Raw genomic sequence first — 113,583 nt, forward strand, 5'->3', positions numbered from 1 at the left:
CAAATGCTGATTCGGGTTGCGGGTGACAAGTTTTCAGCTGCTGAACCCGCGGTAAGCTCGACTTCAACAGCTGAAAAGAAGTGCAAAAGTACAGCTAACTACCGGTAATTAGCTGTTGCTCCGTGCAATCCCGCTGCGCGCTACGAATGACGCGCGCCGAAAAACTTGGCTAGTCCTTCCTTGGTGTTGGTTATGGCCTCTTTGCCGGGCCGCCAGTTCACGGGGCAAGCCTCCCCTGATGTTTCGTAGTGTTGCAGGGCGTCTACCATGCGCAGAGCCTCATCCACGTTGCGGCCAAGGTGCCCGTCGTTCACTACCTGGTGCCGTACGATGCCGTCCTTGTCAATCAGGAACAAGCCACGGTACGCCACCGGCGACCCAACAAATACCATTTCGCCGGCCTCGTTGTAGTCGTAGCGGCCGCCCAGCACGTCGTAGTTGGCGGCAATGGTTTTGCTGGCATCGGCTACCAAGGGGTATGTAACGCCTTCAATGCCCCCTTTTTCGCGCGGAGTTTGCAGCCATGCCATGTGGGCGTAGCGCGTATCAGTGGAGCAAGCCACCACGGCTACGTTCCGGGCCTCAAACTCGGGCAGATGCTCCTGAAACGCCAGGATTTCGGTGGGGCACACAAACGCGAAGTCGGCCGGGTAGAAGTAGAACAGCACGTGCTTCTTGCCTAAGTAGCGGTCAAGCGAAAAGTCGGCTTCAAATTCGCCGTTGACAATAGCAGTGGTTTTGAAAGAAGGAGCGCGCTTACCTACGAGGACGGCCATTAGTGAGGTGCTGATTAGTGATGAGTTGATTGGTGGGCCACTGAGTTGCAGCATGAATGCCTGTTAGCCCATATATTCCCGCTTTGGCCTAACGTATGGATGAAAACAAAGTTGAAGCACAACCAATGAGCCCCTCGGTTTGCCTCAACATCAACCCACAGGCAGCACCACCGCAACTCATCAACCCCGGCATACAAACTGAAACGTCTGGCGGGTCCGCTGTTCGAGTAGCAGCTCCCGGCCGTTGGTTAGCTGCCGGATACTGGCCGCGTCGTAGTTTTTGATGGTGTACAGCGCCAGGTCGGTGTTGTAGTGAATCGTGAACTGGTCGCGCAGGGTGGCCAGCAATTTGTCCAGCCGGTACGCCGAGAAATCGGTGCAGATAGAGAAGCTGATGGCCGAGTTCTGCATCAGGTTGATTTTCAGGCGTACCTGCGCCAGCGCCCCGAATATCACCTCCAGGTTTTCCTCGGAGATGAAAGCAAAGTCCTTGGACTCAAACGAAACCAGGCACTGGTTCACCTTGCGGATAAAGGCCGGCGCCAGCAAGCCGTGGCGGCAGTCATGGATTTTGGTACCCTCAGCCACGGGGTCCAGAAACGACTTCACGTACAGCGGAATCTGACGTACGGCCAGCGGCTTAATGGTTTTGGGGTGGATGACCGACGCGCCGTAGTACGCCATTTCGATGGTTTCCTGGTAGCTGATTTCCGGGTAGCGCACCGTGTCGGCGAAAATCTTGGGGTCGGCGTTCAGCAAACCCGCCACGTCCTTCCAAATCGTCACCGACTCAGCCCGCAGGCAGTAAGCCAGAATGGCGGCGGTGTAGTCGGAGCCCTCCCGGCCGAGGGTGGTGGTAAGTCCGCTGGCCGTGCCACCGATAAAGCCCTGCGTCACAATGGGGCCTTGGGCTAGCAGCGGCAGTACGGTTGCGGTAAGAGTGCGCTCAGTGGTAGGCCAATCCACCCGGCCTTCGCGCCAGGCGTGGTCGGTGCGGACGAGTAGGCGGCAATCCAGCCACTGCGCGTCTAATGCGCCGGCCACTATGCGCGTCGCCAGCAACTCCCCGAAGCTCACCACTTGGTCGTATTGCTTATCGAAGTCGCCGGGCGTGAGGGTTGCCAGCCGGTCGCCGAGTTGCTCCAGCAACTGGTTGAGGCCGGGCTCCTGAGGCGTGCGGCCGGGCACTTCTCCGGCTTGCTCGGGCAGCAGCTCCTGCGCTACGCTCCGATGAAACTCAACCAACCGGTGCAATACAGCCGTGTAATCCTGGCCGGCGTGGGCTAACTGAAAGACTTCCTCCAGCGCATTGGTGGTTTTGCCCATGGCCGATACCACAATCAGCAGAGAGCTGCCGGCGCCTTGTTCTTGCACCACTCGAACGAGGTTACGAATAGCAGCGGCATCTTTCACGGAGGCGCCGCCGAACTTATATACTTTCAAGGAATTCGGATTCTGCATGGCCCCAAATGTAGGAAATCAAGCTTGGCCTGAAAGTTTTGAGGAAGCAATACGCAACACAATGGTTTGCGGAAAGGCCGAACCTAAGCGGAGCGAAATTTCGCTTTCCCAACCCCGAAAAAGGGTTTAATTTTGAGCACCTACCGACTCCATTTTTTAATTTTTTATGAATCAACACGACAAACTGGCGTTGCCCGTTGGCACTACCCTGGACCGTTTCATCATGCGCAAGCAGGAAGACTTTCCCTATGCCACCGGGGAATTGTCGCAGTTGCTGCGCGATATTGCGCTGGCCGCCAAAATCGTGAACCGCGAAATAAACCGCTCCGGTCTGATTGATATTGCCGGGGCCTATGGCAACCGTAACGTACAGGGCGAAGACCAGCAAAAGCTTGATGTTATTGCCAACATCCGCTTCATCCGGGCGCTTCGCAACGGGGGCGAGGTTTGCACTATTATCAGTGAGGAAGACGAAGAGGTAATTCAGACCGGCAACGTGCAAGGCAAGTACATCGTGGCCATCGACCCGCTCGACGGTTCTTCGAACATCGATGTAAACGTGAGCATCGGTACTATTTTCAGCATCTACCGCCGCGTGTCGCCAACGGGCACTGAGGGTACCATGGCCGACTGCTTGCAAACCGGTACCAATCAGGTGGCGGCTGGCTATGTAATTTATGGCTCCAGCACCATGATGGTGTACACCACTGGCAATGGTGTCAACGGCTTCACCTACGAGCCGTCGTTAGGCGAGTTTTTTCTGTCGCACCCCCAGATTGTAACGCCCCAAAGCGGCGCTGTGTACTCGGTGAATGAAGGTAGCTCCAACTCGTTTTCGAGTGGTATGGCCGCTTTCGTTACTTACTGCAAAGAAGCCAACTACTCGGCCCGCTACATTGGCTCACTGGTAGCCGATTTTCACCGCAACCTGCTCAAAGGCGGCATCTATATCTACCCGCCCACCAGCAAGTCGCCGAACGGCAAGCTGCGGCTCATGTACGAGTGCAACCCGCTGGCCTTCATTGTAGAGCAGGCCGGCGGCAAGTCCAGCAACGGCCGCACGCGCACCATGGAACTGCGCCCCGAGGACATGCACGCCCGCTGTCCGCTGTTCATCGGTTCCAAGGAGTTGGTAGAAAAAGCCGAAGAGTTTCTGGCGCAGGAAGAGGTAGTGGAGAGCTAGGAAGCAACTACGCAGTGCACCAAAAAGCCCGCCGGAAATTCATCCGGCGGGCTTTTTCATGGCTGGAGCTTGAGGCAAGCTATTCCTTCTTTTTAGCAGCTTTCTTGGCAGGCTTTTCCGCCGCTTCTACTGCGTCGGCGTCCACCTCTTTCTTCTTGGCCTTGGCTTTCTTGGCTACGGGCTCGTTGGTGTCAACCTCGGTGGCTGGGGCTTCTGCCTCAACTGCCTCAGGAGTGGCAACCTCTTCTTCGGTAGCCGGAGCCTGGTAGGGTAGGGTGCTGCTTACGGCGTGGTACCACTGCACCAATTTCTTGATGTCCGACATGTACACCCGGTCCCGGTCATAGTCGGGGATAATCTCGCCCATGAAGGCTGTCAGGTCTCGGTCTTCCGACTTGTGGGTTACGGTTAAGTCAGCGCCGTACTTCTGGTGCACTCGGTCGAAGACTTCCGTTAGTGGTACGGTCTGGTCGTAATCCTGGGTGTAAATGGAAATTTCCTGGAGCAATGATACTTTATTGCGAGCCGAAGCTACCGAGCGGGTAGCCCGCGCATCCAGGCTTTCGATGATGACGCCAGCGCGGGTAGGTTTCACGAGGCGGTACAGACCGGGCATTCCGCTGATGGCGGCAATTTCCTTGAGGTCGTAGGGCATAAGTACAGAACAGTTGTTGAAAAACGCGAAGTTACTCAGTTGCGGCGGCTTGTCCGGGCGCTGGCAGTTTAAACACGATGGGCAGGCTGGTCAGGATGGCGTAATCGGGCTTTTTGAATTGCAGAAGCTTCACTACGCGCAACGCTTCCTCGCCGCAGCCGCCGCCTACTTGCTTCACCAGCTTCACGCCTTCCAGCGTACCGCTCGTCGTTAGCGTAAAGCTCACCACGCAAGTGCCTTGAATGCGGTTGCGCTTCGCCATGATAGGGTATTTCTTCTCCTTCTCAATGAAGGCGTACATAGCATCCTGACCACCTTCGTAGTACTCGGCTACCGGAATGGATTTGGTTACGCCACCCGCTTGGTGCTGCGAAGGTGCCGTTTCAGGGGCGGGGGCCGCCGGCTTAGTCGTTTGCGCAAATGCTGGGGCTACACCAGCACAAAGGCCCAAAGCCAGCGCGACAGTAAGTTTTTTCATGAAGTTGAAACTGGGTGGTAAATAAGAAACACAAGGCATGAGCACCTCGCGCGGCCTTAGGCAATTACGAGGCCAATTTATGCATTCTGTTGGGTTTCGGCCAGTTGCCGATTTACATTCTCAATGAAGCTCAACACTTCGTTGCGGCCAGTCTTTTCTTCGGCCGACGTCACGAAGTGCTGCGGCACTTCTTCCCAATTTTCGCTCATTTTCTTCATATAGGCGCTTACCTGCTGGCTGGTGCGGCTATGCGACTGTTTGTCGGCTTTGGTAAATACCATTACAAACGGAATACCTTCGGTGCCTAGCATTTCCATAAACTCTAGGTCAACGGCCTGTGCGGGGTGCCGCGAGTCAATCAGCACGAATACGCAGCTCAGGTTTTCGCGCTTGCGCAGGTAATAGTTGATCATGCGCCCCCAGGCTTCACGGTTGGTTTTGCTGGTTTTGGCGTACCCATATCCTGGCAAATCCACTAAGTACCACTCTTTATTAATTAGAAAATGGTTGATTAATTGGGTTTTACCGGGCAGAGAGGACGTTTTGGCTAAGCTCTTTCGCTCCACCAGCATGTTGATCAAGGATGATTTGCCCACGTTGGAACGGCCAATAAAAGCGTACTCGGGCAGCGTAGGAGCAGGGCACTGATCTACGCGCGTATTGCTCATCAGAAATTCAGCGTCACGGATTTGCATCGGGCAAGGAAACTAGTTTACGTACAAAGGTAGGCAGTTCAGCCGCCGCCGCCGGCAAATATAAATTTTCAGTTAAAATCATTGTGATTTGCGAAGCAAGTCTATATTTGCGCAGTTCACGATAGATATTCTAATGATATATTCAAGTTCCACGTCCGCATAAAATGAAATTCAAGGATAATCCGGGAGTAGTTGGATGAGGCCAAGGCCGTATTATAAAATTTCTATCTTTGCCCGCAGATTGCCTTGGCATGCACAAATAGCTGATAAGGCTAATTGCACAAAAAGAGTTCTTTTCCGGGCTTTTCAACATCAAAAAATACTTTTCTACTTAACCCTGGAACGGGTTTTCAGTATAACGGGGCAACCTACTAGAAACAAGACTGGCGCGCACTGCTGCCGCGGTTTCCTTCCCCATTCCTCCGCAACTCCTTATTCTCAAACCCCCTCCAACAATGGACAACTTAGTCAGAAGGTTATTGAAAGCCTCTTGCGCCTTCGCTCTTGCCGCCGCCGTGGCCCAGCCCGCGCTGGCTCAGAGCACGCGCAAGCAGCTCAAGACTGCAAATAAGTTCTTCGAGCAAGAGAACTACCGGGCCTCTATCCCTTTCTACGAACAAGTGTTGGCCAAGGAGCCGAATAACCCTCTCGCATTGTTCCGGGCCGGCATCTCCTACATGTCATTTGATAAGGAGAAAGCCAGTGACTACATCTACAAAGCCCAGAAGCTAAAGCCGAAGGTTTCCAAAGATGTGGAGTATTGGTTGGGCCGCGTTGACCACCTGAACTACAACTTCGACGAGGCCATCACGCACTTTCAGGCGTATAATACCACCCTGAAAGCAAAGGATACCCGCAAAGCCGAGCTGGCGCAGCTGATTCAGCACTCCAAGAACGCCAAGGTACAGTTCAACAGCCCCCGGGACATCTTCGTGAAAAACCTGGGCCCTACGGTGAATACGCCGTACGCCGAGCACAGCCCGGTTATTTCGTCGGATGATAAGGTGCTGCTTTTCACCTCGCGCGGTGAGAACGTAACGGGCGCTGGTAATACCGATGGCAAAAAGGGCGGCAACATAGCTACCGACGGCGAGTACTACGAAGACATCTTCGAAACCAAGCGCATCGACGACGAAAACTGGGACAAGCCCCGTTCGTTGAGCGGCGTGCTGAACGGCAAAGGCCACGATGCTTCCACGCAGCTCTTCGATAACGACACCAAACTGCTGATGTACCGCCAGGATGAAAACGGCGACATCTTCTACTCGGAAAAATCGGGTGGTGACTGGACTCAGCCCAAGAAGCTGAACCAGAACATCAACTCGAAAGCGTTTGAGTCGGATGCCTACATCACGCCAGATGGATTGACTATCTACTTCTCGACGGGTAAATACTCGGAGGACGGTACGCTGGACATCTACTACGCTACGCGCCAGGCCGGTGGCGACTGGGGTGCTGCCAAATCGATGGGTAGCGCCATCAACACCAAGTACGACGACGATAGTCCGTATTTGAGCCGTGATGGTAAGACGTTGTACTTCTCATCACGCGGCCACAACACCATGGGCGGCTACGACATTTTCAAGTCGGAGTATGACTCTATTGGCAAGAAGTGGGGCCGCCCCGAGAACATGGGCTACCCCATCAACACGCCCGATGACGATACCTACTACCGCCTGAGCCCCGATGGTAGCTACGCTTATCTGTCGTCGTACCGCATTGGGGGCTACGGCGAAAAGGATATTTATACCATCAACTACATCAAGAATGCCACTATTCGTGGTAAAGTGCTAAGCCAGAAGGATAGCACCATCATTCCGGGTGTGGAGCTGGTGTTCAGTGGCACCCAGGCCGACAAAACGGCGCTGAGCTACCGCGACATCACCAAGCCCATTACCGGCGACTATCAGGTGAACGTGCTGTCGGGCCGCTCGTATCAGGTGGCTTTGTCGAAGGATGGCAAGAATATCACGACCGAGGAATTTGCTATTCCGGTATCCACCAACGACTCGACGGTAGTAGAAAAGAACTTCTACGTGCCGTATGTTGACACTACCTCGCAGGTTGCGTTCAAAAACATCTACTTCGATACCGACAAGTACAAGCTGCGGCCGGAGTCGATTACCGAGCTCAACAACATCAGCGGGATTTTGAAGGCTAACCCCGGCGTGAACATTTCGATTGAAGGCCACTGCGACTCACGCAACACCGACGAGTACAACATGGTACTTGGTCAGAACCGCTCCAACGCCGCTTACAACTACCTGAAGAAAGCGGGTATTGCTGAAACGCGCATGGTAACGGTGAGCTACGGTGAGCGTCGTCCGGCTGCGGCCAACGATTCGCCGGAAAATATGCAGCTCAACCGCCGCGTAGAGTTCCGCCCCATCATCAAGGAAGGCGAAGCTGCTCCGGTACTGACGCCGGGTGCTCCGGCTCCGGCCCCTGCCCCAGCTCCTCGTGCTGCTACGCCGCTTCAGCCGGGCAAGAGCAAGGCAAAACTGGCCGACGGCACCAAGGTGAAAACCAAGGTTGACGAGGACAGCGACAAAGTGAAAGTGAAAACCAAAGGCGCCAACGACGAGAAGAGCAAGACCGTAACCAAAGACGGTACCATCGACTCGAAGGCAAAAGATGCCAATGGCCAGAAGGTCAAAGTGAAGACCGACAACGACTAAGCTGTCGGGTTTGATAGGAATGGCGGGCCGGGCATTTGTCCGGCCCGCTTTTTTTTCAACATAATGGCTGAACAGACGTTATGATTGGGCAATTTTGCTGTTCGTATCCTCGTTGTTCGCCCCAGAACCATGGCCGTAGTACCCTACAAAGACGACACCGCTGGCAAGAAGTCCCAGGTAGCTCACATGTTTAACAGCATTGCGGGCAAGTATGACTTCCTGAACCACTTCCTGAGCGTCGGCACCGACATTTATTGGCGCCGCAAAGCGGTGAGCGAGCTGAAAGCCCTGCGGCCAGCCCGCATCCTGGACATTGCCACTGGCACCGCCGACTTCGCCATTGAAACGCTACGCGCGGCCTCCACCGACGCGCAGGTAACGGGCGTTGATATTTCAGAGGGCATGCTGGAAGTGGGCCGCCGCAAGCTGCAAGAAAAGGGGTTGTCCAACCGGATTCAGCTGGAACTCGGCGACTCAGAGAACCTCCCGTACCCAGACAACCACTTCGATGCGGTAACGGCATCGTTCGGAGTGCGCAACTTCGAAAACCTGACCAAGGGCCTAGCCGAAATGCGCCGCGTGTTGCGGCCCGGCGGCAAGCTGGTGATTCTGGAATTTTCGAAGCCCACGGCGTTTCCACTCAAGCAAGCTTATAATTTCTATTTTCGGCGCGTGCTTCCGGTTTTTGGAAAGATGATTTCCAAAGACAATTCTGCCTATACCTACCTGCCCGAGTCGGTGCAGGCCTTTCCCGACGGCCCCGACTTCCTGGCTATTCTCCGGGAAGTGGGCTTTAACACTCCTGCATGGCAACCCCTCACCTTCGGCATCAGCTCCATTTACACCGCTCACAAATAGGCCGCGTTGCGCTGGTATCGTTTCTGGCGCTGGCCACTTCCATTGGCGCTCAGGCCCAGCGCAAAAGCAGCTCCAGCGCCAGCCGCGGCAAGGGTGGCCGGGTGAAGTCGATTACCGTAAATAACCTGCCGGGCTACGATGACAAGTGGTTTCATCCGGGCTTTTACATTGCGCCGCATAGCTCCCGCTACAAACTGGAGCAGTCGGCGGCATATATCCAGAACCTGAATACCAACCGTGGAGTAACGGCCAATGCCATCAGCAGCGCGGGCTTTTCGGTAGGGTTTGTGGGCGATGCACGCTTGGGCGACTATTTCAACCTGCGTTTTGCGCCGGGAGTGAGCTTTATTACGCGTCAGATTGAGTTCAAGCCGCTGGGCTACACGCCTGTGGCCACGAACCTCAACGACCCCGCTGAAATTGTAACGCAGGAAGTAGGGGCTACCCAGGCCGACTTTCCGCTGCTGCTGAAGTTCCATTCGGAGCGGCGGCGCAACACCCGCATGTACGTGGTAGGAGGGGTGAAACCAAGCGTGAACGTAGGCACCCGCCGCAAAGACGAGGAGCGCAACCAGATTACGGCCGCTAATACCGATGTAGCCATCGAGTATGGCGTTGGGCTGGATTTGTTTTATCCGTTCTTCAAATTCGCGCCGGAGTTACGCTTCTCGCACGGACTAAAGAACCTGTATGAGCCTAGCAATAACGTGTATAGCAACAGCTTGCAAAGCTTGCGCAGCAATACCGTAACGCTGTATCTCACGTTTGAGTAAGACAAATAGTTGAATTGCTGAATTGTTTAATGGTTGGCTGTTTTGACATCTACGGCGGAACAGCCAACCATTAAACAATTCAGCAATTAAGCAATTCAACAACCTATGAAAACTGCGTTCATCACCGGCGCTTCGTCGGGTATTGGCCGGGCTACGGCTGTGGCATTAGGTAAGGCTGGCTTTCAGCTGGTAGTAACGGGCAGAAGGCGGGAGCGGCTGGAAGCACTGGCCCAGGAGCTAGCTGGGGTGCCCGTGCACATCCTCACCTTCGATGTGCGCGACAGGGCTGCTACGGAAGCGGCTATTGCCAGCTTACCCGCCGAGTTTGCCGAGGTTGATGTATTGATTAACAATGCCGGCAATGCCCACGGGTTGGCCCCCATCCAAGACGGTGACCCTGCCGACTGGGACGCCATGCTGGACGGTAACGTGAAGGGCCTGCTGTACGTGAGCAAAGCCCTGTTGCCAACTATGACGCGCCGCCAAAGCGGGCACATCATCAACATCGGCTCGGTGGCCGGGCATGAGACATACCCCAACGGCAACGTGTACTGCGCTTCGAAAGCAGCCGTGGCGGCCATCACCAAAGGCATGCGGCTGGACTTACTGCCCCATCATATTCGGGTGGCAGAGGTGAACCCCGGCGCAGTGGAAACCGAGTTTTCGCAGGTACGCTTCAAGGGCGACACCGACCGGGCCGCCACGGTGTACAAAGGCTTTGAGCCCTTGCAAGCCGAGGACGTGGCCGACGTTATTCAGTTTATGGTAACGCGCCCGCCCCACGTCAATATTGCCGAGGTGCTACTCTTCCCCGCTGCTCAGGGGGCTGCGACAACCATTCAGAAAGGCTAACAATTGCTGCTACTACCACCCAAAAAAGCCCCGCCAAGCGGGGCTTTTTTGGGTGGTAAGTCGTCGTCAATGCGGTTTTGGAAGTAGGGGCGGGGCTTGCCCCAGCCCCTACCGCGTGCAACCTGTGCTCCGACCCTGAAACCACTCGAGTAATGCAAATCAGCTCGGCTATGCGAAGTCGGCAAGTGAGCTGCGGCTATGGATGTGGCGTAGCGTTTCGGCGTGCAGGGTGTGATTGCCTTCAAAGCGTAGCACTTCCGGCTCGACGCCCAATTTTTTAAGGAACTGTTGCTGCATGGCTAGCTTGTCGGGCGCAACGAATGGGTCCTGGGTGCCAGCAACCAGGGTAACGGGTAGGCCGCGTAGCAGCTGAGCAGCCACGGGCAATTCCATATCGGGCGGGAAAACGCCTGCCCACAGCACCAGTCGTACTGGCTTAAAGCGGGCCCGGGTCAGCCAGCGGCTCACTGTGGCAGCTCCCTGCGAAAAGCCTAGCACCGTAACGCGCACGTTACCTGAAGCAGCCGCCAGAATCCGGTCTGTCAGTTGATTGAGGTAATGAACGTAGTCGTCAATTTCAGCAAGCCGGTCTTCGCGCGTCATCCAGGTGGCTCCTATGCGGCCGCGGCCGTTGGTGTTGTTTTCCAGGTAGAAGCGGGAAAGTCCTTCCGGCGCTACTACCACCAGCGTTGGGTCGGCGGCAACGAGGACCGCAAAGTGGCGGATGAAATACTCCGCCAGTTGCCCGTAGCCGTGGCATACCACCCACACCTGCCGGGTCTGCGCCGATACGTCACCCAGCTGAAAATACCGGGCAGTGCGCGTAACGGCAAGGTGATGCTCCTGTGCGGTCATTAAAGTAACGGAGTAGCGGAGTAACTGAGTAATCGTTCTGGTTGCCACCCGGGCAGGAAGCAACCAAGACGCTTTGCTTACTGGAAAATCGATAAGTCAACCACCCGGCAGTAGCTTGCCCCAAGCGGACTGGCTTTTATTCACTGAGTTGCAACCGAATAACATACTCAATTACTCAGTCACTCAGTTACTCTTTCCTGGGCAAATCGTCGGGTGTGAAGCCAAACGGGAGCAGGTCGGAGAGGCTCCGGAAGCGGTAGATGGTGCCGTTGGGGCCGGGCAGCAGCAGCGGAATAGCCTGGCGTTGGCGGTGCTCATATTCGGCCATCACCTGGCGGCAGGCGCCGCAGCTCGTTACGGCTACAAAGTCGCCGTTGGCGGGGCGGGCGGCCACGGCCATGCCCACAATGCGCCGGCCGGGTTGAGTGGCAGCCAGGCCAAACAGGGCGGTACGCTCGGCGCAGAGCCCCGACGGGAAGGCCGCGTTTTCTTGGTTGGTACCCCGGAAGATGGTGCCGTCATCCAGTAACAGCGCCGACCCTACGTGAAAGTGCGAGTACGGGGCGTAAGCGTGGTCGGTGGCGGCGCGGGCGGCCTGCCAGGTAGTGGCTTCGGCGGGAGTTAGTTCAGCTTCGGTGAGAACCTCAACATCGATGGTGAGGCGGAGCGGTTGGGCCATGGGACGGGCGGAAAAGAAAGAAGTTCCGGTACCGACTGGCGGCCCCGGTTACGTAAGGGGCGGTGAATGTACCACAATTATCAATGATTGGGTGAAGGGATGATTGGATGAATGGAGGGGGCCGCTGGTTAGACAGGTTTCATTAGCATTATCGGCTCTGATTGGCGTAACCAGTTGTCCGTAGTTTACCTTCACCCCATCATCCTCCCATCCAATCATCCTCCCATCCAATCATCTTCTTATGACGCGTTTGTTGCTGCTCGGAGCCGGCCGTTCCTCTTCCTCCCTCATTCAGTATTTGCTGCGTCATGCGGCTACCGAAAGCTGGTTTCTGACCGTGGCCGACGTGGCCCCGGCCCATCTGGTGCCCGTGCTGGCCGCCCACACCGAGTACGCCCGCGCGGTACCTTTCAATATTCAGGAGGAAGCGCGGCTCGATGAGCTAGTGCGCGACGCGGACATTGTGGTATCAATGCTGCCGGCCCTGTTTCATGGGGTGGTGGCGCGGGCTTGCGTGCAGCATCGGCGGCACTTGGTAACGGCCAGCTACGTGAGTGAGGAAATCAGGGCCTTGCACGACGAAGCGCAGGCGGCGGGCAGCCTGATTTTGATGGAGTGCGGGCTTGACCCCGGCCTCGACCACATGTCGGCCATGGCGGTGATTGAAGACGTTCGGGCGCGGGGTGGGCAAATTACCTCGTTTCACTCGTACTGCGGCGGCTTGCTGGCACCCGGCTCGGAAGGCGACAATCCGTGGCAGTACAAATTCACCTGGAACCCGCGCAACGTGGTGCTGGCGGGCCAGGGTACGGCCAAATACCTGGAAAACGGCCACCCGCGCCTGATACCGTACCAGCGCCTGTTTGCGGCAGCTACCCCGTTGGAAGTACCCGGCTACGGGGCGTTTGAGGGCTACGCCAACCGGGATTCGCTCAGCTACCGGGCACCTTATGGCCTGCAGGATATTCCTACCATCTTGCGCGGCACCCTGCGCCGGCCCGGCTACTGCGCCGCCTGGCACGCGCTGGTGCGCCTCGGCCTCACCGACGACTCTGGCCGGCTGGGCAATGCCGCTACCATGACGTGGCGGGAGCTGGTGGAAGCGTATTTGCCGGTTTCGGTGCCCCGCAAAGCCACTGCCACCGAACTGGCCATGCACTGCGCCGATTACCTCGGCTTACCCTTTGCTGGCCCCGAAATGCAGCGGCTACAATGGCTGGGCCTGTTCACCGATAAAGCCGTAGGCTTAGCCGATGCAACTCCCGCGCAGCTCTTGGAGCACTTGCTAACGGAAAAGTGGCAGCTGCAACCCCACGACCACGACATGATTGTGATGCAGCACCTTTTCGGGTTCGAGCTAAACGGGCAGCACCACCGCCGCACGTCTTCGCTGGTAGTGCTCGGCGACGATGCCACGCATACCGCCATGGCCAAAACTGTGGGCTTACCCGTGGCCATAGCCGTACGGCGGCTGGCGCGCGGCAAAATCGGGCAGCGCGGCGTAGTCATTCCCACGCAAGTAGAGCTGTACGAACCGATTTTAACCGAGCTGGCAGCGGATTACGGCATCCGGTTCGTGGAAGAGGAAACAGCTGGATAATGAGGTTGAGCTTTTTGTGCCAAAAAGGCAAGTTTACTTGTGCTGCGGCGTTGCCTGTGTTATTCCATGCTAACTAGTTTCAGGTGAAAGCCTATTTTCTGCTCCGATGGCGTGTGCTGAGCCGGCAGTTGGTTGAGCTGGGCTGGTGGCGGCCGTTGCTACTAGCCCCGGTGCTGATAGCCGCAGCCGGCAATGCCTTGGTTGTGTTGTCGCGCCACCCAACTGCTTGCTGGTTGCTGCCACCACTGCTGTTCTTGCTAACAACAAGCCAGCACCGCCGCCGCGCCGATTTAGAGTTTCTGCACCTTGCCGCACCTGATTTCCGTAAGTGGGTGGCCGCTGAATATGCCTTTTGGACCGTGCCAGTGATGCTTGTGCTGCTTGGCTTCGGGCAGTTTGGAGCCGCAGCCCTAGCTATAGCCCTGGTGCCACTGGCCGCCTGGTTACCACCGGCCCGCGCCCGCACCAGCACCCGACATCGGCGCAGCGTATTTCGCAGCGAAGCTTTCGAGTGGGTGAGTGGCTTTCGGCAAACGAAGGCTGGCTGGGTATGGGGCGGGTTGCTGCTAACAGCCTGTTGGTGGCATCAATATCCGTTGGCGCCAGCACTGGCCCTGGGCGCATGGGTACTGACTCTGAGTGCCCTATACGCCACCCCCGAGCCCTGGACAATGCTACTGCCCGCCCTGCGCCAGCCCGGCGCCTGGCTTCGGCGGCGCGTGGGGTTGGGGCTATTGTACTTCGTGCTGACGGCCGCGCCGTTTGCCTGGCTGATGGGCGCAGCCTCGGCAGGCTGGGGTGGGGCCGTAGCACTGCTGTGGGGCGTGGCAGTCTTGATAATGGTGGTGCTGACCCGCTATGCTTTCTACCCGCATGCCTTATTGGTACGCTTAACCCAGGGGGCAGTGGTGGCGGTGGCTTGCCTACTTTTTGGACATCCGGTGTATCCGGTGTTGCTGTTGGTGGCCTTTTTCGGGTTGATCTGGAAAAGCCGTCGGCAACTAGCGGTGTTTCGTCATGATTGAGATAGTAGGGCTTTCCAAGCAGTTTGGGGCGCAGCAGGTGCTGCGCGACGTGAGCCTGACGTTGCGGCCGGGCACGCTGCACGGCCTAGTAGGAGCCAACGGCGCCGGCAAAACCACGCTGCTCCATTGCCTCTACGGCCTGCACGCCGACTACCAGGGTACTGTGCGTGAAACCACCGGCCTGCCCATCCGGCCCAGTACCGGCCTGCTGCCTTACGAGCCGTACTTCTACCCCCGCCTCACCGGCCGCGAGTACCTGGAGTTTACGCTGCAGGCCCGGGGCCGCGCCGTGGTAGATTTCGAGCCGTGGAACCAGCTGCTGGAGTTGCCCCTCGACCAGTACGCCGAGGAATATTCAGCGGGTATGAAGAAGAAACTGGCATTGCTGGCGCTGCTAGTACAGCCCTTCCGCTACCTGATTCTCGATGAGCCTTTCAATGGTCTCGACCTGAATACCAATCTGCTGCTGATGGAAATCCTGCGTCGGTTGCGCCAACAAGGCACTGGTATTTTGCTCACGTCGCACTTGTTAGGCTCCCTCACTGAGCTGTGCGATGAACTCACCGTGCTAGCCGACCACACCGTACGCCGCCGCTACTTAGCTCACGAGTTCAGCCAGGTTCAACCCGATTTGCTCGATGGTTTTTACCAAGACAAGCTAGCCCAAGTCCGGAAGCTGCTGCCGGAAACGTGAGAAACGGTGCGTGTTTCACCGCCAGAATATTAAAGAGCCAAGTAAAACGGCCCCAACAGTGCCCGAAATTCCAGTGAATACTCGTCGTTTTCCGTCACCAACAGTTCCTGAGTTTGCACGGGCACTGGGGTCCGGCTGAAGGCGGTAATGTGGCGTAACGGCTTACTACCAACCCGATGCCGCAATACCAGCCGCGTAGCCGGAAACAAGCCGCATTGGGTTGCGTCCCGCTCGAAATGCTGCATTTCTGGTGGCGGGAGTAACACCGTAAGTCGTCCTTGCGCGGTCAGAAATGCAGCTGCGAACTGCGTCAGCTCTGAGAAAGACAGCGTATCGGGGGCGGTATGACGGGCGGTAGCGCGGCGGCCATCGGGTGAGCGCAGGGAGTGGCGGAAGAACGGCGGATTACACAGGATATGGTCGAACGGCGCGGGCTGGGTGGCTGCAAAGTCGGCCAGGGGCTGGGCGTGCAGCGTGAGGCGCGCCGCCCACGGACTGGCCTGGAAGTTTTCAGCGGCCTGGGTGGCGGCGGCGGGGTCCAGTTCCACGGCTTCGATATAAGCGGTGGTGCTTCGTTGGGTGGCCATCAGGGCTAGCAGGCCGGTTCCCGTACCTATATCCAGCACGCGCTGCGCTTGTGCTATGTCGGCTACGGCGCCCAGCACGCAGGCATCGGTACTTACCTTCATGGCGCACTCGCCTTGCTCGATGCGGAACTGTTTGAACTGAAAATATGAGTTGGCCACGGCAGCAAAAGGAGTGATGATTGGTGTTCCGGCAGTGCAAGTTGCACCAGTAGAACCTCAAACGTATCAACGCGCCAGCTCACTGTTTCCTTCTACTGCCCGGCAGCGCGGCGCTTCTCCTCCTCGGCCCCCGTGGACCGCTTGCGGGCCGGCGTTACTTCGTTGCTTCCAAAACGGTAGCTGAACGCTACGGTGGCCACGCGGGTGTCCTGGCTGATTCGCTGGCTGGCCGTAAGCACATTATACCGGAATGCTGAGCGTACCGGGGCGGTGTAAAAAAGGTCGGTTCCATTGAGGCGTAGGGTACCGCGGCCCGCCAGCAAACTTTTCTGAACGCCCACCGCCACTTGCCCAAAAGAGCGCAGTATCTCAAAGCCGTACTGCTCCCGCGAATGGTAAGTGCCGCTTACATCCACCGTCCACCCTTTGCCCAGCGTAAAGGCATTGTTGGTACTTAGTACCGCGCCTAGCTGGCCGGGCAACGTGGTAGAGCCACCATAGCTGCCATTGAAATTAATGTAGAACAACTCGGCATCGGCGTGGAGTTGCCACCATTTGGTGAGAGCCAGGGGCGCCGTTAGGGTGAAGGCGTAGTAGTGCTGGTTTTCCAGGTTGGTATCCGTAGACCGCACCAGCGTGTCGTTTTCAAGCGCGTACACCGCCAAAATTGGCCGACTGGTATAGGCGTAGCTTACGCTGGTAGTGAGCTTGCCGAGTGTGTGGGTCAACTCGCCTTTGTAGCTGGTTTGGGGTTGCAGGTACGGGTTGCCGGCTCGGTAGGAAGTGGGGTCAACGTAAAAGCGAAAGGGGTTGAGCTGATTGTAGGTGGGCCGGTCGAGGCGGCGGCTCAGCGAAAAGCCGATTTCGTGCGTTTCAGAAATAACGCGCCGTACACTCAGGTTGGGGAACAATTGCAGGTAATGCCGCTCGATGTTGCCGTTGCTGTTGGTTTGCCGCACAGCAGTATTGGTTTGCTCTGCGCGTAGCCCGGCCGTAACCGTCAGCTTAGGCTGAGTCCGGCTCACGCTAAAATACCCCGCGTTGATATTCTCCTGGTACCGAAACCCATTGGATTGGTTGACGTCCAAGGTGGTGATGTCCGCAATAGTGTTGTAAAACAGCACGTCGTTGTTGGAGCGGACCCAGCTGGTTTTCAGGCCGGCCTCTAGGCGTACCCCATCTGGCAACGGCCGCACGTAGTCGGTTTTCACCGACTGAATGGTAAGGCTGCCGTCCTGCGAGCTGGTAAGCAGGCGGGGCGCACGCCCCGGAAAAAGGTAATTGGTGGTTAAAGACAGGTCCCGATCGGTGCCGTAGCGCGCCACATCGGCATCAGCTGTCAGCTCAGCCGTGCGGCCCGAATCCAGCGGGAACGTGCGGCGAAACGTCAGATTGCCAGCTACGTTGGGCGTGCGGAGCAGGCTTTCGTTGCGAGAAACAAAGCCGAGGGTAGGCTGATTGGCACTGTCGAAGAACGTGGATGAATTGTTGCCCTCTACTGGCAGCCGGCTACCCAAGCCACTCAGCATGACCCCCAGCGTGGTGCGCGGGCTGGCCGTATAGTCGATACCGGTCTTCCAGGTGTGCGACTGCAAGTCAACGCGCCGGGCGTTGTACTGAGTGCTGCTAGAAATCAAGCGGGCGTCGCGGAGGTAGTTTCGGCTGAAAGCTAAGTTCTGGAAGCCGTTGCGGTTGGTGTAGGAGTAGGAGCCGTAGAAGTTGAAGGCGCGGTTGCGGTGGTTCAACGACAAGCCGGCATTGAGCTTGCCATACCGGCCGCGGCCATAGCTGATATTAGTGGTGCCGTTGGTGCCCAGGCGCTGGTCTTTCTTGAGGTTGATGGCAATGATACCGGCCCCACCCTGCGCATCATACTTGGCGGGCGGGCTAGTAATCAGCTCGATAGTTTGCACCTGTTCGGCCGGTAACGAGCGAAGCAGAGCCGCCAGTTCCACGCCGGTAACGGGTACCCGCTTGCCATCTAGTAGCACCAGCACGCCCTCTTTACCGCGCAGCGCTAGGTTATCATTAATGCCCACGGTTACGCCAGGAGCCCGGCTGAGCACGTCCAGCGCGGTATTGCCGCTGGCCAGGCTGCTGTTTTCCACGTTCACAATGGTGCGGTCGGGAAGCCGCTCAAACAAAGGTTTCTGAGCCGTTACGGTCACACCTTTAAGCTGTACGGCACTTGGCACCAGCACAACCGTAAGTGGCGGAACGGTCGCCGTGGAAACCTCTACCGGCCCCGCCCAAGCGCGCGCATAACCCAACTGCACCACCGACACCAGATAGCGTCCGGATTGTGTAGTAAGTAAGCTAAAACGACCATCGGCGCCGCTAAATTCGGTTTTAACGGCCACCGAATCGGTGGCGCGGTGCAGCGTAACAGTGGCCGCTTCTATGGCCGCGCCACCCTGAGCACTCACCATGCCGCTGACAGGCGCCAGGCTTTGGGCCGCCAGCGGAAATACGGGTAGCAGCAACGTAGGCAACAAACATACAAACCAACCTGCAGGCTGGGCAAAGGCAAAAGGCATGGGCACCATCCGTAGAATGAAAAACCGGAGCGTGCAAAAGGTGTGGCACACGAAGCAAATAAGATAAAGGAGGTTGCTTCGTAGTAGGATATAGGAGAGCAGGTTACTTGTCCAACTTGTAGAATTCAGCTGATAAAACAGTTGGATAAGTGTAGGAAAGATAATGCATTTATTGCCCTAATTAATGTACTGACAGGGATAATAGTTAGACGGGAAAATGCTGCTTCAACTAAGCTTTATGCAATAAATACAAAAAGCCCTGACTACAGACGGCCCTGAGTTTTTCAGGAATCCGCCTATAGTCAGGGTGTTACTGTGGCGCCAAGCCTACACAGCGCAGGCGCAGTATGCAGATCTTACAGAATTACCGCAGACTTTCCAGGGCCGTTTTCAAGCGGGGTAAAGCTGCTTCAATGGAAGCCAGCGAAGCCCCGCCCACCGACATCCGGAACCAGGGGGCCGTATCGGAAGTGCCAAACGCGCTAAAAGGCACCAGTGCCAGCCGGGCTTCTTTGATGAGGTAGAACGTGAGGTCTTTGGTGGTGGCCAGCACCTCGCCGGCCGGGGTGGTCTTGCCCAGCACGTCGAGGCGGGCGGTGAGGTAGATAGCGCCCATCGGCACCATTGAATCGACGGGCAGGCCCTGGCTTTTCAACTCCTGCAACCCCTGGTGCAACGTATCAAGGCTGTGCTGAAGGCTGGCTTTGAAGTCGGCTGTGAAGCTGTCAACCAACTCGGTCTGGGGTAGATACTTGGCCGTAGCTACCTGCTCGGCCTTGGGGGCCCAGGCGCCCACGTGACCCAAAATCGACTTCATCTTGTCGATGACGGTGGCGGGGCCAAACGCGTAGCCCACACGCACCCCGGTGGCCGCCAGGCACTTCGAGATACCGTCGATGTAGATTACGTAGTCGCGCAGCTCGGGGCGCAGGTTTACGGGGTCGAAGTGCTGGGTTTCACCGAAGGTCAGCATCCAGTAAATCTGGTCGTAGAGCAAGTACAGTGGCTTTTCGCCGGGCTGGCGGCGCTGGTTTTCGGCCAGCACCAAGTCGCAGATTTCCAGCAGATTTTCCCGCGAAAACACCGTGCCGGTAGGGTTGAGCGGGGAGCACAACGCCAGCAACGTAGCGCCGGGTAGGTGTGGGGCTAGCTCGGCGGCCGTGGGCATGAAGTTGTTTTCCGGCAACGTTTCCACCATCACCGCCTCGGCCCCCGAGAGGTGGCAGTAGTGGTTGTTGTTCCAGCTCGGCACCGGAAATACCACCCGGTCGCCGGGGTCGAGGAGGGCCAGGTAGGTGGCGTAGATGAGCGGGCGGGAGCCGCCAGCCACCAGCACGTCGTTGGGCGAGTACTCCAACCCCAGCCGCTGCTTGGTGAAGGCGGTGGCCGCTTCGCGCAAAGCAGCCATACCGTTGGCGGGCGGATAATTGGTGTTGCCGGCTTGGTAGGCGGCGGTAATTTCGGTTTGTAACGCGGTTGGAATGGGGAAGATGGTCGGGTCGAAGTCGCCGATGGTGAGGTTGCAAATCTGCTCCCCTTTCCGGATCATCTCGTTTACTTCATTGCCTATTTTGATGATTTCGGAGCCAATCAGGCTACCCGCCATTCGCGAAACTTGCATGAGGAAAGGTGTTTTGGTCGGCCAAATATAGAGCCTGCCGGCCATTAGGGACGCAGGTGGGCCACTGCTGTAGCGCGAAGCCTTTTGCTTCGCGCCTGAGGGCGCACTGATTCATTGACAGGCACGAAGCAAAGGCTTCGCGCTACAAAGGACAACCGTACCAGGCTGCCATTTCGTAAACTTGCACCCGCAAAACTGCCACTTTATGTCTGCTTCGCTGCTTGAGATTCAACTGCCCAACCTAGCCGCTTTGCCCGCTGCTGCCACCCAAGTACGCAACGTTATCCAACGCCAATCGGCCACTATTGTGTGCTTTGAAGGGGAGATGGGGGCGGGAAAAACCACGTTCATCAAGGCGCTGTGCGAAAGCCTGGGCGTACCCGCCGCCGATGTCAGCAGCCCCACCTTCGCCCTCGTCAATGAGTACCGCGACGCCCGCAACCAGCCCATCTACCACTTCGACTTCTACCGCCTCGACAGTCCGGACGAAGCCGAACGGATTGGCGCGTTGGAGTACTTCGATTCTGGCTATCTTTGCCTGATAGAGTGGCCCAGCCGCATTGAGCCGCTCTTACCTTCCAACCGACTACTTATCCGGCTCACCGTTACTGGCGACGAGTCGAGGGAATTAAAAATTACGAATTAAGAATTCAGGATTGTTTGTGCCACCGCCCTTTCCAAGGTGTTCAGCAAACATCCGCCCCGATTTTTAATTTTTAATTCTCAATTTTTAATTGAACAATGCCCGAAGCAGTACCCCCCGGATTCGAGTCGTTGGCGGCTAGCCGCGCCTATTTCACCCAAGAGTCCATGCTGGCCGTGGAGGTGCGCAAGCGTAAGCTGTTCATTGGGTTGCCGCGCGAAACGTCGCTCCAGGAAAACCGCATCTGCCTGACGCCCGAGGCCGTGAAGCACCTCATCGAGGAAGGCCACGAAGTAGTGATGGAAAGCGGGGCAGGGGAGCCCAGCAAATACTCCGACCACGACTACTCCGAAGCCGGCGCCACCATTGCCTACTCGCAAAAGGAGGTGTACGAAGCCGACCTCATTCTGAAAGTGGCTCCGCCCACCCAGGACGAAATCGAGTTTCTGAAAGCCAACCAGACGCTGATTTCAGCGCTGCAATTCGGTACGCTCACCGCCGAGTACGTCATGGCTCTCACCCGTAAGAAAGTGAATGCCATCAGCTTCGAGCTGATTAAGGACCCCAGCGGCGCGCGGCCAGTGGTGCGGGCCATGAGCGAAATTGCCGGCTCGACCGTCATGCTGATTGCCGCCGAATACCTGGCCCGCTCCAACGAAGGCAAGGGTATTATCCTGGGCGGCATTACTGGCGTGCCCCCGTCCCAGGTGGTGATTCTGGGGGCCGGCACCGTGGCCGAATACGCCGCCCGCGCCGCCACCGGGCTGGGGGCGGAAGTGAAGGTGTTCGACAACCACATTTATAAGCTGCGCCGGCTCAAGCAGAATCTGGGCACCCAACTCTACACCAGCACCCTCGACACCTTCGCGCTGAGCCAGCAAATCCGCCGCGCCGACGTGGTTATTGGCGCCCTCAACGCCGAGGAAGGCCGCGTACCGTTCATGGTGCCCGAAAACATGGTGGCCAGCATGGCCCCCGGCTCCGTGATAATTGACGTGAGCATCGACCAGGGCGGCTGCTTCGAAACCAGCGAAATGACCACCCACAACAAACCGGTCTTCCGTAAGTACGACGTTATTCACTACTGCGTGCCCAACATTGCCAGCCGCGTGCCGCGTACCGCCACCAACGCCCTGAGCAACATCTTCACGCCCATTTTGCAGGAAATCAGCCAGCACGGCGGCATCAACGAGGTGCTATTCTCGAACGAGCATTTCCGCAGCGGCGTGTACATCTACAAAGGCTCGCTCACCAACGCCACCATCGCCAAGCGCTTCAACATGCGCTACAAGGAGCTGAGCCTAATGATTGCCGTGCGGAACTGATGAGTTGAGTACGGTATTTTCGTTGCAGCAGGATAATTTTTGAGTTGCTCTACTTTTCACTGGCCTGGAGAAGGATAGGAGTGGTATTCTTATTGCTTCAATATTTTGAAGCTTTGTCGACTGTAATCAGCCGATAAATGCAATACATAAATGCCGGGAAGCACTCCTGATAAGTCAATTCTAAATTCTGATTCTAAGGGAGAATACTGTCCAGTAGTTACAACACGGCCAATAGCATCATAAAGTTTAGCATCTACTAGTCCTGGTTTGTTGACAGGCACTTGTACAAACAAAAAATCCTGTACTGGATTGGGATAACAAACAAAACTAACGGGCCCATTAATTGGAGCGGCACGCATGATACTGCTAAATGCGTGGTACGTAGCGGGCGAAATACCTGTATGCTCGAAGCCAGCATAAAAGGTCAATGCCCCATAAATCGTCCAATAAGTCGCATTATCAGTAATAAATAGGCTACTGCCACTTTGCCCGCTTGCCCCATCAAAATGATTAGGAATTACTATATTATAAGGTAGCCACCTGTTTGTTTGCGCTTGACCATACTCATAATAAAGCGTATCCCCATTGTAAGATGCACGGCCGGAAATGTCGCGTACTGGATAGCTGAATTTGTGCCACACATGCTGCCCGACCGTACTTCTGTCCTTATTGAAGCCTATGCTCATCCATCCTGTCGTACGCCCAATAGGAGCAGCTAATTCTAGCAAACAGAGGTCGTTATTATAGTTTTCATCGTAATTATTCGGAACATAATATTTATAACCCCACGTAGTCGGCAGCCTAGCAGGTCGGCCATTATCAAACACAGGTTCAATCAAAACACTATCACTCGCCATAACTAAAAGGGAACCGTTGAAGACGACGACATTATGCGCTGCCGTCAACACAAACCGTTCACCAACCAGTGTTCCAGATCCGCTCCCAGTTGCAACGCCATTCCGATAATTAGTTATTCTGACAGTTGTAGATAGAGGATAACTTAAAGGGTTAAATGGTACTGCGGCGCGCTGGCGAAGTGAAAACTGAGTATTAGGCAGGGCGTTCGTTGTTGGCAGTCGGTTAGATAAAACAGTTAATTTATTCGTGTGGCCTCGAAAGAAGCCGGTAGTTGATCGTTGCAGGGTAGTATCATATAGTACAGCTGGTACCCGGTCAACAAGTCGGGTTCTCGCATTGAACTGGAGCAGACCAATGGCTTGGCTAACTGCGGAAGTAGCAGTTACACTCAGCACACTGAGCAAGCCGAGGAGTACACATATTCGCATATAGGCAGAGTAATGATGAGCGGAGAAGGCAACGTCTTTTGTGTAAGCTTCCCTGTGCAGTAGGCCAGTGAAAAGTAGAGATTCTGAACTGGTTCTCCAAAGCCGCAACCTACCCCGCCGCCAATAACAACACCTTCCACGCTTCCAGCAACTTTCCTTCTTCCAGCAGCTGCTTGCCCAGCAGCGTGAGTTGCCGCCGCTGCTCGGTAAGGTTGCCGAAATGCTGTTGCAACAGGGTGCTTACTAGCGGGTCGTGCTTGAACGCCTGGACTTGCTCGGGGGTGGGAATGGCTTGCTGCTCGATGTTAGCGAGGCGGCCCAGGTTGTTGCCGGTGAGGGTGTTGGAGGTACGGATGTGCTCGGGGAGTTGGTCGATGCCGATGCCCAGGTTGCGGTTGGGTTTGGGCACCGTGAACAAGCTTTCGGGCGTGACGCGGCTGTACCAGTCGCCGGCGAGGCGGGCTACGGCGTCGAACTTGTGCGGGTCGATGCCGGGACCAGAATCCAGCAGGATACTCTCGCGGAAATGGGCCTGCACGACGCGGCAAATCACGAGGTTGCCGCCACCGTTGGAATCCCCAATGGCAATAATCTGCTCCACCACGCACTCCAGTGACACCGGGCATTCGGCTACGCGGGGTGGGCGCACTTTGTCGGAGGGTAGCTCGGTGAGGCCGGCTTTCACAAACTCATTCACGCCCCGCGCATACTCGGTGCTGGCCAACGACATCTGCTCCACCACCGCGTAGTCGCAGATGTTGACCACGCACTCGGGCACTTCGCGCACGTTGAAGAGCGTGTGTTTCTGGGTGTTGTCGCGGACGCGGTTGGCCGGCGAGAAAATAAGCGTAGCCGGGTTGGAGCTGAACACGTTGAAAAACGAGTACGGGCTCAAATTCACCTCACCCGCCGCCGAAATGGTGCTCACAAACGCCACCGGCCGCGGCGCCACGGCACTCAACAGAAACTGGTGCCACTCCGGACCCGGCAGCGTACCCGGCGTAATCGTGCGAAAAGACATATATGGTGAACTAGTGAGGTGGTGAGATAGTGAGTTTGATGTTCTGGCAGTGCAATATGCGCAGCATGTACTAATTGGAACGTCAAACTCACAATCTCACCACCTCACTAGTTCACCTAACTCATCCAATCAACCGGCACGGTGGGCTTGCCTTGCAAGGGAAGCCGGATGATGAATTCGGTGTAGTGGCCGGGCTGGCTTTCCACTTCTATGGTGCCGCCGTGGCTGCGCGTGATGATGTCGTAGCTCACCCACAAACCCAGGCCCACGCCTTCGCCATCGGGCTTGGTGGTGAAAAAGCGCTGAAAAATAGCGGATTGGGTTTCCTCGCTGATGCCAAGGCCATTGTCGCGCACCCGGATTTCGGCCTGTTCGCCGAGGTGGCGGGTTTGCAGCGTAATCTGCGGCACGTAGTCGTCTTCGGTGGTTTGCTGCTGACGCTTGTGCACGGCGTAGAGGGCGTTGGTGAATAGGCTCACCATTACCCGGCCCAGTTCCTGCCGCACCACGGGCAGCAGCGGCAGCGTGTCGTCGAGGTGGGAGAAGAGGGCGGCGTTGAAATGGCGGTTTTTCAGGCGCAGGTCGTGGTAAGTGAGGCGCATGTACTCGTTGGCCAGCAGGTTCAGGTCGGTGGGCTGGCGCTGGGCCGGGCCGGTGCTGGAGTAGTCGAGCATGCTGTTGACGTAGCCTTCGGCCCGCTGGCAGTGCTTCACAATGTCCGACTGGTACTGGCTCAGGTTCTGAAACATCTCATCGATAATCTGCTGATCATCAATCGGCAACAGCACCTTGGCCAGTTCTTCGCGCAGCTCCTGGCACAGCCCCACGCTGATGGCCGCAAAGTTTTTCACGCTGCTCATAGGGTTCTTGATTTCGTGCGCTACGCCGGCCATCAGTTCACCCAGGGAAGCCATTTTTTCGCGGAGCACCAGCTGGCTTTGGGTGGTGCGCAGCTCCTGCACCATGCGGGCCAGCGTGTCGCGCTGCTGGGTTAGCTCGGTTTTCTGCTGGTTCACCCGGTCGTTGAGCAGGAGTAGGCGCTGGTTGGCTTGCCGCTGCTGATAGGTGTAGCGCCACAAGGCCAGGGCCACCAGCAGCGAAACTCCCAGCCCGGCCCACAGCGCGTAGGTACGGGCCTTTTCGGTGAACTGGGCGCTTTCCTCTTCTAGCTGCCCCAGCCGCTGCTGCTCGGCAAAGCCAATGGCATCGAGCTGCTTGATGCGTTTGGGGTTTTGGAGGCTGTCCTGGGCCGTGAGCATGATGCGCAGGTACTTGAGCGTGCTGTCGTTTTGCTGGCGCGCCTGGAATGCATCGGCCAGCAACCGGCTCGTGCGCAGCACTGCCACCACAAAAGGCAGGCTTCGGCCCACGTTCAGGGCTTTTCGGGCATACAAGATGCTGGAATCGGGCTGCTGCCGGCGGTGGTACAGCTCGGCCATGTATTGAAAGGCCCGGCAGCGGCTGCGCAAATCGTTTTCGGGTACGGCCGCCTGGGCACTACGGTGGTAATAGTGTATCGCTTGGTTTGGGTGGCCAGAAGCGGCTTGCAGCAACCCTAGCTCCCGCAAAACATAAGGCTTGGGGTTGCCCCAACAGCTCCAGCCGGTGGCCGGCGGGAGCTGGGTTAGGCTGAAGGCTTTGTGCAAATAAAAAGCGGCCGAATCGAGCTTGCCCAAGCCTTCGTAGCTGGCGCCAATGTTGGTCAGGACGCTGGCCAGCTGGGAGGCGTCGGTGATGTGCCCCAGCCGGTAATGTTCCCGCGCCTGGAAATAGTAGTTCAAGGAAGGACGAAAATCATCGAGGGCGAAGTATAGCAGCCCGGTTTGGTTGAGGATGCGGGCCGTGCCTTCGTAGTCCTGGGCGGCTTTGCACAACTGTAAGGCTCGTAGGTTGAGGCGTAGCGCTGCCGGTAGGTTGCCCCGCTCCGATAGCAGAATGGACAGGCGGGACAGGCAGCGGCCTTCGCCTTTGCCGTAGCCGATACGACGAGCCAGCTGCAAACCCTGCTTGGCGTACCACCGCACCGAGTCGAAGTGGGAGTAGCGGTAGGTGGCACTCAGGTTGGCGAGGAGCAGCACCCGGCTGGTGTCGGTGGTGGCCCGCGCCAAGGCCTGCCGTACCGCCGCCGTTTGCGGGCTCTGGGCCGTTGCCCATTCAACGGGCAGCAGGAAAACAAGCAAGAGCCCGGCAAGTAATCGTGAAATCATGCGAAAAAGGTACGAATAGGAAATATGCTATACAGTACCAGCATTCAAAGCTGAGCAGTTTCCGGCAAACTTCCCCTATGTGCTGGGTTACTGATGCGCGTTGGAGTGCCCATGACGAAACAAACTACTTTTTTTGGGTACTGTCTGCCTGATCTAAGGCGTTCAGAAAATACCTTCGAAACGTTTGCTAGCCGGGTTTCGGCCCGCTGCTGGCCGGCGTTTAGAAGCTGGCCGGCGTTTAGAAGCAACTTTCCTTTTTCCTCCTCAATTCTCTGCATGGTGCTGCGTTGTCTGTGTTGCGTTCTGTTCTCTGTGCTGCTTGGGCAGGCGGTGTATGCCCAACCGTCTGGGCCGGCCATAACCGCCGATTCCAGCCGGTTACGCCGGCACCTTCTGGCCCTCATCAATACGCCGCAACCCCGCAACTATCAGCACCCCGCCAGCCTAGGGCAAGCCGCCGACTACATCCGGCGCGCGCTACAAGCGGCCGGCGCCCGCACCACCGACCAGCCTTACGAGGTACAGGGTGAAACCTACCGCAACCTGATTGGCAGTTTCGGCCCCGAAACCGGTCCGCGCCTTGTTATTGGTGCCCATTACGACGTGTGCGGCGAGCAGCCCGGCGCCGACGACAACGGTACCGGTGTGGCGGCTTTGCTGGAGCTGGCCCGGTTGCTGGGGCAGCAGCCTAGCTTGCCCTACCGCATCGAGCTGGTGGCGTACACCCTGGAAGAGCCGCCGTTCTTCCGGACCCGCCAGATGGGCAGCTATGTGCATGCGCAGGCCCTGCATGCGGCCGGCGTGCCGGTGCGCGGCATGGTGGCGCTGGAAATGCTAGGCTACTACGAAGACCGAAAACACAGCCAACGCTACCCGTTCGGACCGTTGAAATTCATCTTCGGGAGCCGGGGCAACTACGTGACGGTGGCCCAGAAATTCGGGAATGGCCGCTTTGGGCGGCAGTTTGCGCGGCACTACAAGGCCACCGCCGCGTTGCCCGTCAAGCGGTTCAAGGCGCCGGCCTGGCTGCCCGGCATCGACTTCTCCGACCACCTCAACTACTGGCAGTTCGGGTTTTCGGCGGTGCTGCTCACCGACACGGCCTTCTACCGCAACCAGCACTATCACCAGCCCACCGATACGCTCGACCGGCTGGATATGCACCGCTTGGGTTTGGCCGTAGATGCCGTGCTGGCCACGGTGCTTCGCCTCTGAACTTTGCTTGGAAATGAACTGCATGCCCTAAGCAACGTAAGGGGAGCCGCACGCTCACCAACTTTTCCTGGTGCTGCCTCGCGAGGTTCATGAGAAAAATATTGGTTGTAGTAGGAGTATTTGCACTGAGTAAGACCAGTTTCGGGCAGGCGCTGCCCCGCCTGCTCGACCATAACACGCTGGGGTGGGTGGTGTATTCCGGCGACTTGCAAGTGCGTGAAAAGTGGTTTTTGCACACCGAATATCAGTTGCGGCGGGTGCAGCTACTGGCCGTTCAGCAACAGCACCTGGCCCGGCTAGGCGTGGGGCACCAGCTCACCGACCGGGTTACGGTAAGCGGCGGCTACACTTACTTTCAAACCCACGAATACGGCCGCTACCCTACCGTGACGGGCCGGCCCCAGCCTGAGCACCGGCTGTATCAGGACGTGACCTTGACCGACGAGCTGGGCCGCCTGCAACTCGCCCAGCGCCTACGCCTGGAGCAGCGCTGGCTGGGTCAGCGGGCCGAGGAAGGTGCCGGCGCCGTGCAGGACTGGGACTATCAGCACCGCATCCGGTACCAGCTTAGCGGCAGCTTCCCGCTGCAAGGCCCCACCATCGACAACGGCGAATGGTACCTGAATGCCTTCGACGAGCTATTTATCAGCTTTGGCCGCAACGTAGGCAACAACGTGTTCAATCAGAACCGCATTTCGGGCGGCCTCGGCTACCGGTTCTCCGACCACGCAAAAGTCGAGTTGAATTACCTCAACCAAGTAACCCAGCACGCCGACCCCGACCCGGCTTCCGGCCGGCCTGTGTTTGAAATCAACAACGGCGTACGGCTGAACATCCTGTACGACCTGGATTTTACGGGTGGTGAATAAGATAATGCTATGCCGTTGCACAAACTATCTGCTGCTATTGATTTTTGCTAAAATACTATATCTTTACTAAATAGCTATAGGTGATAAGTAAGCGTTTACTCACTGTAATATGGAGCAGGTTGTTTGTCCGAAGTGCGAAACTAAAGATGCTACGAAGAGTGGGATAGTGGGGGGGCGGCAACGCTACAAATGCAAGAACTGCGGCTACCATTTTTCGGTGGCAAAAGTGGGCAAGGAAATCAATTCTTACTACGTTATAAAGGCATTACAGCTGTATGTAGAAGGCATAAGCTACCGCGAAATTGAGCGGCTGCTGGGCGTGAGCCACGTGAGCGTGATGAACTGGGTGAAGAAATATGGCATGAAAGCCCCTCGCCAAACCGAGTACCACCCGACCTATAAAATCCTTAATCAAAAGGAACTGGCCGAGTATTTTCAGAACCCCGAAAACCTGAAAGATGCGGGCCTGATGGTAACCGAACTAGGCGACAAGTACATGATGATACGGTGGGAGCGGTTTCGGCAGGGATAAACTATAGCAGTTAGCGGAAATATAGCCGGGGTGTGGGTTCTATAGGAAGGTTTTGCTACTTGGTTGCACTGAAAGGCTAGGCGGTTGTGCCGGCTCAGTGCCCCAACCCATTCCCACGCGTCAATTCCCCATCCCTGTTTATGCGAAACGCCCGTTACGCACTAACCTTTAGCGCGCTCCTAGCTGCCACTGGAGCTTCGGCACAGGTAGTAACTCCGCCTGCTGGCCAAGCCCCACCGCCTGCTGCTCCGGCTCCTCCGCCCGCTACACCGGCCCCCACCAAACCGGTGCCATACGGGCCCGGCATGAAAGTGAATATTTCGCCCGACGGCTCCAAGTATTTGCGGTTTCTGCTTTGGTCGCAGATATATACCCGCTACAACGAGAATAACACCGGTACTCTTCGGGCTCCCAATAAGCCCAAAGAAAGTCAGGTGGATTTTGGTATTCGCCGCTCCCGGATGGTGATTCTGGCGCAGCTTAATCCACGCTTTTTGGTGTATACACATTTGGGTATCAACAACCAAAATAACGTGAGTGGCGGACTAAATGCCGCTACCGACGGCAAAAAGCCGCAGCTGTTCATCCACGAAGCGGTAACAGAATATAAGGTCAATAAGTACCTCAACTTGGGTGCCGGCCTGCATTATTACAACGGCATCTCGCGCCTGAGCAGCGCCAGCACCACCAGCATGCTGGCCATGGACTTCCCGCTCACCAACTTCCCCACCATTGACGCGCTAGACCAATTTGCCCGCTGGATTGGCGTGTTTGCTAAAGGGCGCGTGGGCAAGTTCGACTACCGCGTGTCGATGAGCGACCCGTACCTAACCAACCTGCCCACCAACGCCAACTACGTGGTAGGCGGCGTACAAACCGGCAACCCGTTGGGCCTTGGCATTACGAGCAACGGCATCAACACCGGCACCAACGCCGCGCAATACAACCCGCAGAACACCAGCCACGTGTACCAGGGCTACTTTAGCTACAATTTTTGGGAGCCCGAAGCCAACCTGCTACCCTACTACCAGGGTACCTATCTGGGAACCAAAAAGGTGTTGAGCCTGGGTACTGGCTTTATGTTCAACAAAAACGGCATGTACTCGCGGCCAACCAGCAGCAGTGTGCCCCTGAGCAGCCTGACGCCCGGCTCCGACCTGTACGCCGCGGTGCCCACCCGGAAGCACGATATCAAGCTTTTCGGAGCCGATGTGTTCCTCGACATGCCGATTGATACGGCCTCACGCACGGCCCTGACGGTGTATGGCGTGTACTACAACTACAATTTTGGGCCGAACTACGTGCGCTACGTGGGAGCAGAAAACCCCGGTTACGGCACCCTGGCTACCCGCGGCAACGCTGTGCCGCAGTCGGGAACGGGCAATTCGCAGTATCTGAATGCCGGCTTCCTGCTGCCCCAGAACACGCTGGGTCCTAAGGCGCGGCTGCAACCTTACATTGCTTACCTGCACAGCAGCTACGAAGGCTTGCGCAAAAACAACGGCGAACGGGCCGGCGTGAACGTGTACGATGCCGGCGTGAATGTGCTGCTCGATGGCCACAACGCCAAAGTGACGCTCAACTACCGCGCCCGCCCCGATTTCACCGTCCCCGACGACGTGAAATACCGCCCCGAAATCACGCTGCAAACCCAGGTGTTCCTGTAAGCGGTGAGATGGTGAACTAGTGAAATGGTGAGTTTGATGTTCCAGCGGCGCAGGTAGCGCAAACAGCCCGTCAAACTCACCATTTCACCACCTCACCATTTCACTTTTCCCTCGTCTCATCTTCCAAAAACTCCCTTTATTCTCATGAACCAGCACCTACCCAACCGCGACGCCGGGGCCTACCCAGGAGCCGCGCCCCTGGCCGGCGCCACCGACGCCGTGGCCCACGACAACAACGCCACGCCCACCGACAAAATCTGGCAGGTGATTTCCGCCTCGTCGGTTGGGACGGTTATCGAGTGGTACGACTTCTACATCTTCGGGTCGTTGGCGGCCATTATCGGGCCGGTACTGTTTGGCACAACCGGTAAGATTGAGGATACGATTCTCGGGACGCTGGCCGTGTTTGGGGCGGGTTTCATTGTGCGGCCGTTTGGGGCGGTGTTCTTCGGCCGCATCGGCGACTTGGTGGGGCGCAAGTACACGTTCCTGCTCACGCTGCTGATTATGGGCGGCGCCACGTTCGTAACGGGTTTGATTCCGAGCTACGATAAGATTGGAGTAGCGGCGCCCATCATCGTTACGCTGCTGCGCCTGCTGCAAGGCTTGGCGCTGGGCGGCGAGTATGGCGGGGCTACCACCTACGTAGCCGAGCACTCACCTGATAATAAGCGCGGCTACTACACCTCGTTTATTCAGATTACGGCCACGGCGGGTCTGTTTATCAGCGTGCTGGTAATTATCGTTACCCGCAAAAGCCTGGGCGAAGAAGCCTTCAAAGAGTGGGGCTGGCGCATTCCGTTTCTGCTGTCGGGCGCGCTGGTCGTGGCTTCGTACTACATCCGCCGCAAGCTGCACGAGTCGCCGCTGTTTGCCAAGGCCAAAGCCGAGGGCAAAACCAGCACCAACCCGCTCCGTGAGTCGTTTGTGAATCCGGTAAACCGCCGGTTGGTGCTGATTTCGTTGTTTGGGGCCACTATGGGCCAGGGCGTGGTGTGGTACACCGGCCAATTCTACGCCTACTCCTTCATGCAGAACGCGCTGAAGCTCGACCTAGTAGATGCCAGCTTGGTGCTGTGCTTGGCGCTGCTGTTTGCCACGCCGTTCTTCGTGTACTTCGGTAGCCTTTCCGACCGGATTGGCCGCAAGAAAATCATCATGATGGGCTTGTTGTGCGGTGCATTGTTCACCATTCCTATCTTCTACGGCCTCAAGGCCTTTGCTGGCCCCCTCACCGAAGTAACCGCCGCTACCGTAGATGCTTCCGGCAAAGCCGTACCGGCCGTCATGAAAGCCCTGTCGCCGAGCCTGGTGCCCATGACGATTCTGGTATTCTGCCTGGTGTTGTTCGTGACGATGGCCTACGGCCCAATTGCCGCTTACCTAGTGGAGTTGTTCCCTACCAAAGTGCGCTACACGTCACTTTCCTTACCTTACCATATCGGCAACGGGGTGTTTGGGGGCTTTGTGCCGTTCATTGCTACGGCCCTCACGCTGCGCGCCGCCGCCCAGCCCGAAGGTACCCTGCTGAAAGAGTACAGCAGCTTTGCGGGCCTGCTCTACCCGGTTATCATTGCGCTAATTTGCTGGTTTATCGGCCAGGCCCTGATGAAGGACGTGCGCAATGTGCGCCTGATGGAGGACGGCTCCGGCGACACTCATTAAGAAGTTGCTGGCACCACAAGAAAGGCTCGCCCTCCGCTAACTTTTCTAGTTGCACCAACCAAGAAAAGTCCGTTGGGCCCCGGCTCGGCGGACTTTTTTCTTACGTGTTGCTTACTGGAAGTAGCTTGCTGCTACGTTCTGGCCAACTTCCTGCCAAGTAAACCTATTCCCTTCAACCACCCTCAAAATCCCCGCCCCATGCTACCCATGTCGCCCCAGGAACAAGCCGAGCAACGCCGTGGGCAACGGCTCTTGTTCGTGACCCTGCTGTTCGGAGTACTGTTGAATTTCCCACTGTTGGCCGTTTTCAACCACAACGGCAGGGTAGGGGGCATTCCGGTACTCTACCTCTACGTGCTGCTCACCTGGCTGGCCCTGGTGCTGCTTACCACCCGGCTAGTGCAGAAGAGTAGCTGATTGGTGAAATTGTGAGATTGTGAAATGGTGAGTTTTACGTTCCGTGGGCCCCATTTGCGCAGACTGCGTGGCTAAAACGTCAAACTCACCATTTCACAATTTTACCACCTCACAATTTCACATTTCATGTCCAAGCTGCTGGTTGTTTGCTTTTCGTTCGGCTACCTGGCGCTGCTCTTTTGGGTGGCGTATGCGGCGGAGCGCAGGGCAAACTCGGCGCAAAGCAGTCTGGTGAACAACCCCTACGTGTACGCCCTAAGCATGGCCGTGTACTGCACCGCCTGGACCTACTACGGCTCGGTGGGGCGGGCGGCGCACTTCGGGCTGGAGTTTGTGGGTATCTATCTGGGGCCTACCCTGATGGCGCCGGCCGCGTGGCTGGTGTTGCGCAAGCTGATTCGGGTGTGCCGGTTGCAGCGCCTCACCTCCATTGCCGATTTCATTTCGGCCCGCTACGGCAAAAGCGCCTCGCTGGGGGCCTTGGCTACGGTGGTGTGCGTGCTGGGCGTGGTGCCGTATATCTCGCTGCAAATCAAGGCTATTGCCGCCTCTTTCGACATCATGACCCGCGGCGCTACCGCCCTGGAACTACCTCTGGAAGGGGCGGCGGCTAGCACGGCCCTCTATACCACGGTGGCGCTGGCGTTTTTTACCATCATCTTCGGGGTGCGCTCCATTGAGGCCACCGAGCGGCACGAAGGCATGGTGCTGGCCGTGGCCCTGGAAAGCCTGGTGAAACTAGTAGCGTTCCTGGCCGCGGGCCTATTCGTGGCCTACGGGCTGTTCGACGGTATTGAGGACATCTTCACGCGGGCCGCGGCCGTGCCCGACCTGAGCCGGCTGTTTACGCTGGATGGGGCGGGCACGAGCAGCGAACAGTGGTTTACGCTGCTGCTGCTGAGCATGGCCGCCATTCTGCTGCTGCCGCGGCAGTTTCAGGTGTCGGTGGTGGAAAACGTGAACGAAGACCACCTGCGCAAAGCCATGTGGCTGTTCCCGCTCTACCTCATTGTCATCAACCTGTTTGTGCTGCCGCTGGCGTTTGGGGGGCGGCTCCTCACCGGGCCGGGCTTCGATGCCGATACGTTTGTGCTGGCCCTGCCTTTGCAGGCCGGGCATCCGTGGCTGGCGTTGTTTATCTACATCGGGGGGCTGTCGGCGGCTTCCTCCATGATTATCGTGGAAACCATTGCCCTGAGCGTGATGATGAGCAACCACCTGCTGATGCCCTTGCTGGTGCGCATGCCCACGGCCCGCGCCGAGGCCCCGAGCTGGTTTGCTTACCTGGGCCAGGTGGCGCTCAACAGCCGCCGGCTGGCCGTGGTGCTGGTGCTGCTGCTGGCTTACGGCTACTACACGGCGGTGGGGCATCTGCTGCCGCTGGTCAACATTGGGTTGGTGTCGTTTGCGGCGGTGGCGCAGTTTGTGCCGGTGGTGCTAGGCGGCTTGTACTGGCGCGGCGGCAACCGGCAGGGCGCTACAGCCGGTATTCTGGCGGGGTTCGTGGTGTGGCTGTTCACGCTGGTAGTGCCCACGATGGTCGGGCCCGGCATGCTCAGCATCACGCTGCTCTCTGATGGGCTGTTTGGTTTGCACGGGCTGCGGCCGTTTGCGCTGTTTGGGCTCGAAGGGCTCGATTACCTGTCGCACGGCTTGTTTTGGAGCTGGTTTTTCAACATTGGGTTCTACATAGGCGTTTCACTCTTGCGCGGCCCCTCGGCGCTGGAGCAGCGGCAGGCCGACAGCTTTGTGGGCGTATTTCACTACCGCAACGTGTTCGAGGGGCCGGCCGGCTGGCAAGGCGCCGCGCCGCTGCCCGACGTGCGCGAACTACTCACCGGCTTCCTCGGCAAAAAGCGGGCGGTGCAGGCCCTGCGGGCGTTTTCCGAGCGTTTTCCGGATGCCCACCCCGCCGACGACGTAACCCCGCCCCAGGCCGATCCGCGCCTGCTGGCCTACTCCGAGAAGCTACTGGCCGGCAGTATCGGGCCGGCGTCGGCGCGGCTGCTGCTGGCCTCGTCGGTGGGAGTGGAGGACATTAGCTTCGACAACGTGGTAGGCATTCTGCGCGAAAGTCAGCAACTGCTGGAGGCCAACCGCCAACTCCAGAAGCAACAGCGGCAGCTTCAGCGCCTCACCGACGAGCTGCGCGTCGCCTACGACCAGCTCCAAGCCCTTGACCACGACAAGGACGAGTTTCTGGTTACCGTCACGCATGAGTTGCGCACGCCCCTGACCAGCATTCGGGCGCTGTCCGAAATCCTGACCGACAACCCCGACCTGGAAGAAGAGGAGCGCCACCGGTTTCTGGTCACCATCACCCGCGAGTCGGAGCGCCTGAGCCGGCTGATTACGCTGGTGCTGGACCTGGAGAAGTACGAGTCGGGCAAGGCCACCCTCGACCGGAGCCCCCTCGACCCCGCAGAAGTTGTCAACGACGCCATTGAATCAGTGGGGCAGCTGCTGCGCGACAAGCAGATTCAGCTGGATGTGGACGTGCCGCCCGGCCTGCCGCTGCTTTCCGCCGACCGGGACCGGCTGATGCAGGTGCTGGTCAATCTGCTCAGCAACGCCATCAAGTCGTGCCGCGCCGATGGGAACGGCCGGATTCGGGTGGCGGCCGAAGTGCCCGAAGCTGCGGAAGGGCCAGCCACGCTGCGCTTGGTGGTGCAGGACAACGGCAAGGGCATCGAAGCGGCCTTCCATACGCTCATCTTCGACAAGTTTTTCCAAGCCAAAAACCAAACCATGCGCAAGCCTGAAGGCTCGGGGCTGGGCTTGGCCATCACCAAAAAAATAGTGGAGCTGCATGCCGGCCGCATCTGGGTGGAAAGCCAGCCCGAGCAGGGCGCCCGGTTCTCGGTGGAGCTACCTTTTTGAATTAAAAATTAAAAGTTAAAAATTAAAAATGAGTTGTTCGATCCTTCGTCGCAACGATATTTCCATCCATAGAATTTCGTGTGTTATAGCTGCTGTCCAAGCCAGTGGATCAATTTTTAATTTTTAATTATCAATTTTTAATTGACTCTCATGGCCCACATACTAATCGTTGATGATGAGCCCAACATTGTGATGTCGCTCGAATTTCTGATGCGCAAAAACGGCTACGCGGTAAGCATTGCCCGCAACGGCACCGAGGCCCTCGAAGCCGTGGACCGCGCCCCCGTAGATGTAGTGCTGCTCGATATTATGATGCCCGACGTAGACGGCTACCAGGTGTGCCGCTACATCCGCGCCCGCCCCGATAGGGCCAACACCCGCATCGTGTTTCTGTCGGCCAAAACCAAGGAGGCCGACATCCAGAAAGGCTACGAAGCCGGCGCCGACCTCTACATTCCCAAGCCATTCAGCACCCGCCAACTGATGACTAAAGTGCAGGAACTGCTCGTAAAACCGGCAAGCCCAGGACCTCACCCCCTAGCCTCCTCTCCAAAAGAGAGGGGGAACTAGACATAGATTCTAGCTCTAAAGAATTAGAAGCTAGTCCCCCCTCTCTTTTGGAGAGGGGGCTAGGGGGTGAGGTTCCCGCCAGAACAAACTCACCACTTCACCACTTCACCATTTCACCACGTACAAAATGCCCGACGCACCCACGAAACACGCCCGCATCCGCACCCTGGAGGACTACCACGACGCCTACCGCCGCAGCCTCGAAAACCCCGAGCAATTCTGGGCCGAGGTGGCCGAGCCGTTTACGTGGCGCCGCAAGTGGGACCGGGTGCTTGACTCCGACATGGCCGCCGGCAAAAACGAGTGGTTCGGGGGCGCCCGCCTCAACATCACCGAAAACTGCCTGGACCGCCACCTGGCCAACCGCGGCAACAAGCTGGCCATCATCTACGAGCCCAACGACCCCAAAACCCGCCATGTCCGCTTAACCTACCGCGAACTGCACCAGGAGGTTTGCAAGTTTGCCAACGTGCTGCACAACAACGGCGTGGAGAAAGGCGACCGGGTGTGCCTCTACATGCCCATGATTCCGCAGCTGGCCATTGCCGTGCTGGCCTGCGCCCGAATCGGTGCCATCCACTCCGTGATTTTCGCCGGCTTCTCCGCCAATGCCATTGCCGACCGGGTGAACGACGCGCAAGCCTCCGTGGTGCTTACGGCCGATGGCCTGAACCGCGGTGCCAAGCAGATTCCGGTGAAGCGCGTGGTAGACGAGGCCCTGGAAACCTGCCCTACCGTGCGCCGCGTAATCGTGGTGGAGCACCTGGGCTGGCCTGTGCACATGAAGGAAGGCCGCGACGTGTGGTACCACGAAGAAGCGGCCGACGTGGAAAAAACCTGCCCCGCCGAGGAAATGGACGCCGAAGATCCGCTCTTCATTCTCTACACCTCCGGCAGCACCGGCAAGCCTAAAGGCGTGGTACACAGCACCGCCGGCTACATGGTCTGGACCGACTACACGTTCCGCAACGTGTTCCAAATCGAGGAAAACGACGTGTACTGGTGCACCGCCGATATTGGGTGGGTAACGGGGCACACCTACTTGCTTTATGGCCCGTTGCTGGCCGGCGCTACTACGCTTATGTTCGAGGGCGTGCCCACGTTTCCGTCGCCGGGCCGTTTCTGGGAGGTGATTGACAAACACTCGGTAACGGTGTTCTACACTGCGCCCACGGCTATTCGCAGCCTCATGGCCTCGCCCCTCGACCACGTGTGGGCCTACTCCCTGGATTCGTTGCGGGTGCTGGGCTCGGTGGGGGAACCCATCAACGAGGAAGCCTGGCACTGGTACAACGACCACATCGGCAAGCGCCGCTGCCCCATTGTAGATACCTGGTGGCAAACCGAAACCGGCGGCGTGATGATTTCGGCCATGGCGGGCATCACGCCCTCCGTACCGGCGCGGGCCGGGCTGCCGATGCCGGGCGTGCAGCCCGTGCTGCTCAACCAGGACGGCTCCGAAATCGAGGGCAACGGGCAGGAGGGCTACTTGGCCATCAAGCACAGCTGGCCCGGCATCATCCGGACCACCTACGGCGACCATGAACGCGCCCGCCAAACCTATTTCGCGCCGTACCCAGGCTACTACTTCACCGGCGACGGGGCCCGCCGCGACGAGCAGGGGCTTTACCGCATTATCGGCCGCGTTGATGATGTAATCAACGTGAGCGGGCACCGCTTCGGCACGGCTGAAATCGAAAACGCCATCAACGAAAACGACTACGTGGTGGAAAGCGCGGTAGTCGGCTACCCGCACGACGTGAAAGGGCAGGGTATTTACGCCTACGTCATCCTCAAAAACGGCGTGCCCGAGCAGGAGCCCGAGCGCCAGCGGATAGAGGCCAGCATCATCGAAACCATTGTGGCCGAAATCGGGCGCATTGCCAAACCCGACAAGATTCAGCTGGTATCGGGCTTGCCGAAAACCCGTTCCGGCAAAATCATGCGCCGTATCCTGCGCAAAGTAGCCGAAGGCGACACCGCCAACCTCGGCGACACCACCACGCTCCTCGACCCACAGGTAGTGGATGAAATCATCAGCGGCAAGAAGTAGCCTGAAAACTTAGCGAACAACAAAAACGCCGGCCCTTTCTAGGGTCGGCGTTTTTGTTGTTACTAGTAATATCATCTACAAACCAGACCGTCATGCTGAGCTTGCCGAAGCATCTCTACCGCATCATTCGGCGGTGTTCGGTAGAGATGCTTCGGCAAGCTCAGCATGACGGTGTAGGTGTAGCTAACTTTTGTACTTATACTTTGGCTTGTAGGTCTTGTTTTTCTTCGAGCCAGAAGTCAACAAAACAGTGGTGCCGACGGCTATAGCAGTCAGCACAGAAAGCTTGAGAATCAGACTGCCGCGCTTGTATTTCCAGTCCATGTTGTAGCCTTTCTCGGCCCAGATGTTCGGGAATTTGCCGTGGGCGAGGTCTTCCACCAAGCCTTCTACCATGTTCACCCGGTCGGCTACAATCAGGGGTAGCCAGTGCCGGTAGCGGTTTTCGCTGTAATTGAAGGCAAAGCGCCGGATCATGCCGCTCAGCCCTTTTGGGGGCTCTGGCGTACCGTATACTGCCGACACGTTGGGCCGCTCGATGGAGCGTAGCACTTCGGTGTCTTGGGGCTGAAGCGAGTCGGGACGGTGCTTGCTGTCGGGGTCTTGGGTGGCGTTCATGCGCGCGCGCATGGGGTAGGTCGGGTCATTTTTGGGGTCGGCGTCCACGCCCCAGCCTTTGATCTGCCGCGGGTCGATGGGCGTGTTTATTTGCGGATTTTTCATGGAGCAGGTGGCTTAGAGAGAGACGGTAGGGGGGAGCAGCACGGTTTTGATGCAGTTATCCATCTTGCCGGAGAACATGCGGTAGCCGTCGGCCACTTCTTCCAGCGGCAAGCGGTGCGTGATGAGGCCTTTGGGGTTGAGCGTGCCGTTCTGCACGTGCTCAATCAGCCGCGGCAGCAGCCGCTTCACCGACGTCTGGTTGCCGCGCATCGTCAGGCCTTTGTTCATCAGGTTGCCGATGGGCACCAAATTGTCGGTCGGGCCATATACGCCTACCACCGATACCACGCCGCCTTTCTTCACCGAATTGATAGCCCAGTGCATGGCCGTAGCCGAACCCGCCTGCAACAGTAATTTGCGACCCGTAATGGTTTGCAGCGCATTGCCTTGGGCTTCAGCACCAACCGCGTCAATCACGCAGTCGGCTCCCAGCCAGTCGGTAATTTTCTTGATGAATACCACCGGGTCGCCGATTTCGCGGAAGTTGTAGGCTTCGCAGTACGAGTAGTTGCGCGCAAACTCCAGGCGGTAGTCTTCCTGGTCGATGATGATGACGCGGCCCGCGCCAAACAGCCAGGCGCAACGCGCGGCCATGATACCGATGGGGCCGGCGCCGAATACCACTACCGTATCATCAGTCTGGATGCCAGCCATTTCGGCGGCCTGATAACCGGTTGGTACCACGTCGGTGAGCAGTACGGCATCATCGAGGTCCATGCCTTCGGGAATGATGGTCGGGCCAACGTTGGCGTAGGGTACGCGCACGTACTCGGCCTGGCCACCATCAAAACCACCCGCGGTGTGCGAGTAGCCGAAAATAGCACCTACTGCCGTGGCTTCGGTGTTGGACTCGTGGCAGTTGCCGAACATGCCTTGGCGGCAGAAATGGCACTCGCCGCAGGCTACGTTGAAGGGTACGATTACTCGGTCACCGGTTTTTACTTTTGTAACGTCGGCGCCGATTTCCACAATTTCACCTACAAACTCGTGGCCGAAGGTGGAGCCCACGCGGGTGTCGGGTACGTTGCCGTTGTAAAGGTGCAGGTCGGAGCCGCAGATGCAGGCGCGCAGTACCTTCACAATAGCATCCTGTGGATGCTTGATTTCCGGCATGGGTTTTTGCACGGCACGGACCCGACGCGGGCCCCGGTATTCCATTGCTAACATAGCGCGTTTGGTTGAGGTAGGATGAGACGATTGAGCGGACTTAGCAGCAAATCCGTGGTGGATTATTGGCTATGATCAGCCAGCATACTGGCGTTGGATTCCGACTCCCGGTGTACTACCCTCACCCGTTTATGTTGCCGCAGAAGCTGCAAATCCGTGTTTGTTGCGCAGGATTATGCGGGTAATACGTAGGTGGCGCAATAAATTCTCAACAGGGCAAATGCAATGGCCATTAGCACCCTTACTGGGGCCGAAATGGTACTTGTACACCAATTAAACGAGGGTTCCTCAACAAGCTGCGGGTCTAGTAGTTAAGGTATCGTTTCCGAGCTTTATGAACATTTATCTGGTTCGTCACACCCAAGTAGCCACTGCTGCCGGCATTTGCTACGGCCGCTCCGATGTGCCCGTTGCCGCCACCTACCCCGCCGACGAAGCCGCCGTACGTGCCCGCCTGGCGCCGGTGCTGGCTGCCGGCCCGGTAATGGCCTACGCCAGCCCGCTTAGCCGCTGCCGCCAGCTGGCTGAGGCCTTGGTACCCGAACAACTGGTGTTCGACGACCGGCTGATGGAGTACGACTTCGGGCGCTGGGAACTACAACCCTGGGACGCGTTGCCAGCCACGGAACTCGACCCCTGGATGGCCGACTTCGTGCAGGTACCGGCCCCCGGCGGTGAAACCTTCCAAGCCCTACAAGACCGCGCCACCGAGTTTCTGACCGAAGCCCTGGCCGCCGCCGATCCCAACGCTACTATTGTAATCGTGAGCCATTCGGCCTTGATCCGCAGCCTCCTGTGTTACTGCTTGGACTTGCCGCTCTCCCGCGCCTTCCGCCTCGACATCGACTACGGCTCCATCAGCAAAGTGCGCCACCGCCACGGCCAGTTCAACGTGGCCTACACGAATGGTTGATTATAAGCAGTAGCGCGAAGCCTTTGCTTCGCGTATCGTTGAACGACCTGCATGCGGCGCGGCCGTCAGCAACGATACGCGAAGCAAAGGCTTCGCGCTACTGCCTGCGTAGTAATTGCGTGAAATAAGCGCCATTGAATTACTGGCGTTACAAACTATTCGCCGGTAGCACTGTACCCGTCACTTCCCCAAACCCAATGCGCAGGCCGTCCCGCTCGCAGTAACCGCGCATCGTCACGGTGTCGCCGTCGAGCAGGAATTTGCGCTCCGAGCCGTCGGCCAGGGGCACGGGGCGTGTGCCTTTCCAGGCCAGTTCCAGCATCGAGCCGAGCGAGTCGGGGGTGGCGCCGCTGATGGTGCCCGAGGCGTACACGTCGCCGACTTCCAGGTTGCAGCCGTTGCTGCTTTGGTGGGTGAGCTGTTGGGCCATGCTCCAGTACATCAGCCCGAAGTTGGAGCGCGACACCACGGTTTCCTCGCCGTTTTCGGGTTGAATGGCTACTTCCAGCTTAATGTCGAAGTTGTGTGGGTTCGATTGGGCCAAGTAGGGCAGCGGCTCGGGCTCCTGCCCCGGCCCGGCCACCCGGAACGGCTCCAGCGCATCCAGCGTCACCACCCACGGCGACACGCTGCTGCCGAAGCTCTTGCCCAGAAACGGCCCCAGCGGCACGTATTCCCAGCTTTGAATGTCGCGGGCGCTCCAGTCGTTGAACAGCATCAGCCCGAAAATGTGGTCCTCAGCCTCGGTCAGCGGCACGGTTGCCCCTAATTCGGTGCCTTTGCCCACCACAAACGCCATTTCCAGCTCGAAATCCAGCTGCTGCGACGGTCCGAAGGTAGGCGCGGCGACATCCGGCGCCTTGCGTTGCCCATTCGGCCGCCGGATATTGGTGCCCGACACCACAATGCTACTGGCCCGGCCGTGGTAGCCGATGGGGATGTGGCGCCAGTTGGGCAGCAGGGCGTTGGCCGGGTCGCGGAACATCATGCCCACGTTGGTGGCGTGCTCGATGCTGCTGTAGAAATCGGTGTAGTTCTGGGGCTTGATGGGGCGCAGCATCCGGGCCTCGCTCTGCCGCACCAGGCACTCGCGCATCACCTCCAGGCTGCTCGATAGGGCCGGGTTGTCGTGGCGCAGCAGCTCCGATACGCGCTGACGCACGGCCCGCCACGCCGGCCGGCCCAGGGCAATGAACTGGTTGAGCGAGCGGCGCCGAAACACCTTGGGCATCTTCGGCCCCAAATCCAGGTCGGAGAAGAAGCCGAACTGCGCCACGGCGTACAAATCCAGCACGTACTCGCCGATGGCCACGCCCAGGTGCGGCCCCCGCTCATCGGTTTCAAACACCCCAAACGGCAGGTTCTGGATGGGAAAGTCGCTGGTCGGCGGAATATCAATCCAGGAGCGGAGTGCCGGGTCGTTTAGGTTGGCCATGTTTTGGGTGGTTGCGGATAGAAGCGGCAAAGGTAGAGCCACCCGCCAAATGACGTGCAAACTGAACAGAAGGTTAGGCGGATTCGGTGGAAGCGGCTATCTTGAGCGTTTCCTGCTGCTTACCGCTATAGCTTCGGGAGTGGCAATAGCGTCAATCATGCTACCGTTGGTATGATTGACGCTACTCAGCATACCTTTAATAGCGTCTAACAGAATGTTAGCGGTAATTTAAAAGACCCAATTCAAAAAATATATCAATTCAATTTTAAACACAATAAATCAAAAAACTATGGGAGGAGAAACAGTAAATTTAAGAGCAGAATCCGATTGGCACAAATCACTTGGTGATGCCGAACAAGAATGTGATGACCGATTAGACGAAATGGAAGACGAAGCAATAGACGAAGCAGAATCGGAAGGCGGAGAATATGTTGGCGGGACTACATCAGGTTATGACATTGAACACGATAGTGATACGGATGAATTCAAGTGCTCAGCTGAACGAACATTAAATTTTATCTATCCAGATGACACAAAGAAAGATAAAGCGATTCACGAAACAATTAAAGAGGTTTCTTATGATGAGTATTTGAAGCTAAAAGCTGAAGATTCAGAGCCTGTTGTTGATGTTACCGGAGAACTTAGAAAATTAATTGCACCTCTAGTACCCAAAACAAAAGAACATACCTATTATAGAAGAGTGTCAATGCCAGGACCTTTCGGAGGTGGACATATGCGAATTCCTATGAAAGTTCAACTTCCTCTGTCAAGCATAAGCTTTACCAACTTAACAGTTATTTCTTCTAACTTAGAATTAGATGACTTGGCTTATACTGTCAACATCCCTTTAAATGAGACAGTATTACATATTCCATATAGAAATTGTACCCCCTTGCAGCAATCCATAAAAAGAGATGTAGAATTCAAAGTGACAAAAGGATGGAAAATAGAGTTTTCAAAAAGAATAACTTCGTCAACCTCAATTGGAGGTAAATTAAAATTTGGCAAAGTTGGTGAGGCAAGCGTTGAACATAAATTAACGACTGAAATTACGAACTCCAAATCAATAAGTGAAGTGAAGGAAGAGCGAACTGTCACTACTTTTCAGTACAATATTGCAGCAAATAAAATTGTTGATGTTAAGCTCACTATTCAAAGTTTTGAGGCGATACGTAATTTTAAAGGCCCAATTACTTTAGAAGGAACTGTGATAATCACGTATGGTAAAGGTGAGGAAAAGGCAACAAAAAAGCTAACAGACCTACTTAACGAAACACAACGAACAATTGATATTAGTGGTTACTACGCTAATATCGATTGGCAAGAAATGGAGAATATTTTAAATTCAACAGATTGCCCCAATCTCTAGGTAAGAAAAATTTGTACTCAATTGAATAATGATTTATAAATAGAAATTTGCGAACAGATAAACTGCCGCTAACAAGGTATTGCCAAAAGCGGGGCTGAAAGGCTTCGATTGAGCATTTGTGTAGGGTTCAACTTTCGTTCTTCGATTGAACTTTTGTGCTAAAAATCCCCGCCTTCGGCAATACCCGAACCGTTAGCGGTAAGCCATCATATCATACCATGTGCGACAAATTAGACACATATGAAGCCATAAAAATTTTCACAGACATAGCTGCACCAACAATTACCATTTTTGCAGCTCTCTTAGGTCTTTTCACAAAAACACGTGATGAAGAAACATTAGTAGTAAATGGACAGCAAGTAAAAAGAGAGTTTTTCACTAAATGGACATGGTGGGCATTGGGTGGAATTATGACAGGGGGTGTCATAAGTATCTGGGCTGTTTTGAATGATAAGAAAATTTCAGAGATTGAATACTGTATTAAATCGCAGCAAGACAGTTTATATAATGCAAAGGTTGACAGCGTTAATCGACAGCTAAAAGTATCACGAGATACTTTGGCAGCTATCTTGGAAACATCAGCAAAAACTATCGAAAAATTAAACTTGTCTTATGAAAAGCAGTTGCTGGGTTTGGATAAGCAAAATACTTTGCTTGTTCAAACGGAAAACCTCTTGCATCCTTTTAGCCCAGCAAAGTCCCTCTTTCGTATTCATGTTGAAATAAACGATAGTTTACAATCTGAATTAAACACTGCATTTAGAAACCTTTACAGAAACGGCGTAAGACGACCATCGTTCGTTAATTATGACGGTATCAAGGTGCACGTTGGTTTTCATTCAATACAAGATACTACACAAAACTCAAGAGAATATGTCAGCTTTGAAGAAAAGATTAAGTCGCTTTTGCCTGAGCCATCGTTATCGTTTTATTCAGTAAAAGCCTCCAAAAAAAAGCTAATAGACGATAAGTATGAAGTTTTTAAAATTGATGGAACATTTCCGACCGTTATTAATAAGAAGGTGTTTACCGGCTCCTTAAGCTATTTGTTAGAATATGAATATTATCCTTCGTATAATTTGATAAAGTGTAGGTACGTAATTGAGCCTCAAACCCCGATTTCTATTGGAAAGGACTTAAAGAGCTTATATGCAATTAAGGATGGAAGTTTAATGATAGAATTCAATAACAAATTTGTTCAAGGTGTTGAGAGTAACTTGCGATACCTAATACTTCAATGCGGAGAACCTGCCGAAAATTATATGGCTAGTTTTGGTAATAATGACATGATTAAGAAACAGCAGGGATATCTGACACAAAAAACTTACTATAAACCAATCCTGGGTTTAATAAATGGAACAAATTTTTCGGAATTCGATTTATTAACAGGAAACTGATACACAAAACATACAGCCTACCGCTAACAGTGTGTTTATAAACTTGTGGCGGGACGTCAAGCATTCGACTATAAATCACTATTTTGCTTTTGTGGTTAATTGAAACTGACGAATTTCAATTGCCACAACTTCATAAATACTTCAACGTTAGTCTTCTTGTCCCAAAACCAAAGCGCCCCGCTTCCACCGAAAACCGGTAGAAGCGGGGCGCTTTGTATGTGACTAGGCTAACTTAGAACTGTGGGGTAGGTACCGGGGCTGGCGAAACGGGATGGCCCGTCTGCCCGGCCGGCTGCTCCGACATCGGGGTGATGTTGATGGCTTCTACAGACCGGATTTCGGGCACGGCCTTCTTGACCGATTCTTCCACGCCGGCTTTCAGCGTCATCGGCGACATAGGGCAGGTGCCACAGGCCCCGAGCAACTCCAGGCGCAGCACCATGTCGTCGGTGATTTCCAGTACCCGTACGTTGCCACCGTCAGCCGCCAGATACGGGCGGATGCTGTCTAGCGCCAATTCGATACGCGAAAGGAGGGGATGGTCTGCTACGGCAACGGAATGCGTCATATACTATAGAGTGAACGACTGGCCGGCTTCAACGGCGGCCAGCCGGTGGGGTATTGGCAAAGGTAAGGCTTCTGGCGGGTATACGGTAAACCAAGTTTGCGTTGGCAAAGTTGCGTGTAAGACGCCAAACCGTCCGTCATGCTGAGCTTGTCGAAGCATCTCGCTAGTGTAGTAAACCCGAAATACTTCGGCAACCTCAGCACGCGAGATGCTTCGACAAGCTCAGCATGACGGACAGTCTGATACCTTTAATGAACAACAGCTACGAGTTCATTTCCACAATATTAGTTTTGGGCGCCACGGCGTTGCGGATGGATACCTGCCGGGCTAGCTCCTCGGCTAGCTGCTCGAACAACGCGGCGGCGGGAGTGCCCGCTTGCAGAATGGCCGGGGTGCCCGAGTCGCCGTTTTCGCGGATGCCTTGCACCAGCGGAATCTGGCCCAGCAGCGGCACCTGGTGCTTTTCGGCCAGCCCGATGCCTCCCCCTTCCCCGAAGATGAAATACTTGTTGTCGGGCAGCTCGGCGGGCGTAAACCAAGCCATGTTCTCTACCACGCCCAGCACCGGTACGTTGATTTGCGGCAGCTTGAACATCTGCAAGCCCTTCTCGGCATCAGCCAGGGCCACGCGTTGCGGCGTCGTCACGATAACCGAGCCGGTAACGGGCACGGTTTGCACCATGGTTAGGTGAATGTCGGAGGTGCCGGGCGGCATGTCGAGCAGCAGGTAGTCCAACTCGCCCCAGTCCACTTCGGTGATAAACTGCTTAAGGGCCGACGACGCCATCGGGCCGCGCCACACAATGGCCGATTCGGCGGGCGCCAGGAAGCCGATGCTCATGATTTTGACGCCGTGCGCAATTACCGGCTCAATCAGGTTTTTGCCTTCGGGGGTTTGATAGACGTGCGGACGGGCGTCCATCACCCCGAACATCAGCGGCATGCTGGGGCCGGAAATATCGGCATCCACGAGGCCTACTTTAGCGCCGGTTTTGGCCAGCGCAATGGCCAGGTTGGCCGTGACGGTGCTTTTGCCCACGCCACCCTTGCCCGAAGCAATGGCAATGATGTTGCGCACGCCGGGCAGAATGTCGCGGTTCTGGCGCATGGTGGTCACGCGCGAGGTCATCTTGATTTGCACGTCGGCGTCTTTGTCCACCATGGTATGGATGGCGCGGACGCAGGCGTTGTGAATCAGCTCTTTCAGCGGGCAGGCGGGCGTGGTGAGGACCACCGTAAACGACACCGTTTTGTCGTTGATTTGCACGTCCTCAATCATGTTGAGCGTGACGAGGTCCTGGCCCAAATCGGGCTCTTCCACGTAGCTCAGGGCCTTGAGAACGTCTTCTTGGGTAATTGCCATATTATTGGAGAGTCGAAAAATGCGAAGCGAAGCGCAAAGATAACCCGGAAACCGGGGTGGAAGTTGCGGCATTAGGCGCCCGGGCGAAACCTCACCCTAACCCCTCGCCAAAAGAGAGGGACTCTAGCCGTAGACTTCTAAAACTAACAAGCTAGAACTAGAGCCCCTCTCTTTTGGCGAGGGGTTGGGGTGAGGCCCCACACCAGATCGGCCAACTTTAGGGCGAACTGGCCAAGGCCGTTATATTGCGCCTGGTCTACCTGTTCCGCTTTATTTACTCTCCATGCTTATGTCTTTTAGTCGCGCCGCCGTGGCTTGCCTAGTGGCGCTGACCACCCTAGCTGAAGCGGCTCAGGCTCAGGCCCAGACGCCTGCCGACACCACTTTCCAGCGGCTGATGCGGAAAAACCAGTTCAGTTTCACCCAAACCGGCACCCAATGCAGCGGCCCCGGTTGGGATAAGTTGCAGCAGGACATTCAGAAAAGCGCCTTGGTGCTGGTGGGTGAAGACCACGGCATGGCTCAGATTCCGGCTTTCACCCAGGCCGTAGCGCAGGTATTGAAGCCAAAGCTGTACGTAGCGGAAATCGACAAGTACCAGGCCCAGGACCTGACCCGCCTGACCGCCCAGCCGGGGTTGCCTACTGCGTATTTGCAGCAGTTTCCCATGAGCTTGTCGTTCTACAGCTGGGCAGAAGAGTTCGAGCTGGCGCGGGCCTTGCGGGCCCAAAATACCAAGCTGCTAGGGATTGATCAGCTGGGATTTGCCGCCACCGCCCGCACCCTCACCCTGATGGCCGACCAAGTAAAAAGCAAAGCCACCAGCACCTTCCTGCGCCAGCAAGCTACTGCCATTCAGGCCCACGACCGGGCCGCCCTGATAGCCGCCGACTACGGCAACGTCACCATCAACGGCATGCGTGCCACGCTGCTGGATAGTTTGCGCAAGATGACCAGCACCGAGCCGCTGGTCGTGCGCCAGATGTTGCAGGATTTGGAAGCCAGCGTGAACATCTTCCGGACTAATGCCGCCGGCAAGCCCGGCGGCCACCAGACGCGCATCAACCTGATGAAGCGTAACCTGCTGGCCGAGTTGCAGCCCTACCAGCCAGCCGGGCAGCCGTTGCCACCCATGCTCTTCAAGTTTGGGGCCTACCACCTGGGCCGGGGCCGCAGCATCTGGGGCGACATCCACGACGTGGGTAACCTGGCCGTGAACCTGGCCGACGCCCATGACCAGAAAACCCTGCATATCTTCGTAATAGGTAAGCAGGGCCAGAAAGTAACCGGCCAGAACCCCGTGGACTTCAGCAAAAACGCATCCGCCTATTCCATGGCCGACGAGCCTATGCTCAAGCCCTTCATGGCCGCTACGCCCGCCGGTACTGCCTGGCAGGTGTTTGATGTGCGCCCCCTGCGCCGCGCCATGCTCTACAAAAACATGCCCGTCGCCGACCAGGAATTGCAAGCCACCATCCTGGGCTACGACTACGTCATCATCATCCCCGAAACCACCGCCAGCCGGAATTATTAAGCTGTATGATATAAAAAGGAACGTCATGCTGAGCGCAGCCTAAGCATGACGTTCTGTTTTGTTAAGACGGGGCTCAGACGATTACGCAGAAACTTCGCGTAACTCCTCTCTACCTTTGCGGGCAGTATGGCGCGCATTCCCAAAGAACTAGTTGATCAGATAATTCACCACGCCGATATTGTGGAGGTGGTGGGCGACTTCGTGAGCTTGAAGCGCAAAGGCCAGAATATGTGGGCCTGCTGCCCGTTTCACCACGAAAAGTCGCCGAGCTTTTCGGTGGCGCCGGCCAAGGGGCTCTACAAGTGCTTCGGCTGCGGCAAGGCCGGCGGGGTGGTGCAGTTCATCATGGACATTGAGGGCACCAGCTACGTGGAGGCCCTGAAGTACCTGGCCAAGAAGTACGGCATCGAGGTTCAAGAAGAAGAAAAAACGCCCGAGCAGCAGCTGGCTCAAAACGAAAAGGACTCGCAGTTCATCGTGTCGAACTGGGCCAAGGACCGCTACCACCAGCTGCTGCAAAAAAACGAGGAGGGCCAGAGCATCGGCTGGAGCTACCTGCGCCAGCGCGGCCTCAACCAAACCACCATTGCCACCTTCGAGCTGGGCTACTCCCTGGACCAATGGGACGACCTGCTAAAAGCGGCCACCGCCGCGGGCTTCGAGTTAAAGTACCTGGAAAAAACCGGCCTGGTGGTGCGCCGCGAAGACGACAACGGCCAGGACACCGGCCGCCGCTACGACCGTTTCCGCGGCCGGGTAATGTTCCCGATTCACAACATTTCGGGCCGCGTGATTGGGTTCGGGGCGCGCACGCTCAAGCCCCACGACAAGACCGCCAAGTACCTGAACTCGCCGGAGTCGGAGATTTACCATAAATCCGATGTGCTCTACGGGCTCTACCAGGCCCGGCAGGCCATCCGGACCGAGGAGCAGTGCTATTTGGTGGAAGGCTACCTCGACGTGCTGAGCTTGCACCAGGGCGGCATTAAGAACGTGGTGGCCTCGTCGGGCACCTCGCTCACCGACGGCCAAATCCGCCTGATCAAGCGCTACACCGACAACGTAACCGTGCTCTACGACGGCGACGCGGCCGGCATTCGGGCCTCCTTGCGCGGGATTGACATGCTGCTGGAAGGCGGCCTGAACGTGCGCGTGGTGCTGTTCCCCGACGGCGACGACCCCGACAGCTACATCCGCAAAGTCGGCGACCAGAAGTTCAAGGAGCACCTCGAACAGGCCAGCCACGACTTCATCCAGTTCAAAACCGACCTGGTGAGCCGGGAGGCGGCGCAGGACCCGGTGAAGAAGGCCGAAGCCATCCGGGAGGTGCTGCAAAGCATTGCCAAAGTGCCCGACCCCATCAAGCGGCAGGTGTTTTTGCAGCAGACTTCGCAAACCTTCGGCATTGATGAGCAGGTACTTATCACCGAGTACAACAAGATTGCCCGCCAAACCGCCAAGTCGCCGGCCAGCCTGCCCGGCCTGGATGTGCAGAAGCCCCGCTCGAGCAGCACCCCAGCCCGAGCCAATAACCAACAGCCAGCAACCAACAACCAGCTCAGCCCCGAGGAAGAAGCCGAAGCGCTGATGTACGGCGCTTCGCCGGAAGATTTGATGGGCGGCGGTGGCGACCTGCAAACCCTCACCCGCGAGGATCTGGAGCCCATACCCGATGTGCAGGAGCAGTGCGAGCGGGAAATAATACGGCTGCTGCTGCTGTACTCGGCTCAGCCGCTGGCCCCAGACGTGAGCGTGGCCCAGTACATCTTCGGGCAGCTCGACGAAACACCCTTCAAAACCGGCGTGTACGGTGACTTGCTGCACCTGTGCCGCGAGGAGCTGACCCAGGGCCGCTGGCCGGAAATCCGTATCCTGATCCAGCACAGCCGTTCCGATATTCGGGCCTTGGTGGCCGAGCTGGCTACCGAGCGGTACGAGCTCAGCCCTAACTGGACCACCCACCAGATACACGTGCCCCGCGAGTTGGATTTGCTGCAAATTGCCTGCGACAACGCCATTCTGCGCCTCAACAAAGTGAACGTGGAGCGCGCCCTGGCCGAACACATGGACGCCCTGCGGCACCCCATGGACGAAGCTACCCTCGACGGCCACCTGCAAACCATCCGCGCCCTCAAGCAGATGGATAACCAGCTGGCGGGCATGCTGGGCACCGTGCTTTCGCGCGGGGCTTAAGTCAATTAAAAAGTATAAAGTAAAATTACGCGGGCAGACATGGGGTAACATGCTGGCATATTGCCCTGATTTTTATACCATATCCTCTTCAAGAGAGTAAATCCGTCTAGCACCTTCCACATGGCTATGATTAACGTTTTCATGGTAGGTTTCGGAAAGTAGGTGACATGTATACATATCTGATAATAGGTTATTGGGTTTGCATAGGAATGTGCGTAAGCACTTCCAATGAGGTCAGGCGAGCTTCCAAAACCGAGTTCGAGCAGGGAGTCCGTTCGGTTTCGTTACGCGTAACCAAAACTCGGTATAAGCAGGGCCATTTGCTTCGGGTGCCGGGGTGCGGAGTCACGTTGCGGGATAATCTTACGGTTGATAACTTAACCACCTATGAGTACATGGGTGAGTTGGCCGGTCGTCTCCGGCTGGTGAAGGAACAACACTACAATGGCGAAGAGTATAGGCTTTATGATGTCTCGCACGGTTGCCGGGAATATCACTTGCTAGGCAGGCCCTATGCTGCGGCCGGCCGGTTTGTAACCTTCAATGAAAGTGCAACAACCGACCGTAATCCAGTAACTATGGAAAGCTGGCTGGTGACGCCTGGTGGAGTGCTTCATTCAAAAACAACTATTTTACCCAGGAATCTTTGGCACGCGGATGTCAGATTCTCAGCAAAGGCTACGCAGGTTATTATCAAAGACAGTCAGGATCAATACTGGAAAGTTGATTTTTAAAATGGCATGGAAAGGATTGAAACACGCTGCTATCTACTGCCAGTAGGTTCTTTGTAGCTTTGCCCCCAATCTGCCCCGACTTACTTTCTGTGCATATTCTGCAATTCTGTCCGCGCGTACCGTTTCCGCCCACCGATGGAGGCGCCATTGCTATGTACGACGTGGCCGCGGGCCTCATCCGGGCCGGGCACCGCGTAACGGTACTGGCCATCAACACGCCCAAGCACGACCAGCCCGCCGACGCGCTGGACCACCTCGGCCCCAACCTGCGCCTGGTAACCGTGGACGTGGACACGCGCCTCTCGCCGGTGAAAGCGCTCCGCAACCTATTGTTTAGCGAGCTGCCGTATAATATAGAGCGGTTTTTGAGCGACGCAGTGGCGGCACGGCTGGCAGCGCTACTGCGGGAAGAGGACTTCGACGTAGTGCAGATGGAAGGCTCGTTTGTGGCTCTGTACGCCACCCCCTGGCTGGAAGCCAAGAAAAACCGCACGGTTAATCCTGAGTTGCCGCCGCTGGTGTTGCGGGCCCACAACATCGAGTATTCTATCTGGGCAATGCTGGCCAGCCGCACGGGAAATCCGCTCAAGAAGTTCTTTCTGAGCACTATGGCTAAGCGCCTCAAGCAGTACGAGCTGGAAGTGTGGCAGCGCTTCGATGCCGTAGCGGCCATCACCGAAGCCGACCAGCAGCGCCTGCGCCAGCTGGGCTGCCACGAGCCGGTGGTATTCATTCCGGCCGGCGTGAACCTCGCCCGGTTTCAGCCCGACCCGGCCATCCAGCCCAAGCCCCGCACGCTGTTCATGATTGGCTCCCTGGATTGGCTGCCTAACCAAGAGGGGTTGGATTGGTTTCTGGCCGAAGTCTGGCCGCGGGTGCATGCGCTGTACCCGGACCTGGAATTTCACCTGGCAGGCAAGGAAATGCCGGTGCGGTTTCGGGAGCTGCAACTGCCCGGCGTCACGGTGCACGGCTTTGTGGAGTCGGCGGCGGTGTTTATGCAGCAGTACGAGGTGATGCTGGTGCCTTTGCTGAGTGGGGGGGGGATGCGCATCAAAATTATTGAGGGCATGGCACTGGGCAAGTGCATTCTGAGCACCACGCTGGGCGCCGAGGGCATCCATGTCCGCGACGACCACGACATTCTGGTGCGCGACACGCCCGCCGCCTGGGTGGAAGCCCTGGGCCGTTACTACCACCGCCAGCTGCCCGCCGACCTGATTGGGCGCGAGGCCGCCCGCACCATTGCCCGCCTCTACGACAACCGCCGCGTGGTGGAGAGTTTCCTCGACTTATACAGCGTAGTGCAGCAGCGCCGCGTGGAAACGGCGTAAGTTTGCCCCATGAAGCTCCTGGTTCTACTGTCCCGGTTTCCGTATCCGCTTGACAAAGGCGACAAGCTCCGGGCGTATCATCAGCTCCGGTACCTGGCCCGGCACCATGAGGTCTGCCTGTTTTGCTTGTCTGATGAAGACGTGCCGGCGGCTGCCTACGCGGTGGTGCAGCCGTTGTGCGCGGGCGGCCTGCACGTGCAGCGCCTGCGCCGGCCGGGCATTGCCCGCAACATGGCGCTGGCGTCGTTGCGCGGGTTGCCGCTGCAAGTCGGCTACTTCTACGATGCCGCCGCCCAGCGCCGCCTCAACGCGCTAATCCGCGAGTTTCGCCCCGACCATGTGTACTGCCAACTGATTCGGATGGCCCAGTACGTGCGCGGTTATGCCGGCCAGCTGCCCATGACGCTGGATTATATGGATGTGTTTTCGACCGGCATGCTGCGCCGGGCCGAGCAGTGCCGGTGGGCCGAGCAGCGGCTATTCCGCCACGAAGGCCGCCGCTTGCAAGCCTACGAAGCCGCCGCCTTCGACTGGTTTCAGCACCACACCATCATCTCCGACCAGGACCGGCAGCTGATTGAGCACCCGCACCGCCAGCAAATCCACATCGTCCGCAACGGCATCGACATCGACTTTTTCCAGCCTCGCCCGGCCGAAAAAACGCACGACCTGCTGTTCTGCGGCAACATGAACTACCATCCCAACGTGGACGCCGCCGAGTTTCTGGCCCTGGAAATCCTGCCGCTGGTGCGCCGCGCGCACCCAGCGGCGCGGCTGCTGGTAGCAGGCACCTCGCCGGCCCCGCGGGTGCGGGCCCTGGCTTCCGAAGCCGTAACCATTAGTGGTTGGGTGGAAGATATTCGGGATGCGTATGCGGCGGCGCGGGTGTTTGTGGCGCCCATGCGGGTGGGCACAGGCTTGCAAAACAAGCTGCTCGAAGCCATGGCCATGGAGCTGCCCTGCGTAACGACTCCGCTGGCCAACAACGCCTTGCACGGCCACCCCGGTCAGGATTTGCTGGTAGCCGAATCGGCGGCGGAACTGGCCGACAGCATCAGTCTGCTCCTGACCGAACCGGGTGCCGCTGCTCGTCTGGCAGCGCAGGGCCGGGTGTTCGTGCAGCAGCACTACGACTGGCAAGCGTCTACTAATCAGCTGGAAGCGTTGTTTGGGCAGCAGCCGAGCTAAGCGGTGGCTTCGCCTTACCTTTGCCCGTTCACAACAGTTCATTTGAAATGGATAATCTGCGTATTGCCATTCTAGGCTGCGGCAACATGGGGCAGGCATTTGCCAAGGCTTTCCTGCAATACAACCTGGTGGCCCGCGCCAACATGCTGCTGCTGGGCCGGGATGAGGCGCATTGCCAGCGCCTCAACGCCAGCGCCCTGAACCTGCCTACCAGTCCGCTTTCCGAAGCCGTGGGTACCTACGATGTGGTGCTGGTGGCCGTGAAACCCCAGGATTTCGGGAAGGCGGCCGCCGGGTTGCGGGAGGTGTTGCAGCCCCAGCAAGTGGTGGTATCCATTATGGCGGGCATCCCGATTGCGCGGTTGCAGCGCGAACTAGACCACCGGCAAGTGCTCCGGGCCATGCCCAACACGCCCGCGCTGCTGGGCATGGGCATCACCGGCTTTTCGGCGTCGCCGGAAGTGGAGCGCAGCCGCCTGCACCAGGTGGAGAACCTGCTGAACGCCACGGGCCGCTCTATTTTCCTGGAAGATGAGAGTTTGCTCGACGCCGTAACGGCCGTGAGTGGCAGCGGCCCGGCCTATTTTTACTACATCGTGCAGGCCATGATGCAGGCCGGGCAGGAGTTGGGTTTCTCGGAATCGGTGGCCGGGCTGCTGGTGAAGCAAACCATGCTGGGCGCTTTCCACCTGCTCAACAACTCCGACCAAAGCCTCGACCAACTCATTGCCAACGTGGCCTCCAAAGGCGGCACCACCGAAGCCGCCCTGCGCACCTTCCGCGCCGGCCACCTCGCCGAAACCCTCATCGACGGCATGAAAGCCGCCCAGCAACGCGCCACCGAGCTAGCCAAGGAGTAGCAGTGAAATTGTGAAGTGGTGAGATGGTGAGTTTGACGTTCTAACCGCGCAGCTTGGACCGCTAAAACATCAAACTCACCATTTCACCACTTCACAATTTCACCGCTCGTAACTTCGCGGCTCCATTCGTGGTTGTAGCAGCAAATTCACGCCGGATTTCACCGCTGCAAAATCCGTGAAATCCTTTTTTAATCAGCAAAATCAGCGTTCCATGCTTGATTCCATAGAAGACGCCATTGCCGATATCCGGGCCGGCAAGGTAGTAGTAGTAGTTGACGACGAGGACCGCGAAAACGAAGGCGACTTTATTTGTGCCGCCCGTTGCGCCACGCCCGAGGTTATCAACTTCATGGCCACCCACGGCCGCGGCCTGGTATGTGCCCCGCTCATCGAAGCCCGGTGCGAAGAATTGGGCCTGGAGCTGATGGTAGGCCGCAATACGGCGCTCCATGCTACGCCCTTCACCGTGAGCATCGACTTGCTGAAAAACGGCGTTACCACCGGCATTTCGGCCTCCGACCGTTCCAAGACCATCCTGGCCCTCATCGACCCCGAAACCAAGCCCGAAGAGTTGGGCAAGCCTGGCCACATTTTTCCGCTGAAAGCCCGCAAAGAGGGCGTACTACGCCGCGCCGGCCACACCGAAGCCGCCATCGACCTGGCTCGTCTGGCTGGGTTCGAGCCGGCCGGTGTGCTGGTGGAAATCCTGCGCGAGGACGGAGAAATGGCTCGTTTGCCCGAGTTGCGCGAAGTGGCCAACAAGTGGAATCTGAAGCTGATTTCGGTGCAGGACCTCATCAAGTACCGCCTCAACAACGAAAGCCTGATTTCGCGCGACATTTCGGTGCGTATGCCCACCCAGTGGGGCGACTTCGACTTGTATTCCTTCACCCAAAGCTCCAACGGTGCCCAGCACCTGGCCCTGGTGAAAGGCGACATTTCCACCCCCGAGCCGGTGCTGGTGCGCGTGCACAGCTCCTGCGTGACGGGCGACATTTTCGGGAGCTGCCGCTGCGACTGTGGCCCGCAGCTGCACAAGGCCATGGAGCAGATTGAGCGCGAAGGCCGCGGGGTAGTGGTGTACATGAACCAGGAAGGCCGTGGCATCGGGCTGCTCAACAAGCTGCGCGCCTACAAGCTCCAGGAGCAGGGCCGCGACACCGTAGAAGCCAACATCGAGCTGGGTTTTGGGGTTGATGAGCGGGACTACGGCGTAGGCGCGCAGATTCTGCGCGACCTGGGTATCAGTAAGATGCGCTTGCTCTCCAACAACCCCCGCAAGCGTACCGGCCTCATCGGCTACGGCCTGGAAATAGTGGAAGCCGTGGCTATTGAAATCGAGCCCAACGAGCATAATCAGAACTACTTAACTACCAAGCGCGACAAAATGGGCCACACCATCCTGAGCAGCCGCGCCCCCCACGTCAGCCCCGATTCCACGCTGGAAGTGGCCGGAGCGTAGTGGTTTTCTCTGGTTGCATGAGTGGCCAGTTAGCGCCCCGCACGGTACTCGTGCGGGGCGTTCTGCTATACGGCGGTTGGAGCCTACGCCGGAGGCTTCTCTCGCAGCTAGCTGGGGATTACAGCTGGCTTGGAAAATAAGTGAACCGAGCAGCGGTTTTGGCAGTTAGCGCAGAAGGCGGCCGGTTTCCTGCGGGCCGTTGAAAAACGGCGTTACCCAAGTGGTTGACGCTCGTTTTTTCGGTTATCTTTCCCCGGCCATGATCCTACTCCGCGCTACCTTCCTTTCCCTGCTGACCGGGCTGCTGACGGTGGCAGCTCCCACCCAGGCCCAGCAAACTCCACTCACCCAGCAGTTTGCCGGCAGTACCATCCTGCTAACCAACGGCGACACCCTGCGCGGCCCCGTCACGCTGCGCCGCGACCAGGACGTGCTGATGATGGCCCAGGCCGACGGCACCGTTACCACACTTTCGGCGGTGGCTATCAACAGCTTTGCCGTGAAAGGCGAAGACCGGGACAGCCGCCGCCCCACCGGCTACTACGACAACTTCTACGACGCCCGTGCCGGCTACTATTACGGTAATCCTATGTTCAGTTCCCGGCGCTCCGAGCCCTCCGACCTGAACCGGGTGCGCGTGTTCCGGACGTTCCGCTGGAACCGGGGCAACGACTACAGCGACTTCAAGTCGCCGGCGTTTTTCGAGCAGCTTAGCAACGGCCCGCGCATGCTGCTGCGCCGCGAGTCATTGATGCAGCGCACCGTGCCAACTTCCACAGCTTACGGCGGCTATGGCTACGGCAACCCCTACGGCCCCGGCCGCTATATGGGCACCTACACCGAAATGAAGGACGACTTCTTTCTGGCCACGCCCACCGGCGACGTTATTGCCCTGCGCAACCCGAAAAAGGATTTGCTGAGCGTGTTTCGGGCACAGTCCAAGCAGATAGAACAGTACGCCAAGCAAAACCAGCTGAGCTTCACCGTGGCCCGCGAACTGGCTTTCATCGTGAACTATGCCAATTCTTTGGTAAAAGAGTAACGGAGTAGCGGAGTAACTGAGTAACAATGTTCATTCAGAACGATTACTCAGTTACTCCGCTACTCCGTTACTCTAGTTATAAGTCCCGGTTACGCAGGAGTAGGTAGCTCAGCCCCCAAAACAGCGCCGTGTACACAAGGGCCAGCGGCAGCGCCTCAGTAGGCAGTAGCGCCGATGATGGACCGGTTACGGTGTCAATCATTTCCTGGCCGGGCAGGGGCGTGAGGCTGTTGAATACCTTGGCCGGCAGAAACCGGTCCAGCGAGTCGGGCAGGGAAAAGCGCAGCAGCGGCTCAGCCACCCAGGCGTAGAGCAGAAACAGCAGAATGCCCGGCCCACTGCGGCGCACCAGCACGGCCACCAGCGCCGCCATCGACAATAAGCCCAAAACCTGGATGCCGTACAACGCAATGCCCGTAATGCCCACGGTGGCCTGGCTGGCCGTATCGGCGGCACGGGTCAGGCCGAAGTAGAAGCCCAGCCCGAGTACCGTTAGCATCCCGAAAACTGCTAGCAGGCCCGAAAGCAGCAGCTTGTTTTGCAGCAGCTCGGCCACCGAAGCCCCGTCAATCACCTGCTGCCGAAACGTGCGGAACTGAAACTCGTCGGTTATCAGGATAATCAGCAGAATGCCCAGCAGCAGGTTGAAGTAGCTGGCTACGTAGGTCAGCTTCTGCCATAGCCCCGGAAACGTGTAAAGCGTAGCGCCTACCCGTTGCCCGTTCAGCGTCACGCTGCCCCCCGCCGACACGAATAGTGCCAGCAGCACCACAAACAGCAGCAGAATAATCCAGACGGTGCGGTAGGGCAGTACTTTACGAAGTTCAGCGCGGAACATAGCTTGAGGTGCTGATTATTGATGAGATGATTGCTGATATGGTAATTGTTAAGGTGCTGATTGTGGATGTGGTGCTGACACGTTTGCTTGTTGGTAGCAAAAAGCAAGTAACAACTGCCAAGCACCAATCAACCCACTAATAATCAGCACATCAGCGGGTGAGCTCCAGGAACTGGGCTTCCAGGCTGCGGTGGCGTACTTCCAGCCCGGCCAGCGCAATACCCTGCTCGAAGAGGGCGCGATTCAGGTCGGCGGGGCCGTGGCCGGTGGCTAGCACGGCACTATAGGCGCCGGCCGCTTCCGGTTTCAGGTCCGATACCCAGGGCAGCGCCGCCACTGCCTGTTGCAGGGTAGCAATGCTGGTATCGGGGGCGGGGCGCAGGATTACCCGGTCGGCGGTGGCCAGGATGCTGTGCACGGGGCCGGCGGCGCGCAGGTCGCCGCGCTGGAGCACGGCCACGTGGGTGCACACCTTTTCCACTTCATCGAGCAAGTGGCTAGCAATGAGAATGGTTTTGCCGTCGGCGGCCAGGCGCGTTACCAGGTCGCGCACTTCAGCTATACCCTGTGGGTCGAGGCCGTTGGTGGGCTCGTCGAGTACCAGTATTTCGGGGTTGCCGAGCAGGGTGGAGGCCAGCGCCAGCCGCTGCTTCATGCCCAGCGAGAAGCCCCGAAACTTGTCGTGCTGGCGGGTGCCCAGGCCGGTCAGGTCCAGGGCCTGGTCTACGGTGCGCGGATCGGCGCGCTTCACATCGGCGGCCAGCAGCAGGTTTTGGCGGGCCGAGAGGTAGGGGAAGAAGTTGGGCGTTTCCAGCAGGGCCCCCACGCGGCGGCGGTTGTTGGCGTTCGGCTCCTGCCCAAACCAACGCACCGTGCCGCCCGAGGCCCGCAACACGCCCAGCGCAATACCCAACGTAGTGGTTTTGCCGCTGCCATTCGGCCCCAGCAACCCGTACACGCTGCCCGGTTCCACGCTCAGCGTAAGGCCCTTCAGCGCGGTGGTACTGCCGTAGGTTTTGGAAAGATTATCGAGTTCAAGAATAGGCATGGCACGAAGCTAGGGGAAATAGCGCTAGGCTGTAGCGCGAAGCCTTTGCTTCGTGCGTGAACGATACTTGTTGTAACGGCAACGTGGCCGAATACGCGAAGCAAAGGCTTCGCGCTACATCTTACTCCACCGGCAACAGGCCGCCTTGCCAGCGGGCCACGGGGTAGCGCAGGTGCGTGGGTTCGTAGTACTTGGAATGGCGGTACACCCATTCCAGTTGGGCTGCGCCGCTTTTCGCTAGGGCTGGGTCTTGTTGCTTTTGTTTCTCAAGCTGTTCCCGCAAGGCCGGGTCCCGGCGGAGCAGGTCGGCGGCTACATCTTCGAACACGTAGTCGGAAAAGTGCTCTTTCTGCTGCAAAATGCTGTCGAAGAAGCCCCAGGCGAAGTAGGAATCGGTAGCTTGCGGCTCCAGCGTTTCGATGAGGAAGCGGGCGGTGGCATTGTCGAGGCGGGCTACGTAGTCGCCGCGGTGGTAGGGCAGGGCCTGCTGGGTGGAGCGCACCGTTACGGAATTATGCAGGTAGTGGCCTTCGTAGGGGCGGGGGCTGGTTTTGTAGTCATTGATGTAGTAGACCTCGGCCGTGAGGGTGGTGTCGCGGGTGAGGCGCTGCAACGGTACGCCCGCCGTGCGTAGTCGGTCCAGCACTTCGCCCCAGGCCTGCGGAATCAGGTAGGCTTGCGGGCGCGTAACGGTGGTAGTAGGCCGGAACGTGTTGTAGTAGTTGATGGGGCGCGTGAACGGGGCTTTCCGGTCGTAGTAGAGGCGCAGCTGCTCGCTTACCTCGCTGGGTTTGGTGCGGCCGGTATAGCCGCGGAAGTTTACCTTCTCAGCGGCCGTGGTGTCTAGCTTCCAGCTGAGCGGAAAGGTTTTCTGTTCGCTCAGCTTTTGAGTGGCTAGGGCGCGGGCCTGGGTGAGGGCGGTGGCATCCTGGTGCACGAAGCGCAGCAGCACGTCCAGAAAATCGTAGGTGGCCTGCACGCGGGGCGTGTAGGACTTAAGCATGTGCGTTTCCGTCACGAAGCCGATGGTATTGAACAGTGTGGTGTAGCCAGTGGAGTAGCGCGGCGTTTCCAGAAAGCCCACCAGCCCGCGCGCGTCCGGGGTGCGGCCTTCAAAGTCCACGTACGGCGTGAGCGGCGACTTGCGCTTCTCCATACCGGTATTCAGGGCCGGCAATAGGCGCTGGGTCAGGTACTCACTCACAGCCGGCGCCAGCTTGTCTTTTTGAGTGGCAATGAGCGTCATGAAGTACTGATAATCTGCACCATTAGAGGTGTGGGTATCAACAAACACATCAGGTTGCCAACGGCGGAACAACTCAGCAAACGAACGGGCATTGCGTGAGTCCTGCTTCACGTAGTCCCGGTTCAGGTCGAGGTTGCGGGCGTTGCCGCGGAAGCCGTAGCTCTCGGGCCCATCCTGGTTGACGCGGGTGGTAGAGTTGCGGTTCAGCGCGCCATCCACGTTGTAGATGGGGATGACCACCAGCGTCACGTTTTCCAGCTGGCGGCGCAGCTCTTTCTTCTGCACATAGTCGCGCACCAGGGCCATACTGGCGTCAATGCCTTCCGGCTCGCCGGGGTGAATGCCGTTCTGAACCAGGACCACCGGCCGGCGGCGGCCCGTGGGGGCAGTAGGCTCAAACTGGCCATCGAGCGACACAATTACTTCGTGCAGGGGCTGGCCGCTGTCGGTTGGGCCCACTGCGCGGAGCTGAATTTCTGGGTAGGCGGCATCCAGCTTTTGGTAGTAGGCAATGCACTCGGCGTAGGTGGCGGTGGTGTTGCCGTTGCCTTTCTCGAATGGAGTGCGCCAGTCGTCTTTGGGCGCGGAAGTCAGCAGCAGGGCGGAAAGCAGAATCGAAAGCATGCGGCAAAGGAAACAAAACCAGCCATCATGGCATCAGAAATTGTTGTGCCGCGCTACCCTACGCCATTACGCCAGATGCTTCCCTCTTAATACAACCGTCGGCGAGCGGGAAACAGGAGTTGGTCGAGGCTGTAGCGGCCGGGACCGGTGAAGGCCAAACCCAGGAACAGAAACGCCGATTCGAGGGCGTGAGAGTAGCCGTTGAACCCGTCGCCCGCGCTGATGTGCTGGATGGTGGCTACGAGCATTGTTGCCAGCAACAAGCCGCAAGTGAAGCGGAAAAACAATCCTAGCGCCAGCAACTGGCCGCCTACCGCTTCGGCTACGGCCGCCAGAAACCCCCACACGCCGGGCGCAAAACTCACGCCGAGCGTCTTCATTGCGCCGCCCAACTCCGTCCATTGTTCGGGGCCGCCAACCAGCTTCGGGTAACCGTGCAGGGTGAACATTACCCCAATGCCCACCCGTAGCAGCAACAGGCCCCAATCGTGCGTGCGGTAGTGGTTGTTGAAGAAAGCCATAGAGGAAGAGAAAAGCGGTGAAGCCTGTAGTTGGGCAACTAAAATGGGCGGAGAATACCCTTCAGTGTGGCTAAAGTACAATATTTCTCTTCTAATGCTACTTTTCAGCGCGTTGCCTATTGGTACAGCAGCACGCAGGTAATGCGCGCGGCCGGCGGAATATCGGCGGAGTTCATTTCATCTGCGTGTTTGGCGGGCAACGAATTCGGGTCGATTACCCAGGCCATCTTTACCAGGCCCGACACGCCCGCAAAGCCGGCCGGCGTATCCCGCACCCGCGTGAGGCCCATTGTTTGGCGGGCCGCCCCGAACGGCGAGCCTACTCCAATACCTTCGGCGGTGCGGTACTGCGGGTCATATATGCGGATGCGGCGCAGGCGGTAGCCACCCTTTACGGAATCAGGAAGTAGGTGCAGGACGGAAGCCGGAGCGTCGGGTTTCTGAGCGTCCAGCATTTCGTAGGCGGGGTAGGTGGCGCCTTTGTCTTGGTACGTGGTGCGGCGCAGCTGGGTGGCAGGCACCCGTTTCAGCAGTTCTCGCTCGCTCATGTTCAGGCGCAAGCGGCCGGCCCGGCCCGGACTCAGCAGGTGCAGCGAATCGGGCACGTTGGGGTTGGCGGCCAGGCGCTGCTCGGCGGCGGCGGGGTCGCTGCTGCGCGAGTCGCCGGCAAAGGGTACGTCGCCGCTGGAGGTGCTGTTGCTGCTACAGGCACCGAGCGCAACTACAAGCGCTACCACTGCGGTGGGGAGCAGTACATTGGAAAAACTGAACATGAAGCAGAGCATTAAGCAAGAGTAATGCGGATGCTTACGCGCACCGTGCCTTTGGCGTTCAGTGATTGGATGAAAGAATGATAGGATGATTGAATGAGGGAATGAAAGCATATGGTGAGCAACCATTATATAGACTAAACCTGACTTACTGGTTTTATTGGGCAATCATCCTTTCATTCCCTCATCCAATTACCGAACGCTAAAGGCGCAGGGTGCGTACCTGATACCACATAGTGGTTTGGCAGGGCCGCGTACCTAGTGCCAGCAGCCCAGCAAACCCACTACACCATCTCACCATCTTTCCGCCTGTGTTTACCAACAATTCCAAGCCTCTGATTCTGATTTCCAACGACGACGGCATTACGGCCCCCGGCATTGCCATGCTGGTAAGCGTGATGCGGCGCATCGGCGAAGTGGTGGTAGTCGCGCCCAACTCGCCGCAGTCGGGGATGGGGCACGCCATTACCATCGGCCACCCGTTGCGCCTCGACCCCAGCACCATCTTCGAGGGCATTGAGGCCTACGAGTGCAGCGGCACCCCCGCCGACTGCGTGAAGCTGGCCAAGCACCACGTCCTCAAAGACCGGCAGCCCGATTTAGTGGTGTCAGGAATCAACCACGGCTCCAACTCGTCGGTAAACGTGCTGTACTCCGGTACCATGTCGGCGGCTATTGAAGCAGCCATTGAAGGATTGCCGGCTATCGGCTTCTCACTCTGCGAGTATGGTCATACTGCCGACTTCTCCCACACGGCCGATTGGATTGAGATGATAGCCCGGCAAGCTTTGCAAAATGGCATCCCAGCCCACACCGCGCTGAACGTAAACATCCCCAAAAAATCGGCCAGCCCGATTGTGGGGGCCAAGCTCTGCCGGCAGGCGCACGCCAAGTGGCAGGAGGAATTCGACCTGCGCCACGACCCCTACAAGCGCCCCTACTACTGGCTGATTGGCGAATTTGTGAACCTGGACCGCGGCACCGATACCGACGAATGGGCGCTGGCCAACAACTACATTTCCATCGTGCCCTGCCAGTTCGACCTCACCTCCAGCTATGCCATGAAAGCCATGAACACCACCTGGCAACTCAGCGAAGCACCCGTTGCGGCCGCGCCGGCTCCCGAAGTGGGCAGCGCCACCCCGGAGCCCGGCGAGTCGGCGGAAGGGTTGGGGTAGTACACCTGCATCTGTTACCTATGAGCAAGGCCCATCCGCTGGCAAGCGAATGGGCCTTGCTTTATTTATAGGGAAGCCGCCTACGGATGCCTTACGTCATGGACGTGGCGCACCACGGGCGCGGGGGCGTGCCGCAGAATCAGGGGGGCAGTGTGGGCTACTGAGCTGGTCTGATGCAGTTTCAGCGGGTCGGGCAGGAAAAAAAGGAGTGCCAGCAGCACCAGCAGAAACAGAATGATTCCGATGGGGGCCTTCAAGCCGTTCAGGGAAGTTTTCATGGGCAGAACATGCAATGAATCAGTGCCCTAAGGTCAGGCGCCAACCATGAAGACTGCGTGAGTGGGCCCCGCTTAAAGGCCTATTGTTCTGCTACTATCGGCTGAAACTCCAAGGTAAACGTGGTGCCCTTGCCTACTTCCGAGGTAGCCGTAATGGTGGCCTTGTGAAAGTTGGCAATGGTTTGGGCGATGGGTAGGCCCAGCCCAAACCCCTCCGGCGACTTGGGCCCGCTGGCATGAAAGCGCCGGAACCGGTCGAAGAGGTGCGGCAGGTTTTCGGGGGCAATACCGGGGCCCGTGTCGGCTACTGATAGGTGGTAGCCACCCTGGGGCGGCACCACGCCCGTAACCGTGATGCTGCCACCTTCGCGGTTGTACTTGATGGCGTTGCTGAGCAGGTTGAAAATCAGGGTGAACAGCAGTGTTTGGTTGGCACGGGGCAGCACGAAATCGGGTTCCAGCAGTACCCGCAAATGCAACTCGCGCTGGGCCAGCCGGTCTTCCAGCTCGTTGGTGGCCTCGGCAACCACCGCGGCCAAGCTCACCGATTCCTCCCGCAGATACTGGTCGTTTTCGATGTTGGCAATCAGCAGCAGCGTTTTCACCGTGTTGCGCAGCCGATACAAAGTCTTCTGCGAATCCACCAGCTTCAGGGAGTGCGCGTGCGCCAGCGTGGGGTCTTGCAGCATGTTCTCGAAGCGGGTTTGCAGGATGCTGACCGGCGTTAGCAATTCATGCGACACGTTGCTCATAAACTCGCGCTCCTTCTCGAAAGCCGACTGCATCTGGTGCATCATTTCGTTGAGGCTGTCGTCGAGCTGGCGGAAGTCGGTGGTGGTCGTGGGGATGGGCGTGAATGAGAAGGCCGAGGGGTGGCGCACGTTGTGCAGCTTGCGCGAAATAAGGTCGCCGAGGGGCCGGAGCAGAAACCGGGCAAAGGCCGCATCGGTAACCACGGTGAGGGCCGCTCCAATCACCAGTACCCACAGCGCCAGCCGCCGCAACGTATCTTCCAGCAACTCCACCGTTGCCAACGACGAGCCAATTTCCAGGCGGTACGGTCGGTTGTCGGCCTCGAACTGGTAGCTCAGAATGCGGAAATCCTCTACCTCATCATCCACCTGGCGCTGCTCGTTGAAGATGCGCTCCTGCGGCGCGGCCGGTTTAGGGCGTGGCAGTTCGGGCGTGAGGCTGATATATTCCTGCTTGAGAATGTTGTAGTCGGCGTAGGCTTCCTGCTTTTCCTGCCGCACAAACGCCACCAACCCGTCGCGCTGAATAAGATCCAGCACCTCCCGCTTCTTCTCGTGCAGGCGCTGGTCGGTGTGCGCCACGGCCACCCGGCTTACAATGGCCGGAATGACCGCCACGCCCAGCAGCACCAGCAGCAACTTCGACAGTGCATTGAACAGGGCAAGCTTGGCTTCGAGGCGCATGTTTTCAATTAAAAATTGAGAATTAAAAATTAAAAAATAGGTGGTTGACGGCGACGTAGCTTGAGTGTTCAAGAACTACAAGCGAATTTCTCAACTGGTAGACAAAGGCCGACTTTTAATTTTTAATTCTCAATTCTTAATTGTTTTCTGCCACCCGGTACCCGATGCCGCGCACGGTTTCCAGGAAGTCGGCAGAGGCGAACTGGCTGAGTTTCTTGCGGATGTTTTTGATGTGCACGTCGATGTAGTTGGAATCGGAGTCGTCTTCCAGCACGTTGCCCCACAGATGCTCGCCGAGTTGCAGGCGGGTGAGGACCCGGTTTTTGTGCAGCACGAGGTAGTGCAACAAATCGAATTCCTTTTTGGTGAGTGGCACTTCCTGCTCGCCGTGGCGCAGCACGCGGCCTTGCACGTCCATCACGAAGCCGGGGCCGAACACAATTTCCTGGCGCTTCAGGCCAAACTTACGGCGCGTAATGGCCTGCATCCGGCTTTGTAGCTCCAGCAACGAAAACGGCTTGGGCAGGTAGTCGTCGGCGCCCAAATCCAGGCCTTTGATTCGGTCGTCGAGGGCGCCGCGGGCCGTCAGGATAATAAAGGAGGCTTCCTGCCGGTCGTTCTGGCGGGCTTCGCGCAGCAAATCCAGACCGTCGCCGCCGGGCAGGCCCAGGTCGAGCAGCACGAAATCGTAGCTGTTGACAAAGATTTTCTCGGAAGCATCGGCGTAGTTGTGAGCCGAATCGACGAGGTACTGCGACTCCAGCAGAAACTGCCGCACCTCATCGTGCAGGCTTTTTTCGTCTTCTACTATCAGAACGTGCATAAAGGGGGGAGCTGAATTAAGAACACAACATACGGGCGGCGGCCGTGAAGCAACCATGAAGTTCGGGCCCTTTAAGCGGCCCGACTAATTGCGCAAGTACGCGCCCAAATCCGAAATGGACGCAATGCCCAACTGGTGCGCCTGCTGCCGCCGCATGAGCAGCGCGTAGGTGTTATTGAAACCCAGTGGAGCCAGCCATTCCAGCCCGAAACGCTGCTGAAACCCGGCCCGCACGTAACCCAGCACCGCCCCGGCATCCCCCCCCAACGAATCGATGACGGCGGCGGGTGGCTGGAGCAGCACCAGCAGCCCGGTGCCCGTGTACTCCGGGTACATATCAATGGCGCCGCTGCGCAGAGCCTCGAAGCAGATGGTGGTGCCGCCCAGGCCGGTTTTGGTTTCCACGTTGAGGTTGGTATAGCCCCGAATCAGGGAAGCGTACATTTCGGCCAGAATGTATTGCTCGGCAAAAATCTTGGAGCCCAGCTTCACCGTAGCTGCTCCCGGCGCTACCGGGCGCGGCGTCTGCCACAGGCCCCGCCGCCGCAAAAACGCCTGCGCCACCGCTTGGGGCTCCTGGTGCAGATAATCAACCCGGTAGTTGAGGTCCGTCATCACCGAATCGGAAAGCTGACCGGCCAGCTTGCCGAATACCGCCCGTAGCTCCGGGTGGGCCGCTAGGAGGCCCGCGCGCACCACCGGCGCGGCGTAGTAGGGCGGAAACACGCGTTGGTCGTCGTGAAGTACTTGCAAGCGGTAGGCTTTGATGCGGCCATCGGTGGAGTAGCCGTCGATAACATCCACGTTGGCATTGCGGGCGGCTTCGTACACCAGCGCGGGGGCCAGCACCACGCTGGGCAGGCGGCGAAGGCCGTAAGTACGCGTCAGGCCCGGCAGCCCATCGGCGCGGCCCACAAACTCGGGGCTGAAGCCGGCCTGTAGCCGGCCGGTTGCGCGCGGCAGTAAATAGAGCGTAGCCAGCAGCGGCAAGGCCAGCAGCAACCCCAACCCCACGCTGCTGCGCTTCCGGCTGGCCAGCCGCTGCACCGCGCCCAAGGCGGCATCAAACACCAGCGCCAGTGCCGCCGCCGGAATAGCCCCGGCCAAAATCATAGCCGGATTATTGAGCGCAATACCCCCGAAAATGAACTCGCCCAATCCGCCCGCCGCCACGTAGGCTGCCAGCGTAGCCACCCCCACGTTGATAACGGCCGCCGTACGGATACCCGCCAGCAGCACCGGCAACGCCAGCGGCAGCTCCACCCGGCGTAGCACCTGCCCATCGGTGAACCCCAGGCCGCGCGCCGCCTCTACCACGCCCGCATCCACCCCCCGTACGCCCGCCACGGTGTTGCGCACAATGGGCAGCAGGGCGTACAGAAACAGCGCAAAAATGGCGGGCACCGGCCCGATGCCCATGGCCGGAATCAGGAAGCCCAGCAGCGCGATACTCGGAATAGTTTGCAGCACGCCGGTGGCCCCCAGCACCCACGGCGCCAGCCGCGGCCGGCGCGTAAGCAGCAGCCCCAGCGGCACCCCCACCGCCACGCCCAGCAGGAGCGAGGCTGCCGTCAGGCCGATGTGCTGCACGGTTTGTTGGCCCAGCTTGCCGGCCTGCAACTGCCAGAAAGTGAAAAGTTCGTGGAGCGTGTTCATGGGCGTTGGAGGCGTTGGCTAACCTGCCCGAAAGCAGCCATCAGGGAGGGGAGCGTAAGGGAAACCGGCGCCGTAGTGGGGAGTGCCGCCGGCTGGCTGGTGGCGGATGCCGCAGGCCCAGCAGAGAGGCCAGGGGCCGGTAGTAGCCATAGCTCAGGAGGAGTGCCGGGCGCTTCCGCCAGCGCGGCTTCTGTAGAATATTGCGAGGCCACAACTGGGGCAGGGGCAGGAGTGGGCAGGGCGCTTAGTACCTCTAGCGCCTGCTGAACTGTTGCATTAGATTGAATAGTGTTTGCCGCTGGTTTTGAAGATGATGTATAGTTAGAATCAGTGTCTTTTGCTAAATATGGAAGCAGGTCGTTTAGCGTCAGGGTACGCAGTTGCAACGTCAGCTGCTCGGCCTCGAAGAACCGCCGCACGAAGTCGTTGGCCGGTTGAAACAGCAGCTCCCGCGGGGTACCCAGCTGCTGCACCCGGCCGCCGTCGAGCAGCAGTATCCGGTCGGCTAGCTCGAAGGCTTCCTGCACATCATGGGTTACCAGCACCACGGTTTTCTGGCGCAGTTCTTCCAGCTCTTGAAACTCCCGCCGGATGCCGGCGCGGGTAATTGGGTCGAGGGCACCGAAGGGCTCATCGAGCAGAATGATGGGCGGGTTGGCGGCCAAGGCGCGGGCCAGACCTACCCGCTGCTGTTGCCCACCCGACAGCTGCCGCGGGTACTGCCCAGCGTAGCGGGTTGGCGGCAGGTGCAGGCGCGTCAGCAGCTCTTCGGTGCGGGTAGCTACCTCGGCGGCTGGGTGGCCGAGCAGCTTGGGCACCACCGCCACATTCTCGGCCACGGTGAGGTGCGGCAGCAGGCCCACTTGTTGAATGACGTAGCCGATACCGCGCCGCAGCACTTCGGGCCGTTGGTTGCGCACGTCCTGGCCCTGCACCTCCACGGTACCGGCGTCGGGCTCTATCAGGCGGTTGAGGGTTTTGAGCAGGGTGGTTTTGCCGCAGCCGCTGGGGCCGAGCAGCACCAGCGTTTCGCCGGCAGCCAAGTCAAACGACACGTCCTGCACCACGGCATGAGTACCGTAGTGCTTGCTGAGGCCACGGACCCGGATAACAGGTTGAGAATCGGGCATACAATAGAGTAGAGGCGGTAAGGTAAAAAATGTGGCCCGAGCTTCGGTTACTACAGTAGCTTCAGGCAACCAAGCGTGGCCCGCCGGCATCCAGTAGTTCTGTTCGGGTAGGTTGTAAACTGCCGAAACCGAATAGTGCTTTACTTGTGCTCTAAGTTACCCCAGGCCACTACGCCGCTGTGCTACAGCAAGCGTACAACCCGCATCTAAAGTCAGCAAGGAACTGTAGCGCGCAACAGCTTCCTGTAGCTCCTGCGCTACAGAATATCGAGTGTTTCACTGCGTTGTAAGGCTCGTTCTGTCAGCGTGGAACGCCTTTAGCAAGTTTGCCTCTATCTTACGCCACTCACACCATTCTGCGTCCATGAAACTTGTTCCCCGTCCGCTGCTCTGGTTACTAGGCCTGCTGATATTACTGGTAGGCGGCAATTGTGGCCGGGCCGTGCAGCGGCACTTCGACCGGCAGATTATCACCACCATCTACATCGTGCGGCACGCCGAGAAAGACCTCATGCCCAACCTCGCCGACCCGCCCCTGACGCCTGCCGGCCAGCAGCGTGCCCTGGCCCTGCGCGACTCGTTGCTGCGCCGCCGGCCGCTAAGCGCTATTTTCAGCACCGCCACCACCCGCACCCGCGCCACTGCCGAGCCGTTGGCCCAAGCCCTCAACCTTACCATTCAGAACTACGACGCCAAACAGCTGCCCGCCTTGGTGGCCCGCATCCGGCGCGACTATACGGGTGAGAAAGTGCTGGTAATTGGGCATTCCAACACCATTCTGGAAACCGTGCAGGCTTTTGGGGCCGCCCGCCCGGTACCCACCATCGGCGACGATGAATACGACTACCTGTTGGAAGTGAGAATGGCCAAAGACTCGACCCTCGTGCCCACTGCTGTGGCCCGGCGGTACGGCAGCCCCAGCCGATAATGTCGGTAGCGTGCAACTTGCCCACTGCTTCCTGCTACTTTTAGGGCATTAGCCGCTACTGTTCACGCTGCTTTCCTGCTACCTGATTCCCTTTCGCATGCCCATTTCCTTGCCTCGTTTACTGTTCGGCGGCCTGCTGGCACTAGCCACCACGGCCCCCGCTGCTGCTCAAACGACCACGAAGATTGACTCCCTGGCTATCCGCAAAATCTACGATGAAGCCCTGCTGCGCGGGCAGAGCTACGAGAATCTGCGGGAGCTGTGTACCAAGGTTGGCGGCCGGCTAAGCGGCTCACCCCAGGCCGAGCAGGCGGTACAGTGGAGCAAAATAGCCATGGAAAAGCTGGGCGTAGATAGAGTGTACCTGCAAGAAGTGATGGTGCCGCACTGGGTGCGCGGGGCCAAGGAAAAAGCGGAAATCAAACCCGCCAAAGGCAAAGGCCTGCCCTTGGCTGTGTGCGCGCTGGGGGGCTCAGTGGGCACCAACGGCAAGCTGAAAGCGCAGGTAGTGGAAGTACGCAGCATGGCCGAGCTGGCCGCCTTGCCCGCCGAAAAAGTGAAAGGCAAGTTCGTGTTCTTCAACCGCCCGATGAATGCCACCTACATTGAAACCGGCCGGGCCTACGGCGAAGCCGGCGACCAGCGCCGCATTGGAGCCTCCGAAGCGGCCAAGCGCGGCGCCGTGGGTGCCTTGGTGCGCAGCCTGTCCCTGGCCCACGACGACCTGCCCCACACCGGCACCATGCGCTACGAAGACAACGTAACGCAGGTGCCCGCCGCCGCCATCAGCACCAACGGCGCCGACCAGCTCAGCCAGTTGCTCAAAGTGGATTCCGACCTGACCGTGGAGCTGGAAATGGCCTGCCAAACCCTGCCCGACGTGAAAAGCTACAATGTGGTAGGCGAAATCAAAGGCTCGAAATACCCCAACGAAATCATCACCGTGGGCGGCCACCTCGACTCCTGGGACCTCGCCCAAGGCGCCCACGACGATGGCACCGGCTGCGTGCAAAGTATGGAAGTGCTGCGTCTGCTGAAAGCCACCGGCCTGCGCCCCGAGCGCACCGTGCGGGCTGTCATGTTCATGAACGAGGAAAACGGTACCCGCGGCGGCAACAAATACGCGGAACTGGCCAAAGCCGCCAAGGAGGTGCACGTAGCCGCCATGGAATCGGATGGGGGCGGGTTTACGCCGCGCGGCTTCGGTATTGAGGCCGAGCCGGCCGTGGTGCGTAAGGTGCAGCAGTGGCAGCCGCTATTCGTCCCTTACGGCAGCGGCGACATCAAGCCCGGCCACGGCGGCACCGACATCGGCCCTCTGAAAGGCCAAGCCAAAGCCCTCATCGGCTACGACTGCGACGACCAGCGCTACTTTGATATTCACCACACCGCCGCCGATACGTTTGATAAAGTGAACCGCCGGGAGTTGGAATTAGGTGGGGCCAGTATGGCCGCTCTTATTTATTTAATCAGTAAATACGGGTTGTAATCCGAAGTGAAATAAAATTCGTGTAGCTACCGTAGTAAATGCAATTTGCTGCAGTAGGAAAAAATAGAAAGCCGGCTGCAAGTAATTGCAGCCGGCTTTTTGGTGCTTACCAAGTAATTACTGGGCAGAAGCAACTTCTTTTTTCGGGCGGCCGGGGCGTTTGCCGGTGCCGTTGGTAGCGCGGGGCTTACGCTCTTTTTTCTCTACTGTATAGCCGGGCTCCAGCATAGTGCTGATTTCAGTAATCAATTCGGTCACCTTCGACATGTTCTTGCGAATCTGGTTTAGTACCGCTTCGTTGTCTTCGGCGCTAGCCAAGATTTGCTGTAGTTTGCTGAGGTCAGGAGTAGCCATTGTTAAATGATTTTGGAAGGAAGTGAAATAATGCTCAAAGTTTACTCGAAAAGTATTTATATCAAATACTTGGTACGCTATAACGGAGAAAAAATATTTCGGTTATAAATCATTTGCCACTCAAAAAGAAAATAATCAGAAGTGGTGTTAATGGATAACGCAAGTTTTTTTAATTGACCTTGCAACTTGCAATTAGGTATAATATCTATATAAAATGTTGATTATTATAATGTTATGAACGATGATGAGTTGAGCTCAGCGTTTATGTATTATCTTCTCAGTTGGCACGCAAATGATTTTATGCTGAGCTGAATGCCAACTCCAACCATAGTACAGAGCATATTGCAAGCCGTTTGCTCAAGTAATGAGCTAACGCTGATTAGTTGACTACAATACTTACTTTGAATTTATATAATTATAACAATCTTTATTTTGAATATGCAAAGAATATGTGTGTTGTGGCGTTGCTAAAGGCTATATCAGGCTGGCAATACAGGTTTGATATTGTGTGTCGTGCAATGATATTTTTTGTGTGTCTGCAGTTATGGTGCTTCAAGATTGTTTTCAGCGTAACCCATTGACTGGACAAAACCAAAATTACCGTATTGAAGCAGCTTACAGCTCGGCAGTATAGCATACATAGTATCGCACCTGAAATATATTATTCGGGTTTGCTGAATAGATTCACTGAGAAAATAAACCATTCATATACAGCAAGGGCTTCCGGTTTTCCAGAAGCCCTTGCTGTATATGCTATAAGAGTTACGCTGGTTAATTAGCTTCCAATATTTGGAATAATTCGTCGAGCTTGGGAGTCAAAATGATTTCGGTACGACGGTTAAGTGCTTTATTGGCAGGAGTATCGTTTTGCGCTACGGGCACGTATTGCGCTCGGCCTGAAGGCGTAACCTGGCTGGTTGGCAAACCATTTTCGGTGAGTAAACGGGTAATTTCGGTGGCGCGTAATACGCTCAAATCCCAGTTGTCGCGCATGCCGGGGGTGCCTTTGGCAATAGGCACGTTATCGGTGTGGCCTTCCACTAGCACATTCACGTCTTGGTTGCCTTTAAGAGCAGTGGCCAGCTTCTTGAGAGCTTCCTGTCCTTTCGGATCGACTTTCGTGGAGCCCGACTTAAATAATAATTGCTCGGAGAGCGACACGTATACTTTGCCGTTTTTCACGGTCACCTGCAAGTCTTGGGCGTTGAAGCCGAGCAGGGCGTCACCCACTTTCTGCCGCAGTGCTTTCACGGCCGCGTCTTTCTGGTCGAGAATGCGCTGCATTTCGGCAATGCGTTGTTCTTTGGAGCGTAAGTCGGCAGAGAGGGCACTATTGGCCTGCTCGGCTCCCGTTAGGTTGTCGTTGAGCTGGTTTACTTGCTGATTTTTGTTGAGCAAGCTAGAGCGTAGCGCCGCTTCATTGCGCGATTTTTCCTGCTCCAAGGCTGTTTTTTGCGCCTGAAGTTGGTCGCGGGATGAGGTGAGGGCCGCATTTTGCTGCTGGAGGGCGGCAATTTCCTTAGCGTTGCAACCACCAAGCAACAAGGCGCCAGCGCTAAACAAAGACAGCGTAGCCAAACGGGCAGAAAGCAAATTCATAGGATTCAGGGAAGAAAAGTGTGGGAGGATATATGTTGCGCTTCAACGGCAGCGTGCAAGGTTGAGTTGCGGTGCGTAAGCTCAGCGGCTACCTGGCTCTATATTGCTTCCTATGCTGTTAGGTTAGACTGTACGCCGTATTTTTCCGCCGAATCGGCTTTTCACTAATCTGTACTGTAGTTAAGCCGTTTAGCTGGCTTGGTCGTATCTATCTTTGTGCTCTTATTTATATTGTCTTGCTGTACTTGATTCGCCGTTTTCAGTTTGTGGTGTGTGGGCTGCTGCTGAGCTTACCTGGCTGGGCGGCCGGAACCCAACTCCCCCCGCCAACTCATCGGTATTGGGTAGAACTGCGCGACAAAGCAGGGGCAGCGTTTAATCCGGCCACGTACTTTCACCCCGCCGCCCAGGCCCGTCGGCAGCGCCAGCACCTACCAGCCTTCGACCTGACGGATGCGCCAGTAAATGCTGCTTACGTTGCTCAGGTGCAGGCCCACTCCGATACCGTTTTGCTGGTAAGCCGGTGGTTTAATGCTGTAGCGTGCCAAGCAACGGCTGCTCAGCTAACGGCCCTCTCCAAGCTGCCGATGGTACGGCGCGTGACGGAACTGCCCGACAGGCCCCTGCTGCCGGCCGCTCAGCCGCTACCTTCTAAAGCCGTCGGTAAAGACAAAATGACAATCAGTGCAGCTGACCGGCAGTTGGCGCGGCAGCAAACCCGAACCTTAGGGGGCGAGGCATTTCAGCGGGCTGCACTGGACGGGAAAGGGCTACGCATTGCCATTTTCGACGTGGGTTTCAACGGTGCCGACCAACATCCGGCGTTTCGGGAGCTGTTTGCGCAGAAGAGAGTGGTAGCCAGCTACGATTTTGTGCGCCACGTGCCCGATGTATTTCACGGCGGCACCCATGGGCTGGAAGTGCTGTCGTGTCTGGCCGGCCGCCTGCCCGATGGCACGCTGCTGGGGCTGGCGCCAGGCGCAGAATACCTGCTGGCTCGCACCGAGCGGATGCACCGCGAAGTGTACGCCGAGGAACTAGACTGGCTGGCCGCTGTGGAGTGGGCCGACCGCAACGGCGCCGACATCATTAATTCGTCGTTGGGCTATACCTCGCGCCGCTACTTTCCCGAGGAGATGAACGGCCGGACCAGCCTCGTAGCCCGCGCCGCCGAACTGGCCGCCCGCAAAGGCATTCTGGTGGTAAATGCCGCCGGCAACGACGGCGACAACGAAGACTGGCGCACGGTAGGCACACCCGCCGATGCCGACTCGGTGCTGGCCGTTGGGGGTATTAACCCCGAAACTGGTCTGCACCTTGATTTCAGCGCCTACGGGCCTTCCGCCGACCGGCGGCTCAAACCCAACGTGGCCGCTTTCGGTACGGTGCTGGCTGCCTCGCCCGGCGGCTACTCCCGCATTGATGGTACTTCGTTTGCCTCGCCGCTGGTAGCTGGTTTTGCCGCCTGTGCCTGGCAGCAGCAGCGCAACCTAACGGCCATGGCGCTGTTTCAGCAAATCCAGGAATCGGCCAGCCTGTATCCATATTACGACTACGCCCACGGCTACGGCATCCCACAAGCCGAGGTGCTGTTGCGCCACGCCCGGCAAGCAGCCCCGCCAGCGCAGGAAGTGGCTACCGTTAGCTTTGTGGCGCAGGATAGCGTGCTAGCCGTGTTCATTCGGCCCGAAATTGCCCGGCAGGTTTTAACCCGGCAACTGCCACTGTACGCCGATTCTGTTGGTGGAACAGATGAGGTGCCCAACCGGGTGGCACCACTAGGCAAGGAAGAAGCCCGCCCCACGCCGGCGTCGGAAGCACCCGGTGAGGCTTCGGCGGGCGCGGCAGTTCGGCCGCCAGCGTTGCCCGCGGCCGGCTACTTCTACTGGCATGTAGCCGATGCCAACGGCGTACTGCGCCGCTACGAGGTGCTGGAAGTCAGCCAGCGGGCCATATTGCGTATTCCGCGCCGCACCCTCCAACCCGGCGACGTCGTGCGGGTTTTCTACCAGGGCATCACGCATAGCTACCCCATCCAATGAGGCGTATTCTGAAATTTACAGCCGCCTTCGGAATGGCTATCTGGCTGCTGTGCCCAGCCTCAACTTACGCGCAGCGGGTGCTGCTGCATTCCGACGTAGCCGAGGATACCATTTATGGCAGCTTTGGACCAAATCGGCGGTTTTTCAACCACATCTACCTGGGGTATTTGCCGGTGGTAGGAGCGTCCAACCCCGGTTCAGATATTCGGTACGGTAGCTCCAGCGAATTCATGCTGGGGTTGCGCAACAAGCTTCGGCTCAGCGAGCCAGTCAGCATTGGGCTGGATCTGCGGTTTGTGCGCCTATCCTACGTGCTGGCCCAAACCGACCATAAGCTGCTGCCCACACCCACCGTGCACCACCGCGAGTCAGTGGCCTTGTCGCAGTGGCAGCTAGAGGGGTTTGTGCGGCTCAATGCCGGCGCCCGCGGCAATGTGGTAGGGCGCTACCTCGACCTGAGCGGTTGGGGCGGCTGGGTGATGGGCACCGCCCACCGCGCAGAGGACCGCCCGAGTACCGGGCCGCGCCGGGTGCAAACCAACGAACGAGGCCTGCCATACCTGCGGCGCTGGCCCTACGGCGTGGGTGCCCGCCTGGGCTCGGGCCGGTACGCCGCCGTCGCACGTTACCGCCTGTCCGATACGTTCACGCCTGCCTACCAAAGTGCCTACCCGGAGTTGCCCCGCTGGACGGTAGGCCTGGAAATAGGCTGGCTGTAGAATGTTAATTTTAACTGGCATTATACAAATCCTGCGTCCGGCACGTTGCGTATATGCGCATAGCTCTGCAAGCAAACAGCAGCAGTTGTGGGCGAGAAACCAAGAAGTTGAATTCTACAGTTGTACTCCTTAATCCCATCCTAGTTTTTGGGTAGATGATGGGTTAGCCGTAGCTTTGATATAAAATTAGTAGCTCTGGCTTGTGTGTTGCTTTCCGCTAAGGAAGGACTTGTACTTTGCTAACCTGATCTAATGATAGTTTGCCGACCGATAATGAAAAGAAAATTACTAGTTGCCGCCTGCTTTGGGCTCTTACTTCACGCTACCTCTTGCATCAACACCGAACGGGAAACCGTTACTTCCCGCAACAGTGACCGGCCGTATACACCAGTGCCCGAGGGAGCCCGGGGCCGCGTAAATGAGCGCACCGTACTACGTACCGTCAACTCAACGCACTATTTCTCGAACAATAGAACCAAGGATAACTTTGTGCTGCAATTGCAGGGTACCAAAATCCTCAATTCGCAGGCGCGGCTTATCATCTTGAGCAGCACCGGCGACACCTTGCGCAAAGAACTGATGCCGGCCACCGCCTTAGTGGACGAGCGGATGATAGAGGACCCCCGGGCCGCCACCGCCCGCGACAAAGAAATTGCCATTTTGCAAGGCATGAACACTTTCTTCCGGGAAGACAAGTTCACCCAGCCTGCTATTCCCCGCTCGGCGCGTCAGCCTTCTGATATTGATACCCAAGCCTGGCAGGCTATCCGGGAAGACAACAAAGCAGTCGGCTTCGATTACGTTACCAGCGGTGGTAAAGAGCGGCGAATTGCTTATGCCAAAAAGTTGCGCAAAGCAGTAATTGTAGCAGAATAACATATCCGTATAAGTAGAACAGCAAAAGCTCCTGGGGTTTCCAGGAGCTTTTGCTGTTTTCCAGCAGGTTAGATTTGGGCAGTACCCTCGAAAAAAACGCGGCGCAACCCCAGAAAGGCTGCGCCGCGAGTACTCCAATCACCGCGCCAAAGGTCAGAAGAACCGGGTGAGCAATTGGTGAAGTACAGAACTGGCCTCTCAGCCTCAGCCGGCTACCCAGCCAATAGTGCCGCTGGCGCTGCGTACCAACCGGAAGCCCTGAAACTCGCCTAATACCGCCACTTTGCTTTGCGCCGGCAGGGAGTCTAGGGTGGCGGCGCCGGCGAGGGGCTGCGTGTAGAGGTTGGTGGCTACGGGGAGGGCCATGCTGCGCAACGGAGCCGCGGCTGGTACTACCGCCCGCGCCGCAATGTAGCCCAACTGCCCATCGGGACGCTGCACGCGGTACCAGTCGGTGTGGCTACCTACCACTAGCAGCGCAGTGTTGCGAGTAACGCCGGCTACGGTGGCACCTTTAGTGGCCGGACTGCCTTGCAGGTTGGTTTGCTTGTCTTTCACCCGTACCCACTGGCCCAGCCGCTCCGGTGCCGTGCGCGGGGCCGGGGGCAACGCATCAGCGCGGCGCACAAACGGGAACGGGTCAACGGCGCCGCGCCCCCCCCGATAAATGCCGAAGTGCAAGTGCGGGGGCGTGGTGCGGGCGTTGCCAGTGTTGCCAATCAGGCCCAGCGTATCCCCGATTTTCACTTGCTGGCCGGGCTGTACCAATTGCTTATCAAGGTGGGCGTAGTACAGGTGCTGGCTGTGTTCGGTATCGGCTAGCCATACCACCCGGCCGCCGCGCGGGGTTTCATTTACCCGCGTGATGTAGCCGGCCGCGGCGGCTACGGCCGGAGTGCCGCGTTTGGCAAATATATCGATGCCCTCGTGGCGGCGGGCTCCACCGTCGCGGTCAACGCCCCAGAAGCTACCCACGGCCACATCGTTCTTGCCCCGTACCGGAAAGCTCAGGCTAGGCTCGCGCTGAATGCGCAACGTGAAGCGACCGGTGCGCAACAACTCCGGCTGCACCCGCAACAAATGTTGGCGGTCGTCGGCGGCTACGTAGCTGAAAGCCAGGGCTGTGGTATCGGCCGAGGTGAGGGGGCGGGGCGTGGTACGGGCGGGGTCTAGCTCGAAAGCATCCAGAAACACCCGGGCTTCGGTGCCAGCACCCAGCGTAAGGCTAATGCGCACGGTTTCGCCTTCGCGCACCTGGTAACGGTAGGCCGCTGCCGTAGCCCGTTCGGCGGTGAAATAGCCGGTTTCCTGGAAGGGGAGGGTTACCACCAGCGAATCGCGCAGGGCGCGGTCGGCGGCGGCCAGCCAGTCGCGGCCCAGGGCGGTTTCATCGAGGCCGGCCTGCCGCAAGCGGCGGGCGTAAGTTTCGTGGGGCGTTGATTTTTGGAAGATGCCTTGCAGGGTTTGTTGCTGGCTGCAAGCGGTAAGAAGCACAAAGAAAGCGAGGTAGAGCAGGGCGCGGAGGCGAAGCGGCATGGAGCGGGCGAAGTAGATAAAAGCGACGTAGTAACTAAACCCCGGCCGCCGCAGAGTAGTTCTATGGGCCAGTGGTGGCGCTACGAGTGGAACGCCGCGGCGCCAGGCCGGCGAACAGCACCGCAGCGCCCAACTGAAACAGGCGGACGGTAGAAGCCCGGGCGCTGCCGTAGCAACTTTTTCCCAAGCCCGGCCCCGCCGCTTTCCTGCACAATTTCTCAACTTCGCACTCCCAACCCACCCGTCTTCCCATGCTTCATCTGACCGAATGCCCCCGCGACGCCATGCAGGGCTGGCCCACCTTCATTCCCACCACCCAAAAAACTGCGTACCTCAACGCGCTGCTCCGGGTAGGTTTCGATACGCTCGACTTCGGCTCGTTTGTGTCGCCGAAAGCCATTCCGCAACTGGCCGATACCGCCCAAGTGCTGGCCGGCCTGGATTTAAAGCAGTCCGCTACCAGGCTGCTGGCCATTGTAGCCAACCTGCGCGGCGCCGAAACTGCCGCCCGATACCCCCAGATTCGTTACATCGGCTTTCCGCTGTCGGTGTCGGAAACGTTTCAACAGCGCAACACCAACAAGAGCATCCGGGAGGCCCTCGACGACGTGGCCCGGATGCAGGAACTATGCGCCCGCACCGGCCAGCAGCAGGTGGTGTACCTGAGTATGGGCTTTGGCAACCCCTACGGCGACCCGTGGAGCCCGGAAATCCTGGGTGAGTTCACCCAAAAGCTTGATGCACTGGCCGTGGGCATCGTGGCCTTATCGGATACCATCGGAGCGTCCGTGCCCGCCACCATTGCACCGCCTTTCCGCGAGCTGACGGTGGCCTTCCCACACATCGAGTTTGGAGCCCACCTGCATACCACTCCCGGTACCTGGCGCGAGAAGGTGCAAGCTGCCTACGAGGCCGGCTGCCGCCGCTTCGATGGGGCCTTGGGTGGCTACGGTGGCTGCCCCATGGCCACCGATGAGCTTACCGGCAATATGCCCACCGAGCGGCTCATCGAGTTTGCAACGGAAGCGGGGGAGGATTTGCAGTTGAATATGGGGGCGCTGGCAGAGGCGCAGGTGCTGAACCAGGGTATATTTGCAGCGGAGCCTCTCCCCCTAGCCCCTTCTCCAAAAGAGAGGGGGAACTAAAACTAGATTTATAGTCCTAGAAAACTAAAAGCTAGTCCCCCCTCTCTTTTGGAGAGGGGGCTAGGGGGAGAGGCCCCGCCACTAGAACAACGCCACACCATGCCAACCGCCGTCGATATATTCATTCCCTGCTTCGTAGACCAGCTTTTTCCGCAGACCGCCATGAACATGGTGAAGGTGCTGGAATCGGTGGGGTGCGAGGTGCACTACAACAGCAACCAAACCTGCTGCGGCCAGCCTGCCTACAATGCCGGCTACAAGCAGGAGAGCCGCGAAGTGGCCTGCAAGTTCCTCGACGACTTCCCCAACGAGCCCAACCGCTACATCGTGAGCCCGTCGGCGTCGTGTGTGGGCATGGTGCGCAATACGTATGCTGAGTTGTTTGATGGGAGTTCCGAGCAAGGGCGCTACTACGCCACGCAGCGCCGCATCTTCGAACTAACGGAGTTTCTGGTAGATGTGCTGGGCGTAACCGCCATTCCGCAGGCTCAGCTTACCGGCACCTACACCTACCACGACTCTTGCTCGGCCCTGCGGGAGTGCGGCATCAAGCAGGCCCCGCGGCAGCTACTCGATGCCATTGCTGGCTTGGAACGCTTGGAAATGGCTGAAAACGAAACCTGCTGCGGCTTCGGTGGCACCTTCGCCGTGAAGTTCGAGGCCATATCCGTAGCCATGGCCGAGCAGAAAGTAGAGCACGCCCTGGCCACCGGCGCCGACTACATCGTCAGCACCGATACCAGCTGCCTCATGCACCTCGACGCCTACATCCGCCGCACCCAGAAGCCCATCAAAACCCTGCACGTCGCCGATGTGCTGGCCAGCGGCTGGTAAGTCGAGAATCGCGGATTTTGCAGATTAGTCGGATTGCACGGATTTTGGTGACGATTTTAAACGAAGCAGGCTTGCCAATCTGGCAAGCCTGCTTCGTTTGGACATTTGACCTAAATCGTCACCAAAATCCGTGCAATCCGACTAATCTGCAAAATCCGCGATTCTCAGACGTTCCTTTAGCTCCTCGCTGGCGGCCAGCAGCGGCAGGCGCACGGCACCGGAGCACACGCCCAGCGCTTCTAAGGCGGCTTTTACGCCGACTGGGTTGCTTTCCTCGTACATCAGCGGGTTCAGATCCACGAATTTAAAGAGCAGCTGGCTGGCCGCCGTAAACTCACCGGCCAGGGCGTGGCGTACCATGTCGGTGAAGGGGCGGGGGAAGGCGTTGGCTAGTACCGAGATAACGCCTACGGCCCCGAAGCTGACGAGCGAAGTCGTCATCATGTCGTCGCCGGAGATGAGCAGGAAATCGGCGGGCTTGCGGGCGGCTATCTGCTGGCACTGCTCCAGGTTGCCGCTGGCTTCTTTAATACCGATGATATTGGGGTGCTGGGCCAGTTGGAGCGTGGTAGCGGCCGTGAGGTTGGAGGCCGTGCGGCCGGGCACGTTGTAGAGAATAATCGGCACCGGCGAAGCATCGGCCAACTGCTTGTAATGCGCAATAATACCCGCTTGCGAGGGTTTGTTGTAGTACGGGCTGGCCGACAGCAACGCGGTAATGCCCGATAAATCGGTGTTGCGGATGGTGGCTACGGTGCCGGCCGTGTCGTTGCCGCCGATGCCGTACACCAGCGGTACGCGGCCGGCTACGTGCTCTTTCACGACGCGCAGAATTTCCACTTTCTCTTCGCTGGTAATAGTCGGCGACTCGGCGGTGGTACCGTTAACAACCAGATATTCAACACCGCCGTCGAGTACGAAATCAAGCAAGCGGCGCAGCGCGGCGTAATCAACGGTGTGGTTGGTGGGAGAGAAGGGAGTGACGAGGGCGACGCCCGTGCCTCGGAGCTTGTCCATGCGGGGAATTAACTGTTGCTTTGTAGGAATGCAAGAGAAACGAACCAAGCTACCAATGCCGACTTCGCCTTCTTTACCCCCAAAATTAAAGTATTTGCCAGCGGTATAGCCGCGTTTTTCTATTTCATGAAAGTTTCTTACTCCGCGCTGCTACCATTAGCTGTGTGCGCCACAGCTCTCACTCTCTCTTCCTGCAACGATTCCAAGACGGCCACGGCCGCTGAAACTAGCTCCCCCACCCGCGAAGTAATGAGCGGCACAGCGGCTGTGGCCGCCGAAGAAGACTCGGCCGCTGCCAACACCGCGGCCCCCGACCCGGCCAGCATTCCGGCCAGCAAAATTGCCGATGCCGCTACCATCACGGCCCGCCCGCAGGTGCCCATCTTGTGCTACCACCAAATCCGGGACTGGCGCCCCCGCGACTCGAAAGGGGCTAAAGACTACATCGTGCCGGTTGACGCCTTCAAGAAGCAGATTCAAATGCTGGCCGACAGTGGCTACCACACTGTTCTGCCCGACCAGCTGTACGCCTACCTGGCCACCGGTGCGCCGCTGCCCGCCAAGCCCATCATGCTCACCTTCGACGACACCGACCTCGACCAGTTTACCGTGGCCCGCCCCGAGCTGGAAAAGCACGGTTTCAAGGCCGTGTACTTTGTAATGACGGTAAGCCTGGGCCGCCCCAACTACATGAGCAAGGCGCAGGTGAAGCAGCTTTCCGACGAAGGCAACGTCATCGGCTCGCACACCTGGGACCACCACAACGTGAAGAAGTATCAGGGCCAGGACTGGGTGACGCAGATTGAGAAGCCCACCAAAACGCTGGAAGAAATTACCGGCAAAGACATCAAGTACTTCGCCTACCCCTTCGGCCTCTGGAACCCCGAAGCCATTCCGCAGCTCAAGCAGCGCGGCATGGTGGCGGCCTTCGTGCTGGCCGAAAAGCGCGACCCGCAGGACCCGCTTTTCACCATTCGCCGCATTATTGCCAGCGGCTACTGGAGCCCCCGCACGCTGCATAATAGCATCGTGCAGAGCTTCTAAGCACGGCCTAAAATAACCGGAACCTTCGTTTTCAGAGGGTACCCAAAACGCAACCCGCCCTTACGGTCTAAGCCGTAAGGGCGGGTTGCGTTTTGGGTAAACAGCTGCTATTCGGCCTTGATGCCTCCGGCTTTCAAGTCTTCGAAGGCTCCAATGTTGATGACTTTTTTGAAGCCGGTTTCCTCCATCAGCACGGTGGTTTGGCCGCTGCGGTTACCGGAGGCACAGTACAGCAAGTAGGTTTTGTCTTTGTCGAGCTTGGCTATTTCAAAGCTGAAGCCAGCCGCTCTGAAGTCGATATTGCGGGCTCCCTTCAAGTGGCCGGCGGCAAACTCGGCCGGGGTGCGCACATCAAGCAGCACTGTGTTAGGCTTTTTAAGGTAGTTGGCGGCTACAGCGGGCGGCACGGGCTTGGAGGCCGTTTGCGCCAGAGCAGGCTGCGTCAAGAAAAGGGCGCCAGCCAAAACCAGCAACAGAATGCGGGACATAAAATAACGTTGGAAGTAGGAGGGAGTGCGCAGCAGACAGCGCCAAGGGGCCGGCAGATTTTGGCCACCGGTACTCCCGGGCGCGTACTCCCCGAACTGGTCAGGGGGGATTTGAGACTGGCTACGCGGTAGCGAGACTAACCCGTTTGTGAAAGTACGCAGCCCGGGAGGCCGGTATTATGAGGGCACTAAAATAGAGAACCTTGCTGAGCTGTACCAGTGTTTTCGGCGGAGAAAGAACCAGAAAGCGCTGAATCTGAGGTAATGCCCAAATTTTGCACGTTTTCTGAAGGTACAACCAAGGCATTCAAGTCGTTGTCTGCTTCTGCGGCCGATGCGGGAAGCATGGCGAGCAAGTCGGTTTCCGAAATGATAGGCACCTTCAACTCGGTGGCTTTTTCACGCTTGGCAGGGCCCATTTTGTCGCCGGCTACCAGGTAGCTGAGTTTCTTGCTGATGCTACCCGTCACTTTGCCGCCATGCGCTTGGATGAGCGCCTGCAGCTCGTCGCGGCTGTGTTGCTCAAACACACCCGATAGCACGAACGTGAGGTTTTCCAGCCGGTTGCTGACGTTCTGGGGTACCTCGCCCGTGAGGGCCAACTGCACTCCGGCCGTCCGCAGCCGTTCCACTAAGTTGCGGTTGGCGGCCTCCTGAAACCACGCCGCCACCGACTCGGCAATGACGCCGCCCACCTCTGGCACGGCGGCCAGCTCGGTGGCCGTGGCTTGCTCCAGGGCCTGCACGGTGCGGTAGTGCGCCGCCAGCTTCTCGGCCACGGTTTCCCCCACGTACCGGATGCCCAGCCCAAACAGCACCCGATCAAACGGCACCTGCTTACTGGCTTCCAGGCCGGCTACCAGCCGCTGCACCGATTTCTCACCCAGGCGCTCCAACTGCGCCAGTTCGGTGGCTTTACCAGGCAGGTCGTAGAGGGAGGCGGCGTCGGTTACCAGGCCCAGGTCGAAGAAGCGGCCCACGGTTTCGGCGCCCAGTCCGTCAATGTCGAGGGCCTTGCGCGACACGTAGTGCTCCAGTTTGGCTTTCAGTTGGGGCGGGCAGCCCCGGTCATTGGGGCAGCGGAAGTGGGCCTCGCCCTCGGGCCGGATGAGTGGGGTACTGCAAGCCGGGCAGGTGGTGGGGTACACAATCGGCTGGCTTTCGGGCAGGCGGGCCGCCAGGTCAACCCCGGTGATTTTCGGAATAATTTCGCCGCCTTTTTCCACGAACACCAGGTCGTTGAGGCGCAAATCGAGGGCGGCAATCTGGTTGGCATTGTGCACCGAAGCGCGCTTCACCACAGTACCAGCCAGCGGTACGGGGTCGAGCAAAGCCACGGGCGTTACGGCGCCAGTGCGGCCCACCTGGTACTGGATTTCGCGCAGGCGGGTGCGGCCAGCTTCGGCGGGATACTTGTAGGCAATGGCCCAGCGCGGACTCTTGGAGGTGTAGCCGAGTAGTTCCTGCTGCCGGAAGTCGTTGACTTTGATAACGATACCATCGGTGGCAACGGGCAGCGTGAAGCGCTTCTTGTCCCATTCATGCACGAAATCCAGCACCTCGCTGATGCTGCCGCACAGCCGCCAGGTGTTGGATACGGGTAGGCCCCAGGCGTGCAGCGCTTCCAGGGAGGCGCTGTGGGTAGGGAAGATGCTGCGGCCCGGCATCAGAAACGAGTAGGCGTAGAACCGCAGCTTGCGGGCGGCTACCAGCGCCGAGTCCTGGAGCTTGAGGGCGCCGCTGGCCGCGTTGCGTGGGTTGGCCAGCAGGGCCTCGCCATTGGCCTCGCGCTCGGCATTCAGCTCGGCGAATACCGGTAGCGGCATGAAAATCTCACCGCGAACTTCCATTTCAGCGGGCTGCTGACCGGCTTCGCGCAGGTGCAGCGGCAGGTTTTTGATGGTGCGCACGTTGTTGGTTACCACGTCGCCGCGGGTACCGTCGCCGCGCGTGACGCCTTGGGTGAGCTGGCCGTTTTCGTAGGTGAGGCTCATGGCCACGCCGTCGAACTTCAACTCGCAAACGTAGGCAAACTCGGCGCCTTCCAACCCCCGGCGCACCCGCTCATCAAACTCGCGCAAATCCTCTTCCGAGTAGGTGTTGCCGAGGCTGAGCATGGGATACTTGTGCAGCGCCGTGGGGAACTGCTTGGTGATGGTGCCGCCCACGCGCTGGGTGGGCGAGTTGGGGTGCGCCAGCTCCGGATACTCTTTCTCCAGCCGCTGCAACTCAGCCAGCAACTGGTCGAATTCCTGGTCGGGTACCTCGGAGATGTCGCGCTGGTAATACTGGTAGTTGAGGTGGTGCAGGCGCTCGGTGAGGGCGGTTATTTGCTGCTGAATGTTGGTGGTCATAAGGAAAATAGCATAGGCTTCAGGGGAGGATGTTGCTGCCAGGCCAGGGCTGGAAACCCGCCGCCGGTAGCAACTCTGCAAGCTACGGCTTTCAGCGTAGTTGAGACGTAAAAAGCCCGCCTGCAAGAAACAGGCGGGCTTTACACAGCGCTGAATCAGGTCAGCTATTTGATTTTATTTCAGCTTACAGCTTGTCGGCAACCAGTACGCCGTCGGCCTCAAAGTTCAACTGCTCCTCGGGCTTGGTAATGGCGGCTATTTCCTGGTCGGACTTGCCGGCATCCTTGGCGTAGTGCTGCAAATCGGCTACGGGTACCTCCTCGCGGTGCGCCCAGCCGTTGATTACCACAGTTTTGCCGGAAATATCTTTGGGTACGAAGAAAGCGTAGTCCTTGAAACGTACGCGCATCTCTTTGCCTTCGGGCGTTTTCATGGTCAGCCAGCAGCCTTTCGCCTGGCACACGGCATCGGCAGTGCCCACCAGCTTCACCTGCGCCGAGTCTTGGTTGCCCAGCACTTGCTTTAGCTCCGAGAGTGGCTTGGCTCCGTCGGCGGTGATGGCAGCGCCGTAGGTTTTGCCTGCTACTTGGGTGGCCGGAGTGGCTGGTGTGGTAGCGGCCGTTTCCGAAGCGGGTGTAGACTGGCAGGCACTCAGCGAAACCAGGGCGGCGAAAGCAAGAATCTTGGAAGTCATGGAGTTGAGCAGTGAAGTTGGAAGGTTGCCGCCGGAAAAATACGATTTTTCAGTTGGCTTTTCTGCTGTTCTACTTCACTCTCTACTGGCCAGCGTTGCGCGAGGCCAACTCCCGTACCTCGTCGAGCTTACCGCTCTTGTTGTAAATCTCTGTGCGCACAATACCTACGCCGGGCGCATAGAAATCCACCTGTTTCACGTTGGTGCGGAGGGCCATATCAGGGCGCGGCACGGTGGCACTCTCGCGGGCGGACTCCACTTTGTAGCAGGAAAACGTGCCGGCGGGCGTCTTTAAGGGGGTTGGACCGCTCACCACTTTCCGTTTGCGAATGGTGGTGCTCACCGTGGCAATACTCACCACCGAGCTGCTCACCTGCACGCTGATGCCGCCGGGCGGGAGGGTGCTGCCCACGGTGGGGGTGTTGGGCCAGGCCAGCGGGGTAGGATTATACACCAGTTTCCGGTCGCGGAAGGAGCGAAGCGCATCCGTATTCAAGTCGGCGAGGCCATCGGTGAAACAGGTGTCGCGGCGGGTACGGAAGGTGAGGTCTTGCAGGTGTACGAGGCCGTTCTTGGTATTGTAAAGGCCGCTTTTGAGGGTGGCGGTGTACTCGGGTACTTTGCGGTCCTTGCTTTCTTCGCGCTCCTTGCGGGCCAGCGTTACTACGCGCTGCCGCAACTCCCCGGTTGGTTTGCCATTCCCGTTCAGCACCCGGTACGTCAGTTCCATGTTGTCGGCCATGTTGAACGGCGACATAGTTTCGGCAGGAGCCGGCTGATCCGTAGGGCCCAGCATAGTGGGGGTAGCGGCCGGCTGGATTGGGGAGGTAGATACGGGGCTGTTCTGAGCCTGCATGGCCGTGGGAGGCAGCAGCAAGGCCTGTGCAAGCAGCAAAGTGCGAAAGGGGGGAATCAGCATGGAAAGAGCGGCGAAAAGGTCGGTAATGGCCCACATACGTGGTGCAACTATTTTTGATTACGGTAGAGTTATCAAAAAGTATACAGCCGTTATGCAAGAGTGGCAGATAAATGCAAACAGTGCGCCAGTTAATTTCTGACCTGCCTACGCGCAGGCAACTGGCAGGTGATGAGCATCCAGCAGTTCCTGCGGGGCATAGTGGCGCCACCGCGTAGGCGTAGCACAGTAGGCAAAGCTGCGCAGACACGTAACTTGCGCCGAAGCCAGTCCGTTTTCCTGTACTGTACACGCATTATTTCCCCCTACGCTCATGCCTGATTCTTCGCAACAAGCCACTTCCTGGGCCGATACGGCCGCTTCTTTGCTCTCCAAGCTGTCGGGCGGGGTGGAGCTGGCCCTGGCCTTCGACCAGATGGAACTGCAAGTGCCCAACCCGCAAAATCCCAATGCCCCGGCTGCTACCTGGCGCCTGAATGGCTCGTTGCGCATCCGTACCCGCGGCGAAAACTCACCTTCGGCCAGTAATAACCCCGCCGCCCTGCCACCCGCAAAGCCGACTTCCCTTGGCTAGTTCGCTGGAAATAGAGGCGCAGCTGGTGGTAACGCTGGATGGCGACGATGTGCAGATTGCCGCATCAGGCACCTACCTGATTGTCAACTTCCCCAGCCAGCGGGTGTTCGACAAGATTACCAGCGGCCCCCCCAAAGACCCCAATGCGCCGCCCAAGCCCAAATCAGCTAAACGAATTGACCCATTACAGCAGCTCAACGACCTGGCACTCCGGTTGGGGCTGGTGCTGGATATGCGCGTGGCCGGCAAAACCCACGTCACGTTCGGGACGGGCCGCAGCGCCAAGATTACCATCAACGCGGTGCTAGGCAAAATCGGGTCTTTTTTCCGGGGCGACTGAGTAGCAGTGTAAGCTCACAACGCCTCTGAAACCTTGCTTTTTCAGGCAGCAGGCGCATTAACCGACTGCACCCCGCCCGCCAGCGAGTACCAGCCAGAATTCGCGGAGCTGTACTTGTTGGCGGGCGGGGCTTTTGCGTATCTTGCTATATAGGCTTCGGCGCCAATAGCTCGGTTTCGTTAGGAACTAAAGGCCGGTGAATTGGTTAGCTAAAGACTCCGCTTTCATCCTGTCCCACCGCATGAACTCCGATAGAGAACGTAAAGATAAAGTAGGGGCCAACCGGCCGGCCTCCACCTTTCAGCGCATGGAGCGGATGCCGCCGCTGCTCATGATGCTGTACCTGGGTATGGTGGGCATTGGGGTGCTGTTTCTGGGGCTGGTTGTGGCCTTCGCCTACACCCGCTACCACGAAGACCTGCCCCGCGGCCTGCACCCCTTTCCTAAGTTCTTTTCCATCAGTACGATTGTGCTGCTAATCAGCAGCTACGTGCTGGCCCAAGGCCAGCGCCTCTACCGCGCCGACGATGTGCTTAACCTGTCGCGCTGCCTGGGGGCCACGCTGTTGCTGGGCTGCATCTTTGCGGGGTTGCAGGTGCTGGGCTGGCGTGAGCTAATGGTGCAGAACGTGTTTATGGATGGGGCCGATACCGGCAAGTACATCTACATGATTTCGGCGCTGCACGTAGCGCACTTATTGGGTGGCATGCTGTTTCTGCTGGCGCTGTTGCTGCGCACCATCCACGCCTCCCGCGACGCCGTCAGGACGCTGGTTTTCATCCGCAACCCTTACCGCCGCCTGCAACTACGCCTGCTCAGCCGGTTCTGGCACTTCGTTGATGCGCTCTGGGTGATGCTGTTCGTGGTGTTTGTGTTTCTGTATTGATGGTGAACCGGTGAGTTTTATATTCTGCTTGCGCCACTTGCACCGTTCGAACATCAAACTCACCAGTTCACTATCTCACTAGTTCACCGTTCCAGCGTGATCGGGCCTTTGAATTTGCGGCCATCGGTGTATTCTATCAGGTAGAAATACACGCCGGGCACAGCCTGCCCGCCGTCCCAGCGGAAGTTGCGGTCCTTGGATTGATAAACCAGGTTGCCCCAGCGCGAGAAAATCTTCACGTCGGCAAAGCGGGAGCCACAGAAATCGGGGGGCAAATCGGGAACAGTGAAGGTGGCGTTTTTATCGTCGCCGTTAGGGGTGAAGATGTTGACGGGCCGAAACGCCACCGTATCGGGGTTAATCAGCTCGAAGCGCACGACCCGCGTCTGCGGCACCGGCTGGCAAGTGGATTCCTGGAGCTGAAACGTAACTTCCAAGGCCCGGCCTACTTGGTCGTAGCCAGCACAGTTGGCATCCCAGCGGAAGGTAGCGGAGGCCTGCCCGTTGCCGTTGGTGGGCCGGAAGCTCATGCCCGCGTCGGCCAGCTCGAACCCGTTGCCAGTGGCCGAAAGCACCAGCGCGTCCCGGTCGGTATCGGTGCCGTTGAAGGTAGCCTCGTACACGCCGCCTACCAGCCGCCGGATTACCGTGGGCTCGGTGGCCGAAGGCGCCCGTGGCAGGGAAGTGGCCAGCACAGGCGGAGCGTTGGTGTAATCCACCTGAATGGGTACCGTCAGGGTTACCGTTTGAGGGTCATTGCACGGCCCGGCCGAGGCCAGAAACCGGAATTCGTGCATCGGCCTACCCACGGCCCGGCAGTCAACCCGCCACGTAAATCGGCCGCGGGTTTGGTTGCCGTTTACGCCCTGCACAAAGGTGGCGCCCAGTTCCGTGGGCTGAAATCCTACGCCTGTCATCGTCAGTGTCACGGGGTCACTATCCGGGTCGGTGCCCGTCACGTCAAACGTAATCAGGTCGCCAACGCGGGCCCGTAGGGGCAGGGCCGGGCCGGCGGTGCTCACCAGAGCGGGCGGGCCGTTGGGGTCGGGCTGGGCCGTGAAAGCCACCCGCACGGTGTCGCGCTTGGGCAGGCTGCACCCGTCATCGGCTACTATCACATCCAGGTAGTACACCTGCCCGCGCGAGCTAAAGCAACTCGGAAAGCAGAGCTGCGACACCAGCGTATCGGGCGCGCCGGGCGTTTTAATCATGCCTTGCGTGAGCGTGAAGCTGGGCAGCAATGAGCCGGGGAAATTCACGGCCCGCAAGCTCAAACTCAGGCGCGAAGGCGAGTCGGCATCGGTGAAGCGCAAATTCAGGCAGCGGCTGAAGCCGGGCCGTAGCCGCAGCGTGTCGCGCCCTTCCCGGTAAGGCCCGCGGCTGGTGGCGGCCTGCACCGTCATGGTCGGGGTTGAGTTTTGGGCGCACGGAATTACCTTGAGCTGGAAGTCGCGCCGGGCCTCGCCAATCTTTACGCCCTTGCGGTATTCCACGCATTTCAGGCCGAACACAAACAACCCCTGGCGGGTGGGGCGCACCTGCAAGCGGCCCGTCAGCCGGTTGATGCTCAGCGTGGGAGCCCCCGGAATCTGGCTGTTCACGCTGTTGCCCGCCGACCAGGTAATTTCCTGGTAGGGCTGAGGTTCGGCAACGGGTTTGGGGAAAACGCTGGTAGCGTGCCCGTTGAAGGGCGTCGCCAGCTCGTACACCAGCGAGTCGCCGTCGGCATCCTGCCCTCCGAAGTCGTAGTAGAACAGCTCGTTGATGCAGGCGTAGTCGCTGAGGGGCGGGAAGATGCGGGGCGTGGAGTCGCGGAAGGGCTGGCCGTTGCGCACCACCGCCGGAAACTCCAGGTAGAACGTCTGGCCGGCATCGGCGGCATTCACAATGTTGTTGATGCCATTGTTGCGGCAGCACCGCTCCACGGCGGCGTAGTAGCCACCCGCGCTGTTGTAGCGGTTGGCCGCCAGCTCCACGCGCGCCGTGTACACAATGCGGCGCGTTATCAAATCGGGCGTGGAGCAGGCCGGGTTGGTGTAGTTGACCAGCGTGTTGTTGGACAGCGGCAGCACCACGTTCTGCATGCGCGCGTTGCTGTTCTTGTCGAAAATGCTGACCGTCAGGTCGCTGTCGAGGGCGCCGGGCTGACCGTTGAGCGCATCGAAGTACAGGTTAAGCGTTATCTGGTACGTGGAGCCGCTCAGGTACTGCAGGTCCATTTCGCCTCCCACAATGTGCGTAGCCCGGCCCGGCCGGCTGAAGGCGAGCAGCAACACAAACAGGAGTAGCAGACCTGGTAGCCGCGGGCTGAAATCGGGAAGTCGGCGTATAAGTGAAAGCATAGTGCAACGGCAAAAAAGCAAGGAGAACAGGTTCGAAATATACAACCCGCGCCGGGGAAGCAGGTTCAGTGACTACAACGGTTTATGCGGGTGCTTGCGTATCTTGTTCCACCTTGGCAACCTGCTTGCGTTACGCCCTTTCACTTTCTATAGCTGCCTTACCTATGCCGCGTTTTTACTTGCTGATACTGAGTATGCTACTGGCTGGGCCCAGCCTGCGGGCCCAGCAGCCCCAACCCCGGCCCGGCGTTCCTAACATCGGGGCCGATGCGGCCTTTAGCTGTGCGCTAGCCCACGAGCGGGCCGCCCTGCGGCAACCCACTACCACCGTGCGCCACCGCCAGAAAATGGACCGCTACGATGTGAAGTATTATAAGCTTGACTTGGCGCTGGAAAACAACTCGCGCAACGTGAGCGGCAACGTGCGGATGCTGGCCCGTACCGTGCAACCCCTCGATTCCGTGGCCTTCGAGCTGTACCCGACTTACACCATCGACTCGGTGGTGGTGAACGGGCGCCGCTCACCGGGCGTACGCCGCGCCGGCCCCGACGTAACGGCGGCGCTGCCGTTAGGAGTGGCGGCTAATACGTTGTTTAGTACGCTCATTTACTATCGGGGCACCGCACCCAGCGGGCAGTCGGCGGCTATCGGCAATGCGTTGAGTACCAATACGGCCCCCACGTACGGCGTAAACGTGACGTGGAGCCTTTCGGAGCCGTTTTCGGCGCATGAGTGGTGGCCCTGCAAGCAGGTGCTCACCGACAAAGCCGATTCGGTGGACGTGTGGGTGACCACCAGCAGCAGTAACAAGGTGGGTTCCAACGGCGTGTTGCAGCGCGTCACGGCGCTGCCCGGCAGCAAGAGCCGCTACGAGTGGAAGCACCGCGCCAAGCCCATTGCCTACTACCTCGTATCGGTGGCCGTGGCGCCGTATATCGAGTACGTCAACTACGCCAACCCCACCGGCGGCCCCCAGATTCCGATTGTTAATTACGTGTACAACCAAGCGGCGCTGAACACCTTCCGGACCGAAATTGACCGCACGCCAGGGTTCATTGAGAACTTCTCCAGCTTAATTGGGCTCTACCCATTTGCCTCCGAAAAGTACGGCCACAGTATGGCCCCAATCGGGGGCGGCATGGAGCACCAGACCATGACCACGCAAGACGGCTTCACGTTCACGCTTACGGCGCACGAGCTGTTCCATCAATGGTTCGGCGACAACGTAACCTGCAACTCGTGGGAGGATATCTGGCTGAACGAAAGCTTTGCGTCGTATGGTGAGTACTTGTCGCTCAATGCCTTTGCTGCCACCGCCCCGCGTACGGCGCAAGATTGGATGGAGGAAGCGCAATACTACGCCCGCTACCGCTATGCCGGCGGCGGCCAGTGGACCCCCATGCTCGGCGGCAGTGTGCGCGTGCCCGATACCACCAATGTCGGCCGTATTTTCGACTACTACCTCACCTACAAGAAGGGCGCCACGGTGGTGCACATGCTGCGTTACTTACTGAACGACGACGTGAAGTTTTTCCGGGCGTTGCGCACCTACCAGGCCACCTACAGCGGCCGGACTGCCCGCACCATCGACTTGCAGCGCGTATTTGAAACCGAGGCCGGCCGGCCGTTGCAGTATTTCTTCGACCAGTGGTTTGCCGGGCAGGGCTACCCCACCTTCAACGTCCGCTGGAACCAGGTGGGGCAAAATTTCTACCTGCGCAACACCGAAACCGTGAGCATGGGCACGGCAACCCCGTTTTTCGATACCGAGCTAGACTACCGGCTGGTTTTCACCGATAATACCACCCAAACCCTGCGGCTGCGGCAAAACCAACTGGTATCATCTTACAGCATTCCCGTTACCAAAACCGTGTTGCGCCTCGAAGTAGACCCCAACCAGTGGATACTGAAAGGCGATGGTACTACCGTGCGCGACAACAGTCTGGTGCTGAGCAGCCGCGCTGCTGCCGCCCTTACGCGCCTCACGGTGTACCCCAACCCGTGCCGTGAAACCTTGCTGATAGCCGACCTCACCACCCGCGCCGTGGCGGAAGTAACCGATGCCACCGGCCGCGTACTGCTGCGCCAAAACGTGAGCCCCCTCACCGCCCAGCTTGATACGCGCCGCCTGGCTGCTGGCCTTTACCACTTGCGCCTCACGGCGTCCGACGGAGCGGTTTCACTGGCCCGCTTCGTGCGGGAGTAAAACGAACTGCCTTAGTGGATTTACGCACAAGCCCTTGACAACACTATAGCTGTCAAGGGCTTGTGGCGTTTAAAGGAAAGGTGTGGGCTGCTTAGCCCTTGTAATATTCGTTGATGAGGGCCTGCACCTCGGGCGGCGCGGCAGGCATATCAAGCGCCGCGGCCATCAACTCATCAAAAGAATGGGCGGGCGTGAAAATATCGTCTTGATAAGCATTGCTGGTGAACCGGATAAAGCCGGGCTGCTCATTAATACTCACCAAATCGATGGTGACGGTGCCGAACTGCTGCACGCAGCGCCCGGTGTACGTGCAGTCGTTGGGCAGTGGCTTCAGGAAGTGCTTCTCGATGGTTTCGGTGTAGCGCTCATGTGGCAGGATACGCCGGTCGGAAGTGGAGAGGTGGTAGCCTAGCGCCAGCACCCGGTCACGAAGCAGATCGAAGAAATGGCGGAAGTTGCCGGGGCCGATGCTGGGGTCGTAGAAAAACACCGCTCCTTTGCGGCCCGCTTCTGAGAGCAGCTGCACCCGCAAGCCCTGGCCCTGAACCCCGGCTTTCTGGAAATGGTAGGCCTTAAAATAAGGCCCGGCCCAGTTCAGATACACCTGCTGCTTCACCCACTGGTCGTGCCTGCGTACCTCGGCCGGGGTGCGGCGTAGCGGGTGCCATTCGGCCGAGGAGGGAGCCGAATGCGAGGCGAAAAGACGTTTGAGAAAAGGGTGCAAGGCGGTGGAAGGCAGTATGGGGAAAGAACACCGGCCCGCGCAAATGGTTTCGGTAGCTGCGCCAACGCAACCGCACCGAAACACGAAAAACGGGCCATATAAAGCAGAAGGCAAGCTCCGTGCCCGAGCTTGCCTTCCACCAAAAATCCCGAAAAATACCTACCCGGCACGCTACTCCGCGCTAGGCTTCTGCGGTTTCACCCGCTGCCAGTAGTGCGACTTGCCCATCATCGAAAACCCGATGTAGCCCTTCACTTCCAGGCGGTCTTTGCCGGCGGCCGCCACGTAGCAGGAGTAGGTCCGCCCGTTCTCGGGGTCGTAGATTTTGCCGTCTTCCCACCGGTCGTTGCCGGGGTTGTAAGTGAGGTGCTCCAGCACCGTGAGGTTGAGCAGCGGCCGGGTTTTCTGGCTGTCCTCGGGGTGGTGCTCGTCGAGGCGGGGCTTGCCGTTGGCATCGGTGGGCTGGCGCAGCCACACTAAGCGGCCGCATAGCTCTTCGCCGCAGCGGTATAGCTCAATATGCGAGTCGCCGGTATCGTCGGCCCACACGCCCAGCGGCATAGCCGGCGGCGCGCCGGTTTGCGCCCGCGCCGACCCGAACAGGCCGGCTATAAACAGAAGAAGGGGTAGAATGTATTTCACAGCAGAACAGTGTGTTAACAGAGCAGAAGCAAGCTGTGCACAGGCACAGGAGCCGGGTAAGATAGTAAAAAAGCGACGCCCCCGCCGGAGCAGGAGCGTCGCTGAATATACGGAACGGGGGTAAGCTGGGGCTATTTCACCCGCGTCCAGGCCTGCGACTTGCCAATCATGGAGAAGCCGATGTATCCTTTCACTTCCATGGAGTTGGCGTTGTTCATCTTCATGTAGCAGGAGTAGGTTTTGCCGCTTTCCGGGTCGTAGATTTTGCCATCATCCCACTTGTTGTCGTCGTCGTACTCGAAGCCCTGCATAAACACGAGGCCCAGCCGGGGGCGGTTGCGCAGCTTGGGGTCGGGGTTCATCGAGTCGGTTTTGGGCTTGCCGGTTTTCGGGTCGTTGGGCACCGTCAGGGTCACAATCTTACCGCACAGCTTGTCGCCGCACTTGTAGATTTCAAACGTGGCCTTTTTCTCGGCGTTGGTCCAGATGCCCAGCGGCGACAACGTTTGAGCAGAGGCTACGCCCAGGCTGCCCAGCAGGCAGGTCAGACACAGGAAGAGGAATTTTTTCATGGAAAAATAAAGTGGGAGTGAGGTTGTCGGGAAAAAGATAGGAGAAAACTTCAGAAAATGCGCAGCCGCCCATGTTGGTCCCGGTTAACGCCACTACACAATTTTGGCGCCAACCTCGCAGCAAGCATCCGCAGCGCCTTTGACGTAGTACGGAAGCCGGAAGTTGTACCACCGTAGCTCCACAGTGGACTATTGCTGTAAAACGTTTATAAGCAGTGGAATAGATATTGCGCCAAGCCACTAATCTGACCACCAAGCAAAACGGCGCTTCCTATCGTTACCCAACAAGCAACGCTAATTTGGGAGGATTGAACCCAATAGCCGCCGCTGAAATTTTCGTGAGAAAGTATTGAGCTTGGGTAGAGTATGGTTTACAGAGCACTTGAGCTTGAGGAAAGTCGTGGCAGAGGGCCTGCACACAAATCATTAGATTTTACTTATATTATCTAAGACTGAAGGATTTACGCATCTGAAGAAGATATCTGCTTGCGGCGCGCTCAAAGCGGGTTAGCGCATGACTTCCGGTAAGTAGAGCAACTGTAATGAAAAGATAACTTTTCGGCTGTTAGGCCAGCCATTCGGGTACGGTAGTTTTGCTGCGTATTTGCCAATGGCTTGTTGTGTAGAAAGGCAAATCTTCAAGTTGTATGCTCCTTGCCGAATCTGAACTTTGTCCTTCTGCCGTGGTAGTGAAGCGGTTTCTGGCGTACCCGTCGTCAAATCAGCTGGCAATTCTGCACCAACTGCGGTGGACGCTTTTCCCCGAGGGCATCTTCTCGCAGGTGCCAGCGGCGGAGTGGCTGCGGCTGCTCCGCCTCACCGACCCGCTTATTCAGTACACCAAAGCCCGGCAGCGGGAGCTATACCAAGTGGGCGAGGGACGGCAGTTGCTGCTGCTGCTGGTTGGGCACTACCTGGATATTCATTGAAGAGTAGCATTGGCAAGCTGGCAACGGCAGCAGCAAAGCCAGCCAGCCATCAGCTGTACTGCCACTATCGTGAAAAGCGTGGAAGCGCAGATATCTTGTAAAAACAAAAGCCCTGAACCTCAGAGCAATGACAGCAAATAGCGCCTAGCACTTCAAAAAAAGCCCTTTTTATTTTGAACCATCATGGGGGCTTTTAACTTTACCTTCCGTAGCGAGTGCTACAGCCCCGCCCAAGCGGCCCTAAGGTGCTGGGAGGCGCGGCCGGGGTTATGTCGAACGTAAAGAAAGGAGGTACAAAATGTCTAGTAGTCCCAAACAAATCCTGCCAAGCCTGTCGAATGTAGTTCGCTTCACCGCCGAACGCGCTTAACAACAGCTTTCGCGCGGAAAAACGCCCCATTTGGCTTTTTCCCGCATTCTGGCAAGGTCTTACACATAGGATGACGGGGCTGTACCCCAGACTCGTCGCTTGGTAAGATTTGAAGGATTAGATGCCCGATTCGCCCAGCAGCCTCTCAACTGAGGTTCTGCATAGGCGGATCGGGCATCGCTCTTTTCAATTGAAAATGAAGAATTAAAAATTAAAAAATGGCCGTTCAACGCCCCATGAGGAAACCGTTGAACAGCCAATTTTTAATTTTTAATTCTTCATTTTTAATTTCAAAAAAGTACCCGCCGTACGGCCATGAAGCGGCGCTCATAGTCGGTGCCTTCCACCTGGCTGATTTTCACGCCGGATTCGCGGCGGGCCGAGGAGGAGTGGATGAAGCGCAGCGGCTGGCCGGGCTCGGAAATTACAATGCCCGCGTGGCCTGGCGTGGTAGATGTGGCGGCAGTGCCCGTGAATACCACAATGTCGCCGCGGCGGGCTTGCTCCCGCGGTACCAGCCGGCCCACCGAAATCAGCAGGCTAGTGGAGTGCGGCACGGCTACGTTGAACTTGTTGAATACGTACTGCACAAAGCCTGAGCAGTCGAAGCCGGTGGCGGGGGTGCTGCCGGCGTAGCAGTAGTTGGTGCCCAGCTGGCGCATGGCGAAGCCAACCACACTATCAGGACGGGTTGCAGCCCGCGGGCTAACCCAGGCTGTACGCTGCACGGGTAACTCGGCCACCGGGGCGCGGGGAACCGGCGAGAAGGATAGCCGCCATTGCGGCCAGCCAAACACAGCAAGCAGAATCAGTGAGAGAGCAATAAAGGTTATCCAGACGTAACGCATCGGGAGCAACAGTAGAGAAGAGAAACGGGAAGTTGCTCTCCTAACGGTGGAGGTTGGGGGCGGGTTCCGGTTGCGCATGGTGCTTAGCTCAGGAGCGGGCCGGCTACTTTGGGCCGTTCATAAAAGCTATAGCGTCAGTTGTGGATTGCTGGCTTGCTGGCAAGGGGAATTTTAAGAGCGGGTTGCAGCCCTACCCGGTTTTCGCCGTTCTTTGCGGCAAACCCGGCGGCGCTGGGTTTTTCACTCACTTATTCATCCTTTTTGCATGAAGCTTTTTCGTCTCCGCCAGCTTGCGGCGCTGGGGTTGCTGCTGTTGCTGACCGGCTTACGCCCGGCGCTGGCTGCTCCTACGTTGCGCTACACGCTGGCCATGCCGGCTCCCCAAACGCATTACTTTGAAGTTGGTATGACCCTGAATGGGTTTGGCAAGCAGTACACCGACCTGAAAATGCCCGTTTGGGCTCCCGGTTCTTACCTGGTGCGCGAGTTTGCCCGCCACGTAGAAGCTTTCGAGGCCAAGGCTGGCGGCACCACGCTACGCACCGAAAAAATCAACAAGAACACCTGGCGCGTGTATCACCCTAAGTCGAAGGATTTTACGGTGCGCTACAACGTGTACGCCTACGAGCTGAGCGTACGCACCAGCTTCCTGGATGCCGCCCACGGCTACGTGAACGGCACCAGCGTATTCATGTACCCGGCCGATGGCAAAGCGCTAGCCAGCACCCTGCAAGTGCAGCCCGCCTCCGGCTGGGCGCAGGTAAGCACCAGCCTCAAACCAGCTGGCGGGCAGTTCACCTACACGTCTTCCAGCTACGACGAGCTGGCCGATTCGCCCATCGAAATTGGCAACCACAAAGTGCTGAGCTTCGAGGCCAACGGCACGCCCCACACGGTTGCCATGTTCGGCAGTGCCAGGTACGACGAAACCAAGCTGCTCAACGACATGAAGCGGGTGTGCGAGGAAGCGCACCGCGTGGTGGGCAAAAATCCGCTGGATCGGTACGTGTTCATCGTGCACAACATCGAGCGGGGCACCGGTGGTCTGGAACATCTGTACTCTACCACCCTTTCCGTTTCGCGCAATGCCTATACTACCGACGCTGGCTACAAGGGCTTCCTGGGTTTGGTGGCGCACGAGTATTTCCACCTCTGGAACGTGAAGCGCATTCGCCCGGTAGCCCTCGGGCCGTTCGACTACGACAACGAAAACTATACGCACATGCTGTGGGTGAGCGAAGGCGGCACCAGCTACTTCGGCGACCTTATCGTGCACCGGGCTGGTTTTGTGAGTCCCGACGACTACTTGGCCAGCACCAGCGCCGGCATCACGCAGGTAGAGAATACGCCCGGCAACAAAGTGCAGTCGGCGGCCGAATCCAGCTTCGACGCCTGGATTAAAGGATATCGGCCCAACGAAAACTCCAACAACACCGGCATCAGCTACTACAACAAAGGGGAGCTGATTGGGGCCATGTTGGATCTGATGATCATCAACGAAACCAAAGGCCAGAAGCACCTCGACGATGTGATGCGCTACCTCTACGACGAGTACTACGTGCAGAAAAAGCGTGGCTTCACCGACGAAGAGTACCAGGCTGCCGTGGCTAAAGTAGCGGGCCGCCGCTTCGACGACTTCTTCCGTCGCTACGTGTACGGCACCGAAATGCTGCCCTACGATACCGTGCTGGGTTATGCCGGCCTGAAACTAAGCAAGGCTCCCGTTTCGTCGGATGCGGCGCTGGGCGCCACGGTAAGTACCGCCGGCGGCAAGCTGACGGTGACCAGCACCCAGCGCAACGGCAGCGCCTGGGAGGGTGGCCTGAACGTGAACGACGAACTGCTGGCCCTAGATGGCAACCGCCTCACCGACGACCCCAACAAGCAGCTAGCCAGCCGCCCGGCCGGTACGCAAGTGAAAATGACCGTCTCGCGCGACGGCCAGCTCAAGGAACTGACCTTCCCGCTACTAGCCAGCACGGCGGTGCGGTACCGCATCGAGCAGGCCGCCAACCCCACGCCCGAGCAGCAAACCGTGTTGAATAAGTGGCTGTCGATTAGGAATTAAAAAATAAGAATTGAGAATTAAAAATGGGTTGTTCAATGCCTCTTTGCGGAGACTTTGAACAACCCATTTTTAATTTTTAATTCTTAATTTTTAATTGACCAACGTGCCCACGGCGGCGGCTACGTTCACGCGGCCCCAGCCGAAACTGCTGCTGCGGGCATTGCGGTTGGAGCTGGCGGCTACCAAGCGGCTCATAATCTGGGCGCGGGTTTCGGTAGGGTAGCGGGCCCATACCAGGGCCGCCATGCCGGCCATGCTGGCGGTGGCTACCGACGAGCCGCCCACGGTACTGGGCGCGTCGCCGGTCATGGCCAGGGAAAGGGCGCGCAGGTCGTTGCTGGTGCGCTGCATTACCACGGCAAACTCCACGTCGGCGCCTACGTGGCACTCGTCGCAGCGGGTGGTGAGGTTGTCTTTCACGCCGGTTACGGCCACGGCTTCGGGCAGCGTAGCGGGGTAGATGACGCTCACCAACCCCGCCGACCAATCAAAGGAAGTGCCAGCCGCGCAGAAAATCAGCTTGCCCCGGTTGTAAGCGTAGCGGATGGCATCGGTCATTTGCGACGAGCTGGTGAGCCGGCCCATGCTCATGCTGATGATGCGCACATCGGCGCGGTTGCCGGCCAGCACGTAGGCATCCGACACACCTTTCACTTCCCGGCTGCCATCCAGAAACACGTCTTCGGCGGCCCGCACCGTAATCAGGCTGGCATTGTACGCCACGCCCACCGAAGCGCCATCGGTGCCGCGCGGGGCGGCGCAGGCACCGGCCATACTGGTGCCGTGGCCGCAGCCGTCGTCAGGCGTTTCGGCGGCGCCATACGGAATACCGAACACGGTGGCGCGAGGCAGGGTTACGAGGCGCTCAATAGTGCGGCCGCTACTCAGGCCCTGGTTGAAGGCGGAACCCAGGTTTTCTTGTCCGCTGGAGCAGCCCGTGTCAATGATGAGCACCTTCACACCTTGCCCGGTGCTCTGGCTCCAGGCGGCGCGCATGCCGTGGTACACATCGGCTTGGTTCCAGGAGGATTTGCTGCCGTTGGGTAGCACGGTGTAGTCGGAGCCGGCTACCAGGTTGGGTGTGGCGGTGTTGTTGTCGCAGCCGCTGCTGGTGAGGCCGGCGGTGCCTTTGCTGGCGGTGCTGGCCGGGCGGTTGGGCTCGTAGCCCATGGGCTCGGCGTAGCGCACCAACCTGGAAGCGCGCAGGGCCTTGATGGTGCTCAACTCACGCACGGTCACGTCGAGCACGGGCAGCACGTTTTCCTGGTAGGCTACCAGCTTTTCCAGCGTCAGGTCGGGGTGGGCTTTCTGCTCTTCGGCCAGAATCAGGGCCAGTACCTGGGCGCGGGCCTGCTGCCAGGCGGGGTTGCTGGCCGCATCGGCCGGAATGGTGCCCGCGCAACCCGCCGCCGGCTGGTAGCCCACCGACAGCACGTAGTCGGAACGGGTGAGGGCGCTCCACACCACGTGCGCCGAGGCTTGGTTCCAGTCGAAGCGGCCGGTTTCGCGCAGATCACTCATAATCTGCGCATCAAGCTGCTGAGTGCTGAGAGCTTCGGTGGGGTCGGGGGTGGGTTGGGGCGCGAGTTGCTCATCGGGTTGGTGCTGGCAGCTCGCTAAAAGCAGCACCGCCAGCGCCGCGGAAAGGGTAGGAGTACGCATGGGTTGGGGGAATTAGGTTGTGGTAGATTGGCACGTGGTGTAAGGGACGCAAAAGCAACAGTAAATGCAAGCTCACCAACACGTTGGCGAAAATACATTCCAGGTTCAGTGAAGTGCATGGTCAATAAAAAAGCCCTGCTGAGTGTCAGCAAGGCTTTTCCGAACAAGAGTAGATTCTTACGAAATCCGCTTCAGCGCCACGTCGCGGACGGGCGTAATAACCAGTGGTACTTTCTCGACTTTCACCGAACTGGTATCGAGGCCGAAGTACTTGTCTTCCGACGCAATAAACTGCTTGATGTAGAAGTACGCCTGCATTACCAGCTTCTCGATGGTGGGGAAGTCGTTTTCCACCGACAGGAACTTCTCCAGCACCACAAACCGGAAGTCGCCGGTAACGTGCTGCTTGCTCAGGGACTCGTAGCGCGAGGTGATGTCCACTTCCTTGTTGCGCACCAGGTCTTCCACCACTTTGCGGAAGTACAGGTTGATGCGCTGCTCCACCCGGAAGCCCAACCGGAACGTAATGCGGAAGGCATCGTCGGGGGCCAGCTCGTGCACCTTATATTCCATGGTGTACGGCTCGTCGGTGGTATCTACGTGCACAAACCAATAGATGTCGGCCCGCTTCGGGCGCTTCTGGAAGATGGAGTAGATGATTTTCGACTCGATTTCGGAAGCCCGCTCCGCCGACGTCATGAACACCAAGTGCGTTGAGTATTTCGGAATGGTATCATCGTCGGAGAGCTGCTTGAGCGCCTCCATGTAAGGCTCAATCTTCACGAATTCGGTGAGGCGGCGCTTGATGTAGAAGGCCCGCAGCCACACGTACATCACGCCCACCAGCGCGGCGCCAATGGCCAACGACACCCAGCCGCCGTGCGGAAACTTCACCAGGTTGGCAATCAGAAACGAGCCTTCAATGAAGCCGTACACCGTGGTAAACAGTATTACGGCCGCCAGCGGCACCCGCTTGGTGCGCAGCCACACCGTCAGCAACAGCGTGGTCATGAGCATGGTAAGCGTAATGGCTAGTCCGTAGGCCGCTTCCATGTTTTCGGAACGCTGAAAGTACAGCACCACCCCAATACAGCCGAGCAGCAACAGCCGGTTCATGCTGGGCACGTACAGCTGGCCCTTCACGTCGGTGGGGTAGTTGAGCTTCACTTTGGGCCACATATTCAGGCGGATAGCTTCGGCTACCAGCGTAAACGAGCCCGTAATGAGCGCCTGCGAAGCAATGATGGCCGCAATAGTGGCAATACCAATACCGATGAGCAGAAACCACTCTGGCATTAGCTCATAGAACGGGTTGCGCTTGTTGAGCTGCTCGCCCTGGTGGGCAATCAGCCAGGCGCCCTGGCCCATGTAATTGAGTAGCAGCGTGCTTTTCACGAACACCCAGCTAATACGGATGTTGCCCTTGCCGCAGTGGCCCAGGTCGGAGTACAAGGCTTCGGCCCCCGTGGTACACAGGAATACGGCGCCCAACAGCCAGAATCCGCCGGGGTAGTTCACCAGCAAATCGTAGGCGTAGTAGGGGTTGAAAGCCTTCAGGATTTCGGGGTGCTGGATAACACCGCTCACGCCCAAAACACCCAGCATGGAAAACCACACCAGCATGATAGGGCCGAAGGCTTTGCCTACTATCTGAGTGCCAAAGCTTTGCAGTAAGAACAGCCCCGCAATAATGCCGATGACAATGGGTACCGTAGGAATACCCGGCGACACCGCTTCCAGCCCTTCAATAGCAGACGACACCGAAATAGGTGGCGTAATCACGCCATCAGCCAGCAGCGCCGAGCCGCCGATAATGGCCGGAATGGTTAGCCAGCTCGCCTTGCGCCGCACTAGGGCGTAAAGCGAGAAAATGCCACCTTCCCCGTTGTTGTCGGCGTTGAGGGTGAGCAGCACATACTTGATGGTGGTTTGGAGCGTGAGCGTCCAGATAACGCAGGAAATGCCCCCATACACGAGCATGGGCGTTATCTTTTCCGGCACAATGGCCTTCATTACGTACAGCGGCGAGGTCCCGATGTCCCCGTAGATGATACCGAGGGCAATTAGCAAGCCCGCCGTCGAAATGGCGGTATGCTGGTGTTTGGCGTCCATGAGTGGCGTAAAAAAGGAGTAGAGGGCGTTGGGTAAGCAAAGTAAAAAGCGCCCAAAGGTAACGGGCAGCGTGCAAACCAAACACCCGGTTGTTGGGCGTTGCCAAATTGCGGCCGCGCGAGGTTATTCGGCGGCAAAAAAAGTATCAGTGGAATTGGCTTGGGCGGCCAGTAGAGCAGCCGTGGCCGCAGCGGCCGTTTCGTGCTGGCGCTGCCGGATGCGGCGGTTGATTTCGGCGGTGAGCTTCTGCCAGGTGGCCAACTCACCGGGCAAGGCAAAATTAATGGCCTCGCGGCCCAGGCGGTGCAGCTGTAGCCGGTTGGTGCCCCGTTGGCCGAACGCCAGCAGCAAAGCGCCCACCGTCATGCCCAGGGCGGCGGGCATGGTACGCAGCCAGTTCTGAAGAAAACCCAGCAGGAAGCCCGCCAGCGTGAACCCGCCCAGCAACAGCCACAGCAGCCACCGGACCCGCTTCACCTCGGCCCCCTCCAGCTCCCACCACCCAAACGACTGCCCATGAACTATCAGCGCATCATTGGTGAGCATTAGGCGGCCATCTTCGCTTTGCACCACCGCAAACTGCTGCGGGGGCGGTAAAGGCGGCGGACCAACCGGAGGCAGTGAAATCGCCAACGGCGCTGCCGGGTCTGGCTCCGGCGGCACGGCGTTGGCCGGGGGGCCATCGGGCGGTACGGAGCCGGGCGGGGGAAAAGCAGAATCGGTCATAAGCAAAGAAACCCCGCTGCCCGTACTCGTCCATACCCAGCGAAGTGAGGCAGGAGTGGTAGTAGGCAGCGGGGCTTTCAAGGGTGCTTAGTTGTTTACTTTCAGCAGCTCTACATCGAAGATGAGCGCCGTATCAGGGCCGATGTCGCGGCCGGCACCCCGCTTGCCGTAGGCCAGGTCGGAGGGAATGTAGAGGCGCCACTTCGAGCCTTCGGGCATCAGCTGCAACGCCTCTGTCCAGCCAGCAATTACCTGGTTTACGCCAAACGTAGCGGGCTGGCCGCGCTGGTAGCTGCTGTCGAACACCGTACCGTTGATGAGCGTGCCGTGGTAGTGCGTGGTTACCTGCGAAGAAGGGCCGGGCTTCTTGCCGCTGCCTTCCGTAATTACCTCGTACTGCAAGCCACTGGGCAGGGTAGTTACGCCCGGCTTGTTTTTGTTTTCATTCAGGAAGGCCTGACCTTCTTCTTTGTTGTTGCCCATGTCGTTGGAGAGTTGGTTGTCGTCTTCGTCTTCGGGGCCGCCCATTTGCTGCTGAAGCTGCTGCATGGCGGCGTGCATTTGCTCTTGGGTGAGGCGGCTTGGTTCGCCACTCAGGCCCTCTTTCATGCTGGCAGCCAGCACGTCCACATCCAGGTCGAGGCCCTGCTGAGAGAAGTTGCGGGCTAAGTCGCGCCCAATGATGTAGCTGATTTGGTCTTTGAGGCTACTCAGATTCATAGAATCACTGCTTTTTAACTGCTGATTTCAACGCGGCTACCCCGGAGGAGCATCCCCAACCAGCAGCAGGTGAGAGAAAACCGATGGCCCTCTGTGAGCCGCCGGAGTGTGAAGTACCGAAAACAGCGCAGAATAGATACGGTTTTTTTATCGGCACCCGGTAAGATGCTGATTTAGAATAGAGGTTTCTGGATACTCCTAAACAAACAAACCCCGCCAGGGGCGGGGTTCGGGGAATTTATAGAGAAGCGAAGCTTAGCAGAAATGCATTTCTTCCTCGTCGCGGAGGTCGAAAAATAAATTCAGGTCCAGTACCTGAGCAGTCAGGTAGCTCAAGGAACCAAGGCCCCCGAGGACCAACAGAGAAGAGAAGGCAGCAGTGCTCTTTTTCATGGCAATGAATGGATAAATATGCAAGTCAGCTTGTTGAATGCAAAGATAATACGAAGCACCGGTAAAATTGTTATGCAAGCATACTTATTTTCAATGAGCAGCTATTTGCACCTGAGTACAACCTGCCCGTCGGGTATTCCCTGGAAAGGTCTAACGCACAACCCATTCCAGCCGTAGCAGGCCCGCCACGTTGCTGGATAAATCCCCGAAATCGTAAGCCACGGCAGGGGTGATGGCGAGGCGGGAAAACCGGCACGGCAACTCCGCCAGCAACGACGTTTGCCTTTTGGCGGGGGTGAAATAGGCATCGTTATAGTAGTTGCCATAGTGGCGTAGGTGCGTGGCAAGTATGCGGTACGCCACGGTCGGGGCTACGCGGCCTTTCAACCCGGCGTGCACGCCCGCCACCCGGTTGCTGATAACGGTTCCACCGGCCAGCGCGCTGGGGTTTAGCTGGTACTGCCGGGCGGCTTGCTGGCTAATGAATAGCGGCGTTCCAATAATCCGGTCCTTGTATAGCCAGCCAACGTTGTACGTGCCGTTGTTGTAGTAGTTGTCGCGGCCCTGGTACAGGATGGGGCCGCCCTGGTACTTGGTATAAATGCCCTCCACCAGCACGTTTTGCAGAAATTTCGAGGTTGGGTTTTCCCAGCTTAGCCCCAGCAGCCGGTCGCGCCCCAGTATTTTCAGGCCCTTGATTTGGTCGCGCTGGTTGAGGTTGGCGGTGTCGGCCACGCCCTTGTCGAAGATGGTTTGGGTGTAGAGCCGGATGGTTGTGTGGTTTTTGCGGAAGGTCAGGCCAAAATCGGGCACCAGAAGGTGGTTGCCCACGGCGTTGTCGTTGTCGATGGGGCCTTGCTGATACACTGGGTCGGCGGCGTTGCCGCTGCGGGCGGCCACAATGCGGAGGTAGTCTTTGAAGCGGCTCGGCGCCCGGCCCGAGGGAAACACCCCGCCCCACTGCGCGAAGTGCGTAAGGCCGCCATATACGCTCAGCTTGTCGCGGCCCACCTTTACGTACAACGACTTCTGGTGCAGCAGATACTTCTTGATGAAGCCTTGGCTGCCAAACCAGCCGTGCGCAAAATTGCCCTTGAACTGCACCAGGCTCCTTGTGAAGGGCACATTGGTGTACTCCGTAACGGCCAGCTCCACTTTGGGCAGCGGCAAGGCGTTGCCGCTGATACCGAACGAGCCGCTGCTCAAACTGGGGTCGAGGGTGCCAGTGGTTTCGCGGTAACGGCCGGCCCGCAGCTGCCACGCACCATAGCCGACCTTGCCGTAGCCTTCCTGCAAAAAGGTGCTTCTGAAGTGGCGGTTGTTGTACACGGCCAGCCCGTAGCCAGCCACCCAGCGGCGGCGCGGCGCAGCGGTAACGGCAGCGGCCCCCAGGGCATGCTCGTTGCCCAACGTGAAAAACGTAGAAAGGTCGGCTTGCTGGCTGGATATGCTGCCGTAGCGGTTGGCAACACTCCATAGGGGCTGGTAGCCTTGCGAAGCCAAAGTGGCCAAAGTGCCCACCGTAACACGCAGTGAATCCAGGTGTTGGGCCTGTAAGCTGCCCAGGATGCCCAAGAGGAATACAAGAAATAAAAGTCTCTTCATGCAGGCTGCGTAGGCAAGAAATTAAATAAGCCGTTAAATATATAGCGGTTTCACGAACGGTGGAGCAGCTGGCTGCTGCCGGTCCGGCACGGATACCGTGTGCGAAACGGCTGTAGCATAGCAGGACATCCAGCTATGCTTTTTCAAACAGTGCTATCTGCTAAAAACAAAAACGCCCGGCTTCACACGAAGCCGGGCGCCCGTTGGGAACCTAGAAATTAGCGCGGCGTGCTTGGATTGCGCTGCTGATAGGCTTTCACTTTTTCGGCCACTTCCACCATCGGGGCCACCCAAATATCCTTTTCGTGGGCCTTGAGGTAGCGTAAGAGCTGGCGGTGCGCCTGCAAATCCACGTTGAGGGCGTGGCCACCCCCTACGCCGTGAAACAGAAACACCAGCAGCGTGTGAGACTGTTGCGCCTTCTTCACCAAATCGAGCATGTACTCCGCCGACTGCCCGTTGATGGAGTAGGCATCGATGTTGGTCAGGTCTATCTGGGCCGCGGTTTGCAAACCGCCCGTAACGCCCCGCGCGCCCACAAAGTCGTTCTGGAGCTGGTCGTAGAACCGGACGCCCCCGATTTGCAGGTCGCCGCAAGGGTAGGCGAAGGTGCGGGCGGTTTTGCCGTCGATGGCGGCTAGCAGAGTGTTGTTGGCCTTGATTTCACTGACGGCCCGCGTGACGGTGTACTTGCTCAGATCGTTGTCGGGCGTAACGAAGCCGCGGCCGGGCAGGCTTCCGTCGCAGGGGTGCATGAGGGCGTGGTTGCCCAGCTCGTGCCCGCGCTGGGCGGCCCGGCGCCACTCCGGCAGCCGCCGCGCCACCACCCCCGAGGAGCCAATCAGGTAAAAGGTGCCGCGCAGCTTCACCGAATCGAGGGCCGGTACCACGTTGTCGAGGTCCACGTCAATGGCGTCGTCGTAGGTCAGCACCACGGCACACTGCTTGTTGTTCCAAACGGTTTGGGCGGAGCTGGTGGCGGGAGTAACAAGCAGCAGGAGAAGTGCGGCGCGGCAAATTTTCAGGAAGTTCATTGCTAGCTTTTGATTAACTGAGTGAGGCGCCGCGTGGGCGGTAGGCCATAGCGACAAGTTTAGCACAATACCTAACCGAAGAGCAGTGGATGGTGGCATTTTATTTGCGTTTCGATTTTCAAGACAAACCTTTACCAATCAATACGCTATGAAATCATTGTTTTTGGCCATTGTCCTTACGGGCGCGGCCCTTACTGCGCAAGCTCAGCAGCCAGTGGCAGGCAGCAGCGCCATTAAGCGCACCGAAGAGTATTGCCAAGTGCAGTCCTGGGCCAAATTAAACGGGAAGTTCGTCGTTGCCATCGATTACGGACAAGAGAGGAAGTTACTCTCGGCCAACGTCTACCGGGATGCCGCCGGTCAACCCATAGAGTTCAACTCGGTTATTGACGCCTTGAACTGGTTGAACTCTCAGGGCTGGGAATTGGTGAATGGCTACGGCGAAGGCACCACCAACACATTTGTTATGCGCCGCCGACTACCCTCTTAAAAAGCGAAAACGGCTACGCCAAGGCATAGAGGAACCCCACTGCAAGGCAAGGCGCTGCTGTGGGGTTCCCGCTTATTCCACCTCGGCTACTTCCACGCGGCGGTTGCGGGCGTCGGGCGAGGGGTACAGGGGCTGGGTGTCGCCGTAGCCCATGGTGCTGATTCGCTCGGCCGCCACGCCGGCTTTCACCAGGTACGTTTTCACGGCTTCGGCCCGCTGCTCGGATAAGGTCTGGTTTTTCTGCGGCTCCCCAATTTTATCGGTGTGGCCGGCCACGCGCAGCTTGAGGGTAGGGCGGGCTTTCAGCTCGGTAGCCAGCTGGTTGAGCGCCGGAAAGCCGTCGGGTAGCAATTCGGCGGTACCCAGCTTGAACAGCACCTTGGGCAACACCACGGGGGCCGGGGCAAGCAGCGGCGCTGGGGCGGTGCGCGCGGTGTCCAGCTCCACCGGGGCCGGGGCAATGGGCTCAGGAGTGGCTGGTTTGGCGCCGGTTACCTGAATGGTGATGGGCACGGCCGCGTTCTGGCGAGTGGGATAGTAGCTTTGGGTGAGGTAGAAGGTGGTGGTTTTGGTGAGCGTGGTGCGGTAGGTGTTGCCAGTGGCCACGGGCTGGGTTAGGGCGGCATCGGCGTACCACAGCACGTTGCGGCCCGATACCCGGTGCGTGGCCTCGGCCCCGGCCGCCACCGTTGCCGCCGACTTCAGCTTGACGCGGTAAAACGTGAAGGTGCCCACGTCACAGTCGCCCTGGGGGCGGTAGGTGGCCCGGCCGGTTAGCTTTTCCAGGTTGGGGTCGTAGGTGAAGGTGATGGCGCCTTCGCACCAGTAGGTGAAGGGGGAGCGGCCGGTTTCGTTGAGTTTCTGCACGTGCTCCAGCTGGAGGCCGCCGGCTGTACGGGTGCCCTGCACCTGAAACGTGGCTGATATACCTGGCTGCCCGCCCAGTTCCTGGTAGAGCACCCCTATCAAGGAGTTGCCTTTACTTTTCTGCACCCGGAGCACTGCCGGCCAGTTGATGCCTGGCTCGTTGGTGTCGGTTTCTACGCCCTGCCATACGCCCGTCAGGGATTGGGCCTGCACGGAGCCGCTTAGCAGCAGAACCACCATGCCATACCAAAAGCTGCGTTTCATTGTACTAAGTAATCGTAGGTTGCTGCAAAGAGTCGGGGACGGGCCGGCAAGTTGCTTTCAACTAGTAAAAGGGCATCGTGTCGGCCGCCCTGGTGTCAGTTCCCCAACTGTAGAACCGGTGCGTTCGGTTTCCTGGCCGGCAGGTATCCTGAGGGCCGCCAGCTTCTGGGCTGTGCCCCAACCATCCGGCACGAAAAACGGCCTACATTTAAGCATGAATTCGGGACTGAGTTGGGCCCGTACTCATTCTGGTAGCAAACGTATAGTTCATGAAATTCACCCGCCTGTATGCCGCCCTGCTGGCGCTGCCGCTGTCCGCCAGCCTGGGCTGCGACAAAGACACCGACGAACCTTTGAAACCCTGCGAGAGAGGGAACTACAGCATCACTATAATCAAGTTTGGCAATACAGCTGTGCGGCACTCTATCCGCATAGTGTATTCCACCACTAGAATAGAGGAGAAGACAGTGGCCGCTGGAAAAGGCGCCGATACGGTGAACGTTTCGGCAGGAACGTATCCTCTGTCGATTTCCAGTATCAGCGGCAGCAACCAGGTATTGGAAACAGTTAACAGAACTGTGGTAGCCGAACGGTGCAACGAGCAAACCATAAGCGTACCTTTCTAATGGTTCCCGCGGATACGGGTGGCCTCGCGTAAGCAGGCTCCGGTAGCACTTAATGATAGTTGGCCTGGTGGCTTTCCAGTCTAATAGCCGCTCCGGGCCCTGTTCTGAATGCGCTTTTCCCAGCGCTTGCGCTTGGGGGCAATGTAGCCGCGCAGGTATTTCTCCATCACCATCACGGCGCAGGGCGCAGCGGCCGTGGCTCCGAAACCCGCATTTTCCAGGTACACCGCCACGGCTATTTTGGGGTTGCTGGCCGGGGCGAAACCCACGAAGGCGGCGTGGTCGTCGCCTTCGTCGTTTTGCACGGTGCCGGTTTTGCCGGCTACCGTAATGCCCACGTCGGCGAGGCTGGAGGCGTCGGCGGTGCCGCCGCGCTGCATGACGGCCACCATGCCGGGCACGAGGGCGGCAAAGTGGGCGCTGTCGATGAGGGTACGGTGCTTTTCAGTGAAGCGCGCTAGTGGCCCCCCGTTCCCGACGGCGCGCACCAGATGCGGCGGGTAGTACCAGCCCCGGTTGGCAATAATGGCCGCCATATTGGCCATTTGCAGGCCCGTTAGGTTGATTTCGCCCTGCCCGATGCTGAGTGAATAGATGGAACGGTAGGTCCAGTTGCGGGTGCGGCGGGCTTTGTCGTAGTAAGCTGGGGTGGGCAAAAAGCCGGGCGCCTCGCGCGGGACGTCCACGCCCAGTACCGAATCCAGCCCGAACGAGCGGACGTAGCGCCGCCACTGGGCCAGGTTGGCGTGGCGGGCCGCTACCGTGTCCTGCACCAAGCTGTCGGGCACGCAGTCGATGAGGTTGCGCATCGTCTGGTAGAAGTAGGGGTTGCAGCTGTACTTGAGGCCCAGGGTTAGGGTTTTGGCCTGCGGGTGGTGGTGCACGCAACTCACCAACGACTGGTCGCAGCGGAAGGAAGTGGCGGGCGTGATGGCGCCTAGCTGCAAGGCCACCGCCGCATTTACCAGCTTAAACACCGAGCCGGGCGGATTAGCCAGCATAGCCGGCCGGTTGATGAGCGGCATATCTTCGCTTTCCAGCAACTCGGCGCGCACCCCGGCCTTGTCGGGCGCGGTGATGGTGGCCGCGTCATACACCGGCGCCGACACGTAGGCCAGGATTTCGCCGGTGCGTGGGTCGAGGGCCACCAGGTAGCCGCGGCGGTTGCCCAGCAGCTTTTCGGCGTAGGCTTGCAGCTTCACATCCAGGGTGAGGTGCAAATCCTGGCCTTGCCGAAAGGTGGTGTCTTGGGCCCAGGTGCCGTGCTCTTTGCCCTTGGCATCCACCAGCGGGTGCAGGTAACCGTGGCGGCCCGTAAGCAAGCCGTTGTAGTAGCTTTCCACCCCGCCGTTGCGCAGCCGATAGAACCGGCCCCGCCGGTAGCGCCGGGCCTGGCGGTAGAAGCCCTGCGCTTCGCTGGCTCGGTAGCCCAGCACCGCTGCCCCCGCGCTGGTGGTGTAGAGGCGCTGCTGCCGCTCAAGCAAACTAAGCATGGGCCAGGCGGCGCTATCCCGGCGCACGCGCTTCACTTCGGCGGCGGTGAGGCGCAACTGAACCGAGTTGCTGGGCCGTGCGCCTGGGTAAGGCAGGGCCTCGGCAATGCGCCGCCGCACAGTGGTGGAATCCCAGCCCAGCAGCTCGCCCAGCGCCAGCGTGTCGAGCGGGGGGCGGCGGGGCAGCTTCAGCAGGAAATACGCGCGGGTGTCTACCAGCACCGAGTCGTTGCGGTCCAGCACGCGGCCCCGGATCAGCGAGTCGTTCACTACCACGCGCCGCCGGGTGTAGACTTCGCCGGTTTCGGGGTTCTTAACTGGAACGTCGGTTTGCTGGTCGGGGGAGGAGCAGGCAGCCAGGCCCAGTAGCAGAGCCAACAGAATAATTCCCCATATGGTCGAAGCCGTGCGCATGGGGTAAAGCTAGGCAATTGGCAGAAGGTACGCCCGTGGTCTTCGACTAACGGGGTCGGTGGCCATTTAAACCCAGCATAATGCGCTATTGTGGGGGTTGCCCGCTACCGGCCGGCACGTAGGAGGGAACATACAAGTCGCTTACTTAGCACGACCTTCGGAAGCTGAACATATAGCTGCCCCATAGGTTATTCGCTACTTGTTGTATCCCGATGAACTACTCCACCTATACTTCCGAACTGTACGAGCTGCCCGCCCTGCAAACCAGCGCCGCGCAGGCGTGGCCGGGGCTGCGGGTGGAGCGCTACCAACTGGCGGCCGGGGGAGTGCCCGCCCATTTTCACGCCCAGCACTTGCTGCTCATTCATCAGGCCGAGCAAGCGGTGCACTCCCACCGCCCGAACGGCAACCGGGTGGAGGAGGGCCTGTTCCAGCGTAATGACACCGGCTTATATCCCGCCGGGGAGTACGGGCCCTCTGCCTGGGACGGGCCAGCTGATATCATCAACGTGCATATTGACCCCGATTGGCTGGAAAATCGGGCCCGCCAAAGCTTCGATCTGGCGTATTTCAACCTGCGGGAGCGGTTTCGGTTCGAGGACCCGTTACTACCCCATCTGGGGCGGCAATTGCTGACGGCGGCCGGCCGGGAGCATGCGCTGGGGCAGCTCTACACCGAGTCGGTGATGCACACGCTGGGCTACCACCTCATCGAGTACCACGCCACCTTCGAGCGGCGGATTGCGGGCACCGGGGCGCGCCTGCCAGGGGTGGTGCTGGCCCGCATTGATGCGTATCTGGAAGCCGCGGCGGAGCAGACCATCACGCTGGCGGCGCTGGCCGAGCTGGCTAACCTGAGTATCTTTCATTTTGCCCGCCGCTTCAAGCTAACCACCGGCCACTCGCCCTACCAATACGTGCTGGACTGGAAAATCAAGCGGGCCCGGCAGCTGCTACGGGCCGGGGATTTGCCCATTGCCGCCATCAGTGATGCGCTGGGCTTTGCGTCACCGGGCCATTTTTCGGCGGCGTTCAAGCGGGCGGTGGGTCAGAGCCCGCGAGAGTTTCAGCACGGCTAGCCCGCCGGTATACTGCGCAAGAATCTGTAAGAAGACAGCACGAATCAGGCAACGCGCCGACGGGGTGGAGGAGACCTTTGCAACACGCAAACCGGCAGTTGCCAGTTGCTTTCACCTTCAACGCACCTTCTTATGAACACCCCATCTGCACCCAGCGCCAGCACGCAAAGCGCTGAACTCGACGCCTCAGTACCAGTTTCCTCCCAGGATCAGTA

Annotated in this window: 99 protein-coding genes and 1 pseudogene (2 of these 100 running past the window's edge); 49 read left to right on the top strand and 51 right to left on the bottom strand. The window is 58.3% G+C overall.

Annotated elements, in window-relative coordinates:
• The 3 genes from J0X19_RS13370 to J0X19_RS13380 form a co-directional block, all read right to left on the bottom strand.
• Positions 1-3, bottom strand: partial view of a 3-deoxy-D-manno-octulosonic acid transferase gene (locus J0X19_RS13370; RefSeq protein WP_206984874.1) — the 5' portion only. 1,251 nt of this gene lie to the left of the window's left edge; 3 of the gene's 1,254 nt are visible here — the first part of the coding sequence; its start codon is at positions 1-3; its stop codon lies off the left edge, out of view.
• Between the two features lie 137 nt (positions 4-140).
• Positions 141-776 (bottom strand): peroxiredoxin, encoded by a 636-nt coding sequence (locus J0X19_RS13375; protein ID WP_206984875.1) that lies wholly within the window; start codon positions 774-776, stop codon positions 141-143.
• 180 nt (positions 777-956) lie between these two features.
• Positions 957-2,237, bottom strand: coding sequence for an aspartate kinase (locus J0X19_RS13380; RefSeq protein ID WP_206984876.1), 1,281 nt, complete (start codon positions 2,235-2,237; stop codon positions 957-959).
• Positions 2,238-2,403: 166 nt separating this feature from the next.
• On the opposite strand from J0X19_RS13380, the gene fbp reads away from it, so the two are divergent.
• Positions 2,404-3,420: a class 1 fructose-bisphosphatase gene (gene fbp, locus J0X19_RS13385; protein ID WP_206984877.1), complete on the top strand. Its 1,017-nt coding sequence runs from the start codon at positions 2,404-2,406 to the stop codon at positions 3,418-3,420.
• 79 nt (positions 3,421-3,499) lie between these two features.
• Here fbp and J0X19_RS13390 read toward each other — a convergent pair whose 3' ends face one another.
• From J0X19_RS13390 to yihA, 3 genes are all read right to left on the bottom strand, one after another.
• Positions 3,500-4,075: a DUF5606 family protein gene (locus tag J0X19_RS13390; protein WP_206984878.1), complete on the bottom strand. Its 576-nt coding sequence runs from the start codon at positions 4,073-4,075 to the stop codon at positions 3,500-3,502.
• A gap of 31 nt (positions 4,076-4,106) precedes the next feature.
• Positions 4,107-4,553, bottom strand: coding sequence for an energy transducer TonB (locus J0X19_RS13395; protein WP_206984879.1), 447 nt, complete (start codon positions 4,551-4,553; stop codon positions 4,107-4,109).
• A 77-nt stretch (positions 4,554-4,630) separates the two neighbouring features.
• Positions 4,631-5,248, bottom strand: coding sequence for a ribosome biogenesis GTP-binding protein YihA/YsxC (yihA, locus tag J0X19_RS13400; protein WP_206984880.1), 618 nt, complete (start codon positions 5,246-5,248; stop codon positions 4,631-4,633).
• A gap of 479 nt (positions 5,249-5,727) precedes the next feature.
• Between yihA and J0X19_RS13405 the strand changes: the two genes are divergently transcribed.
• The 4 genes from J0X19_RS13405 to J0X19_RS13420 all read left to right on the top strand — a co-directional run bounded on the left by J0X19_RS13405 (position 5,728) and on the right by J0X19_RS13420 (position 10,409).
• Positions 5,728-7,926 (top strand): OmpA family protein, encoded by a 2,199-nt coding sequence (locus J0X19_RS13405; RefSeq protein WP_242582596.1) that lies wholly within the window; start codon positions 5,728-5,730, stop codon positions 7,924-7,926.
• Positions 7,927-8,055: 129 nt separating this feature from the next.
• Positions 8,056-8,784 carry a bifunctional demethylmenaquinone methyltransferase/2-methoxy-6-polyprenyl-1,4-benzoquinol methylase UbiE gene (gene ubiE / locus J0X19_RS13410; RefSeq protein WP_206984882.1) on the top strand — a complete coding sequence of 243 codons (729 nt, stop codon included), beginning with the start codon at positions 8,056-8,058 and terminating at the stop codon, positions 8,782-8,784.
• A complete protein-coding gene (gene porT, locus J0X19_RS13415) occupies positions 8,733-9,557 on the top strand; it encodes a type IX secretion/gliding motility protein PorT/SprT (RefSeq protein WP_206984883.1) in 825 nt (274 codons plus the stop codon). The genes ubiE and porT overlap by 52 nt, the downstream gene beginning before the upstream one ends.
• Positions 9,558-9,662: 105 nt before the next feature.
• On the top strand, positions 9,663-10,409 hold the full coding sequence (locus J0X19_RS13420) for an SDR family NAD(P)-dependent oxidoreductase (RefSeq protein WP_206984884.1): 747 nt from the start codon (positions 9,663-9,665) through the stop codon (positions 10,407-10,409).
• A 168-nt stretch (positions 10,410-10,577) separates the two neighbouring features.
• Here J0X19_RS13420 and J0X19_RS13425 read toward each other — a convergent pair whose 3' ends face one another.
• Together J0X19_RS13425 and cdd are read right to left on the bottom strand one after the other, a co-directional pair.
• Entirely contained in the window at positions 10,578-11,264 is a 687-nt protein-coding gene (locus tag J0X19_RS13425) for an alpha/beta hydrolase (RefSeq protein ID WP_206984885.1), read from the bottom strand.
• A gap of 187 nt (positions 11,265-11,451) precedes the next feature.
• Positions 11,452-11,943 (bottom strand): cytidine deaminase, encoded by a 492-nt coding sequence (gene cdd / locus J0X19_RS13430; protein ID WP_206984886.1) that lies wholly within the window; start codon positions 11,941-11,943, stop codon positions 11,452-11,454.
• Positions 11,944-12,184: 241 nt separating this feature from the next.
• Between cdd and J0X19_RS13435 the strand changes: the two genes are divergently transcribed.
• The 3 genes from J0X19_RS13435 to J0X19_RS13445 all read left to right on the top strand — a co-directional run bounded on the left by J0X19_RS13435 (position 12,185) and on the right by J0X19_RS13445 (position 15,262).
• Positions 12,185-13,543: a saccharopine dehydrogenase C-terminal domain-containing protein gene (locus J0X19_RS13435; RefSeq protein ID WP_206984887.1), complete on the top strand. Its 1,359-nt coding sequence runs from the start codon at positions 12,185-12,187 to the stop codon at positions 13,541-13,543.
• An 83-nt stretch (positions 13,544-13,626) separates the two neighbouring features.
• Entirely contained in the window at positions 13,627-14,568 is a 942-nt protein-coding gene (locus J0X19_RS13440) for a hypothetical protein (protein ID WP_206984888.1), read from the top strand.
• Positions 14,561-15,262, top strand: a complete 702-nt coding sequence (locus tag J0X19_RS13445; RefSeq protein ID WP_206984889.1) for an ATP-binding cassette domain-containing protein — start codon at positions 14,561-14,563, stop codon at positions 15,260-15,262. The genes J0X19_RS13440 and J0X19_RS13445 overlap by 8 nt, the downstream gene beginning before the upstream one ends.
• Before the next feature lie 29 nt (positions 15,263-15,291).
• On the opposite strand, the gene J0X19_RS13450 is transcribed toward J0X19_RS13445, so the two are convergent.
• From J0X19_RS13450 to J0X19_RS13460, 3 genes are all read right to left on the bottom strand, one after another.
• Entirely contained in the window at positions 15,292-16,008 is a 717-nt protein-coding gene (locus J0X19_RS13450) for a tRNA1(Val) (adenine(37)-N6)-methyltransferase (RefSeq protein WP_317194774.1), read from the bottom strand.
• Between the two features lie 92 nt (positions 16,009-16,100).
• Entirely contained in the window at positions 16,101-18,545 is a 2,445-nt protein-coding gene (locus J0X19_RS13455; protein ID WP_206984890.1) for an outer membrane beta-barrel protein, read from the bottom strand.
• A 364-nt stretch (positions 18,546-18,909) separates the two neighbouring features.
• Positions 18,910-20,166 carry a pyridoxal phosphate-dependent aminotransferase gene (locus tag J0X19_RS13460; RefSeq protein ID WP_242582607.1) on the bottom strand — a complete coding sequence of 419 codons (1,257 nt, stop codon included), beginning with the start codon at positions 20,164-20,166 and terminating at the stop codon, positions 18,910-18,912.
• A gap of 205 nt (positions 20,167-20,371) precedes the next feature.
• Between J0X19_RS13460 and tsaE the strand changes: the two genes are divergently transcribed.
• Complete coding sequence (gene tsaE, locus J0X19_RS13465) at positions 20,372-20,812, top strand: tRNA (adenosine(37)-N6)-threonylcarbamoyltransferase complex ATPase subunit type 1 TsaE (RefSeq protein WP_206984891.1); 441 nt, start codon at positions 20,372-20,374, stop codon at positions 20,810-20,812.
• Positions 20,813-20,907: 95 nt separating this feature from the next.
• On the top strand, positions 20,908-22,134 hold the full coding sequence (locus J0X19_RS13470; protein ID WP_206984892.1) for an alanine dehydrogenase: 1,227 nt from the start codon (positions 20,908-20,910) through the stop codon (positions 22,132-22,134).
• A gap of 89 nt (positions 22,135-22,223) precedes the next feature.
• On the opposite strand, the gene J0X19_RS13475 is transcribed toward J0X19_RS13470, so the two are convergent.
• The 3 genes from J0X19_RS13475 to J0X19_RS13485 form a co-directional block, all read right to left on the bottom strand.
• Positions 22,224-23,420: a T9SS type A sorting domain-containing protein gene (locus J0X19_RS13475; RefSeq protein WP_206984893.1), complete on the bottom strand. Its 1,197-nt coding sequence runs from the start codon at positions 23,418-23,420 to the stop codon at positions 22,224-22,226.
• A 109-nt stretch (positions 23,421-23,529) separates the two neighbouring features.
• Positions 23,530-24,441 carry a flavin reductase family protein gene (locus tag J0X19_RS13480; protein WP_206984894.1) on the bottom strand — a complete coding sequence of 304 codons (912 nt, stop codon included), beginning with the start codon at positions 24,439-24,441 and terminating at the stop codon, positions 23,530-23,532.
• Positions 24,442-24,557: 116 nt separating this feature from the next.
• The gene (locus tag J0X19_RS13485) at positions 24,558-26,648 is read right to left on the bottom strand and encodes a tetratricopeptide repeat-containing sensor histidine kinase (RefSeq protein WP_206984895.1); all 2,091 of its coding nucleotides are present in this window, start codon (positions 26,646-26,648) and stop codon (positions 24,558-24,560) included.
• A gap of 312 nt (positions 26,649-26,960) precedes the next feature.
• Between J0X19_RS13485 and J0X19_RS13490 the strand changes: the two genes are divergently transcribed.
• From J0X19_RS13490 to acs, 9 genes and pseudogenes are all read left to right on the top strand, one after another.
• Positions 26,961-27,863, top strand: coding sequence for a M28 family peptidase (locus J0X19_RS13490; RefSeq protein WP_317194775.1), 903 nt, complete (start codon positions 26,961-26,963; stop codon positions 27,861-27,863).
• Between the two features lie 89 nt (positions 27,864-27,952).
• Complete coding sequence (locus J0X19_RS13495; protein ID WP_206984897.1) at positions 27,953-28,732, top strand: DUF2490 domain-containing protein; 780 nt, start codon at positions 27,953-27,955, stop codon at positions 28,730-28,732.
• Positions 28,733-28,841: 109 nt separating this feature from the next.
• Positions 28,842-29,264, top strand: coding sequence for an IS1/IS1595 family N-terminal zinc-binding domain-containing protein (locus J0X19_RS13500; RefSeq protein ID WP_206984898.1), 423 nt, complete (start codon positions 28,842-28,844; stop codon positions 29,262-29,264).
• A 140-nt stretch (positions 29,265-29,404) separates the two neighbouring features.
• A complete protein-coding gene (locus J0X19_RS13505; RefSeq protein ID WP_206984899.1) occupies positions 29,405-30,931 on the top strand; it encodes a hypothetical protein in 1,527 nt (508 codons plus the stop codon).
• A gap of 144 nt (positions 30,932-31,075) precedes the next feature.
• Positions 31,076-32,596, top strand: coding sequence for an MFS transporter (locus J0X19_RS13510; RefSeq protein WP_206984900.1), 1,521 nt, complete (start codon positions 31,076-31,078; stop codon positions 32,594-32,596).
• 207 nt (positions 32,597-32,803) lie between these two features.
• Positions 32,804-33,013, top strand: coding sequence for a hypothetical protein (locus tag J0X19_RS13515; RefSeq protein WP_206984901.1), 210 nt, complete (start codon positions 32,804-32,806; stop codon positions 33,011-33,013).
• Positions 33,014-33,139: 126 nt separating this feature from the next.
• Complete coding sequence (locus tag J0X19_RS13520) at positions 33,140-35,893, top strand: sensor histidine kinase (RefSeq protein ID WP_206984902.1); 2,754 nt, start codon at positions 33,140-33,142, stop codon at positions 35,891-35,893.
• Positions 35,894-36,043: 150 nt separating this feature from the next.
• Positions 36,044-36,463 (top strand): response regulator transcription factor, encoded by a 420-nt coding sequence (locus tag J0X19_RS13525; protein WP_206984903.1) that lies wholly within the window; start codon positions 36,044-36,046, stop codon positions 36,461-36,463.
• 121 nt (positions 36,464-36,584) lie between these two features.
• Positions 36,585-38,516: pseudogene (acs, locus tag J0X19_RS13530) on the top strand (acetate--CoA ligase); the annotation flags it as partial.
• A gap of 183 nt (positions 38,517-38,699) precedes the next feature.
• On the opposite strand, the gene J0X19_RS13535 reads toward acs, so the two are convergent.
• Entirely contained in the window at positions 38,700-39,239 is a 540-nt protein-coding gene (locus J0X19_RS13535; RefSeq protein WP_206984905.1) for a hypothetical protein, read from the bottom strand.
• A gap of 12 nt (positions 39,240-39,251) precedes the next feature.
• On the bottom strand, positions 39,252-40,406 hold the full coding sequence (locus J0X19_RS13540; RefSeq protein ID WP_206984906.1) for a zinc-dependent alcohol dehydrogenase: 1,155 nt from the start codon (positions 40,404-40,406) through the stop codon (positions 39,252-39,254).
• A 334-nt stretch (positions 40,407-40,740) separates the two neighbouring features.
• On the opposite strand from J0X19_RS13540, the gene cobC reads away from it, so the two are divergent.
• A complete protein-coding gene (gene cobC, locus J0X19_RS13545) occupies positions 40,741-41,319 on the top strand; it encodes an alpha-ribazole phosphatase family protein (protein ID WP_206984907.1) in 579 nt (192 codons plus the stop codon).
• Between the two features lie 148 nt (positions 41,320-41,467).
• Here cobC and fahA read toward each other — a convergent pair whose 3' ends face one another.
• Positions 41,468-42,754, bottom strand: coding sequence for a fumarylacetoacetase (gene fahA, locus J0X19_RS13550; protein WP_206985019.1), 1,287 nt, complete (start codon positions 42,752-42,754; stop codon positions 41,468-41,470).
• A gap of 289 nt (positions 42,755-43,043) precedes the next feature.
• On the opposite strand from fahA, the gene J0X19_RS13555 reads away from it, so the two are divergent.
• Entirely contained in the window at positions 43,044-44,123 is a 1,080-nt protein-coding gene (locus tag J0X19_RS13555) for a hypothetical protein (RefSeq protein WP_206984908.1), read from the top strand.
• A 218-nt stretch (positions 44,124-44,341) separates the two neighbouring features.
• Positions 44,342-45,520 (top strand): hypothetical protein, encoded by a 1,179-nt coding sequence (locus J0X19_RS13560; protein ID WP_206984909.1) that lies wholly within the window; start codon positions 44,342-44,344, stop codon positions 45,518-45,520.
• Between the two features lie 232 nt (positions 45,521-45,752).
• Here J0X19_RS13560 and J0X19_RS13565 read toward each other — a convergent pair whose 3' ends face one another.
• On the bottom strand, positions 45,753-46,088 hold the full coding sequence (locus J0X19_RS13565) for a NifU family protein (protein ID WP_206984910.1): 336 nt from the start codon (positions 46,086-46,088) through the stop codon (positions 45,753-45,755).
• A 262-nt stretch (positions 46,089-46,350) separates the two neighbouring features.
• A complete protein-coding gene (locus tag J0X19_RS13570) occupies positions 46,351-47,451 on the bottom strand; it encodes an Mrp/NBP35 family ATP-binding protein (RefSeq protein WP_206984911.1) in 1,101 nt (366 codons plus the stop codon).
• A gap of 289 nt (positions 47,452-47,740) precedes the next feature.
• Here J0X19_RS13570 and J0X19_RS13575 point away from each other — a divergent pair, with 289 nt between their 5' ends.
• The 8 genes from J0X19_RS13575 to J0X19_RS13610 all read left to right on the top strand — a co-directional run bounded on the left by J0X19_RS13575 (position 47,741) and on the right by J0X19_RS13610 (position 57,798).
• On the top strand, positions 47,741-48,985 hold the full coding sequence (locus J0X19_RS13575; RefSeq protein ID WP_206984912.1) for a hypothetical protein: 1,245 nt from the start codon (positions 47,741-47,743) through the stop codon (positions 48,983-48,985).
• Between the two features lie 126 nt (positions 48,986-49,111).
• On the top strand, positions 49,112-51,178 hold the full coding sequence (gene dnaG, locus J0X19_RS13580; protein ID WP_206984913.1) for a DNA primase: 2,067 nt from the start codon (positions 49,112-49,114) through the stop codon (positions 51,176-51,178).
• A 395-nt stretch (positions 51,179-51,573) separates the two neighbouring features.
• The gene (locus J0X19_RS13585) at positions 51,574-51,912 is read left to right on the top strand and encodes a hypothetical protein (protein ID WP_206984914.1); all 339 of its coding nucleotides are present in this window, start codon (positions 51,574-51,576) and stop codon (positions 51,910-51,912) included.
• 89 nt (positions 51,913-52,001) lie between these two features.
• Complete coding sequence (locus tag J0X19_RS13590) at positions 52,002-53,246, top strand: glycosyltransferase family 4 protein (protein WP_206984915.1); 1,245 nt, start codon at positions 52,002-52,004, stop codon at positions 53,244-53,246.
• A gap of 9 nt (positions 53,247-53,255) precedes the next feature.
• Positions 53,256-54,434, top strand: coding sequence for a glycosyltransferase (locus J0X19_RS13595; RefSeq protein ID WP_206984916.1), 1,179 nt, complete (start codon positions 53,256-53,258; stop codon positions 54,432-54,434).
• A gap of 56 nt (positions 54,435-54,490) precedes the next feature.
• On the top strand, positions 54,491-55,294 hold the full coding sequence (proC, locus tag J0X19_RS13600) for a pyrroline-5-carboxylate reductase (protein WP_206985020.1): 804 nt from the start codon (positions 54,491-54,493) through the stop codon (positions 55,292-55,294).
• A 175-nt stretch (positions 55,295-55,469) separates the two neighbouring features.
• Complete coding sequence (locus tag J0X19_RS13605; protein WP_317194776.1) at positions 55,470-56,756, top strand: bifunctional 3,4-dihydroxy-2-butanone-4-phosphate synthase/GTP cyclohydrolase II; 1,287 nt, start codon at positions 55,470-55,472, stop codon at positions 56,754-56,756.
• A gap of 259 nt (positions 56,757-57,015) precedes the next feature.
• Positions 57,016-57,798, top strand: a complete 783-nt coding sequence (locus J0X19_RS13610; protein WP_206984918.1) for a hypothetical protein — start codon at positions 57,016-57,018, stop codon at positions 57,796-57,798.
• A gap of 76 nt (positions 57,799-57,874) precedes the next feature.
• Here the strand turns inward: J0X19_RS13610 and J0X19_RS13615 are convergent, their stop codons facing one another.
• From J0X19_RS13615 to J0X19_RS13635, 5 genes are all read right to left on the bottom strand, one after another.
• On the bottom strand, positions 57,875-58,636 hold the full coding sequence (locus J0X19_RS13615) for an ABC transporter permease (RefSeq protein ID WP_206984919.1): 762 nt from the start codon (positions 58,634-58,636) through the stop codon (positions 57,875-57,877).
• Between the two features lie 151 nt (positions 58,637-58,787).
• A complete protein-coding gene (locus J0X19_RS13620) occupies positions 58,788-59,684 on the bottom strand; it encodes an ABC transporter ATP-binding protein (RefSeq protein WP_206984920.1) in 897 nt (298 codons plus the stop codon).
• 121 nt (positions 59,685-59,805) lie between these two features.
• Positions 59,806-61,554 carry a M14 family metallopeptidase gene (locus tag J0X19_RS13625; RefSeq protein WP_206984921.1) on the bottom strand — a complete coding sequence of 583 codons (1,749 nt, stop codon included), beginning with the start codon at positions 61,552-61,554 and terminating at the stop codon, positions 59,806-59,808.
• 86 nt (positions 61,555-61,640) lie between these two features.
• Positions 61,641-62,075, bottom strand: coding sequence for a DoxX family protein (locus J0X19_RS13630; RefSeq protein ID WP_206984922.1), 435 nt, complete (start codon positions 62,073-62,075; stop codon positions 61,641-61,643).
• Between the two features lie 116 nt (positions 62,076-62,191).
• Positions 62,192-62,848: a hypothetical protein gene (locus tag J0X19_RS13635; RefSeq protein WP_206984923.1), complete on the bottom strand. Its 657-nt coding sequence runs from the start codon at positions 62,846-62,848 to the stop codon at positions 62,192-62,194.
• 308 nt (positions 62,849-63,156) lie between these two features.
• Here J0X19_RS13635 and surE point away from each other — a divergent pair, with 308 nt between their 5' ends.
• Positions 63,157-64,023: a 5'/3'-nucleotidase SurE gene (gene surE, locus J0X19_RS13640; protein WP_206984924.1), complete on the top strand. Its 867-nt coding sequence runs from the start codon at positions 63,157-63,159 to the stop codon at positions 64,021-64,023.
• A gap of 80 nt (positions 64,024-64,103) precedes the next feature.
• Here surE and J0X19_RS13645 read toward each other — a convergent pair whose 3' ends face one another.
• From J0X19_RS13645 to J0X19_RS13665, 5 genes are all read right to left on the bottom strand, one after another.
• Positions 64,104-64,301 (bottom strand): hypothetical protein, encoded by a 198-nt coding sequence (locus J0X19_RS13645; RefSeq protein ID WP_206984925.1) that lies wholly within the window; start codon positions 64,299-64,301, stop codon positions 64,104-64,106.
• Between the two features lie 80 nt (positions 64,302-64,381).
• Positions 64,382-65,737, bottom strand: a complete 1,356-nt coding sequence (locus J0X19_RS13650) for a sensor histidine kinase (protein ID WP_206984926.1) — start codon at positions 65,735-65,737, stop codon at positions 64,382-64,384.
• 136 nt (positions 65,738-65,873) lie between these two features.
• Positions 65,874-66,560, bottom strand: a complete 687-nt coding sequence (locus tag J0X19_RS13655) for a response regulator transcription factor (protein ID WP_206984927.1) — start codon at positions 66,558-66,560, stop codon at positions 65,874-65,876.
• Between the two features lie 84 nt (positions 66,561-66,644).
• Positions 66,645-68,216 (bottom strand): ABC transporter permease/substrate-binding protein, encoded by a 1,572-nt coding sequence (locus J0X19_RS13660; RefSeq protein WP_206984928.1) that lies wholly within the window; start codon positions 68,214-68,216, stop codon positions 66,645-66,647.
• Positions 68,213-69,346, bottom strand: a complete 1,134-nt coding sequence (locus J0X19_RS13665) for an ATP-binding cassette domain-containing protein (RefSeq protein WP_206984929.1) — start codon at positions 69,344-69,346, stop codon at positions 68,213-68,215. Before J0X19_RS13665 ends, J0X19_RS13660 begins: the two co-directional genes overlap by 4 nt.
• Before the next feature lie 364 nt (positions 69,347-69,710).
• Between J0X19_RS13665 and J0X19_RS13670 the strand changes: the two genes are divergently transcribed.
• Both J0X19_RS13670 and J0X19_RS13675 read left to right on the top strand, forming a co-directional pair.
• Entirely contained in the window at positions 69,711-70,274 is a 564-nt protein-coding gene (locus J0X19_RS13670) for a phosphoglycerate mutase family protein (protein WP_206984930.1), read from the top strand.
• Between the two features lie 97 nt (positions 70,275-70,371).
• Positions 70,372-71,763, top strand: a complete 1,392-nt coding sequence (locus tag J0X19_RS13675) for a M20/M25/M40 family metallo-hydrolase (RefSeq protein WP_206984931.1) — start codon at positions 70,372-70,374, stop codon at positions 71,761-71,763.
• Between the two features lie 117 nt (positions 71,764-71,880).
• Here the strand turns inward: J0X19_RS13675 and J0X19_RS13680 are convergent, their stop codons facing one another.
• On the bottom strand, positions 71,881-72,117 hold the full coding sequence (locus tag J0X19_RS13680; protein WP_206984932.1) for a hypothetical protein: 237 nt from the start codon (positions 72,115-72,117) through the stop codon (positions 71,881-71,883).
• Positions 72,118-72,888: 771 nt separating this feature from the next.
• Positions 72,889-73,716 carry an OmpA/MotB family protein gene (locus J0X19_RS13685; RefSeq protein WP_206984933.1) on the bottom strand — a complete coding sequence of 276 codons (828 nt, stop codon included), beginning with the start codon at positions 73,714-73,716 and terminating at the stop codon, positions 72,889-72,891.
• A 245-nt stretch (positions 73,717-73,961) separates the two neighbouring features.
• Here J0X19_RS13685 and J0X19_RS13690 point away from each other — a divergent pair, with 245 nt between their 5' ends.
• The 3 genes from J0X19_RS13690 (at position 73,962) to J0X19_RS13700 (ending at position 77,353) form a co-directional block, all read left to right on the top strand.
• Complete coding sequence (locus tag J0X19_RS13690) at positions 73,962-75,758, top strand: S8 family serine peptidase (protein ID WP_206984934.1); 1,797 nt, start codon at positions 73,962-73,964, stop codon at positions 75,756-75,758.
• Between the two features lie 32 nt (positions 75,759-75,790).
• Positions 75,791-76,477, top strand: coding sequence for a hypothetical protein (locus tag J0X19_RS13695; protein ID WP_206984935.1), 687 nt, complete (start codon positions 75,791-75,793; stop codon positions 76,475-76,477).
• Positions 76,478-76,750: 273 nt separating this feature from the next.
• Positions 76,751-77,353, top strand: coding sequence for a hypothetical protein (locus J0X19_RS13700; RefSeq protein WP_206984936.1), 603 nt, complete (start codon positions 76,751-76,753; stop codon positions 77,351-77,353).
• Positions 77,354-77,557: 204 nt separating this feature from the next.
• Here the strand turns inward: J0X19_RS13700 and J0X19_RS13705 are convergent, their stop codons facing one another.
• Positions 77,558-78,889 (bottom strand): M23 family metallopeptidase, encoded by a 1,332-nt coding sequence (locus J0X19_RS13705; protein ID WP_206984937.1) that lies wholly within the window; start codon positions 78,887-78,889, stop codon positions 77,558-77,560.
• Between the two features lie 251 nt (positions 78,890-79,140).
• On the opposite strand from J0X19_RS13705, the gene J0X19_RS13710 reads away from it, so the two are divergent.
• A complete protein-coding gene (locus J0X19_RS13710; RefSeq protein ID WP_206984938.1) occupies positions 79,141-80,034 on the top strand; it encodes a hydroxymethylglutaryl-CoA lyase in 894 nt (297 codons plus the stop codon).
• Between the two features lie 99 nt (positions 80,035-80,133).
• Complete coding sequence (locus J0X19_RS13715; protein WP_206984939.1) at positions 80,134-80,868, top strand: (Fe-S)-binding protein; 735 nt, start codon at positions 80,134-80,136, stop codon at positions 80,866-80,868.
• Between the two features lie 141 nt (positions 80,869-81,009).
• On the opposite strand, the gene dapA is transcribed toward J0X19_RS13715, so the two are convergent.
• The gene (gene dapA / locus J0X19_RS13720) at positions 81,010-81,885 is read right to left on the bottom strand and encodes a 4-hydroxy-tetrahydrodipicolinate synthase (protein ID WP_206984940.1); all 876 of its coding nucleotides are present in this window, start codon (positions 81,883-81,885) and stop codon (positions 81,010-81,012) included.
• Between the two features lie 126 nt (positions 81,886-82,011).
• Here dapA and J0X19_RS13725 point away from each other — a divergent pair, with 126 nt between their 5' ends.
• Positions 82,012-82,929 carry a polysaccharide deacetylase family protein gene (locus tag J0X19_RS13725; RefSeq protein WP_206984941.1) on the top strand — a complete coding sequence of 306 codons (918 nt, stop codon included), beginning with the start codon at positions 82,012-82,014 and terminating at the stop codon, positions 82,927-82,929.
• A 107-nt stretch (positions 82,930-83,036) separates the two neighbouring features.
• Here the strand turns inward: J0X19_RS13725 and J0X19_RS13730 are convergent, their stop codons facing one another.
• The 4 genes from J0X19_RS13730 to J0X19_RS13745 all read right to left on the bottom strand — a co-directional run bounded on the left by J0X19_RS13730 (position 83,037) and on the right by J0X19_RS13745 (position 87,384).
• Complete coding sequence (locus J0X19_RS13730; RefSeq protein WP_206984942.1) at positions 83,037-83,417, bottom strand: rhodanese-like domain-containing protein; 381 nt, start codon at positions 83,415-83,417, stop codon at positions 83,037-83,039.
• Between the two features lie 188 nt (positions 83,418-83,605).
• Positions 83,606-85,771 carry an NAD-dependent DNA ligase LigA gene (gene ligA, locus J0X19_RS13735; RefSeq protein WP_206984943.1) on the bottom strand — a complete coding sequence of 722 codons (2,166 nt, stop codon included), beginning with the start codon at positions 85,769-85,771 and terminating at the stop codon, positions 83,606-83,608.
• Positions 85,772-85,955: 184 nt separating this feature from the next.
• Positions 85,956-86,465, bottom strand: coding sequence for a DUF4920 domain-containing protein (locus tag J0X19_RS13740; protein ID WP_206984944.1), 510 nt, complete (start codon positions 86,463-86,465; stop codon positions 85,956-85,958).
• Positions 86,466-86,547: 82 nt separating this feature from the next.
• Positions 86,548-87,384, bottom strand: coding sequence for a TapB family protein (locus tag J0X19_RS13745; RefSeq protein ID WP_206984945.1), 837 nt, complete (start codon positions 87,382-87,384; stop codon positions 86,548-86,550).
• A gap of 310 nt (positions 87,385-87,694) precedes the next feature.
• Here J0X19_RS13745 and J0X19_RS13750 point away from each other — a divergent pair, with 310 nt between their 5' ends.
• The 3 genes from J0X19_RS13750 (at position 87,695) to J0X19_RS13760 (ending at position 89,181) form a co-directional block, all read left to right on the top strand.
• Positions 87,695-87,955, top strand: a complete 261-nt coding sequence (locus J0X19_RS13750) for a hypothetical protein (RefSeq protein ID WP_206984946.1) — start codon at positions 87,695-87,697, stop codon at positions 87,953-87,955.
• Positions 87,948-88,295 (top strand): hypothetical protein, encoded by a 348-nt coding sequence (locus tag J0X19_RS13755; protein WP_206984947.1) that lies wholly within the window; start codon positions 87,948-87,950, stop codon positions 88,293-88,295. The genes J0X19_RS13750 and J0X19_RS13755 overlap by 8 nt, the downstream gene beginning before the upstream one ends.
• A gap of 241 nt (positions 88,296-88,536) precedes the next feature.
• Positions 88,537-89,181 (top strand): cytochrome c oxidase subunit 3, encoded by a 645-nt coding sequence (locus tag J0X19_RS13760; RefSeq protein WP_206984948.1) that lies wholly within the window; start codon positions 88,537-88,539, stop codon positions 89,179-89,181.
• A gap of 83 nt (positions 89,182-89,264) precedes the next feature.
• On the opposite strand, the gene J0X19_RS13765 is transcribed toward J0X19_RS13760, so the two are convergent.
• The gene (locus J0X19_RS13765; protein WP_206984949.1) at positions 89,265-91,523 is read right to left on the bottom strand and encodes a gliding motility-associated C-terminal domain-containing protein; all 2,259 of its coding nucleotides are present in this window, start codon (positions 91,521-91,523) and stop codon (positions 89,265-89,267) included.
• Positions 91,524-91,687: 164 nt separating this feature from the next.
• On the opposite strand from J0X19_RS13765, the gene J0X19_RS13770 reads away from it, so the two are divergent.
• A complete protein-coding gene (locus J0X19_RS13770) occupies positions 91,688-93,730 on the top strand; it encodes a M1 family aminopeptidase (RefSeq protein ID WP_206984950.1) in 2,043 nt (680 codons plus the stop codon).
• 91 nt (positions 93,731-93,821) lie between these two features.
• On the opposite strand, the gene J0X19_RS13775 is transcribed toward J0X19_RS13770, so the two are convergent.
• The 3 genes from J0X19_RS13775 to J0X19_RS13785 form a co-directional block, all read right to left on the bottom strand.
• Positions 93,822-94,454, bottom strand: coding sequence for a hypothetical protein (locus tag J0X19_RS13775; RefSeq protein WP_206984951.1), 633 nt, complete (start codon positions 94,452-94,454; stop codon positions 93,822-93,824).
• Positions 94,455-94,625: 171 nt separating this feature from the next.
• On the bottom strand, positions 94,626-95,096 hold the full coding sequence (locus J0X19_RS13780; RefSeq protein WP_206984952.1) for a DUF2147 domain-containing protein: 471 nt from the start codon (positions 95,094-95,096) through the stop codon (positions 94,626-94,628).
• 131 nt (positions 95,097-95,227) lie between these two features.
• On the bottom strand, positions 95,228-95,668 hold the full coding sequence (locus J0X19_RS13785; protein ID WP_022823008.1) for a DUF2147 domain-containing protein: 441 nt from the start codon (positions 95,666-95,668) through the stop codon (positions 95,228-95,230).
• A gap of 647 nt (positions 95,669-96,315) precedes the next feature.
• On the opposite strand from J0X19_RS13785, the gene J0X19_RS13790 reads away from it, so the two are divergent.
• On the top strand, positions 96,316-96,597 hold the full coding sequence (locus J0X19_RS13790; protein WP_206984953.1) for a hypothetical protein: 282 nt from the start codon (positions 96,316-96,318) through the stop codon (positions 96,595-96,597).
• Between the two features lie 660 nt (positions 96,598-97,257).
• On the opposite strand, the gene J0X19_RS13795 is transcribed toward J0X19_RS13790, so the two are convergent.
• Positions 97,258-97,815 (bottom strand): C40 family peptidase, encoded by a 558-nt coding sequence (locus J0X19_RS13795; RefSeq protein ID WP_206984954.1) that lies wholly within the window; start codon positions 97,813-97,815, stop codon positions 97,258-97,260.
• Positions 97,816-98,080: 265 nt separating this feature from the next.
• Here J0X19_RS13795 and J0X19_RS13800 point away from each other — a divergent pair, with 265 nt between their 5' ends.
• Positions 98,081-99,883, top strand: coding sequence for a M61 family metallopeptidase (locus J0X19_RS13800; RefSeq protein WP_242582610.1), 1,803 nt, complete (start codon positions 98,081-98,083; stop codon positions 99,881-99,883).
• Positions 99,884-99,973: 90 nt separating this feature from the next.
• Here the strand turns inward: J0X19_RS13800 and J0X19_RS13805 are convergent, their stop codons facing one another.
• The 7 genes from J0X19_RS13805 to J0X19_RS13835 all read right to left on the bottom strand — a co-directional run bounded on the left by J0X19_RS13805 (position 99,974) and on the right by J0X19_RS13835 (position 108,135).
• The gene (locus J0X19_RS13805) at positions 99,974-101,545 is read right to left on the bottom strand and encodes a S8 family peptidase (protein WP_206984955.1); all 1,572 of its coding nucleotides are present in this window, start codon (positions 101,543-101,545) and stop codon (positions 99,974-99,976) included.
• A 177-nt stretch (positions 101,546-101,722) separates the two neighbouring features.
• Positions 101,723-103,657, bottom strand: coding sequence for a KUP/HAK/KT family potassium transporter (locus tag J0X19_RS13810; protein WP_206984956.1), 1,935 nt, complete (start codon positions 103,655-103,657; stop codon positions 101,723-101,725).
• Positions 103,658-103,780: 123 nt separating this feature from the next.
• A complete protein-coding gene (locus J0X19_RS13815; RefSeq protein WP_206984957.1) occupies positions 103,781-104,383 on the bottom strand; it encodes a hypothetical protein in 603 nt (200 codons plus the stop codon).
• Between the two features lie 87 nt (positions 104,384-104,470).
• Complete coding sequence (locus tag J0X19_RS13820) at positions 104,471-105,103, bottom strand: FKBP-type peptidyl-prolyl cis-trans isomerase (RefSeq protein ID WP_206984958.1); 633 nt, start codon at positions 105,101-105,103, stop codon at positions 104,471-104,473.
• A 255-nt stretch (positions 105,104-105,358) separates the two neighbouring features.
• A complete protein-coding gene (locus tag J0X19_RS13825; RefSeq protein ID WP_206984959.1) occupies positions 105,359-105,496 on the bottom strand; it encodes a hypothetical protein in 138 nt (45 codons plus the stop codon).
• A 150-nt stretch (positions 105,497-105,646) separates the two neighbouring features.
• Complete coding sequence (locus J0X19_RS13830) at positions 105,647-107,101, bottom strand: capsule assembly Wzi family protein (protein ID WP_206984960.1); 1,455 nt, start codon at positions 107,099-107,101, stop codon at positions 105,647-105,649.
• 218 nt (positions 107,102-107,319) lie between these two features.
• Positions 107,320-108,135 carry a polysaccharide deacetylase family protein gene (locus J0X19_RS13835; protein WP_206984961.1) on the bottom strand — a complete coding sequence of 272 codons (816 nt, stop codon included), beginning with the start codon at positions 108,133-108,135 and terminating at the stop codon, positions 107,320-107,322.
• Positions 108,136-108,283: 148 nt separating this feature from the next.
• Here J0X19_RS13835 and J0X19_RS13840 point away from each other — a divergent pair, with 148 nt between their 5' ends.
• On the top strand, positions 108,284-108,625 hold the full coding sequence (locus J0X19_RS13840; protein WP_206984962.1) for a hypothetical protein: 342 nt from the start codon (positions 108,284-108,286) through the stop codon (positions 108,623-108,625).
• A 72-nt stretch (positions 108,626-108,697) separates the two neighbouring features.
• Here J0X19_RS13840 and J0X19_RS13845 read toward each other — a convergent pair whose 3' ends face one another.
• Positions 108,698-109,756: an OmpA family protein gene (locus J0X19_RS13845; protein WP_206984963.1), complete on the bottom strand. Its 1,059-nt coding sequence runs from the start codon at positions 109,754-109,756 to the stop codon at positions 108,698-108,700.
• Between the two features lie 269 nt (positions 109,757-110,025).
• Between J0X19_RS13845 and J0X19_RS13850 the strand changes: the two genes are divergently transcribed.
• Positions 110,026-110,382 (top strand): hypothetical protein, encoded by a 357-nt coding sequence (locus tag J0X19_RS13850; RefSeq protein WP_206984964.1) that lies wholly within the window; start codon positions 110,026-110,028, stop codon positions 110,380-110,382.
• A gap of 80 nt (positions 110,383-110,462) precedes the next feature.
• Here the strand turns inward: J0X19_RS13850 and J0X19_RS13855 are convergent, their stop codons facing one another.
• On the bottom strand, positions 110,463-112,289 hold the full coding sequence (locus J0X19_RS13855) for a peptidoglycan D,D-transpeptidase FtsI family protein (RefSeq protein ID WP_206984965.1): 1,827 nt from the start codon (positions 112,287-112,289) through the stop codon (positions 110,463-110,465).
• Positions 112,290-112,501: 212 nt separating this feature from the next.
• Between J0X19_RS13855 and J0X19_RS13860 the strand changes: the two genes are divergently transcribed.
• Together J0X19_RS13860 and J0X19_RS13865 are read left to right on the top strand one after the other, a co-directional pair.
• Positions 112,502-113,368 carry a helix-turn-helix transcriptional regulator gene (locus J0X19_RS13860; protein WP_206984966.1) on the top strand — a complete coding sequence of 289 codons (867 nt, stop codon included), beginning with the start codon at positions 112,502-112,504 and terminating at the stop codon, positions 113,366-113,368.
• Between the two features lie 132 nt (positions 113,369-113,500).
• Positions 113,501-113,583 carry the beginning of an alpha/beta fold hydrolase gene (locus J0X19_RS13865; RefSeq protein WP_206984967.1) on the top strand. 892 nt of this gene lie beyond the right edge of the window, so 83 of the gene's 975 nt are visible here — the first part of the coding sequence; it begins with the start codon at positions 113,501-113,503; the stop codon falls past the right edge of the window.

The sequence above is a fragment of the Hymenobacter telluris genome (assembly GCF_017313265.1).
Lineage (GTDB): Bacteria > Bacteroidota > Bacteroidia > Cytophagales > Hymenobacteraceae > Hymenobacter > Hymenobacter telluris.

What these genes read in the sequence shown, in the direction of transcription:
- J0X19_RS13515 (WP_206984901.1), top strand. Translation starts at nt 32,804, where the DNA reads ATGTCGCCCCAGGAACAAGCCGAGCAACGCCGTGGGCAACGGCTCTTG.
- J0X19_RS13425 (WP_206984885.1), bottom strand. Translation starts at nt 11,264, where the DNA reads ATGACCGCACAGGAGCATCACCTTGCCGTTACGCGCACTGCCCGGTAT.
- J0X19_RS13560 (WP_206984909.1), top strand. Translation starts at nt 44,342, where the DNA reads ATGTGCGACAAATTAGACACATATGAAGCCATAAAAATTTTCACAGAC.
- J0X19_RS13505 (WP_206984899.1), top strand. Translation starts at nt 29,405, where the DNA reads ATGCGAAACGCCCGTTACGCACTAACCTTTAGCGCGCTCCTAGCTGCC.
- J0X19_RS13625 (WP_206984921.1), bottom strand. Translation starts at nt 61,554, where the DNA reads ATGCTTTCGATTCTGCTTTCCGCCCTGCTGCTGACTTCCGCGCCCAAA.
- J0X19_RS13630 (WP_206984922.1), bottom strand. Translation starts at nt 62,075, where the DNA reads ATGGCTTTCTTCAACAACCACTACCGCACGCACGATTGGGGCCTGTTG.
- J0X19_RS13470 (WP_206984892.1), top strand. Translation starts at nt 20,908, where the DNA reads ATGCCCGAAGCAGTACCCCCCGGATTCGAGTCGTTGGCGGCTAGCCGC.
- J0X19_RS13555 (WP_206984908.1), top strand. Translation starts at nt 43,044, where the DNA reads ATGGGAGGAGAAACAGTAAATTTAAGAGCAGAATCCGATTGGCACAAA.
- J0X19_RS13795 (WP_206984954.1), bottom strand. Translation starts at nt 97,815, where the DNA reads ATGCGTTACGTCTGGATAACCTTTATTGCTCTCTCACTGATTCTGCTT.
- cdd (WP_206984886.1), bottom strand. Translation starts at nt 11,943, where the DNA reads ATGGCCCAACCGCTCCGCCTCACCATCGATGTTGAGGTTCTCACCGAA.
- J0X19_RS13810 (WP_206984956.1), bottom strand. Translation starts at nt 103,657, where the DNA reads ATGGACGCCAAACACCAGCATACCGCCATTTCGACGGCGGGCTTGCTA.
- J0X19_RS13495 (WP_206984897.1), top strand. Translation starts at nt 27,953, where the DNA reads ATGAGAAAAATATTGGTTGTAGTAGGAGTATTTGCACTGAGTAAGACC.
- J0X19_RS13460 (WP_242582607.1), bottom strand. Translation starts at nt 20,166, where the DNA reads ATGCAAGTTTCGCGAATGGCGGGTAGCCTGATTGGCTCCGAAATCATC.
- J0X19_RS13390 (WP_206984878.1), bottom strand. Translation starts at nt 4,075, where the DNA reads ATGCCCTACGACCTCAAGGAAATTGCCGCCATCAGCGGAATGCCCGGT.
- J0X19_RS13835 (WP_206984961.1), bottom strand. Translation starts at nt 108,135, where the DNA reads ATGAACTTCCTGAAAATTTGCCGCGCCGCACTTCTCCTGCTGCTTGTT.
- J0X19_RS13710 (WP_206984938.1), top strand. Translation starts at nt 79,141, where the DNA reads ATGCTTCATCTGACCGAATGCCCCCGCGACGCCATGCAGGGCTGGCCC.
- J0X19_RS13700 (WP_206984936.1), top strand. Translation starts at nt 76,751, where the DNA reads ATGAAAAGAAAATTACTAGTTGCCGCCTGCTTTGGGCTCTTACTTCAC.
- dnaG (WP_206984913.1), top strand. Translation starts at nt 49,112, where the DNA reads ATGGCGCGCATTCCCAAAGAACTAGTTGATCAGATAATTCACCACGCC.
- J0X19_RS13435 (WP_206984887.1), top strand. Translation starts at nt 12,185, where the DNA reads ATGACGCGTTTGTTGCTGCTCGGAGCCGGCCGTTCCTCTTCCTCCCTC.
- J0X19_RS13805 (WP_206984955.1), bottom strand. Translation starts at nt 101,545, where the DNA reads ATGCGTACTCCTACCCTTTCCGCGGCGCTGGCGGTGCTGCTTTTAGCG.
- J0X19_RS13695 (WP_206984935.1), top strand. Translation starts at nt 75,791, where the DNA reads ATGGCTATCTGGCTGCTGTGCCCAGCCTCAACTTACGCGCAGCGGGTG.
- ubiE (WP_206984882.1), top strand. Translation starts at nt 8,056, where the DNA reads ATGGCCGTAGTACCCTACAAAGACGACACCGCTGGCAAGAAGTCCCAG.
- fbp (WP_206984877.1), top strand. Translation starts at nt 2,404, where the DNA reads ATGAATCAACACGACAAACTGGCGTTGCCCGTTGGCACTACCCTGGAC.
- J0X19_RS13730 (WP_206984942.1), bottom strand. Translation starts at nt 83,417, where the DNA reads ATGTCCCGCATTCTGTTGCTGGTTTTGGCTGGCGCCCTTTTCTTGACG.
- J0X19_RS13570 (WP_206984911.1), bottom strand. Translation starts at nt 47,451, where the DNA reads ATGGCAATTACCCAAGAAGACGTTCTCAAGGCCCTGAGCTACGTGGAA.
- J0X19_RS13750 (WP_206984946.1), top strand. Translation starts at nt 87,695, where the DNA reads ATGCCTGATTCTTCGCAACAAGCCACTTCCTGGGCCGATACGGCCGCT.
- J0X19_RS13800 (WP_242582610.1), top strand. Translation starts at nt 98,081, where the DNA reads ATGAAGCTTTTTCGTCTCCGCCAGCTTGCGGCGCTGGGGTTGCTGCTG.
- J0X19_RS13685 (WP_206984933.1), bottom strand. Translation starts at nt 73,716, where the DNA reads ATGAATTTGCTTTCTGCCCGTTTGGCTACGCTGTCTTTGTTTAGCGCT.
- tsaE (WP_206984891.1), top strand. Translation starts at nt 20,372, where the DNA reads ATGTCTGCTTCGCTGCTTGAGATTCAACTGCCCAACCTAGCCGCTTTG.
- J0X19_RS13565 (WP_206984910.1), bottom strand. Translation starts at nt 46,088, where the DNA reads ATGACGCATTCCGTTGCCGTAGCAGACCATCCCCTCCTTTCGCGTATC.
- J0X19_RS13830 (WP_206984960.1), bottom strand. Translation starts at nt 107,101, where the DNA reads ATGAAGAGACTTTTATTTCTTGTATTCCTCTTGGGCATCCTGGGCAGC.
- fahA (WP_206985019.1), bottom strand. Translation starts at nt 42,754, where the DNA reads ATGGCCAACCTAAACGACCCGGCACTCCGCTCCTGGATTGATATTCCG.
- J0X19_RS13540 (WP_206984906.1), bottom strand. Translation starts at nt 40,406, where the DNA reads ATGTTAGCAATGGAATACCGGGGCCCGCGTCGGGTCCGTGCCGTGCAA.
- J0X19_RS13650 (WP_206984926.1), bottom strand. Translation starts at nt 65,737, where the DNA reads ATGCGCCTCGAAGCCAAGCTTGCCCTGTTCAATGCACTGTCGAAGTTG.
- J0X19_RS13725 (WP_206984941.1), top strand. Translation starts at nt 82,012, where the DNA reads ATGAAAGTTTCTTACTCCGCGCTGCTACCATTAGCTGTGTGCGCCACA.
- J0X19_RS13840 (WP_206984962.1), top strand. Translation starts at nt 108,284, where the DNA reads ATGAAATCATTGTTTTTGGCCATTGTCCTTACGGGCGCGGCCCTTACT.
- J0X19_RS13670 (WP_206984930.1), top strand. Translation starts at nt 69,711, where the DNA reads ATGAAACTTGTTCCCCGTCCGCTGCTCTGGTTACTAGGCCTGCTGATA.
- J0X19_RS13845 (WP_206984963.1), bottom strand. Translation starts at nt 109,756, where the DNA reads ATGAAACGCAGCTTTTGGTATGGCATGGTGGTTCTGCTGCTAAGCGGC.
- J0X19_RS13525 (WP_206984903.1), top strand. Translation starts at nt 36,044, where the DNA reads ATGGCCCACATACTAATCGTTGATGATGAGCCCAACATTGTGATGTCG.
- J0X19_RS13395 (WP_206984879.1), bottom strand. Translation starts at nt 4,553, where the DNA reads ATGAAAAAACTTACTGTCGCGCTGGCTTTGGGCCTTTGTGCTGGTGTA.
- J0X19_RS13635 (WP_206984923.1), bottom strand. Translation starts at nt 62,848, where the DNA reads ATGTTCAGTTTTTCCAATGTACTGCTCCCCACCGCAGTGGTAGCGCTT.
- J0X19_RS13455 (WP_206984890.1), bottom strand. Translation starts at nt 18,545, where the DNA reads ATGCCTTTTGCCTTTGCCCAGCCTGCAGGTTGGTTTGTATGTTTGTTG.
- J0X19_RS13660 (WP_206984928.1), bottom strand. Translation starts at nt 68,216, where the DNA reads ATGAACACGCTCCACGAACTTTTCACTTTCTGGCAGTTGCAGGCCGGC.
- J0X19_RS13740 (WP_206984944.1), bottom strand. Translation starts at nt 86,465, where the DNA reads ATGACTTCCAAGATTCTTGCTTTCGCCGCCCTGGTTTCGCTGAGTGCC.
- J0X19_RS13615 (WP_206984919.1), bottom strand. Translation starts at nt 58,636, where the DNA reads ATGTTCCGCGCTGAACTTCGTAAAGTACTGCCCTACCGCACCGTCTGG.
- J0X19_RS13535 (WP_206984905.1), bottom strand. Translation starts at nt 39,239, where the DNA reads ATGAAAAATCCGCAAATAAACACGCCCATCGACCCGCGGCAGATCAAA.
- J0X19_RS13855 (WP_206984965.1), bottom strand. Translation starts at nt 112,289, where the DNA reads ATGCGCACGGCTTCGACCATATGGGGAATTATTCTGTTGGCTCTGCTA.
- J0X19_RS13500 (WP_206984898.1), top strand. Translation starts at nt 28,842, where the DNA reads ATGGAGCAGGTTGTTTGTCCGAAGTGCGAAACTAAAGATGCTACGAAG.
- J0X19_RS13610 (WP_206984918.1), top strand. Translation starts at nt 57,016, where the DNA reads ATGATCCTACTCCGCGCTACCTTCCTTTCCCTGCTGACCGGGCTGCTG.
- J0X19_RS13595 (WP_206984916.1), top strand. Translation starts at nt 53,256, where the DNA reads ATGAAGCTCCTGGTTCTACTGTCCCGGTTTCCGTATCCGCTTGACAAA.
- J0X19_RS13420 (WP_206984884.1), top strand. Translation starts at nt 9,663, where the DNA reads ATGAAAACTGCGTTCATCACCGGCGCTTCGTCGGGTATTGGCCGGGCT.
- J0X19_RS13790 (WP_206984953.1), top strand. Translation starts at nt 96,316, where the DNA reads ATGCTCCTTGCCGAATCTGAACTTTGTCCTTCTGCCGTGGTAGTGAAG.
- J0X19_RS13665 (WP_206984929.1), bottom strand. Translation starts at nt 69,346, where the DNA reads ATGCCCGATTCTCAACCTGTTATCCGGGTCCGTGGCCTCAGCAAGCAC.
- J0X19_RS13680 (WP_206984932.1), bottom strand. Translation starts at nt 72,117, where the DNA reads ATGGCTACTCCTGACCTCAGCAAACTACAGCAAATCTTGGCTAGCGCC.
- J0X19_RS13480 (WP_206984894.1), bottom strand. Translation starts at nt 24,441, where the DNA reads ATGTCTTTTCGCACGATTACGCCGGGTACGCTGCCGGGTCCGGAGTGG.
- J0X19_RS13760 (WP_206984948.1), top strand. Translation starts at nt 88,537, where the DNA reads ATGAACTCCGATAGAGAACGTAAAGATAAAGTAGGGGCCAACCGGCCG.
- ligA (WP_206984943.1), bottom strand. Translation starts at nt 85,771, where the DNA reads ATGACCACCAACATTCAGCAGCAAATAACCGCCCTCACCGAGCGCCTG.
- J0X19_RS13380 (WP_206984876.1), bottom strand. Translation starts at nt 2,237, where the DNA reads ATGCAGAATCCGAATTCCTTGAAAGTATATAAGTTCGGCGGCGCCTCC.
- porT (WP_206984883.1), top strand. Translation starts at nt 8,733, where the DNA reads ATGGCAACCCCTCACCTTCGGCATCAGCTCCATTTACACCGCTCACAA.
- J0X19_RS13785 (WP_022823008.1), bottom strand. Translation starts at nt 95,668, where the DNA reads ATGAAAAAATTCCTCTTCCTGTGTCTGACCTGCCTGCTGGGCAGCCTG.
- J0X19_RS13510 (WP_206984900.1), top strand. Translation starts at nt 31,076, where the DNA reads ATGAACCAGCACCTACCCAACCGCGACGCCGGGGCCTACCCAGGAGCC.
- cobC (WP_206984907.1), top strand. Translation starts at nt 40,741, where the DNA reads ATGAACATTTATCTGGTTCGTCACACCCAAGTAGCCACTGCTGCCGGC.
- J0X19_RS13820 (WP_206984958.1), bottom strand. Translation starts at nt 105,103, where the DNA reads ATGAATCTGAGTAGCCTCAAAGACCAAATCAGCTACATCATTGGGCGC.
- J0X19_RS13745 (WP_206984945.1), bottom strand. Translation starts at nt 87,384, where the DNA reads ATGCTGATTCCCCCCTTTCGCACTTTGCTGCTTGCACAGGCCTTGCTG.
- J0X19_RS13825 (WP_206984959.1), bottom strand. Translation starts at nt 105,496, where the DNA reads ATGAAAAAGAGCACTGCTGCCTTCTCTTCTCTGTTGGTCCTCGGGGGC.
- J0X19_RS13485 (WP_206984895.1), bottom strand. Translation starts at nt 26,648, where the DNA reads ATGATTTCACGATTACTTGCCGGGCTCTTGCTTGTTTTCCTGCTGCCC.
- J0X19_RS13375 (WP_206984875.1), bottom strand. Translation starts at nt 776, where the DNA reads ATGGCCGTCCTCGTAGGTAAGCGCGCTCCTTCTTTCAAAACCACTGCT.
- J0X19_RS13705 (WP_206984937.1), bottom strand. Translation starts at nt 78,889, where the DNA reads ATGCCGCTTCGCCTCCGCGCCCTGCTCTACCTCGCTTTCTTTGTGCTT.
- J0X19_RS13675 (WP_206984931.1), top strand. Translation starts at nt 70,372, where the DNA reads ATGCCCATTTCCTTGCCTCGTTTACTGTTCGGCGGCCTGCTGGCACTA.
- J0X19_RS13770 (WP_206984950.1), top strand. Translation starts at nt 91,688, where the DNA reads ATGCCGCGTTTTTACTTGCTGATACTGAGTATGCTACTGGCTGGGCCC.
- J0X19_RS13715 (WP_206984939.1), top strand. Translation starts at nt 80,134, where the DNA reads ATGCCAACCGCCGTCGATATATTCATTCCCTGCTTCGTAGACCAGCTT.
- J0X19_RS13765 (WP_206984949.1), bottom strand. Translation starts at nt 91,523, where the DNA reads ATGCTTTCACTTATACGCCGACTTCCCGATTTCAGCCCGCGGCTACCA.
- dapA (WP_206984940.1), bottom strand. Translation starts at nt 81,885, where the DNA reads ATGGACAAGCTCCGAGGCACGGGCGTCGCCCTCGTCACTCCCTTCTCT.
- J0X19_RS13475 (WP_206984893.1), bottom strand. Translation starts at nt 23,420, where the DNA reads ATGCGAATATGTGTACTCCTCGGCTTGCTCAGTGTGCTGAGTGTAACT.
- J0X19_RS13655 (WP_206984927.1), bottom strand. Translation starts at nt 66,560, where the DNA reads ATGCACGTTCTGATAGTAGAAGACGAAAAAAGCCTGCACGATGAGGTG.
- J0X19_RS13850 (WP_206984964.1), top strand. Translation starts at nt 110,026, where the DNA reads ATGAAATTCACCCGCCTGTATGCCGCCCTGCTGGCGCTGCCGCTGTCC.
- J0X19_RS13815 (WP_206984957.1), bottom strand. Translation starts at nt 104,383, where the DNA reads ATGACCGATTCTGCTTTTCCCCCGCCCGGCTCCGTACCGCCCGATGGC.
- J0X19_RS13620 (WP_206984920.1), bottom strand. Translation starts at nt 59,684, where the DNA reads ATGCCTATTCTTGAACTCGATAATCTTTCCAAAACCTACGGCAGTACC.
- J0X19_RS13860 (WP_206984966.1), top strand. Translation starts at nt 112,502, where the DNA reads ATGAACTACTCCACCTATACTTCCGAACTGTACGAGCTGCCCGCCCTG.
- J0X19_RS13520 (WP_206984902.1), top strand. Translation starts at nt 33,140, where the DNA reads ATGTCCAAGCTGCTGGTTGTTTGCTTTTCGTTCGGCTACCTGGCGCTG.
- J0X19_RS13445 (WP_206984889.1), top strand. Translation starts at nt 14,561, where the DNA reads ATGATTGAGATAGTAGGGCTTTCCAAGCAGTTTGGGGCGCAGCAGGTG.
- J0X19_RS13575 (WP_206984912.1), top strand. Translation starts at nt 47,741, where the DNA reads ATGTCTTTTAGTCGCGCCGCCGTGGCTTGCCTAGTGGCGCTGACCACC.
- J0X19_RS13645 (WP_206984925.1), bottom strand. Translation starts at nt 64,301, where the DNA reads ATGAAAACTTCCCTGAACGGCTTGAAGGCCCCCATCGGAATCATTCTG.
- yihA (WP_206984880.1), bottom strand. Translation starts at nt 5,248, where the DNA reads ATGCAAATCCGTGACGCTGAATTTCTGATGAGCAATACGCGCGTAGAT.
- J0X19_RS13585 (WP_206984914.1), top strand. Translation starts at nt 51,574, where the DNA reads ATGGGTGAGTTGGCCGGTCGTCTCCGGCTGGTGAAGGAACAACACTAC.